The sequence below is a fragment of the Methylobacterium sp. GC_Met_3 genome (assembly GCF_026540775.1).
GTDB lineage: Bacteria > Pseudomonadota > Alphaproteobacteria > Rhizobiales > Beijerinckiaceae > Methylobacterium.
In genome coordinates, this window is sequence record NZ_JALNUL010000001.1 from 385,343 (window position 1) to 499,363 (window position 114,021).

A 114,021-nucleotide genomic window follows, 5' to 3' on the forward strand; every position below is an offset into this window, starting at 1 on the left:
GCCCCTTCTGCGACGTGCCGCGGCCTTCTACGCAGGCGCTCTTGCGCCGCCGCCGCTTTGGCCCCCGGTGTGTTAAACGGGTGATAGACAGCGCTCATCCGTGCTGCAACGTGGCAGAAACGTTCTCGGCCCGTCGGACCTATTTCTGCCGCGACCGTGGCCGATTTCCCGCATCAAGCCTTTTGCGAGCTTGAAAGACGACAATGAAGCGCCTGACGACCTTGGCCTCGATCGCCGGTCTCTGCACGGTCGTCGGCCTGTTTATGTCCTCCGGTCTTGAGGATGTTTCGGCCGCCGTCGTCTCTGCCGGCTGGGGTACCGCCCTGGTGGTGCTGGCCCGCATCGTGGCCGTCGCCTGGGCGGGGCTCGGCTGGCAGGTGGTGTTCCCCAAAGGCGCCGCCAAGCTCGCCGATTGCGTGTCGCTCCGCTTCGTGCGCGAGGGGATCAATACGCTGCTGCCGGTGGCCACCGTCGGCGGCGATTTCGTCGGGGCGCGCCTCCTGTCCAAGCGCGGCGTGCCGGGCGCGCTCGCGGGGGCGAGCATGTTCGTCGACCTGATGACCCAGGCGCTGACGCAGCTCCTGTTCACCGTACTTGGCCTCGCCGTGCTGATCGTGATCTGCGGCGACGGGCCGATCGCGCGGACGGTCGCGGGCGGTCTCGCCCTTGCGGTGCCGGCGCTCGGCGCCTTCTACCTGATCCAGCGGCGGGCGGGGCACCGCCTGATCCAGGGCCTGCTCAGCCGCTTCGCATCGGGCCGCGAGTGGCGCGCCTTCGGGGCGATCGACCAGCTCTACGACAGTCTGCGCCGCCTCTACGCCAATCACCGCCGCTTCGCCGCCGCGCTGGGCGTCCACCTGATCGGCTGGGTGATCGGGACGCTCGAAGTCTATGTCTGCCTGCACTTCATGGGCTACCCGATCGACTTCGCGCAGGCTCTGATGATCGAGAGCTTGGCCCAGGCGGTGCGCGGCGCGGCCTTCGCGGTGCCCGGTGCCCTGGGGGCCCAGGAGGGTGGCCTGATCGCCCTGTGCGGCCTGTTCAACATCCCGGCCGAGGCGGCGCTGGCCCTCTCACTGGTCAAGCGCTTCGCCGATCTCGGGGTCGGCCTTCCGAGCCTGCTGCTCTGGCACCGGATCGAGACCAAGCTGCGCGCGGAGGCGCCGGAGGACGAGGAGCGCGAGGCGGTGGTGGACACCGCACGCAGCGCCAAGCGGGTGCCGCAGGCCGCGACGCTCGGGCCGTTCTACAGCTACGCCCCGCCCCGCATGGGCGCTCGGCTCGGCGAGGGCGAGGAGTTGAAGAAGTGCGCCTGACCCGCCGGCTCGTTGCCGCCCTGATCGCCGTTCCCCTGCTCGTCCCGGTTCCGTCCTGGGCCGCGGACGATCCCGCCGTTCAGACGGTGCGCGACCTCTACGCCGCCTTCACGGCCGCCCTGAAGGACGGCCCGGCCCCCCTGCCCGCGCGCGTCGAAGCCGTGGGTCCGGCGATGGATAAGGCCTTCGATTTCCCCGCCATGGCGCGCATCGCAGTGGGCTCGAAATGGTCGAGCTTCACCCCGGAGCAGCAGGAGGCGGTCACCGACGCGTTCAAGCGCAGCCTGACCGTCACCTACGCCAACCGCCTCGCCCGCGCGGCCGGCGGCAAGTTCGACGTCACCCCTCAGGTCGAGGAGCGCGGCGCCCAGCGGGTGGTGGCGACCCGGGTGACCACGGCGGACGGCGACGATTCCGCGGTCGACTTCGTCGTGAATGCCAATAACCGCATCCAGGACGTCCTGCTCAACGGCGACGTGAGCGAGGTCGCAGCACAGCGGACCGCTTTGTCGGCACCGCTGAAGTCGGGCGGCGCGGACGGCGCCGTGAAGTTCCTGCGCCAGCGGGCCGACGGCATGCTCGCCGCCAAGCCCACGCCGTGATCGCCGCCGAGAGTGCCGCCTTGAACCGGCCGTTCGCGGCCATCGCTGCCTGAGGCGGCGGGACGATCGCACGGACCCGATCGGATGGATGTTACCGCCCTGACGTTGCTCGCCCTCTCGTGGCTCTCGCTGCTCTGCCTGATCCTGGCGGCGGCAGGCTGCCTTTACGGGCTGGCTGCTGCCTTCTGCGCCGGCCGTTACGCGGCTCGTCCCATCCCCGCCCTGACGCCCGGCGCTCCGCGGCCCTCCGTGACGGTGCTCAAGCCCCTCTGCGGGCTGGAGCCCTCGCTCTACGGGAATCTCGAGAGTGTCCTGCGCCAGGATTATGCCGGGCCGGTCCAGATCGTGTTCGGCGTCCAGAAGGCCGCCGATCCGGCGATCGGCGTGGTGGAGCAACTCAAGCAGGCCTATCCGGCGGCGCGCATCGACCTCGTGATCGACGCCCGGCAGCACGGCTCGAACCGCAAGGTCTCGAACCTCATCAACATGTCCGAGCGGATCGCCCACGAGGTGGTGGTGCTGGCCGACAGCGACATGGTGGTCGGTCCCGACTATCTGGAGCGCCTGGTCGCCGAGCTGTCGCAGGATGGCGTCACCGGGGTCACCTGCCTCTACCACGGGGTGCCGGCGTTCCGGGGCCTCTACGACCGGCTCTCGACGCTGGCGATCGATACGCACTTCCTGCCCAACGTCGTGATGGGCTTGAGTCTCGGGCTGGCCAAGCCCTGCTTCGGCTCCACCGTCGCTTTCACCCGGGCGAACCTGGAGGCGGTGGGCGGCTTCCGCACCTTCCGCAACGACCTCGCTGACGACTATGCCATCGGCGCTGCGCTCCGCGGTCTCGGTGGCCGGGTGGCGATCCCGAGCTTCACCATCGGCCATACCAGCGTCGACACTGATCTCGCCGGCCTATGGCGGCACGAGCTGCGCTGGAACCGCACCATCCGCACCGTCGACCCGGCGGGCTATGCCGGCTCGATCGTCACCCACGCCTTCCCGCTCGCCGTCCTGGGTGCCGTGCTGTCCGGCGGCGGCCCGGTCGCCCTCGGGGTGGCGGTCCTAGCTCTGGCGAGCCGCATCCTCCTCTGCCGGCAGCTGGAGCGGGCCTTCAACCTCGCCCCGCACCCCTACGGACTGTTGCCGATCCGCGACAGCCTGTCCTTCCTGAACTTCGCCTGGGCCTTCGTGTCGGGGGCGGTGACATGGAAAGGTCATGATTATCACGTGGTTGCGGATGGCACCCTGATCCCCGACGCGGAGCTCGGCAGCGACGCCGGCGCGCCGCTCCGCTGAACTGACCCACTCCTCCTCCGCCCCCTCCCCCGCATTGCCCTGAGGCCTTGAACCCCATGCGCACGCTCTTCCTCCAGGCCCCCACCTTCGACGGTTTCGACGGCGGTGCCGGCTCCCGTTACCAGGCCAAGCGCGAGATCAAGTCGTTCTGGTACCCGACCTGGCTGGCCCAGCCGGCCGCCCTGGTGCCGAACTCGAAGCTGATCGACGCGCCGCCGCACAACATCAAGCTCCCCGAGATCGTGGCCCAGGCCAACGATTTCGACCTCGTCGTGCTCCACACCTCGGTGCCGTCGTTCAAGTCCGACGTGAAGACCATCGAGGCGCTCAAGGCCGCCAATCCGAAGCTGATCGCCGGTCTGATCGGCGCCAAGGTCGCGGTCGACGCCGCCGGCGCGATGGCCCAGGCTCCGGTGGTCGATTTCTGCGCCCGCAACGAGTTCGACTTCACCGTCAAGGAAGTCGCAGACGGCGTGCCGATGGCACAGATCAAGGGTCTGTCCTATCGCGATGCTAACGGTGTCGTGGTCCACAACGAGGACCGCGAGATCATGACCGACATGGATCAGCTGCCCTTCGTCACCAGCGTCTACAAGCGCGACCTGGAGATGGAGAAGTACTTCATCGGCTACCTGAAGCACCCCTACATCTCGTTCTACTCGGGCCGGGGCTGTAAGAGTCGCTGCACCTTCTGCCTCTGGCCGCAGACGGTCGGCGGCCACACCTACCGCACCCGCTCGGTCGCCCACGTGATCGAGGAGATCAAGTACTGCCTGAAGGAGTTCCCCCAGACCAAGGAGTTCTTCTTCGACGACGACACCTTCACCGACAACCTGCCGCGCGCGGAAGAGATCGCCCGTGAGCTGGGCAAGCTCGGCGTCACGTGGTCATGCAACGCTAAGGCGAACGTGCCGCGCGAGACCCTGAAGGTGCTCAAGGAGAACGGCCTGCGCCTGCTGCTGGTCGGCTACGAGTCCGGCAACCAGACCATCCTGCACAACATCAAGAAGGGCATGCGGGTCGAGGTCGCCGAGAAGTTCACCCAGGATTGCCACGACCTCGGCATCGCCATCCACGGCACCTTCATCCTCGGCCTGCCGGGTGAGACCAAGGAGACGATCCAGGAGACGATCGCCTTCGCCAAGCGGATCAACCCGCACACGATCCAGGTCTCGCTGGCGGCGCCCTACCCGGGCACCTTCCTGTACAAGCAGGCGGTGGAGAACGGCTGGCTCGACATCGAGAACGCCGAGCTGGTTGACGAGAACGGCGTCCAGGTCGCGCCGCTGCACTACCCGCACCTCTCGCACACCGAGATTTTCACCTCGGTGGAGGAGTTCTACAAGAAGTTCTACTTCCGGGCGCCGAAGATCGCCTCGATCGTCAGCGAGATGGTGCGCTCGCCCGACATGATGAAGCGCCGCCTGCGCGAGGGCGTCGAGTTCTACCGCTTCCTCAAGGAGCGCCAGGGCACCGCCAAGGCGGCGTAAGGACAGGGGTCCGGGGCCCTCGGCCCCGGCGGGGCGTGCGGGGCGGAGCCCCGCATCCTTCCCAGGGCCCCGCCCTGGGCCCGCGAGAGGGCGAGCCCTCTCGACACCCATGATCGAGGTTCTCGTGAAGCGTCTGGTCGTCACCGCGGATGATTTCGGGCTGAGCCTCGAGGTCAACGAGGCCGTCGAGCAGGCGCATCGCGACGGGATCCTCACGTCGGCCAGCCTGATGGTTTCCGCCCCGGCCGCCGCCGACGCGGTGGTGCGAGCCCGCCGGTTGCCGTCCCTGCGGGTCGGGCTGCACCTCGTGTTGGTGGAGGCGTGGCCGACCCTGGCGGCCGCCGAACTGCCTGACCTGACCGACGCGGCCGGCCTGATGCGGTCCGATATGGGCCGTCTCGGCCTCGACTTCGCCCGCAAGCCCGCCGCCCGGCGCCAGCTCGCCGCCGAGATCAGGGCGCAGTTCGAGGCCTATCGGGCCACCGGCCTGCCGCTGGACCACGTCGACGCCCACAAGCATTTCCACGTCCACCCGCTGATCGCCGGGGCGGTGCTGCGCATCGGCCGCGACTTCGGGATGCGCGCCCTGCGGGTGCCCCGTGAGCCGAGAGAGATCCTGCGCTGCGCCGAGCCCGGCGCCCGCCCTCGCCCAGCCCTCGACATCGCCCCCTGGGCGGCTCTGCTCGCTGTCCGCGCCCGGCAGGCCGGCCTGCTGATCCCGGATCGGACGCTCGGCCTCGCATGGTCCGGCGCCATGACGCCCGACCGCGTGGCGGCGCTCCTGCGGCATCTCCCGGATGGGTTGACCGAACTCTATACGCATCCGGCCACCGCGAGTGGCTTCGCAGGCCAGGCACCGGGCTATCGATACGCTGACGAGCGGGATGCGCTGGTGGCGTCCGCCGCCCGGGCGGCGGCCGACGCGTCCGGCGCGGTACGCGGCGGATTCTCCGATTTCCTCGGTTGACCGGCCTAGTTGTCTGATTTTAGTCAGATAATATGAAGACGATCGAAATTGCCCGCGTCCGCCGGTTCGCGCGTGCCGTTACCGCAGAGGTCGGAGCGCTCGATTCCTCATTCCTGGGCCGCGGCCGCCCCTTGGGCGCGGCGCGTGTCCTGAACGCCATCGGGGCCGGCCGCACCGCGGTCGGCGAAATTCGTGGCTATCTTGGCCTCGATTCCGGCCTGATGAGTCGTCTCCTGCGAGGTCTCGAGGATGAGGGGCTCATCGTGACGGCGCCGCATCCTGCGGATGCCCGACGTCGGGTCGCGTCCTTGACCGAGGCAGGGCGGCGCGAGTTCGAGGCCTATGAGGCGCTGTCGGATGCCCGTGCTGTCGATCTTCTCGAACGTGCACCGCAGGCGGATGCCCTCCTGCACGCTATGGATCGGGTCGCTCTCGCCCTGAGCCGCGACTCCATTGCGATCGAGGAATCCGATCCCACGAGTGAGCCTGCCCGCGCCTGCCTCGCCGCCTACTACGCCGAACTGGTGACCCGCTTCGCCGGCGGGTTCGACGTCGCCCTGTCCTGCGACCCGGAGGCGGCCGCCATGGTGCGGCCCCGCGGCACCTTCCTGCTCGCCGTCGCGGACGGACTCCCGGTCGGCTGCGTCGGCCTAAAGGGCAGCTGTGGCCCCGTGGCGGAGATCAAGCGGCTCTGGATCGACCCCGCCGCCCGGGGCCTCGGCCTCGCCAAGCGCCTGATGCAGGCGGCCGAGACGGCAGCCCGAGACCTCGGCATCCAGACGCTGCGGCTCGACACCAACAGCGCCCTTCCCGAAGCGCTTGCGCTCTACCGGAAGGCGGGCTGGATCGAGATCGACCGCTTCAACGACGACCCCTACCCGGACCACTTCTTCGAGAAGGCGCTCTGATCGGCTACTTGGCCGGCACCGGATCCTTCAACCCGGTGCTCTTCCGCAACGCTGCACCGACAGCCTTCTCGGCCTCTGGGCGATCTTCGTCGGGCTGAGCGGGCGGCTCGCCCAGCGTCGCCGGCACCACGAAGAACGCTGCCACCAAGGTGAAGAACAGCGACAACGCGAGCAGCTTGCCCATGCTCGCCGTGCCCGGATGGCTCGACAGGACCAGCGACCCGAAGGCGCTGCCCGTGGTCAGCGCCGAGAAGAAGATCGCTCGGGTCAGGCTGGAAGCGAGCATGTCGGTCACGCCCGCCCGCCACGCGATCACGTAGTAGATGTGGAACGCCACACCGACCGCCAGCATCAGCGGCAGCGCGATGATGTTGGCGAAGTTGAGCGGCATGCCGACGATGCGCATCGCCATCAGCGTCCAGAGGGTCGCGATCACCAGCGGACCCAGCGTCATCGCCACGTCCCACGGCTTGCGCAGCGCGACCGACAGGATGACGAAGATCAGCACGAGGGCCGTCACCGCCGCCTGCACGAAGGCGCCCAGGATCGTGTAGCTCGACTGGGTCGTGGCCACCGGCGCACCTGTGGCGTGGGGGGCGACCTTCAGAACCTCATCCGAGAAGCGGCGCAGCACGGCGTCGTCGTTCGAATCGCCCTTCGGATGAACCTCGATGCGCGCGCGCCCATCGGCCGCGACCCAGTCGGCCTTCAACTGCGGCGGCAGGTTGTCCAGGGTGATCTTCTCGGGGTGCAGCAGGTCGCGCAGGCGTGCCAGCAGCGGCCCGAGATCCTTGGTCAGGGCGACGGAGGCCGCCTCGCGCTGCGGTACCGCGCCGGAGGCGAGCGTGTCGAGGGTGCCGGCGAGCTGCTTGGCAGCCTGCGCCCCCGTCTGGTCGCCCTTGGCATCGTTCGAGACGCCGTTCAGCGCCGCCGCGGCATCCTTGAGCGCCTTGACGTTGTCGGCGTCGGTGGGCGGCGGCGGCCGGCGGCCCGGGTTGAGCACCGGATCGAGGAGCTGCGCCGTGTCGGCGATCTGCGCGAGCTTCTTGTCCTGGTCGCGCGGCACGAAGGTGTCGATGCTGTTGACCGAGGCGGAGACCGGCAGCGCCATCAGCGTCTTCGACAGCGCCGGGACGGACTCGACGCTCGGTGCCAGCACGTCGATGAAGTTCGGGCTGGTCTCGGGGTTCTTGATCAGATCGAGATAGGTCGCGATCGACTGCGTCTTCGCGCTGCGCAGGTGCATCGGGTTGGAATCAAACGGCAGGTGCCAGAGCAGCGGCGCGCCCGCGAGCGTGATCAGGCCGACCGCGATCAGGATCGGCTTGCGATGCTGGATGATCCAGGGATCGACGCCGACCAGCCAGTCGGTCTGCACTGCGGCCTTCTCGGCCTTGGGATTGAACACGGCGATCAGGGCCGGGAGCAGCGTCAGGGCGAACAGGTAGGCCACGATCATGCCGACGCCGGCGATGAGGCCCAGTTCGGACACGCCGCGGAAGGCCGTCGGCAGGAAGGCGAAGAAGCCGGCCAGCAGCGAGATGGCCGCGAGCGTCAGCGACCAGCCGACGCCGCGGGCCGCGGCACGGAGCGCGGCGCCGATCTCGGGCTGCTCGAAGCGGTCGGCCCGGTAGCGCACGGCGAACTGGATTCCGAAATCGATGCCGAGCCCCACGAACAGCGCCGCGAAGGCCACCGAGATCGGGTTGAGTTCGCCGACCATCGCCAGTCCGAGGCCCGCGGTGACGATCAGGCCCGCGAAGGTCGTGATCAGCACGGCCGAAACCAGGGGGGCGGAGCGCAGGGCGAGCCAGATGAACAGGACGATCGCGCCGACCGTGACGCTGTAATTGACGCCCGCATCTTCCGAGAGCGTCGCGAATTCCTCGTCGGCCACCGCCACCGTGCCGGTCAGCCGCATGCGCAGGCCGTGCTCGGTATCGATCCTGAGATCCTGGGCGACGTTCCGAATCAGCTTGGTCGCCTGGTAGCCGGGCTCCAGGGCATTGAAGTCCAGCACCGGCTGGATGACCACGAACTTCATCTTGTCGGTGACGCTGCTCTGGCCGTTGGAGAGCAGCTCCTGCCAGGACATCCGCGCCGGCTGGCCGGCCAGCACCTTCTTCAGGGTGGCATCGATCTGCCCCATGGGCTTCTCGAGATCCTCGAGCTTGGCGTCTCCGGTCTTCACGCCGCGGGCGCCCAGCGTCAGAACCCGCATCACGCCGCGCAGCGACGGGTCGGCGGCGAGCGGGCCGAGCAGCCCCTGCTGCTGGGTCAGCGATTCGAGGGTCTTATCGAGCTCAGCCTGGGACATCAGCAGCAGGCCGTTCTTGTCGAAGAACGGTCCGCCATCCGGCCGATAGACCGTCTCGATCAGGTTTTTATGTGCGGTCAGCGCCTTGGCGAGGTTGGCGGCCGCCTCCTCGGTCTCCTCGGGCGTCTGCCCGTCGATAACCGCCGCGATGGTGTTCGACCGCTGCGGGAAGGCCTGCTCGAAATTGATCTCGTCCTGACGCCAGGGCTCCTTCGGATCAATCAGGCGCTCGACATCGGTGTTGATCCGGAACAGATGCGCCGCCACCCCGGCGCTCGCGACCGTGACGAACGCCACGATGGCGATCACGATCCACCGATACCGTACCGAGAACGCGACGAGACTTTCGATCACGAGCACCCTGCCTGTTCGCCCCGGACACGCACACGGCGCGGCCGACACATACCATCGAACATATCGAACGCCTCGGGATCCCGGAGACCGGCTCCGGCAGGGCTCAGTGCCCGCGTGCCGATCGCCCCGCAATCCGTTCGGATGCGGACCGGGGTCGAGGAACGCCGCGTGGTCCGCCCCGGACGCACGAAACGCGTCCACTCGCCGATCGCGGCCGAAATGGATCGCGGCGCCGCCATCCACCCTAGGCCACGGCTCGGGCCACGGCTTGCATCGCTGCCCCGAGGTTCAGTAAAGAGGGTGGTGCCAGATTGCAACGCGGCCGACCCGGTCCGGTCGCCGGGGAGGATATGTGCGCTGGCGCACGGCGTCTGTTGCATCGCGGCCGGAATTCCGGATGTCCGGTCGCATTGCCGACGCAATGCACGTGCTGTCCTCAACGTCTGAATGTCCCTGCCCACGAGGCCGCGATAAGCGGCTCATGTGGCACCGTTGCGTCAGGCGCGGAATAAGATGTCATCGTGCCGCCGAAACAGGGCCGATTGAGATTAGTTCCAAGCTAGATCGCTGGAAATCGCGTTTTTTTTCGTGTTAAGCACCCCGATGCCTCCGGGGCCGACGAAGTGAAGGAGCCGCTATCTTGGGTATCCCCCTCCGGTACGTCGCGAAGATCGGCGGCTATATCCTGAAACAGCACCTGACGGGTCGCAAACGCTACCCGCTCGTGATGATGATGGAGCCGCTGTTCCGCTGCAATCTCGCTTGCGCCGGCTGCGGGAAGATCGATTACCCGGACGAGATCCTGAACAAGCGGCTGCCGGTCGCCGACGCGCTCGAGTCTGTGCGCGAGTGCGGCGCGCCCGTGGTGGTGATCGCCGGCGGCGAGCCGCTCCTGCACAAGGACCTGCCGCAGATCGTCGAGGGCATCATCGCCCAGAAGAAGTTCGCGATCGTGTGCACGAACGCGCTGCTCCTTGAGAAGAAGATCAAGGAGTACAAGCCGAGCCCGTACTTCACGTGGTCGATCCATCTGGACGGCGACAAGGAGATGCATGACCAGTCGGTCTGCCAGCGCGGCGTCTACGACAAGGCGGTGGCGGCAATCGCGAAGGCTAAGGAGATGGGCTTCCGCGTCACCATCAACTGCACCTTCTTCAACAATTCCCAGCCGGAGAAGATCGCCGACTTCTTCGACAGCGTGACCCGCATGGGCATCGACGGCATCACCGTCTCCCCGGGCTACGCCTACGAGCGCGCGCCGGATCAGAAGCACTTCCTGAACCGCAAGGCGACGAAGGATCTGTTCCGCGGCGTGTTCCGGCACGGCAAGGAGAAGGGCCGCGAGAAGTGGACCTTCCAGCAGTCGGGCCTGTTCCTCGACTTCCTGGCCGGCAACCAGACCTACCATTGCACCCCGTGGGGCAACCCGACCCGCACCGTGTTCGGCTGGCAGAAGCCCTGCTACCTGCTCGGTGAAGGCTACGCGGCGACCTTCAAGGAGTTGATGGAGGAGACCGCCTGGGATTCCTACGGCACCGGCAACTACGAGAAGTGCGCCGACTGCATGGTCCATTCGGGCTACGAGGCCTCCTCGGTGGTCGATTCGGTCCGCAAGCCGTGGAAGCCGCTGGTCCACGCCATCCGCGGCATCAAGACCGACGGTGCCATGGCCCCCGAGGTCAGCCTGGAGAACCAGCGCCCGGCCGAGTTCGTGTTCTCGCGCAACGTCGCGCAGAAGCTGTCCGAGATCAAAGCGGCCGGCGTCGACACGAAGCAGGAAGCCCGCAAGCGCACCGCCGCCTGATCGGCGCAGCACGGACGGAATTCGAACCCGCGGCCGAGAGGTCGCGGGTTTTGCTTTTCCGGGGTTTAGTAGGGCCGAGTCTGCGGCAGGCCCCTATCTGACGCGCACTTCTGTCCCGGGCAGGTGGAGCGCCAGCGGAACCTGATCCGGGATCTGGTTCAGGAAACGCCGCGTAAGCGGCCCGAGTTGATCCCGAACGACGCTTCGCGACGTCTTGTGCCGGGTCCCAGGTCGCATTCCGCTGACGCTGCATGCGCCCGTGAAAAGGTTCGGGTCGTGGGCTGACCGGAGCTTGGAAGCAATCAGCTGCCGCGCAAAGCTTCCAGAACCTTGCCGCCGGGTCGGCCGGTCGGGGTCATGCCGAGCCGGCGCTCCACGTCCTTGATGGCGTCGCGGGTCTTCTGGCCGACCTTGCCGTCCGGCTCGCCGACATCGTAGCCGCGGGCCGCCAGCCGGGTCTGGAGATCGCGCCGCTCGGCGCGGGACAGGGGCGGATCGTCGGTCGGCCACGCCGCCTGGACGCCCGCCTTCCCGCGCAGCCGGTCCGAGAGAACCGCGATGGCGAGGCCGTAGGATTCGGCGGCGTTGTACGAGTAGATCGCGTCGAAGTTCTTGGTGACTAGGAAGGCCGGGCCGTCGATCCCGGCCGGCGCGATGATCCCGGCGGGCCCCTCCCCCGAGAGCGGGCGGCCGTCCGCGCGGGTCACGCCGAGCGAGGCCCAATGGGTGATCGGCTTCTTGTTCTTGCGCCCGGCGGACGCGACGCTGAAGCCGCGCGGCAGCTTCACCTCGTAGCCCCAGACCTGCCCGTTCTGCCACTTGGCGACGTGCAAAAAGTTCGCCGTGGAGGCGACCGCGTCGGCCACCGAATCGACCACGTCGCGCCGCCCGTCGCCGTCACCGTCGACGGCGAGGCGGTGATAGGTGGTCGGCATGAACTGGGTCTGGCCGAAGGCCCCCGCCCAGGAGCCGGTGAGCCGCTCCGGCGCGATGTCGCCGCGCTCGATGATCCGCAGCGTGGCAATCAATTCGCCGCGGAAGAAGTCGCGGCGGCGGTTGCCGGAGCAGGCCAGGGTCGCGAGCGACTGGACCAGCGGCATCTTGCCGAGGTTCTTGCCGAAGTTCGATTCGACCCCCCAGACCGCCGCGATCGTATAGCGGTCGACGCCGTAGCGCGCCTCGGCCTGTGCGAGGGCGGCCGCGTTCTGGCGCATCGCCGCCCGCCCGTCCTCGACGCGCTCGTCATCGACCAGGGCGGCCATGTAATCCCAGATCGGCGTCTTGAACTCGGGCTGCGCCTGGGACAGCTCGATGACCTTGTCGTCGAAGCTGATGCCGCTGGTCGCCGACCGGAAGGTCTGGGCCGACACGCCGGCCGCCGCCGCCTGGGCCTGGATGCCGGCGAGGCAGCCGTCGAAATCCGCCCGCGCCGGCTGGCTCGCGGCGCCCACGGTGAGGAGACCGAACCCGAGCGCGAGGCCCGGCCCGAAGCACTGATGGCGCATCCTGGCGTTCCCGTTTCTCGCCCGCATTGTAGCGGCCGGATCAGGCAGCACGAGGGTTAACGGCGCGTTAGCGCGGACCGTCCGATGCGCCAGGGCCCAGCCCCGGCAAGCCGCCAAAGGGCTGAGCCCTATGGGATCCCCGTCCGATCCGATCAGGCCCATTCCCGCTGGGCGAGCTTCTGCTCGTAGGCGTCGATCGCCGAGGCGCGTTCCAGGGTCAGGCCGATCTCGTCGAGCCCGTTCAGGAGGTTGTGCTTGCGTCCGGCCTCGATGTCGAAATGCAGGCTGCCGCCATCCGGCCCCCGGATGGTCTGCGCCGCCAGGTCGACCGACAGGGTGGCGTTGGCGCCGCGCTCGGCGTCCTCGAACAGCTTCTCGAGATCCTCCGGGGCGACGGTGATCGCCAGGATGCCGTTCTTGGCGCAGTTGTTGAAGAAGATGTCGGCGAAGCTCGTCGAGATCACGCAGCGGATGCCGAAATCGGCCAGCGCCCAGGGCGCGTGCTCGCGCGACGAGCCGCAGCCGAAATTGTCGCCGACGACCATGATCTTGGCGTTCCGGTAGGCCGGCTGGTTCAGCACGAAATCCGGGTTCTCCGAACCGTCCTCGCGGTAGCGCATCTCGGCGAACAGGCTCTTGCCGAGCCCCGTCCGCTTAATCGTCTTCAGGTACTTGGCCGGGATGATCCGGTCGGTGTCGACGTTGATCGTCCGCATGGGCGCCGCGACGCCCTCCAGGGTCGTGAACTTTTCCATCGTCTGACGGCTCTCGCAGCTCAGTGTTCTATCGGGGGGTTTATCAGCGCCGCGTGCGCGCCGGAAGCGTCAGGCCAGATCCGCCGCGTCGGCCCGCAACAGGGTGCCGTCGTGCAGCGCCGAGGCCACCAGGGCGCCGGCGATCCCGGCTTCGCGCAACGCCCGCAGGTCGTCCGGCCCGCGCACGCCGCCCGCCGCGTAGAGGCTGCGATCCGGGGCCCGCGCCTGCAGGGCCGCGAGCGCCGCGAGGTCGGGGCCGCTGCCGGCGCCGACCTGGGCCAGCGTCATGGCGATCACCTCGGGCGGCCAAAGCGACGGATCATCGTGGAGAGCGGCGGGGCCGAGGCGCTCGGCGCCGCGCGTGTCGAGGGAGAGCACTGCGCGACCCCCGAATCGCGCCGGCAGGCCGGCATCCGCCTGGCTCTCGCTGCCGATCACCGGCCGGCCGAGGCCGGTGGTCAGAAAGTCCGCGATGCCCTCCGGATCGGCGAAGCCCGCATCCACCCACAGGGCGACGCCAGGACAGGCGCGGGCAATCGCCGTCAGCGCCGCCAGATCCGGTGGTGCGTGGTCGATGATCGCGTCGAGATCCGCCACGTAGAGGATCGTGGCCGGCCACGCATCGCACAGGCCGCGCGCCACCGCGTCGGGGGCAGACCCCTTTGCCAAGGGCGTCTCGATCGGGGCATAGGAGGAGCGCTCGCCCCGGCGCGCCCGCACCACGCGGCCGTTCCGGAGATCGAGCACCGGGATCACCGCGAAGCCGGGGCGCCCGGATTCGTGGTCCATCGAGGTGTTCATCGCGGTCCCATGCTCTCACCATCCCTGAAGACGATCGGGTGGGACCTCGGCGGGGTTCACGTCAAGGCCGCGCTGGTGGAGGCCGGGCGCGTGGTTGCGGCCGTCCAGGTGCCCTGCCCGCTCTGGCAGGGGCTGCCGGCCCTCGATCAGGCCCTCGCGCGCCTTCCGGACTGGGCCCGAACTGAGGCCCGGCACGCGGTCACCATGACGGGCGAATTGACCGACTGCTTCGCCGACCGCCGGGCGGGTGTGGCCGCGCTCGCAGGCTGGGCCGCGGCGCATCTCGATGGATCTGTGCGGATCTATGCCGGCCGTTCGGCCTTTGTCGCTCCGGAGGCGGCCGCGGAGGTTGCCGCCGACGTGGCCTCGGCCAATTGGCACGCCACCGCGGCGCTCGTCGGGCGGATCGCGCCGGACGCGCTGCTGGTCGATATCGGTTCGACCACCACCGACCTGATCCCGATCGTGGGGGGCCGCCCGGCAGCAACGGGCTACAGCGACGCCGAGCGCCTGGAGACGGGGGAACTGGTCTACACGGGCGTGGTCCGCACGCCGGTGATCGCGCTCGCCGACCACGCGCCCTTCGCCGGCCGGCGCACCCGGCTGATGACCGAGACCTTCGCCCATATGGCGGACGCCTACCGGATCCTCGGCTTGCTCCCCGAGGGGGCCGACCAGCAGGCGAGCGGCGACCGCAAGGGCAAGTCGGTCCCGGAGAGCGAGACTCGGCTCGCCCGGATCGTCGGGCGCGACCGCGCGGAGGCCCCGGGCTCGGCCTGGGCGGCGCTGGCGGCGCATTTCGCCGAGGCGCAGCTGCGCCTGCTGCACGATGCAGCCGCGCTCCTGCTCGGCCGGCCGGATTGTTGCGAGACAGCTCCCCTGATCACCTGCGGGGTCGGGGCCTTCCTGGGGGAGCGCCTCGCGGACCGGCTCGGCCGCAGAGCCGTGCCGCTGGTGGATCTTCTGGACGACCGGATCGCCGGCCCGCGCGCATGGATCTCGACCTGCGGCCCGGCGGTGGCGGTCGGCCTCATCGCCACGGAGGAAACAGTCGCATGAGCGCCATCAAGATCCTGGCTCGGATCCTCACCGCCCGGGTCGGGCCGCATATCGAGCTGGCCGTGGAGACGGAGACCGGCGAGGTCCTGAAGGTGCTCGCCACCGAGGAGCAGATCGACCGGCTGGTCGATGAACTGGACGACATCCTCAACTCGCCCGCCGAGCCGGAGGACGACGGCCCGCCTGCGGCGGCTTGAGCCGATTATGAGCCTGATCGCCGCCAAGATCGCCATCACCCCGACGCTGATGTGGGCGGTCTCGGCGGCGGCGCGCCGCTGGGGCAGCCTCGTCGGCGGCATCCTCTCGGGATTGCCGCTGACCTCCGCGCCGATCTCGATCTACCTCGCGGTCGAGCAGGGGGAGCGCTTCGCCGCCGAGGCGGCCATCGGCTCGGTGGAGGGGTTGGGCGCGGTGACGCTCTGCTATCTCGCCTACGCGCTCTACGCCCCGCGGATGGGCGCTGTCGCGTCCATCGGCCTCGCCCTGGCGGCTTTTGTCCTGGGCGGTGCCGTGCTGCACGGGCTCGTCCGGCCCGGCCTGTGGCTTGCCACGGCGATCGACCTCCCAGCGATGGCGCTCGTCGTCGCCCTGTGCCGGCGGCGCGCCGCGTCCGGTGTTTCGGCCCGCCGGCCCCCGCGCTGGGACATGCCGGCCCGGCTGGCGGCGGCCACGACCCTGGTCCTGCTGGTCTCGACCCTCGCGCCCCTGCTCGGCCCGGGCCTGAGCGGCGTCCTGGCGCCGATCCCGATCATCTCCTGGCCACTCATCGTCTTCGCGCGGGTGCAGGACGGGGTCGGCGCATCGCTCGACGTGGTGCGCGGCAGCGCCCAGGGGGCGTTCGGGGTGCTGGCCTTCTACATCGTCGTCCACGCGACGCTCGGGGCGATGGATCCGGTACTGGCCTACACCCTGTCGATCGCGGTGTCGGCTGCCTGTGTCCTGCCGTGGCTGCTCGCGCACCGGAATCCGCGGGCGGCGTGAGAGGTGCTGTCACTCACCGAAGCGCTCCGGAGACGGCCCATGATCACCGCCACCACGACGCTCACAGTTGGCTACGCCGCCGTACCGCCCGGCCACCTCGCAACGATCGTGACGTCTCTGGAGATGGTTCGGCCGCCAGCGCTGCGGCCTGTGCGGCCCTTCCCGCCCGGGATCGGGCTGCAGCCCCTCGTGGATCGCGATCCGGAAACCTACCGAAGTCTGTTCCGGGACGTGGGCGCCGACTGGCTGTGGTTCTCGCGCCTCGCCCTCAGCGAGGAGGCACTGGCCGCCATCCTGGCCGATGAGGCGGTCGAGATCCTGGTCCTTCGGCAGGCGGGCCGCGGCATCGGCATGCTGGAGCTGGATTTCCGGCAGCCCGGCCAGTGTGAACTGGTCTTCCTCGGCCTCACCCGCGACAGGATCGGGTCGGGTCTCGGCGGCTGCCTGATGGACCACGCCCTGCGCCGGGCTTGGTCGCGCCCGATCGAGCGGATCTGGCTGCACACCTGCACCCTGGATCATCCCGCAGCCCTGGCGTTTTACCGGCGCTTCGGCTTCGAGCCCTTCGCGGTGCATGTCGAGGTCGCCCGCGATCCGCGTCTGACCGGCGCGCTCCCCCGGGACTGCGCGCCCCAGGTGCCGCTGCTCGGATGAGACGGGTCGGCCGGGCGACGCTGCTCCGGCGCAAAAACCCAAAGAAAAAGCCCGCCCCGATGCGTCGGAGCGGGATTGAATCTAGGATCAGCGAAGGCCAGCCGTAAAGGCCGGCCCTGCTTCGATCACTCGGCGGCGGCGGGTGCTGCGGCCGGGGCTTCCTTGGTCTTGTAGCGATCGGTGCGCTCGACGATACGGGCCGACTTCCCGCGGCGGTCGCGCAGGTAGTACAGCTTGGCGCGGCGCACCTTGCCGCGGCGGACCACCTTGATCGAATCGATCATCGGCGAATGCACCGGGAAGACGCGCTCCACGCCCTCGCCGTACGAGATCTTGCGGACCGTGAAGCTCTCGTTGAGGCCGCCGCCCTGGCGACCGATGCAGACGCCCTCGTAGGCCTGGACGCGGGTGCGCTCACCTTCCTTCACGCGGACGTTGACGATGAGCGTGTCGCCCGGCTCGAAATCCGGAATGGTCTTGGCGAGGCGCGCGACTTCCTCGCGCTCCAGCTGCTCAATGATGTTCATGGCATAGCTCCAGCCGTCGCGCCGTGACGCCCCTCATGGGCAGCCGGCGCCAGGATTTCGGCGATCCTGTTGTGAGTTGGCCGGCTCTCTACAGGATCGTCCCCGGCTTGTCGATTGCCGTTGCGAAGCCCGCGCGGGATGGCCGTCAGGCCGGTACGGCGCCGGCCTCGGGCAGCACGCAGTTCGACAGGAACGTCGCGAGGTCGTCGGTGATGTGGTCGATATGCGGCTCGCGCACCGCCTCCTGCTCGAACGCCTCCCGGTAGGGATCGATGATCTTGGGCACCACCAGGACGGTCGCCATGCCGAGGTCGTGCGGCACCGCGAGGTTGCGAGCGATGTCCTCGAACAGCGCGGCGCGGGTCGGCTCGACGTCATGCGCCTTCAGGAAGCGTTCGTAGGTCGAGCGCTCGGGCTTCGGTACGAAATCGGCGGCCGCGATGTCGAACACGTCCTCGAAATGGTCGAGGATGCCGAGCTTGGCCGCCACGTTCTCGGCGTGCCGGCGTGAGCCGTTCGTCAGGATCAGCTTGCGCCCCGGCAGCCGCTCGATCGCGTCGCCGAGATCCTTGTCGAGCTTGATCGTCGAGTGATCGATGTCGTGCGCGAAATCGAGGAAGTCGTGCGGATCGACCCCGTCCTCGACCATCAGCGCCTTCAGCGTCGTGCCGTAGCGATGATAGAAGTACTTCTGCAGGGCGCGGGCCGAGATCCCGTCGAGCCCGTAGAGCCCCATCACGTAGAGCGTGATTCGCTCATCGACCTGCGGCCAGACCCGGGCGTCGCTCGGGTAGAGTGTGTTGTCGAGGTCGAACACCCAGGTGTCGACATCGCTGAACCCGCGCGCGCCGGGCGTGGTGAACTGGGCCTTGTCGGGGTGATGCACCGTATCCCTTTGGATTCGTCCCCTGGAAGGCAAGTCTGGACCGTTGCGGTCAAGCTCGCAACCCTGGCCGGTTCGGGCCGATCGGGAGCAGGACAATGCCCGTGCGGGACGGAGGTTGCCGCCCCGCACGATTTCCTGCCGCTGCCGGTGCTCAGCCCCGCCGGATCAGCGTGCCGGCACCGTAATCGGTGAACAGCTCCAGCAGCACCGCGTGGTTGACCTTGCCGTCGAGGATGACGACCGCCTCCACGCCACGCTCGATCGCGTACATGCAGGTCTCGATCTTGGGGATCATCCCGCCGGTGATGGTGCCGTCGGCGATCAGGCGGCGGCAATCCTCCACGGTGAGTTCCGGGATCAGCTTCTTGTCCTTGTCGAGGACACCCGGAACGTCGGTGAGCAGCAGCAGCCGCTTGGCCCGGAGCGCCCCCGCGATGGCCCCCGCGAACGTGTCGGCATTGACGTTGTAGGTCTGCCCATCCGCCCCGTAGGCGACCGGCGCGAGCACGGGAATCAACTCCGCCTTCAGCACCGCGTCGAGTACGCCGCGCTCGACATGGTCCGGCTCGCCGACGAGGCCGAGGTCGATGGTCTGTTCCAAGTGGCTCTCGGGATCGACCATGGTTTTCAGCGCCCGCTTGGCCCGGACCATGTTGCCGTCCTTGCCGCACAGGCCGATGGCCCGGCCGCCCTCGGCCGAGATCCAGCCGACGATCTGCTTGTTGATCAGGCCGGCCAGGACCATCTCGACCACCTCGACGGTGGCCTCGTCGGTCACGCGCAGGCCGTTGCGGAACTCGGACTGGATGCCGAGCCGGTCGAGCATCTTGCCGATCTGCGGCCCGCCGCCGTGGACGACGATCGGCTTCAGCCCGGATTGTTCGAGAAGAACGATGTCTTCGGCGAAATCCTCGGCCGCGGACCGGTCCCCCATGGCGTGGCCGCCATACTTGATGACCACGATCTCCTGGTCGTAGCGCTGCATATGCGGCAGCGCCTGGACCAGAACCTCGGCGCGCACGTGGACGTTGGGGAGTTCGGTCATCGCGGTCCTTCGCCGATCCTTCGCCGCTTCTTGGGTCAGGGCCTGAGGGCGGGATTGCGCCTACGCCCGTCGGGCGGGGGCGCTTCTACAGGAAGGTATTGGCACTGCGAAGCCGCTCCTGCGACAATGCGGGCAAGAAAGCGCGAGGCGCGGCGATGCGGCTCGAAAACCGCGGTGCCGACGCATGACCGATCCGCCGCCGCGGCCGAACCGTCAAAAAACAGTCACCCTTCCCGTGTGTTGCAATCGGGCTACAGGCTGGAGACGATCCAGGCTGGACCGGGTTGCACCCCCGTGATGCCCGGACCATGCTGCATTGCAGCAAGTCGGGGGCGAACTGCCGAGAGGACCGGATGCGGATCGCGATGATTGGGGCCGGGTATGTCGGCCTGGTATCCGGGGCATGCCTGGCGGATTTCGGCCACGGCGTGGTCTGCATCGACCGCGACCCGGACAAGATCGCGAGCCTGAACGCCGGCCGCATGCCGATCTACGAGCCGGGGCTCGACGCCCTGGTGGCCGAGAACGTCCGCCAGGGCCGGCTCGCCTTCCGCTCGACCATGCGCGAAGCTGTGGCCGAGGCCGACGCGGTGTTCATCGCGGTCGGCACCCCGTCACGCCGCGGCGACGGCTTCGCCGACCTGAGCTTCGTGTTCGACGCGGCCCGTGAGATCGCCGGCGCGCTCTCCGGGTTCACCGTCGTGGTCACCAAGTCCACGGTCCCGGTCGGCACCGGCGACGAGGTCGAGCGCATCATCCGCGAGACCAACCCGTCGGCGGATTTCGCCGTCGCCTCCAATCCCGAGTTCCTGCGCGAGGGCGCGGCCATCTCGGACTTCAAGCGCCCCGACCGCATCGTGGTCGGCACCGAAGAGGCCCGGGCCGAGGCGGTGATGCGCGAGGTCTATCGCCCGCTCTACCTCAACGCGGCGCCGATCCTCGTGACCAGCCGCCGCACCGCCGAGCTGACCAAGTACGCCGCCAACGCGTTCCTGGCCGCCAAGATCACCTTCATCAACGAGATCGCCGACCTGTGCGAGGAGGTCGGCGCCGACGTGCAGCAGGTCGCCCGGGGCATCGGGCTGGACAACCGGATCGGCACCAAGTTCCTGCATGCCGGCCCGGGCTATGGCGGCTCGTGCTTCCCAAAGGACACCCTGGCGCTGGTCAAGACCGCCCAGGACGCCGGCACACCGCTACGGCTGGTCGAGACCGTGGTGGCGGTCAACGACCAGAGGAAGCGCGCCATGGCGCGCAAGATCATCAAGGCGTGCGGCGGTTCGGTGCGGGGCAGGACGGTGGCGCTCCTCGGCCTGACCTTCAAGCCCGATACGGACGACATGCGCGACGCACCGTCGCTGGCGATCGCGGCGGGCCTTCAGGATGCAGGCGCGAAGGTGCGCGCCTACGATCCGGAGGGCATGGCGCATGCGCGGGTCCTGATGCCGGCTGTGGATTACACCGAGAACGCCTATGCCTGCGCGGAGGGCGCGGACGCCCTGGTGCTCGTCACCGAATGGAACGCCTTCCGGGCGCTCGATCTCGACAGGCTGCGCGAGGCCATGGCGTCCGGTGGATCAGCGCCAGTCCTGGTCGATCTGCGCAATATCTATGATCCCGAGAGCGCCGCGCGCCACGGCTTTAGCTATTGCGGCGTCGGGCGAAACGGGGCGGGGGCCGTGTCGGACCGGTCCTGACCTCGCGATGATCCGAAGATCACTTCGGAAGATCTTCTGGCGGCCGCGGCGCGATGCCGTCAGACGGGCAGCCGAAGGCGGGGCGAAACTGTGGCTTTCTGATGATCGTTTCAGCGTCTCCGCCGGCGGTCGACCGGTCCAAACTTGGCATTCTGATCGCCGGGATTGGATAGGACGCTGATGAATACATGTCACAGCCTTGGGCAATTTCGTCGCGCGGGGATGACCTCGCGTCCAGGCTGGTTGGACACCGCAATGGTGCCACAGTAAGGGGTGAGAGGGTACTCACTCGTCGCGAGCCGAGCCGACTTCCGATAACGAGCGTGTGCGAACCGAACGTGACACAACGTACAGATATTGCGATTGTCGGACGCGCATGCCGACTGCCCGGGGCCCCCAGTGTGGACGGGCTGTGGTCACTCCTCTCCGAGGGGCGCTGCGCCGTCAGCAAGGTGCCGGCCGATCGGTTCTCCCTGGAGCGGTTCGCGCATCCCCGCGCCCATGAGCGTGGCAAGAGCTACACTTGGTCGGCGGGCGTCATCGACGATGTGTGGTCGTTCGACCCGGCGGTGTTCGGCATCTCGCCCCGCGAGGCCGAGCAGATGGATCCGCAGCAGCGCATGCTGCTGGAGCTGACCTGGGAAGCCCTCGAGGATGCGGGCCTGCGCCCGTCGAGCGTGGCCGGCAGCCATATCGGCGTGTTCGTCGGCGCCTCCTCGCTCGATTACGGCAACCTGCGCATCCTCGACGCGGCCTCGGGCGACGCCTACGCGGCCACTGGCAACACGCTGTCGATCATCTCGAACCGCATCTCCTACATCTTCGACCTGAAGGGCCCGAGCTTCACGGTCGACACGGCCTGCTCGTCTTCGCTCGTCGCCTTCGACAACGCCGTGCAGGCGATCCGGTCGGGCCGCGTGGACACGGCCGTCGTCGCCGGCGTCAACGTGCTGGCGAGCCCGTTCAACTTCATCTGTTTCTCCACCGCGCAGATGCTCTCGCGCACCGGCCTGTGCCAGGCGTTCTCCAAGAACGCCGACGGCTACGTGCGCTCGGAGGGCGGCGTGGTGTTCGTGCTGCAATCGGCTGAGGCCGCGCGGCGCAACGGCGCCACCGTGCGCGCCGTGGTGTCGGCGTCGGGCATCAACTCCGACGGCCGTACCACCGGCATCTCGCTCCCCTCGGGTTACGCCCAGGGCGCCCTGCTGGAGAAGGTCTACCGAGAGGCCGAGATCGGGCTCGACGACCTCGCCTTCATGGAAGCCCACGGCACCGGCACGCCGGTGGGCGACCCGATCGAGGCCTCGGCCATCGGTTCCAAGCTCGGCCGGGGCCGGCGGGCGCCGCTGCCGATCGGCTCGATCAAGACCAATATCGGCCACACCGAGCCGGTCTCGGGCCTCGCCGGCCTGATGAAGGCGACGCTGGCGCTGGAGCACGACCTCGTGCCGCCGTCGCTGCATGCGGCGGAGCTGAATCCCGACATCCCGTTCGACGAGTTGAACCTGCGCGTCGTGCAGGAGGCCATGCCGATCAGCCGTGGTTCGCGCGAGCGCTTCGCGGGCGTGAACTCCTTCGGCTTCGGCGGCACCAACGCCCACGTGGTCATCACCGACGCCCCTGCCTGGGCGACGCAGGCGGACGCCACCGCGGAGCCCAAGGCCCAGGTGCTGCTGCTCTCGGCACAGACCCGCGCCGCCCTGAACGAACTCGCCCAGGACTACGCCGAGCGCCTCGAGGCCGAGCCGGCCCAGGTGCCGAAAGTGGCGGCCGCCGTCGCGCATCGCCGCGAGCGCATGCCGGCCCGCCTCGCCATCGCGCTGGACGGCAAGACCGATGTGGCCGCGGCGCTCCGTGCCATCGGCGAGGGCGAGGACACCCAGGACGCCTTCACCGGCACGGCGGTCGACCGCGTCGCCGAGGTGGCCTTCATCTACTCGGGCAACGGCAGCCAGTGGGCCGGCATGGGCCGCGAGGCCTACGAGGAGAACGCGACCTTCCGCGCGACCTTCGACCGGATCGACACCCTGTTCCAGGTCTACTCGGACTGGTCGCTGAAGGACGCACTCTACGCCGACGATCTCGACGAGCGCCTCGCGTTGACCAGCGTGTCGCAGCCGCTGATCTTCGCGATCGAGAGCGCCTCCACGGCTGCCCTCAAGGCCAAGGGCCTGATCCCGTCCTACGTGCTGGGCCACAGCGTCGGCGAGATCGCCGCCGCCGAGGCCGCCGGGATCCTCAGCCTGGAGGATGCGGTCCGGGTCATCTACTACCGCAGCCACCATCAGGAGACGACGCACGGCCAGGGCACCATGGCGGTGCTGCTGATGCCGGCCGAGGAGGTCGAGACCTTCCTCAAGGATTTCCCGACCCTCGACATCGCCGCCTACAACAGCCCGAAGGCCGTGACGGTCGCCGGGCCGGTGGCCGATATCGAGGCCGCCCTGAAGGCCCTGTCGCGCAAGCGCCGGCGCGGGCGCAAGCTCGACCTCGCCTACGCCTTCCACGGAAGGCTCATGGACCCGACCGAGAAGCCGCTGCTGCGCGATCTCGCCGGGCTGAAGGCCAAGGCCGGCACCACCGCGATGGTCTCCACCGTCACCGGTGAGGTGCTGGATGGGTCCCATTTCGGCGCCGGCTACTGGTGGCGCAACATCCGCGAGCCGGTCCGCTTCTCCGAGGCCGTGCAGGACGCCACCCGCCGCGGCGCCCGCGTGTTCGTCGAGGTCGGTCCGCGCGCGACCCTGATGTCCCATGTCGGCGACGCGGTCGAGCCGCTCGGCATCGAGACCGCGACGGTCGGCGTGATGCACCGCAAGGCGTCGGGCGGCGATCCGATCGCGAAGGCGGTCAGCGCCGCCCTGGTCCAGGGCGCGCAGGTCGACGAGGCCCTGCTGTTCGGCGACGCGCCGAAGGGCGACGTGCGCCTGCCGACCTATCCGTGGCAGCGCCGGCCGTTCCGCCTCGCCGACACCACCGAGGGCGTCGGCGCGATGAGCGCCCGCCCCTACCACCCGCTGATCGGCTCCCGCACGACCTTCGACGGTCTGGAGTGGAACGGCTTCGTCGATCCCGCGACCGTGCCGGAACTCGAGGACCACAAGGTCGACGGCCAGGTGATCATGCCGGGCGCCGGCTTCGTCGAGATGGCGCTCGCCTGCGTTCGCGAAGCGATGCGCGACGACGAGGTCGTGCTCGCCGATTTCGAGATCGTGGCGCCGATGGTGTTCGCCGAGGAGGCCCTGCGCGAGGTCGCGGTGCGCCTGTCGGGCTCCGGCAACGGCATCCAGGTGCTGAGTCGCCCGCGCCTGACCCAGACGCCCTGGCAGCTCCACGCCCAGGCCAAGATCGTCGAGGGCACCTTCTCGGCGCCGAAGGTCCCGGACCTGAACGGGTTCAGCTTCGACACGGCCGGCGAGCACGTGCTCTCCGGCGACGCGCTCTACGCCAAGGCCCTGGCTTCCGGCCTCGCCTTCGGCCCGAGCTTCCAGCAGGTCGCCATGAGCGCCCGGCTCGACGACGCCACCATCGTGTCCGACCTGCTGCCGGCCGAGCCCGACACCCGCTACGGGCTGGTGCCGAACCGGCTCGACGCCTGCTTCCACGGGCTGATCCTGCTCTTCGCCGACCTGCTCGGCGAGAATGGCGGCAAGGCCTACATCCCGGTGCGCTTCGGCGAGGTGCGGCTGGTGCGCCCCGGCGCGGTAATCGCCCGCTCGATCATCCGCACCCGCCGGTGCAACGAGCGCTCGATCCTGGCCGACTTCACCCTGCTCGATGCCGAGGGTGAGATCGTCGCCACGATCCGCGAGGGCCGGTTCCAGGCCTTGCGCGCCAAGACCGGCGGTGACCTCTCGGCCTTCGCGATCTCGCAGGTGCCGGAACTCGCCACCGAGCCGACTGCGATCCCGATGGAGCGACGTCCGAGCGTGGCCGCCCGGCTGCGTCCGCTGGCCGCCGAATCGAAGGGCCCGGCCGATGCCGCCCTGTCGCCGGGGCACCTCCTGCTGGAGGGCTGGGCGACCTCGCTGGCCTACCGCCTCGCCTCCGGGCTGGCGCAGGGCGAGACCGTCTCGGCCGAAGATCCGCGCGTGCCCGAGGCCCTGCGCCCCTGGTTGCTGAACGCCCTTTACGCCCTGGAGAGCAGCGGGCTCGCCGAGCGCGCCGGCCAGAACTGGACGCTGGGCGACGGCTCCGCGCTGCCGGCCCCCGACGAGATCATGCGCTGGATCGCGGGGGACCACCCGGATCTCTCGGCCGAGCTGGTCCTGATCGCCGATGTCGGCGCCCTCGTGGACCGTCTGCTCGCCGGTAAGCTCACCGACGCACCGGCCCTGCCGCAGGGGGCGATCGACGCCTTCGTGCTCCGCTCGGCCACCGCGCGCCACGGCGCCGACGTGGTCGCCGGGCTGATCGAGCGCAGCCGGAGCCAGCTCCCCAAGGAGCGGGCGCTGCGCGTGCTCCAGGTCGGGTTCGGCCCGCTCTCGGCCCAGACCGCGACCTTCGCGGCCGCCGCCGAGGCCCGGCTTACCGTGTTCGAGACCGACCGCAGGCTGGCTGAGCGTGCCCGCCTGTCGCTGGGCCGCACCGCCGCCGTGATCGAGGCCGCCGACGAACTCGCGCCCGGCAGCTTCGACCTGATCCTGGCGGCCGGTAGCCTGCATCGCGGCGACCGGGCTCTGCCGGGCCAGCTCGCCGGGGCGCTCGCCACCGGCGGCCTGCTGGTGGCGGTGGAGCCGGGGTCGTCCCTGTTCCGCGACCTCGTGTTCGGCCTGACCCCGGGCTGGTTCGAGGAGGCGGTCGGCGGCCTGCCCGTGGGTCGGCTGGAGGATATCGAAGGCTGGCAGCGCACGCTCAGCGCCCACGGCCTCGTCAAGGTTGAGGTCGAGCGCTCGGCCTCCGCCAACGGCGACGACCTGCTCCTGACCGCCGAGGCCCCGGTGCGCCCGGGCCCGGCTCCGGCGCAGAGCTTCGCCTTCATCATCGGCTCGGACGACGAGTTCGCCGCCGAGACCGCCTCGTCGCTCGCGACCCTACTGGTCGCGGGTGGTGTGCACGTCTCGATCATCCTCGACTCCGAGACCTCCCTGATGGAGCTCGAGCGGGAGACCCCCGACACGGTTGTGTTCCTGGCCGGCGCCTTCACCCGCGGCGGCGAGGCGGCCGAGCGGCTGCGCGATCGCTGCCTCAGCCTGAAGCGCTGCATCGAGCATCTCGGCGCCCGCCAGACCCGCCTCTGGGTCGTGGCCCCCGGCGCGACCCGCGATCGCGGCGGCCAGACCACCAACATCGAGGCCGGCGTGTGGGCCTTCTCCCGCACGCTCGCCAACGAGGCCCCGAACCTCGACGTCCGCCGCATCGACCTCTCCCCCGAGATGTCGTCGAAGCGCGCCTCCGAGCGCCTGCGTGACCTCATCCTCTCCGGCACCCCGGAGACCGAGATCGTGCTGGACGACGAGCAGACCCAGGTCGTGCGCTTCCATGCCGGCAAGCCGCAGCACCGGGATCCGGCGGATCTGGTCCCGGCCGAGGCCGCGCGTCTGGAGCGCAGCAACACCGGCGGTCTCAGCGAGATGGTCTGGGGTCCGGCCGAGCGCCGCGCCCCCGGCAAGGGCGAGATGGAGATCGCGGTCGAGGCCACCGGCCTCAACTTCCGCGACGTGCTCTGGGCGCTCTCGATGCTCCCCGAGGAGATCTTGGAGGACGGCTTCGCCGGTCCGCGACTCGGCCTCGAATGCGCCGGTCGCGTCACGGTGGTCGGCCCGGGCGTGAAGGGCTTCAAGGTCGGCGATCCGGTCGTCGCCTTCGCCCAGTCGGGCTTCGCCACCCACATCGTGGTGCCGGACCTCGTGGTCGCGCCGATGCCGCCGGGTCTCGACCCGATGGCGGCCGCCACCGTGCCGGTGGCCTTCCTCACGGCCTATTACGGCCTCGTCTCCTGCGCCCGGATGCGGCGCGGCGAATGGGTGCTGGTCCATGGCGGCGCGGGCGGCGTCGGCCTTGCGGCTCTGCAGATCGCCAAGCTGAAGGGTGCGCGGGTCATCGCTACGGCCGGCTCCCGCGAGAAGCGGGCGCTGGTCAAGGCGCTGGGCGCCGAGCACGTGCTCGATTCCCGCTCGCTGGCCTTCGTGGACGAGATCCGGGCGATCACCGGCGACGGCGTCGATATCGTGCTGAACAGCCTGTTCGGCGAGGCGATGGAGCGCTCGCTCAACGCGCTCCGGCCGTTCGGTCGGTTCGTCGAACTGGGCAAGCGCGATTACGTCGCCAACACCCATATCGGCCTGCGCCCGTTCCGGCGGAACCTCAGCTATTTCGGCGTCGATCTCGATCAGGTGATCCAGCACCAGGGCGATGACGGCGCGCGGATGTTCCGCGAGGTCATGGCCCTGTTCAACGACGGCGGTCTCAAGCCCCTGCCCTACCAGCCCTTCACGGCGGCCGAGACTTCGGACGCGTTCCGGCTGATGCAGCAGTCCGGCCACATCGGGAAGATCGTGATCAGCCCGCCCAAGGCCGGCACGATCATGAAGGACACGGCTAAGCCATTCAGGGTCTCGGAGACGGGTGTTCACCTGCTCACCGGCGGCCTTGGAGGTTTCGGCCTTGAGGCGGCGCGCTGGCTGATCGACCGGGGTGCGAAACACCTCGTGCTCGCCGGCCGCAAGGGCGCGGCCACCGACGAGGCCAAGGCGGTCGTCGCCGAACTCACGGCGCGGGGCGTGACCGTCGAGGCCAAGGCCGTCGACATCACCAGCCGCGCCTCGGTGGATCGCCTGATCGCCGGGATCGAGCAGGGCGGCAAGAAGCTCGCGGGCGTGCTCCACGCCGCGGCGGTGCTTCAGGACGGCCTGATCGCCAATATTGACGCGGCCGCGCTCGACGCGGTGATCGGCCCGAAGGTAGTGGGCGCCCAGCATCTCGATGCCGCGACCCGCGACCGGAGCCTGGACTACTTCGTCCTGTTCTCCTCGGCGACGACCTTCATCGGCAATCCCGGTCAGGGCTCGTACGTGGCCGCCAACGGCTTCATGGAGGGCCTCGCCCGCCAGCGTCGCCGCCGCGGTCTGCCCGCTCTGGCGGTGGCCTGGGGTGCGATCGGCGATGTCGGCATGCTCGCCCGCAACAAGGCGGTCATGGAAGGCCTCGCCGGCCGCGTCGGCGTGACGCCGATGGAGGCCCGCCGCTGCCTCGACCTGATGGCCGAGGCACTGGGGCACCAGGGCACGTCCCCCGACGAGGCGGTCATCGCCATCGCGGCGATGCATTGGGGCAAGGCGCGCGAGCGTCTCGCCACCATGCGCTCGCCGAGCTACGCCGAGCTTGGGTCGGACCAGCAGGCCGAGGCCGGCGGTGTCCAGGCGATCAACATCGGGGCGCTTCTCAAGGGCGGTGATCTCGATTCGGTCCGCAAGATCGTGTCGGACGCGATCGTCGAAGACATTGCCCGGATCCTGCGCCTGCCGAAGGACGACATCAGCCGCGTGCGGCAGCTCTCGGAAATCGGCCTCGACTCGCTGATGGGTGTCGAGCTCGGCGCCAGCCTGCAGGAGCGCTTCGCCCTCGATGCGCCGCCCGCGGGCCTGTCCTCGGGCATGACCGTCAACGAGCTGTCGGAGTCCTTAATTCAGGCGGTTTCGGCCCCCATGGATGAAGCGGCCGGTGTCGCGATGAGCCTCGTCTCGAAGCATATCGGCGGTGAGATCGATGCGGCGATGATGGCGCCGCTCCGGGAACTCATCGAGCAGACGTCCAGCCCGATCAAAGAGACCAACACATGACCGATACGGCACGGCCTGACGGCGGGCGCGCGGCGCTCGCCGGCTTCGTGACGAACCGCCTCGGGCGCGCGACGCCGCGCCCGGCACCCGCCAAAGCGGCCTCCCCGGCCGGGCAGTCGGCTGCGCAGAATTTCGAGAATCTGCCGGGCTACCGCGAATTGCAGCTCCAGCGTCAGGCGGCGCAGCTGATCGGCCTGGGCAACCCGTTCTTCCGCGTCCACGACGCCAAGGCCGGCGCGACCACCCGGATCGACCAGAAGAGCTTCACCAACTTCTCGTCGTACGACTACCTCGGCCTGAACGGTCACCCGCGGGTGAGCAACGCGGCGCGCGAGGCGATCGACGCCTACGGCACCTCCGCGTCGGCGAGCCGTGTGGTTGCGGGCGAGCGGCCGGGCCATATCAGCCTGGAGCAGGCTCTGGCCAAGCACTACCACACCGAGGGCTGTGTCGTGATGGTGAGCGGTCACGCCACCAACGTCACGACCATCGGCGCCCTGCTCGAAGCCGGCGACGTGATCTTCCACGATGCGCTGTCGCACAACAGCATCGTCACCGGCGCGCAGCTCTCGGGCGCCCAGCGGCGCTCCTTCGCGCATAACGACCTCGACGCCCTGGAGACCCTGCTCCAGTCGACCCGCCACGAGCACCGCCGGGCGCTGATCGTGGTCGAGGGCCTGTACAGCATGGACGGCGATGCGCCGGACCTCGCCGGCCTGATCGCCCTCAAGAAGCGCTACGATGCGTGGCTGATGGTCGACGAGGCCCACGGCCTCGGGGTCACCGGCCGGACCGGCGCGGGCCTGTTCGAGCATTGCGGTGTCGATCCCAAGGAGGTCGACATCTGGATGGGCACGCTGTCGAAGACGCTCTCGACCTGCGGCGGCTATATCTGCGCCCCGATCGCGCTGATCGAATACCTGAAGCACTCGGCCGGCGGCTTCGTCTACAGCGTCGGCATGTCGCCGCCGCTCGCCGCCGCCGCCGAGGCCGCGCTCGCTGTGATGCATGCCGAGCCGGAGCGGGTCGAGCGTCTGCGCCAGAACGGAAACCTGTTCCTGGCGACCGCCAAGAAGCTCGGCCTCGACACCGGCTTCAGCCTGGGTCTCGCGGTGGTGCCGATCATCGTGGGCGACTCGCTGAAGGCCGTGACCCTGTCGGATCGGCTGTTCCGGCGCGGGATCAACGTGCAGCCGATCATCCATCCGGCGGTGCCGGAGCGGGCCTCGCGCCTGCGCTTCTTCCTTACCTCCGAGCATACCGCCGACCAGATCCGCGACACCGTGAACGCGGTGGCCGAGGAGATGACGGCGATCGACAAGGGCGGCTCGCTGATCGAGCAGCTGCTGGCCAAGCGGGCCTGAATGCGTCCGGGGCCGCGCGCCCCGGATCGCGATCGGTCTTCGCTGAAAACGAGAACGGGGCGCGGATGATATCCGCGCCCCGTTCTCGTTCGAGATCTGTCGGACTGATCGCCGGCCCGGCGGGCCGGCGGCTTGCCTACTTCGTGTAGGCGTAGGCGGTCGCCACGGAGGCGATCGGGCCGGTGACGCCGCTGAATGCGGTCAGCACCTTCGACAGCTCGGTGAACGGCGCGTTCGACACGTAGACGAGGTCGCGGTTGCGCATCCGGAACGCCTGGGACACGAACAGGCTGTTGGGGTCGCGCATGTCGATCCGGTACACCACCGGGACCAGTGGCGTGCCGAGCAGCTTCGAGCCCGGGTGGAGCCGCCGCACCACGCTGGCCGGCTCGAACCGGAAGATGAACGTCCCGGACGGGTCGGCGGCGAAGTCCGATAGGCCGCGCGCCTTGGCCAGCGCCTGCGCCAGCGTGATCCCGTCGGCCTGGAACGGCAGCTCGGTGGCCTGGCCCAGCGCACCCACCGCCAGGAAGGTCTGCGGGTCGCGCACGAGCGTGAGCACGTCGTTGGGCCGCAGGTAGATGTTCTCCTTCGGGTTCGACACCACCGTGGTCAGCGGCACGGTCGCGGTCACCGGCCCGCGCGAGAGCCGCACGAAGGTCTCCGAGACCGGCGAGCGGTTGCCGCCTGCGGCCGCGATGACGTCGAGGATGCGGTCGCCGTGGCCCGACAGCGGCAGGCGGGCGCCGGCCGCGCCCTCGCCGGTGATGGTCACGGCCTGGGAGATCGGGCGGGTGACCGAGACCAGCACCTGCGGCTGGATCGCCTTGCCGGCGAGTTCGCTCTCGATCAGCGTCTGGACGTCCTGGGGCCGGCGGCCATCGACCTTGATGCGGCCGGCGTAGGGCACCGAGATGGCGCCGTCGCGCCCGACCGGCTGCTCGGGGATGAGGGCGGACTTGGACCCGGCCGAGAAGCGGTCGGCGACCAGCGGGCCGGAGAACAGGCCGCCGGATCCGGCCTCCCAGATCGAGACCGAGACCATGTCGCCGATGCCGATCACTGGTTCGGCGGAAGGGCGGTGATCGCCGAAGGAGGCGAGCAGGCTGTCGAGCGGGCGCCCGCGGAGGGCCTCGACGACGGCGGGGTTGACGTCGATGATCTCGTAGCGAGCGACCAGACCGCCATCGGCGGTGGCCACTTCCGATCCCGCCTGGATCGCACTCGCCGTCGGACCCGCCGCAGGCAGGTACGTGCAACCGCCAACGGATCCAGCCGCCAGGGCGGCCATCAGGGCGGTGCGCGCCGTCTTACGCAGCATCACAGAGTCTTCTCCAGCCGATCCCGCGCCATCGCTGGCCCGGACCGGGACATCCAGTTAGATCGCCAAACGCTGCGATCGCTTTAACGGCCGTGCGATCGCCCTCGCGGAGCGCTGCATCATCCGTCGGTAATACGTCACCAGCATGGCACCGCCACGCTTCACGCCGGCAAGCGTGACCATATCACGTCGCTGCGGCACTGTCCGCAGGCGCGGTGGCGATGGCGCCGCGCAGTTCCCGCCCCAGGGCGTCGGCCGTGATGTCGAGCCGGCGCGGGGGGGCCACCGGCCGTCCGAACCGGAACAGCGCATAGTCCGTCGTCCGGCCGCCGAATCCGGGGGTGCAGGCGGGGAGCGAGGGGGCGTGGTCGCCGAACACGCACAGCGTCATGGTCTGGCCCCGCTCGCCGGCGAGGCGTTCGAGCCCGGCGAGCACCGCCTCCACCATCTGCCCGGTATGGACCACGTGGTGCATGTACTGCGCCTGCGGATCGTCGATCCCGGGGAGCCGACCGGGCTTCCACGGGCCATGGTTCTCCATGGTCACGCAGAACAGGAGCAGGGGCGTGCGCCGCGCCCCGACCTCCGCCAGCAGGCGCTCGCCCAGCGCCACATCCCCGACATAGGGCCCGACCCGCTCGGCCCCCGCGAAGGCCTCCTCCATCACGATGTCGCTGAAGCCGAAGGTCTCCATCACCTGGGCCCGGCGGAAGAAATTCCGGTGGAACGGGTGCAGGAACAGGGTCTCGTAACCGCGGCCGCGGGCCAGCCGGGCAAGGCTCGTGGGCTCGTCGCCGCTGCGTGACGTGTAGGGATCGTAGCGGCCAAAACCGAGCGTTTCGGAGGGCCGCCCGGTGAGTACGGCGTGCTCGCTGCGCATCGTGTAGGCGCCGTGCGCCGGAACCTGGAGGCGGCCGTACTGCGCGGCCCGGCTGCGGAACAGCTCCATCACCGGCAGGGACGGGCCGCCCAGGCGCTCCGGATCGATGAACGATTCGAGCTGGATCACCACCACCACGTCGTCCCCCGGACCGGGGGGCAGCACAGGCGGCCCGGGCACCGGCTCGCTGCCCGCGAAGGCCCGGGCGGTGTAGCCCAGCAGACTCGCCGGCAGGCCGACCCGGGCCACGTCGCCTTCGAGGTCGGGGCGCGGAAACCAGCGCGTGACCAGCCGGGCGAGCGGCGGGCGCGGCGCAGCCCAGGCCAGCAGACCGAGCAGCAGCGGCAGGCCGAGGAGCGCCAGGATCCGCGGGAGAGCGGCGGCCGGCAGCACGCTCGGCTCGGTCCGATACCAGAGCGCGGTCGCGCCCAGGGTCACGAGGACGGGGATGCTCACGCGCGGATGCCACAGGGGCGGGATGTAGTAGAGCTGCGGGTGCCGCGGCACCTGCGGCAGCAGGGCGAAATCGCTGAACAGCAGCGGCTCGCCGATCACCGAGCGCTTGGCCCGGCTGACGAAGATCAGCGCCGTGACCGAGATCACCAGGGTCAGCCCGGCGAGCCAGGGCCGCCAGGAGAATGCGAACCAGAACAGCAGGATCAGCAGATAGCCCAGCAGCCGCAAGGCGAGGTCGCGGGGGGCGAGGCTTGCCCGGGTGATCGAATCGCCCACGACCACCTCTAGGACAAGGCAGAGCGCGAGTGCGAGGCCGGTGGCGGTGAGGAACGTCGTCAAGACTCGAAACACTCGGCGTGGGACAGCTTCGGCGCTGCCGGGAAAAGGTGTGCGGTAACAAAGTTTTGTAGGCGGTTCCTAAGCCCGCAGCGAAGGAGCCGGCCCGGTGGCGAGTTTCTGAGTATCGACATGAGCCGTACGCGCTATCGCTTTGAAGCCGCTGGCATGTCACGCCTTAGGGTCTTAGTCCGTCTTAGGTTTTTGTCGCAGAACCGGCGGCCACTTTTGCGAAACCTGCTCAACGCGGACCGGCCTCGCGGCCGACGCCCCGGCGGCTGCGCAGCGCCCGCACGAGCGGATTGAGCAGGCCGTAGCGTACGCGCATCGCCCAATGGGCGGCGCGGCCGATCGAAAGGGCACTGCGTGGGGCCGCGTCCCGGGCCGCGCTCAGGCGGTCGAGGAGCTGTTCCGGGCTGCACGGCTTCATCGCCACCGGGTCGAGGTACCGCGGATAGAGGATCATCGCCCCCGCCACCAACGCGTCGAGGTCGAGCCTGCGGCCGCGTTCGGCCCCGGGTGCCAGATCCTCCGACAGACCCCAGCCCGCGTAGAACGGCCGGCCATGGGTCGCCACGGTCAGGCCGCGGATCAGCGCTTCGAACCCGGCGAGCGATGTCATGGTCTCGACGTGATGCACCCGGTCCAAGAGATCGACGATGCTGGTGCCAGCGACGATCCGGTCGGCGAGCGTCAACGCCTCCACTTCCGGGATGATGCCGGGGCGGAAGCCCGCCTCGACGTCGGGATGTGGCTTGTAAAGCAGGAACGCGTCCGGGTTGCGCCGCCGCGCCGCTTCCAGCAGCGCCCGGTTCGAGCGGACCAGCGGGGAGCCGTGCCGCACCGAGGCGTCGTCCTCCACCTGGCCCGGCACGAGCACGATCTTGCGCCCGGCGGGCCAGTCGAGCGCAGTCGCGTCGAGTCCGACATTGTACTTGCTGAGCCGGCGCGCCACGACCTCCTCGCGCAGGCGCTTCGCCCGGGCGAGGAGGTCCGGCGTGAACTCCGATTCCGCCAGCAGGCGCTGCAGCCGGCTCTCCCGGCGCGGGTCGTAGTAGATGCCGAGATCGTCCACCACGATCGAGGCGCCCGGCCGCAGGCTCGCGCCGAGGCCGACCGAGCGCAGGAATCCGTCCTCCACCCGGGCGAGGGGCAGGCCGGCCTCCGCGCAGGCGGCCTCCAGCTGGCCCGGCGCCCGGGTTGCCCAGGCGAGGACACGACCCTGGTGGCGTTGACCTGCCGCGACCGCGGCCTCGGTGGTCATGGTGTGGACCGGGCGCCCCGCGGGTCCGGCCCCGAGCACGTCGAGGGCCGGCCGCTTCCAGCGCGACATCCCGACATAGACGACGCGCCGGTCGTTCTCGGCGAAGCGCGCCTGGAGCCACGCCACCCGCTCCGCGCAGGATGCGTGGTCGACCGGCATCCGGGTCCAGGGATCGAGGTAGTGAACGCCGCCCTCCCCGCCGAGCGGCCGTCCGTCGAGGCTGATCCGCAGGGATGCGAAGCCGCGCTCCGGATCGTCGTAGGGACTGAGGATCGGTCCGGGCGCGACCACGAGGCGGCGGCGGCCGGTCAGCCTCAGCAGCCGGTCGGCCGCGCGCCCCGCCCCCCAGGCCGCGCCGACGGCGCCGAGGCGCGCTTGCCCGAAGGCGAAGCCCGTCGCGGCCTCGATCTCCGCCCGGAGCAGACGGATCGTCCGGCCGGTCGCGTAGAGCGACAGGGTCGGTTCAGGGGACATGGCTATTGGGGCATCTCTGGTTGTCGGGCTCCGCGCGGTCGCGACGTTCGCCTGCCTGTAGCGCATTTTCGCGCGGATAGCGCGGGGCTCGCAGGTGTGGGATTTCGGGGACAACCCCGACGGTCCGGCACAAGCGCCATACCCTTGAAGGGATTTGGACATACCGTCGCCGCGATTGGTCGCTCAATCCGGGTGAGAGCCGCAAAAGCGCGACCGTTGCAGACGGGCCACGCGGGTGCGGAAAAGCCGTGCTGCGGCGCCCCCTCGGATTGCGGGGCCGCCGAGGCTCGTGCCACCTCAGGGTAACGTGCCGGCCCGTTGGGCCGGTCTCAGGGTCAAGGAAGAAGCGCCGCGGAATGCAACAACCCGCCTCCGATGCCCTCCGCGACCGCCCGGCAACCTTCCTCTTCCTGCAGGGCATCGCCACGCCGTTCTTTTCCGATCTCGGGACGGCGTTGCGCGCACGGGGCCATCAGGTCCGGCGCATCAATCTCTGCCCCGGCGACTGGCTGTTCTGGAACGGCGCGGCCGACAATTACCGCGGCCGCCGTGAGGCCTGGGGTATCTATCTCGAGGCCTATCTGACCCGCGAGGGCATCACCGACATCGTGCTGTTCGGCGATTGCCGGCCGTTCCACAAGGCCGCGCGGATGATCGCCGAGGATCGCGGCCTGCGAGTCCACGTGTTCGAGGAGGGCTACATCCGCCCGAACTGGATCACCTGCGAGCTCGGCGGCGTGAACGGCTTCTCGTCTTTGCCCCGTACCGCCGACGAGATCCGCGCGCTGGCCCGGCGCCTGCCGCAGCCCGGCCGGGCGATGCCCTCCACGGGCGACATGGCGCGCCGGAGCGTCTGGGACGTCGGCTACAACCTCGCCAACATCCTGTTTCCCTACCTTTATCCGCATTTCCGCAGCCACCGGCCGACCCACATCGCCGCCGAATACGCCGGCTGGATCAAGAAGTTCGCCCGGCGCGCCCATACACGCCGCGAAGCGGCGCGCTGCGACGAGATCTACCGCGCGGTCGGCTGCGACTACTTCCTGCTGCCGCTCCAGCTCGACAGCGATTACCAGATCCGGGTCCACTCGCCGTTCCTCGGCGTCGAGGGCTTCATGGACCGCGTAATCAAGTCGTTCGCGGATGCCTCGGCGGCGCCGACCCGGCTCCTCGTGAAGCTGCACCCGCTGGACAGCGGCCTGATCAACTGGCGCAAGTTCGCCCGCGCATCGGCCCGCCGCCACGGCGTCAGCGACCGGCTCGACTTCATCGACGGCGGCGACCTGCCGGCCCTGATCAAGGGCGCCCGGGGCGTTGTCATCGTCAATTCGACGGTCGGGATGCTGTCCCTGGAGATGGGCTGCCCGACCCATGCGGTCGGCACCGCGATCTACAACATGGCCGGCCTGACCCATCAGGGCGACCTCGACGGCTTCTGGACGAACCCGACCCCGCCCGACATGGGCCTGATGGCCGATTTTCGCCGGGTCGTCCTGCACCGGACACAGGTCAACGGCGGCTTCTTCTCCAAGGAGGCGATCGACCGGTCGGTGGCCGGCTCCGTGCCGCGCATGGAGTCCGCCCTTCCCGATTCGATGCTGGCGGCCGCGCGGGCGATCCGCGAAGGGACGATGCGCGATGGGGAACTCGCGCCGGTCTACTGACGGCTTACGCCCGAGGGCTTTCCTGGCCTGTGAGTCTTGCCGACCCTTGATCTTTCTACGCCGGCCGGCGTAACCCGCCGCATGCTTCGCATCCTGATTACCGGCGCGTCGAGTGGTATCGGCGCGGCGCTGGCGCGCCATTACGCGCAGACCGGCGCGAGCCTCATCCTCATTGCGCGCAACGCCGAGCGCCTCGAACGAGTCGCCGGGGATTGCCGCGCCAAGGGGGCCGTCGTTGAGGTCGCCCGCCTGGATACCCGAGACCGCGCGGCAGCGATCGCGCTGGTTCACCGGGTGGATGCGGCCCAGCCCCTCGACCTGGTGATCGCCAACGCCGCGGTGAATGGCGGCAACCAGCGGGGCGAGGTCGAGACCGAGGAGACGGCGTTCGAGACCGCCGACATCAACTACACCGGCTCGCTCAACGTGGTGCTGCCCAGCCTGACCCTGATGCTCCAGCGTGGTCGCGGCCAGATCGCGCTGATGTCGTCGCTGGCGGCCTATGCGCCGTTGCAGGATGCGCCGGCCTATAGCGGCGCCAAGGCTGCGCTGGTGGCGCACGGGCTGGCCCTCCGTCAGAAGGTCGGGCCGCGCGGCGTGAAGGTCAACGTCGTGGCGCCGGGCTACGTGAAGACCCCGATGGGCGGCGAGCTGAAGGGCTGGCGCCCGCTGGAGATGAGCGCCGACGAAGCGGCCGTGCACATCGCCAAGGGCATCGCGAAGGATCGCGACGTGATCGCCTTCCCGTTCGTCCTCGCGGTCCTGGCGCGGACCGTCCTGCTGCTCCCGGAAGGCATTCGCCGCGCCAGCCTGTACGCGTTCCGGTTCCAGAGGCGGGAGCGGCGCTGATGGCCCGGCCCCGGATAGCGCTGTTCGTCCTGGAGGCGCTGCCGAACGCCCGGGTGGTGCGCCGGTTCGTCGCCGATCATCGGGCCGACATCGCGTTCGTGGGCCTGTCCAATGCCGAGCGGCCGTCGAGCGGCGGTCTGACCGGGCAGATCCGGCGGCACCTCACGCGCTCGGGCACCGGCATCCTGCCCTATCTCGCGGTCAATTTCGGGCTGCCGGACCTGCTGCGTCCGCTCGCGCCGCTGACCCAGGCGGCGACCGGCAGCGGTGATACGCCGGAGGCGACGCCGCTCAAGACCCTGTGTCGCCGCCTCGGCATCCCGACCCTGACGGTCGACGACGTCAACGGCCCTGAGGTCGCGCACAGGCTGCGCGCGGCGGCGCCCGACCTGATCCTGACCTACCATTTCGACCAGATCCTGAAGCCGGAGACGATCGGGCTGGCACGGCTCGGGGGCATCAACGGCCATCCCGGCCTGCTGCCGCGCCATCGCGGCCCGGTGCCGACGATCCACGCCCTGGCGGATTCGCCCGGCAGCTTCGGCATGACCCTGCACCGGCTCGCCGCCGCGATCGATACCGGCGCGATCCTGTCCCAGGAGGCGGTGCCGCTGCCCGCCGGCACCACCGCCACCCGGGCGGCCGTGGCCCTCCACGAACACGGCCGCGGGATGCTCGACCGCCTGCTCGATGAGGTCGCTCGCACCGGCACCCTACCGGAGGGCCGGAGCTTCGAAGTCTTGCCCTATTGCCCGTTCCCGGACCGCGCGATGCTGGCCTCCCTGCGCCGCCGGGGCCTGCGGCTCACCGACGGGCGGGATCTGCGGGAGGCGGTGAGCCTGTCCGGGCGGGCCGCTTAACCGCCGGTTAAGCCTGTTTGACAAGGATTCGTTCGGCTCATTTCCACCCGCCGACGAGGCCTCGCCCATGCCGGATACCAGCGCCCTCCACGCGGCGTCCGACGTTCTGGCCGCGGGTCGGCAGGTTCAAGGCGGCCGGATCCGGGCGATCTCCGAGAACCTGGCCAACGCCGATTCGGTGTCAGAGACGTCGGGCGGCGCGCCCTATACCCGCAAGATCGCGGTGTTCGCCCCCGTGGTCGCCGACAACCCGCGCGATCCGGTCGGCCGCATCGTGCGCGACACCACCGCGTTCCGCACGCGCTACGACCCGTCGAACGTCGTGGCCGACCGCCGCGGCTACGTCCAGTTGCCGAACGTGAATGCCGCCACCGAGTCGGCCGACCTGCAGAAAGTGGTCCGGAACTACGAGGCCAATCTCAGTGCCTCGGGTATCCTCGACAGGTTGAGCCGCGCAACGCTCGATCTCCTCAGCTGATCCGGGCGTGGCGCCTTCCGTAGCCGGCGTAGAGGGCGAGCCCGATCGCCAGCCAGAGCGCGAGGCGGATCCAGGTCTCAGCCGGCAATGAGGCCATCAGCACCAGGCAGGACAGGATGCCGAGCCCGGCGATGAACGGCGCCGCCGGGACCCGGAACGGGCGCGGCCGGTGGGGATCGGTCCGGCGCAGGATCAGCACCGTCGCGCAGACGAGGCAGAACGCCAGCAGCGTGCCGATGCTGACGATCTCGCCCAGGATGTCGATTGGCACGAGCCCGGCCAACGCGGCCGTGAACAGGCCGATCACCGTCTGGCTGGCCGCGGGCGCCCGCGTCACCGGGTGGACCCGGCAGAAGACCTCCGGGAGCAACCCGTCGCGGGCCATGGCGAAGAAGATCCTTCCCTGCCCGTAGAGGGCGGTCAGCGCCGAGGTGGTCAGGCCGATCAGGGCGCCGATCTTGATCACGATCGCAAAGCCCGAGAGCCCGATGGCGTCGACCGCTTTGGCGATCGGATCGGCGACGTCGAGGTCGCGGTACGGGACGAGGCCGGTGAGCACAGCGGCCATCGCTACGTACAGCACCGTGGTGATCAGGAGCGAGCCGATCAGCCCGACAGGCGCGTCGCGCTGCGGCGCCCGGCACTCGCCCGCGGCGGTGGCCACCGTCTCGAAGCCCACGAAGGCGAAGAACACCACCGCAGCGCCACGGAAAACGCCGCTCCAGCCATAGGCGCCGAAGGTCCCGGCATTGTCCGGTATGAAGGGGTGCCAGAGTTCCGGCCGGAGGTGGACGGCGCCGACGCCCACGAAGGCCAGGATGATCGCGATCTTGCACGCCACGAGGAGCCCGTTCACCAGCGCGGTCTCCCGGGTGGCGCGGGTCAGCAGGGCCGTGAGCAGCAGCACGATACCGACGGCCGGCAGGTTGACGATCCCGCCTTCGCCGGGCGCCCCCGCGAGCGCCGCCGGCAGGCGGAGGCCGAAATCCGCCGCGAGCGACTGCGCGTAACCCGACCACCCCACCGCCACCGTGGCGGCCGCGACGGCAAATTCCAGCACGAGGTCCCAGCCGATGATCCAGGCGGGAAACCGGCCCAGGCTCTCGCGGGTGTAGGTGTAGGTGGAGCCGGCCTCCGGGATCATCGCCGCCAGCTCGGCGTAGCACAGGCCGACGAATCCGCAGGCGATCCCGCCGATCACGAAGGACAGGCTGAGCGCCGGCCCGGCATATTGTGCGGCGGCCGTCCCGGTCAGCACGAAGATGCCGGCCCCGATCGTGGCGCCGAGCCCGATGGCGATGAGGCCCGGAGCCGTCAGGCTCCGGGCGAGGGTCCGGTCCTGACCGGACGCCGCCACGCCACCCCTGGTCGCCGCCGATTCCGCCATCCCACGCCTTCTCCCTGATCGCCCGACATTCGGCCGGGCAAAAGGCGCGCCGCGGGGCCTGTGCCAGGCGCGCGGCCCCACTGTTGCGCAGACTGGATCACCGTCTGCGTCCCACGTCGAGGCCCCTATTCGGGAGGCTTCCGGCGCGGGCTCAGGGTCGGCGCCGACACCGCCTCGGGTGCCGACGCCCCCATAATCAACCGCGTATCGGTCCGGAAGAGCCGGGCGACCACGCCAGCGAAGCGGATGAAGGCGCGGCCCTGCGGGGTGATCACGTAGCCGTCCGCGGTCGGGGCCACGTTGCCCGAGGCATTCTGCTCGGAAAGCCGCCGCTCCATCTGGCGGTACGTGCCGAGGTAGACTGCGTCGAACACAGCCCGGGCGCGGTTCGCGTCGAAGCTCTTATCGGGATGCGCCGCCATCTGCCCGAGCAGGAACACGCTGACCGAGCGGTCGACCGTGACGGGCAGGATCACGAAGCCGCTCAGGTTCAGGGACAGCGACAGCACGCAGGCCCCGAGGGCATCGCGCCGCCGCAGCCCCCAGCGGCGGCCAAGGCCGGCGAGCGCCACGGTCGCCGCCAGCGTGATCAGGAAGGCCACGACCAGCAGGAGGAGACCGCGATAGAACAGGATCGTCACGCCGGACCAGAGATCCGTCTGGAACAGCAGCACGAAGGTGCCGAAGCCGAGAGCCAGGGCCCCCGCGTGCAGCAGCGCCTGGGCGCCGATCCAGCGCAGGACCCGTCCGGTGCTGGGCGAGAAGGAATCAGTCATCGAGATCCTCGACGCGCAGGATCCGCACGAGCGGGTCCGCGTAAGCCGCGTGCGTGCGCCAGATCCAGGACTCGGGTTCGCTCCAGGCGGCGTCCGCCGCGGTGACCACCAGCGCGCCGATCCCGGCCTCGGCCGCCCGGCGGCGCACCTCCGCGACCGGCAGCGTCGCGTCGAAGATCGGCGACACAGCGGCGAGGCGCGCCGCAACTGCCTCGGGCGCCGCGCCGAACAGGCGCGCCTCGCGATCGGCCACTGCCACGGGCTGCGTGCCGTAAAGCCCGAAATCGAACACGCGGCGCGGAAGCGGCGAGGCTTGCAGGACGAGATCCACGGGCAGATGCCTACCGGCCCAGCTGTAGGCTGCGCGCATCGACCGATCGATATCCGGACGCCCGTTCAGGATGGCGAATTGCGGATGCTTCGCCGCGGGATAGGCGCGCATCCCGACAAAGCCGTAGAGCGTCGAGGCGTATCCGAGGAGCAGCAGCACGCCAAGCGATCCCGAAAGCCTGAGCCGCGGGCCCGGGCTGATCCGGGTCACGGCCACGGCGGTCCAGACGAGCGCCGAGACCTGCGCCAGCAGGACCACGCGGGCGCCGAGGTCGTTGTTGAGGATCGCGGAGCGCAGGAACCCGCCGAGCAGCAGCCCGGCCGCGGCGCAGATCGTGAGCAGCCGGCCCGCCTCGCGGGCATGGGCCTCCCGGCGCGGCACGACGTGCCAGAACAGGAGCGCGCCCCCTGCGAACACACCCAGCGCGACGTAGTAGTTCATCGGCAGCAGGATCAACTGGAGGAGGTCGAGGCCCGGCCCGTCGTAGATCTGCTCCAGAGGGCCGAAGCGCCGGATCGCGAACCGGAGCGTGCCGCCGGTATCGGCCCGGTTCGCCAGGATGCCGACGATGTAGGGCGCGGCCAGGACCACGCCGACAAGCCCGGCCGCCGCGAGCCGGGCCACGTCGCGCCAGCGGCGCTCGGATCCGAGCAACGCCAGCCAGATCCCGGCGGTTGCGGCCGCGCCCAGACAGACCCAGATCGACAGCCCCGCGCAGGCCGCGAAGGCGAGACCCGCCGTGGCGATCGCGGCTGCCTCCGCCCGGCGATCCGGCGTCGCCCCGTCGGCGCGTTCGGCCAGCACCAGCAGGCCGAGCCAGCCCGCCAGGGCGGCGGCCACGTGGTGCGGGACCCAGACCAGGGAGGTCGGCCAGTTGACGACCTGCTCGTTCAGCCATTCCGGGACAGGGATCCAGAACCCCGTTCCGGCCCGGTTCGAGAGGACCATCAGGATGTCGAGGCCGCCCGCCGGCAGGAGCACGAGCACCGCCCGGCGCAGGAGCCGGGGGGCAACGTCCCGCGCCAGGCCTGTGGCGGCCAGAAACCGGTCCAGTAGGCCCAGCAGTGCGATTCCAGTCCAGACGGCGAGGCCCGCGAAGGCGGTGCGGCCGTCGACCAGCCGGCCCCCGGCCCAGTCCACGAGGGCGGTCAGCGTATAGAAGAAGTAGTAGTACCCGGCCCGCTCGGGACGGGCGAAGAACGGGTCCACTGGCGGCAGGCCGTGCTCGACGATCGCCCGGGTCAGGGCCGCGTGCTTGACCAAGTCGATGATCGTGAGCGGCTGGTGGAGGGCGGTGCCGGTGTCGATGTCGATCAGCGCGTAGGTCACGATCCCGAGCCAGAGCGCACCCATCGCCAGGGCCGACCGGTCGAGTGGGCCGCGCAGGTCGCGGAGGGCCGGGCGCAGGGCGGCGAGCCCGAGGCCCGCGTTCGCCAGGGCCGCCACGGGCACGCCGGCCGCCTGGATCAGCAGCGCGTCGAGGGCGGGCAGGAGCGCGATGCCGAGGAGGGCCGCGCACAGGGCGCGCCGGCCCGGCGGCAAGGTCCGAAATTCGAGCACGCCGGTGATCGTGCCCAGCGCGTAGCCCGGCAGGAGGACGAGGGGAACGCCGAGCAGCGTCGCGAGCAGGACACCGCACGCATCCGAGAGGGTGCCGTTCATCGCCGGGCCGCGTTTCGTGCGGGTTCCGATTAACACCGGGGCGTTAACCGTTTCCTGGCCGAGCTCCTGGCTGGGTTCCTGGCCGAGGTCCCGGCCGCGCCGCCGCGTGCCGGCGGATCGACCGCAATACGCCCCGGGGCTGGCATAACCGCTGGTTTCGTGTATGGATCGCGCAGCCTCGACCCGGGTTACCGGGCAGGGCTTGAACCGCTTTGCGCTGTGACCGTGCTGGACGACATCCCGGCACCGGCCGAACGCCGAGCTTGCGCGCGCCCGGATGGGGCGCCGCATCCGATCAGCACAACCCGAAAGGCATGCGATGTCGATCACGGCAGAGCGCAAGACCGCGCTCATCAAGGAACACCGCAAGGACGCCAAGGACACCGGGTCCCCCGAGGTCCAGGTGGCGATCCTGACCGAGCGGATCGCGAACCTGACCGGCCACTTCAAGACCCACGCCAAGGACAACCATTCCCGGCGCGGCCTTCTGAAGATGGTCTCGCAGCGCCGCTCGCTGCTCGACTACGTCAAGCGCAAGGATGAGGCCCGCTACCGCGCCCTCATCGAGCGTCTCGGCATCCGCCGCTAAGGCGTCTATCGCGCGGTTCCGGGCCCGGCCCGGAGCCGCGTTTCACGATCACGGGCTGCCGGAATGGGTCCGGCCTCCCGACAAGCGGGCCGCTTCGAGGCGTCGGCATCGGGGCAGGATCGCGAGACACTTCCACGCGGAGTGTCTCGCCGTCTTGCCCCCGGCGGCGCCGGGCCAACGCCCGCCGCAGGCAAGGAAGAGATTAAGAATGTTCGACGTTCAACGCGAAGAGCTGATGTGGGGCGACCGCAAGCTCGTCCTCGAGACCGGCAAGGTCGCCCGGCAGGCCGACGGCGCCGTGGTCGCCACCTACGGCGAGACCTCGGTGCTCGCCACCGTGGTCGCCACGAAGGAGCCGAAGGCCGGCATCGACTTCATGCCGCTCACCGTGAACTACCAGGAGCGGGCCTACGCGGCCGGCCGCATCCCGGGCGGCTACTTCAAGCGCGAGGGCCGGCCCTCCGAGAAGGAGACCCTGGTCTCCCGCCTGATCGATCGCCCGATCCGTCCGCTCTTCGTCAACGGCTGGCGCAACGACACGCAGGTCGTCGTCACCGTCCTGACCCACGACCTCGAGAACGATCCCGATATCGTCGCCATGGTGGCGGCCTCCGCGGCGCTGACCCTCTCGGGCGTGCCGTTCATGGGCCCGATCGGCGGCGCCCGGGTCGGCTACATCAACGGCGGCTACCGGCTGAACCCGCTGGTCACCGAGACCAAGGAGGAATCCTCCCTCGACCTCGTCGTCGCCGGCACGCAGGACGCGGTGCTGATGGTCGAGTCCGAGGCCAAGGAGCTGTCCGAGGACGTGATGCTCGGCGCCGTGATGTTCGGCCACAAGCATTTCCAGCCGGTGATCGAGGCGATCATCCGCCTGGCCGAGAAGGCCGCCAAGGAGCCGCGCAACTTCCAGGCGCCCGAGAACGGCGAAGTCGAGAAGGCCGTGCTGGAGGTCTGCGAGACCGAGCTGCGCGCCGCCTACACCAAAACCGTCAAGCAGGAGCGCTACGCTGCCGTCGACGCCGTGAAGGCGAAGGTGATGGCCGCCCTCTGCCCCGAGGGCGCCGAGAAGTACCCGGCCGAGAAGGTCAAGGCTGCCTTCAAGGAGGCACAGTCGAAGGTCGTGCGCTGGAACGTGCTCGATACCGGTTCGCGCATCGACGGCCGCGACCTAAAGACGGTCCGCCCGATCGTCTCCGAGGTCGGCGTCCTGCCGCGTGCCCACGGCTCATCGCTGTTCACCCGCGGCGAGACCCAGGCCCTGGTGGTCGCCACGCTCGGCACCGGTGAGGACGAGCAGTTCATCGACTCGCTCGACGGCACCTACAAGGAGCGCTTCCTGCTCCACTACAACTTCCCTCCCTATTCGGTGGGCGAGACCGGCCGCATGGGCTCCCCGGGCCGTCGTGAGATCGGCCACGGCAAGCTCGCTTGGCGGGCGATCCGCCCGGTTCTGCCGCCGGCTCACGAGTTCCCGTACACGATCCGTGTCGTGTCGGAGATCACCGAGTCGAACGGCTCGTCCTCGATGGCCTCGGTCTGCGGCGGCTCGCTGTCGCTGATGGATGCCGGCGTGCCCCTGCGCCGTCCGGTGGCCGGCATCGCCATGGGCCTCATCCTCGAGGGTGAGCGCTTCGCGGTCCTGTCCGACATCCTGGGTGACGAGGATCACCTCGGCGACATGGACTTCAAGGTGGCCGGCACGGACGAGGGCGTGACCTCGCTCCAGATGGACATCAAGATCGCCGGCATCACCGAGGAGATCATGCGGGTCGCCCTCGATCAGGCGAAGGACGGGCGTGCCCACATCCTCGTCGAGATGGCGAAGGCCCTCACGGCTGCCCGTCCGGAGCTCGGCGAGTACGCGCCGCGCATCGAGACGATGCAGATCCCGACCGACAAGATCCGCGACGTGATCGGCACCGGCGGCAAGGTGATCCGCGAGATCGTCGAGAAGACCGGCGCCAAGATCAACATCGAGGATACCGGCATCGTCAAGATCGCCTCGGCGGACGGCAAGGCGATCAAGGCGGCCTACAACTGGATTCGCTCGATCGTGGCGGAGCCGGAGGTCGGCGTCATCTATGACGGCACGATCGTGAAGTGCATGGAGTTCGGCGCCTTCGTGAACTTCTTCGGCGCCAAGGACGGTCTCGTCCACATCTCGGAGCTCGCCGCGAACCGCGTCGCCAAGGTGACGGACGTCGTCAAGGATGGCGACAAGGTGAAGGTGAAGTTCCTCGGCCAGGACGACCGCGGCAAGATCCGCCTGTCCATGAAGGTGGTCGATCAGGAGACCGGCGAGGACATTACCGAGAAGGTGAAGGCCCAGCGCGACGCCGACCGGCCCGAGCGCGGCGACGAGCCGCGCGAGCCCCGCGAGGGCGGCCGCCACCGCGGCGAGCGCCGCCGCGAGTCGGGCGAGTAAGCACTCCCATCACCCGCGCGGGCTTCGGCCGGCGCGGGTTCTTACGACAGGCGCGGTCCTCCGGGACCGCGCCTTTTTGTTTGCGGATTACCGTCCTTGCTCGCGGAGGGAAGCAATTCGTAGCGGCACGCCGATCGGCCTCGACCATCGGAACTAGGTCAAGGCGGGAACGCTGCTCGCCGGCCCGCGTTCGCCCGGCGCCCCCTCAACCAAGGATCCTTCCATGGCCAATGACATGATGCACGACATCTTCAGCGGGCAGCCGAACCTGTCCACCACGGAGCGCGCCGTCTCGGTGGCGCTCGGCCTCGGCATCGCGGCAGCGGCCGCGCAGCCGCGGCCGAACAAGCTCCTGAGCCTGCTGGCGCTCGTGGTCGGCGTCGGGCTGGCAGTACGTGGCGCGACCGGCCATTGCGCCGTGAAGGCCGCCTCCGAGCATCTCTGAGCGCACGGGACGGTACGACAAAAAAGGGGCGCCCCGCGGGGCGCCCCTCGTCGTGTCCGGGTGCGCCGGAGAGATCAGTAGGTCGTGGTGCGGCGGCTCGCGATGAAGCCGTAGATGAACAGCACCACCACCGCGCCTACGATGGCGCCGATGAAGCCTGCCCCCTGGTTAGGCCCGTACCAGCCGATGGCCTGGCCCAGGAAGGTCGCCACGAAAGCGCCGACGATGCCGAGGATCGTGGTCAGGATGAAGCCCGACGGCTCGTTCGGTCCCGGCATGAGGAACTTGGCGATGACGCCGGCGAGGAACCCGATGATGATGGTCCAGAGGATACCCATAACAAACCCCAGTGCTTGATTGTCGATGCCGGCAGAACGCTTCGGGCCCCGCGACGGTTGCCCGCACCCTGAGACAGGACGACAAATTTCCGCAACGAGCCGCGATGTGCGGACGCAACACCCTTTACGGCCGGCCCGTCACGACGGCAGATGAGCCCGTTCTGAGAGGTCGGAGACGGGTATGGACATTCAACGGATCGAGCCGGGCAAGCGCATGGCGCAGGCTGTCACCTTCGGCGACATGGTCTACCTCGCCGGGCAGGTCGCTGCCGACATGGTCGGGACCGGGGTGACGATCCAGACCCAGCAGATCCTGTCCGAGATCGACCGGCTGCTGGCCGCAGCGGGCAGCGACAAGGAGCGCATCCTCTCGGCCACGATCTATCTCGCCGATATCGCGACCTTCGCGGAGATGAACGCCGCCTGGGATGCCTGGGTCTCCCCGGAGAACCCGCCGGCCCGCGCCACCGTCGAGGCCAAGCTCGCCGCCCCCGAATATCTCGTCGAGATCGTGGTCGTGGCCGCGAGAAGCCGGTGAGCTCTCCCCGCCGCCCGATCCTGGCGGCCGCCGCCCTCACCGTCCTCGCGGCGCTGGGCTCGGCCGCGATGCCCCGGGCCGCGGAGGAGCGGGTCCTCAACATCTACAACTGGTCGGACTATATCGACCCGCAGGTGCTTGAGGCCTTCACCCGGGAGACCGGCATCAAGGTCGTGTACGACACCTACGACAACAACGAGATCCTGGAGACCAAGCTGCTGGCCGGCCGGTCCGGCTACGACATCGTCGTGCCGTCCGGTCCCTACCTGCAACGGCTGATCCGGGCCGGCGCCTTCCTGCCGCTCGACAAGTCCAAGCTGAAGAACCTCGGCAACCTCTGGCCGGAGGTCACCGGCCGGCTCGCCGCCTACGATCCCGGCAACACCTACGCTGTCGACTACATGTGGGGCACCACCGGAATCGGCTACAACATCGCCGCTGTGCGCGAGCGTTTGGGCGCCAACGCCACGGTGAATTCCTGGAACCTCGTCCTCAACCCCGCCTCGGCCAACAGGCTGAAGGAATGCGGGATCATGATGCTCGACAGCCCGGAGGATCTGATCCCCAGCATGCTGCCGGCCTTCGGCGCCAAGGCCGATTCCAAGCGCTGGGACGACATGACCCTGGTGACCGACGCCCTCTTCAAGGTGCGCGGCACCGTGCGGAAATTCCACTCGTCGGAATACATCCAGGCGCTTGCCAACGGCGATATCTGCGTGGCGGTCGGCTATTCGGGCGACGTGATGCAGGCCAAGCGCCGGGCCGACGAGGCCAAGAACGGGATCGAGATCGCTTACGTGGTGCCCAAGGAAGGCGCACTGATGTGGTTCGACACCTTCGCGATCCCGAAGGATGCCGCTCACCCGGCCGAAGCACTGGCCTTCATCGACTACATGATGCGGCCCGAGGTAGCGGCGGCCAACAGCAACTTCGTCTCGTATGCCAGCGGCAATCTCGCAGCGAAGAAGTTCGTGAAGCCCGAGATCCTGAACAACCCCGGCATCTATCCGGACGAGGCGACGATGCAGCGGCTCTCGACCAACACCGCCTGGGACGACCGCACCCAGCGTTTCGTCACACGGCTCTGGACCCGAGTTCGGATCGGGCGCTGAGCAGGGAGCCGGCGGACCGGCTCCCCCGTTTCCTATGGCCTAGTGCTTCAGATCGTCCGGCACCTTGCCGCCGTTCTCGGCGAGCTTCTGCATCACCTGCTTGTGCAGCCAGATGTTCATCGTGGCCGAGTCATCCTTGTCGCCGCTGTAGTGCAACTCGTCGGCGAGCTGCTTGCGCGAGGCGAGACCGGAATCGAGGCCCAGCAGCTTCATCAGGTCGACGATGGAGTGGCGCCAGTCGAGCGTCTGCGGGTTCTTCTCGGCGAGGCCGGTGAGAACCGCCGCGACGTCCACGGGCTCGCTGCCGCCCGCAGTTCCGGGTGCCGAGGGTGTCGACGGGGTGCTGGTGCCGGCCGGGCTACCCGAGCCTGCGGTTGGCGCGGGCGCGGCATCCGCGGTCCCGCCGCCGAACGGGTGGAGGATCTTGCCGACGATGCTGCCGAGGAGGCTCATGAGTCCGCTCCGATAAATGCGGCCCGGCTCACGTGCCGGGCGGGCGTGTAACGGGCGGTTCCAGCCTGGCGTTCCGACACGGATGCCACGACTCGGTCCCCGCCGGCCGAATTCTACCCGTGGGCGCCGTGGAGCGCTACGCCGAGCAAGCTCAGACCGAGGACGAGACACACGCCGCTCCAGCGCTCCAGCACGGCGGCGCGGGCGGGATCATGGAGCGAACTGTATGCGAGGGCGATCCCGCTAATCAAGCAAACCAAACTTATCACGACGACCAGCGAGTTCCCCTGAACCAAAATCTACGCGACCAGCCATAATCAGTTTTCGCGCTTATGCGAGTCAAAAAATAACGTAGTCAATTTGGATGAGGACAATTTACGCGGCTGGGTCACGTGGACGTGTTCTGGGGTTCATAAACATAATCTGAAGTTGCAGGGCGACCGATCCTGTAACTATGAACCTTCTGTCACGCAGACGAGCGATCTAACGACCTGACAAGATAAAGTGTCTTAGATTAGGCAGGGGTTCGAAGACTTTTCACTTGAACGTCCCGCGCATATGTGCGGCCAGGAACGACGACAGAGCGTATTTCGATCCCTTACAAAACTCTGATTTAGACCCGGTCGAGTAGGGCCGAGACGATCGTGGCCCATTCCTCCGCGACGCTTCCCTGCGGATCTGTGCGGCCGGCACAGCCGTACCAGTAACGCGCATTCCCCGCGTCGCCCTCGATGCGATGGAGATGGGCGTGCACCCAGGCGGCATCGCGGCCCGGTTCCGCCTGCACGAGGGCGTGGGCCTGCTCCCAGCCGCTCGAACCCGGTCCGGAGGGCGCCTGCGCCAGCCACCAGAGCGCGGCCAGCGGGGCCGGCCATTCCGTGGGCGGGGCGGGCTCGGTCAGGGTCGCCGTGAAGGCGGCGAATGCCGGGTCGGCGACAGGCAGGATCTCGGTCACGGCGCTTTCCTCGTTCCCGCGGCGTTTCAGCGTCGGGCGGCGCGCTCCAGCGGCCAGCGGCCCCGGCGCTGGCGGGCAGACCACGCATAGCGCGTATCGCCATCGAGGCAGTCGAGATGGTCCGACAGGCGGTTGCGTTCAAGCCAGCCGAGCGCCGCCTCCAGCTCAGGCAGGGTCATGGTCGCGCGGCCCTTGCCGAGCACGCGCTTCAGCACCGCGTTGTAGCGGTGCGCGAGGTTGCTGCCGCGGGGTACCCGGAGGGACGCCTCGTCCTCCACCGCCTGGGCCGCCACCGTGGCGGCGAGCCTCTGGCGCAGGGTCCGCTCGGTGACGGAGGGCGGCTCGGGTGCCGGGGCTGCCGGGGCGGGCTCGACGAGGCGCGGGCGCAGCAGGGCATAGCGAAGGCCGATCGCATTGCTCTCCAGCGGGGTGATCCCCCCGGGATCCTCGTCGCGCCAATGAGTCCGCTCGGGTACGACGGCGCTGACCGGCCGCTCGCGCCGGGGCCGGATGCTGCTGCCCTGCTCGGTCTCGAGCTCCAGGCGAAACCGGGCGAAGAGCGGGTCGTCGGGGTGGAAGACCAGCGCCTGCTGCGTGTCGTAGGCGCCGGCATGCGGATCGACCCGGGTGGCCCGGGCCAGCATCTGCTCCAGCCAGGGGCGCGAGCGGATATGCGTGAGGGCCGCCACCACGGCGACCTCGGGGGCGTCGAGCCCCTCATAGGCCATCGCCACCGTCACGAGGATCGCCGGCTCCGGCGTCAGGCGGAAGGCAGCCAGCGCCGCATGGGCATCCCCCTGGCCGGAGGTGGCCAGCCGGACGTCCCGCGCCCCCTGCCCCGCCGGCATCCAGCCCCGGAGAGTTTCGAGGTAGGCGCGGGCGCTCGCCTGATCCGGCGCCACCACGAGGAGCTTGCCGAGGCCCCGCACCGCCTCGCCGGGCGGCAGAGCGCGTTCGGCCCGGCGCCGGGCGCGCAGGCGCTTCGTGGCGTGGAACGCCTCGCTCAGAAGGTCGCGGGCGAAGCCGGTGCGCAGCGCCGTGAACAGGGCCGGCCGGGTGGTGATGCGGACCGACCCCGCGCCCAGGCGATGCGGCCCGACCCGGGGGCTGTCCCCGGCGATCCGGCCGCCTTCCAGCCAGCTCGCCTCGCCGTCGATGGCCCCGAACGTTACCGGCAGCACGGCCCGCTCGGCCAGCGCCTGCGACCGGGAATAGCCGATCACCGCGAGCCCGGGTGTATCCAGATTGAGCTCGGGCCCGCGCCCCGGTGCGGCGGGCCGGTAGGGCAGTCCGAGGATGCGCTTGCCGTCGGCGCGCTCCAGCGTCCCGGACAGGTAGAGGCGGAACGTGGCGGCCTCCATCACGGGGAGCATGGCCCGGGACCACGCCCCGGCCTCCGCATCCTCAGTGCTGCCCTCGTCGGATCCCGGCCGTCCGGGGGCCGGCAGGTGATGGACCTCGTCGATCACCAGGAGGGTGCGGTGCGCCCGCGCCTCGGCGAGATGGAGAGCCGGCGCGGCGGCGATCGCCTGATAGGTGGTGATGTAGCCGGACAGCCCCCGGGCGGGATCGCGCTCGTTGTCGGCCGCGCGCACGCTGAGCGCGTGCCCGAAAGCCGCGCGCCAGAGCGGGTCGGCAAAGGCTTCCTCGGCCTGCAGGCGCAGGGAATCCCGCGGCACCACCCAGACCACACGCTCGACCAGACCCGCCGCGATCAACTGGTGGGCGGCGATCACCGGCAGCAACGACTTGCCGCCGCCGGGCGTCACCGCCGCCAGAATATCGCGGACGGCGCCCGCCTCCCCGCTCGCCATGGCCGCCACCAGGGCCATCAGCGTGCGCTGGTGCGACCGCAGGGACGGGGCGGGACGGGTCAATGGCCGACGAAGCAGGGCGACATAGGCCCACCGTGGCCGATCGCGATTCCTTTGTGAATCCCTTCCGTCGCGGAACGTTCGCGTTTTCTTCCGGACGGGTGGTACGGCTGCGTGTCAGCGGCGCGGCGCGGCGCTGCACAGCCCGGTGCCGGATCGGCGCACGAGAAGCGTTGACACCCGGCCCACCCCTCACCATAAGGGCGCCGCGGGCGAAAAAACCTGCCTTGGGGGAATGTCCCGAGCGGCAAAGGGGGCGGACTGTAAATCCGCTGCGTAAGCTTCGTAGGTTCGAGTCCTACTTCCCCCACCAAGTCGATCCCAATCCCGTCAGCCTTGTTTCGCCAGCGCCGCCTCGATGCGCGCGGCGGCTGCGGCGGAAAACCCTTTCCCTTCGAGCCCTTGCCCCGCGGCCGCTTGGCCCGTGAGGCTGCGGCGCTTGCCCGCCGGCATGTGCGCCTTGCGGAGCGCGTGCGAGTCCCGGTGGCTGGCATGGGTGATGGCGATCGCCAGCGCGTCGGCGGCGTCGGCCACGCGGAACTCGGCCTTCGGCAGCAGGAAGCGCACCATCGCCTGGATCTGCACCTTCTCGGCGTGGCCGGAGCCCGCCACGGTCTTCTTGATCAGGTTGGCGGCGTATTCGAACACCGGCAGCCCGGCGAGTGCCGGCACCACCAGCGCCATGGCGCGGGCATGGCCGAGCTTAAGCGTCGCCTGCGCGTCCTTGTTGACGAAGGTCTCCTCCACGGCGACCTCGTCGGGCTGCTGGCTCTCGACGATGCGGCCGATCCCCTCGAACAGCTCACGCAGCCGCAGGGCCAGGGGCAGGTCGCCGTCCGAGGTGACGACACCGCACGCGCCGTAGGTGAGCTTGGACCCCTGCGCAGTGATCAGGCCCCAGCCGGTGCGGCGGAGCCCGGGATCGATCCCGAGGATGCGGACGGGGCTGGTCATGATGCTCCACGGCTCGACGAACGGCCCGAGGCTGCCGTACGTATCGTGAACGCTTGGTTTCACCAAGACGCGGATTTCGTGAGGACGATCATGAGCGCGGACACCCCGATCAGCCGCTTCCCGGTGCTGAAGCTCTCCGACATGCCGGAGGATCTGCGCGTCCGCATCGCCCTCGTGCAGGAGAAGGCGGGCTTCGTGCCCAACATCTTCCTGGCGCTGGCGCATCGGCCGGAGGAGTTCCGCGCTTTTATGGCCTATCACGACGCGCTGATGGACCGGCCCGGCGGCCTGACCAAGGCCGAGCGCGAGATGATCGTGGTCGCTACCAGCGCGGCCAACGATTGCCTGTACTGCGTCGTGGCCCACGGGGCGATCCTGCGGGTCCGGGCCAAGAACCCGCGGATCGCCGACCAGATCGCCATCAACTACGCCAAGGCCGACATCACCCCGCGCCAGCGCGCCATGCTGGATTTTGCGGTCAAGGTAGCAACCCGCTCCCAAGCCGTCGGGGCGGAGGATCACGCCGCGCTGGCCGGGCACGGGTTCAGCCCGGACGACATCTGGGACATCGCCTCGATCACCGCCCTCTTCGCCCTTTCGAACCGGATCGCCAGCGTGACGGACCTGCGCCCGAACGACGAATTCTACGCGATGGGCCGCTGATCAGGGCCGGCGGCCGAGCAGGATGATCGCCGTGCCGACGAGGCAGATCGCGCCCCCCGTGAGATCCCAGCGGTCCGGCCGCTGGCCCTCTACGAGCCACAGCCACAGGACCGAGGCTGCGATGTAGACGCCACCATAGGCCGCGAAAGCACGACCCGCCGCCGGGCTGTCCACCAGGGTCAGCAGAAAGGCGAACAGCACCAGCGATGCGACGCCCGGCAGCACCCACAGAGGGGAGCGACCGACCCGGAGCCAGGACCAGAACGCGAAGCATCCGGCGATCTCCGCGAGGGCGGCGCCGGCATAAGCGAGGAGGGTCATGGTCAAAGCTTGGCACGGCGTCGCGCATGAGGCGAGTTTCGGGCCTGAACGGTGGGCTGCGTTAAGTCTCCCGCAAGGCTGATCCGGTCGATTGGCACCATGAACGCGCACGCCTCCACCGACGACCTGTTGCTGTTCCCCGGCGACGCGCGCTTGCGCGCCGTGGTCTTGGCGTGGCTCGACGGGCTGGCGCGCGAGCGGCGGATGGCGCCCAACACCGTCGAGGCCTACGGGCGCGACCTGCGCCAGTTCCTCCACCACCTTGCCGGGCGGCTGGGCACGCCGACGATCCCGATGCTGGTTGCCCTGAAGGTACGCGACATCCGCGCCTTCATGGCGGCGCGTCGGGCCGACGAGGTTTCCGGGCGCTCGCTGATGCGCATGCTGGCGGGGCTGCGGTCCTTCGCGCGCTTCCTGGAGCGCGAGGGCCACGGCACCGTTTCGGCGCTAGGTGGCGTGCGCTCGCCGAAGGTTCCGCGACGGCTGCCCCGCCCCCTGCCGGTCTCCGCCGCGGTGGCGCTCACCGATACGGGAATCCGCGCCGGCGAGGAGCGCGAGCCCTGGGTGCTCGCCCGGGATGCCGCCGTACTGGCCCTGCTGTACGGCGCCGGGTTGCGTATCTCGGAGGCCCTGGGTCTCACCCGCCGCGATGCCCCGCTGCCGGGCGTCGATCAGGTCACCGTGCTGGGCAAGGGCGGCAAGCAGCGCATGGTGCCGATCCTGCCGGTGGTCGCGCAGGCGGTCGCCGACTACCTCGCCGCCTGCCCGCTTCCGCTGCCGCCGGAGGGGCCCCTGTTCGTCGGCGCCCGCGGCGGCCCGCTCTCGCCGCGGATCATCCAGTACACGGTCGCCCGTGCCCGGGGCACCCTCGGCCTGCCGGAGAGCGCCACGCCCCATGCCCTGCGCCACTCCTTCGCGACCCATCTCCTCGCCCGGCAGGGGGAACTGCGTGCAATCCAGGAACTCCTCGGCCATGCCTCGCTGTCGACCACGCAGCTCTACACCCAGGTCGATGCCGCCCGGCTGATGAGCGCCTATGCGGCCGCGCATCCCCGGGCTGGACGCTAATCTAGATTGCTATTCTTGCGAATTCGGCGGCCGATTGTCTCCAGAACAGTAAGCCGGTCGGCTATAACGGTGAACATCCGTTTTCTTTAAGGGCTTCGTCACCATCGGCGCCCATTCTGACCGTTACGGGGTGGGTCGGCACGGACGGTCGTGATGGAGCTTGCGGAGGCGCGGACGCCCATACGGGTCGTGATCGCGGATTGTGACGCGGGCCGCCGGGCAGCGCTCGGTGATGTGGTCCAGCGATTCGATCCCACGGCCGTGATCGACGAGGCGACGTCCGGTCAGGCTTTGTGCGACATCTTCCTCCGGCATCGACCGACCCTGGCCTTCGTCGGCCTCCAGCTGGAAGATCTGAGCGGGCCCGAGGCGGTCGCGGTGGCGCGGCGCGCGGGCGCGGAGCCGCCCTGCCTGGTCCTCGTGGCCAACCGTGTTCTCGCCCAATGGCAGGAGATCGCCACGAGCCTCGGCGCCTATGAGGTGCTCAAGACGCCCCTCGACCCGAGCCATATCGAGCAATTGCTCCACGCCAATGCCCGCCGTCGGGCGCCGACGCGGGCGCTGCTCGCCTGCTCGTCTCCGGCCGGGCGTTCGGCGATCAGCCGGGTCGTGGCCCGAAGCGGCTTCACCATCGAACTCGACGAGACGGATGACGGCCGCCACGCCCTCAAGCTCCTGAAGCTCGCGGCCTATGACTTTGCGTTCATCGACGTGAAGCTCACCGGCATCGACGGGCTGGAACTCGCCTGCCAGATCCAGCCTCTGGGCCTGGCCACCCGCATCACCCTCCTGACCACCTCCGAGCCGGAGTCGGTTGCTCAGGCGGGCCGCTATTTTGGTGTCGACGCGGTGCTGCGGATGCCGTTCTACGCACGCGACATCGACCTTGCCCTGCACAACGCGCTGGGCCTGCGCCGGCCGTATCTCCTGAACGCGCTGACGGCGCCGCCGGCGCCGAGCGCGCTGCTGCGGATCGTCGATCTACCGAACGCCCGGCGCAAGATCGCCTGATCCCGCGCCGTGGGGATGGACCAGGTCACGGTTTCGAAAGGTCGAGACCTTTCGCGGGTCCATGGCGGAGCCCGGGTCAAGATCTTAGGGCTCTGCCCTAAGAACCCGCCAAAGGGATGAAGCCCTTTGGAAACCCGGTATCTTACGGCTCGAACAGGTTCTCAGACGTGGATGGCGCGCTTGTTCACCGCGAGCGCGGCTTCCTTCACGGCCTCGGTTAGCGTCGGGTGGGCGTGGCAGGTGCGGGCGATGTCCTCGGACGAAGCGCCGAACTCCATGGCCACCGCGACCTCGGCGATCAGGTTGCCAGCATCGGCCCCGACGATGTGGACGCCGAGCACCCGGTCGGTCTGGGCATCGGCCAGCACCTTCACGAACCCCTCCGTGGTGCCGTTGGCCTTGGCCCGGCCGTTCGCCGTGAAGGGGAATTTGCCGGCATTGTAGGCGATGCCGTCCTTCGTCAATTCCTCTTCGGTCTTGCCAACCGAGGCGACTTCCGGGAACGTGTAGACCACGTTCGGGATCACGCCGTAATTCACGTGGCCGGACTGGCCGGCCAGCATCTCGGCGATGGCGACGCCCTCGTCCTCGGCCTTGTGGGCCAGCATCGGGCCGGCGATCACGTCGCCGATGGCATAGATGCCGGTGACGTTGGTGGCGTAGTGCGAATCCGTCTGGATCCGGCCCTTGTCGTCCCGCTGCACGCCGACCGTGTCGAGGCCCAAGCCTTCCGTGTAGGGCACCCGGCCGATTGCCACGAGAACGACGTCGGCCTGGAGCGTCTCCGCTGCGCCGCTCGCGGCCGGCTCGACCGTAACGGTTGCGCCACCTTTCTTGCCGACCTCGACGCCGGTCACCTTGGTGGAGAGCTTGAAGGCGATGCCCTGCTTGGTCAGGATCCGCTGGAACTGCTTGCCGACTTCGCCGTCCATCCCGGGGAGCACCCGGTCCAGATACTCGACAACAGTGACCTCGGCGCCCAGGCGCCGCCAGACCGAGCCGAGCTCCAACCCGATCACGCCGGCGCCGATCACGAGGAGCTTCTTCGGCACCCGGTCGAGTTCGAGGGCGCCTGTGGAGGAGACCACGACCGTCTCGTCGATGGTTACGCCCGGCAGGCGCGTCACGTCCGAGCCGGTGGCGATGACGATGCTCTTGGTCTCGAGCATCTGGTTGCCGCCATCCTCGGACACGACCTCGACGCGGCCGGCGCCTGCGATCCGGCCGGTGCCGTGGAAGGTCTCGACCTTGTTCTTCTTGAGCAGGAACTCGACGCCCTTGGTGTTGCCGGCCACGCCCTCGGCCTTGAAGCTCATCATCTTCTTGAGATCGAGCTTCACGCCGCTGACCTCGATGCCGAGATCGGCGAAGTGCTTGGTCGCCTCCTCGAAGGCCTCGGAGGCGTGGAGCAGCGCCTTCGACGGGATGCAGCCGACATTGAGGCAGGTGCCGCCGTGTGTGGCGCGCTTCTCGACCACGGCGGTCCTCAGGCCGAGCTGCGCTGCGCGGATCGCGCAGACATAGCCGCCGGGGCCGGTGCCGATGACGACGAGATCGTAGGACATGCAGGTTCGCTTCCGGTCGGTCGTGCCGCGTGCGGGACGGGCAAGGATAAGTCAGGTGAGGATCAGCGGCCGCCGCCGATATCGAGGATGGCGCCCGTGGTGTAGGAGGCTTCCTCCGAGAGGAGCCACACGATCGGCGCGGCGACCTCCTCGGCGGTGCCGGCGCGGCCCAGCGGGACAGCCGGGCCGAGACGCTCCACCCGGTCGGGCTCGCCGCCGCTGGCGTGGATCTCGGTGGCGATAATGCCGGGCGCCACCGCGTTGACGCGGATCCCCTCCCCCGCAACCTCGCGGGCGAGGCCGATCGTCAGTGAATCGATCGCGCCCTTTGAGGCGGCGTAATCCACGAACTGGCCAGGACCGCCGAGGCGCGCCGCCACCGAGGACAGGTTGACGATCGCGCCCCCTGCCCCGCCGCGCTTGGTCGACATCCGCCGCACCGCCTCGCGGGCACACAGGAAGCTGCCGACCACGTTGGTGTTCATCATCCGCTGGAGCCGGGCGAGGCTCATGTCGGCGACGTCCGCCTTCACATCGACCACGCCGGCATTGTTGACCAGCGCCTTGAGCGGGCCGAGCGCGTCGGCGGCCTGGAACAGAGCGATCACGTCGGCCTCGCTGCCGACATCGCCCCGTACGGCGAGCGCCCGGCCGCCCTTGGCGGTGATCGCATCGACCACGCCTTGCGCCGCGGCGGCATCCGACACGTAGCTCAGGCAGACCGCGTAGCCGCGCTCGGCCAGCAGCAGCGAGACGGCCCGGCCTATGCCGCGGCTGCCGCCGGTGACGATGGCGACGCTGGTTCCGTTCATCGACTCACTCATGCGGCTGCGATGTGCTTCCTCTCGAACCGATCCGCCAGATCCTCCACGATCTGGGTCTCGATCCGGATCCGAGTCGCGTCGGGACAAAAATCGATCTCTTTCCCCTCGCCATCGAGGTTCCAGCCGAAGGTCCAGCCCTGCTCACCGACTGCGACCGTCCGGAAATAGGCTTCATCCTTCAGCGGCGCGAAGACGGGACCTTCGGCGATCAGGTCCGACAGGTCGAGAACACCTTCGAGGCCGTCGTCGAACGTGACGCGGAGCGCCGGATAATCCAGAGCCTGTACGGCGGAGACCCGATGATGTGTCACGCGATCATCCCTCCACTGTAGCGGCCGGCCCGAATCTCCCGCCAGATGTAGGAGACCTGTTCGCGGTTGGCATCCAGCCACATCTGGACCGCCTTGAGTTTCGTGCGCGACAGCTTTCCGCTGAGGACTTCACCGGTGGCAATCGAAAGCTTGGCTTCCTACCCGGCAAACAGCGCGTGCAGGTGGGGAGGCAGATGATCGTTGAGGAAGATCATGATCCGAACCCCCTCGACGATGGCGATGGTCGGCATCGATCAGGCCGCCTCCGATCGATGCCGACGTCACGGCGCCTGGACGCAGCTCAGAGATCCAGCACGAGCCGCGCCGGGTCCTCTAGCGCCTCCTTGACCCGCACCAGGAAGGTCACGGCCTCCTTACCGTCGACGATCCGGTGATCGTATGACAGCGCGAGGTACATCATCGGACGCGCTTCGATCTTGCCGGCACGGACCACCGGGCGCTCCTCGATGCGGTGCATGCCGAGGATGCCCGATTGCGGCGCGTTGAGGATCGGCGTCGACATCAGCGAGCCGTAGATGCCGCCGTTGGTGATCGTGAAGGTGCCACCCTGCATGTCCTCGATGGACAGCTTGCCGTCGCGCGCCTTCTTGCCGAAGCCCGCAATAGTCTTCTCGATGCCGGCGATCGACAGGTCGTCGGCATTGCGCACGACCGGCACGACAAGGCCCTTATCGGTCCCGACCGCGATGCCGATGTGGTAGTAGTTCTTGTAGACGAGATCCTGTCCGTCGATCTCGGCATTGACCGCCGGCACATCCTTGAGGGCGCCGATCACCGCCTTGGTGAAGAAGCCCATGAAGCCGAGCTTCGTGCCGTGCTTCTTCTCGAAGATGTCCTTGTACTGGCTGCGCATGGCCATCACGGCCGACATGTCCACGTCGTTGAACGTGGTCAGCATCGCCGCCGTGTCCTGCGCGTCCTTCAGGCGGCGCGCGATGGTCTGGCGAAGCTTGGTCATGCGCACGCGCTCCTCGCGCGACGCATCGTCCGGCGCGGAGGGGGCCCGCGGCAGGGTCGGGCGGGCCTCCTTGGCGGGCGCGGACGGAGCCGGACCCTTGGCGATGGCGCCGAGCATGTCGCCCTTGGTGACCCGGCCGTCCTTGCCGGAGCCGTTCACGCCCGACGGATCGACGCCGGATTCGCGGGCGAGCTTGGCCACCGCCGGGCCGTTGTCGCCGACCGGGCGCTGCTGGGCTGCGGGGGCCCCCGCTTCGCCGTGATTGCCGTAGCCGGCGGAAGATTCCTGGGCTGGCGCCTCGGCCTTGGCGGGGGAAGCGGCCTTCGGGGCCTCGCTTCGGCTCTCGGCCTTGGTCTCAGTGGCCGCTTTCGGAGCCGCCTTCTTGGCTGGTGCCACGCCGGCGCCCGCCTCGACGATCGAGCCGAGCAGGGCGCCGGGCTCCACGGTCTCGCCGTCCTTCACCAGGATCTCACCGAGCTGGCCCGCCGCCGGGGCGTTGACCTCCAGGGTGACCTTGTCGGTCTCGAGTTCGACGATCGGCTCGTCGGCCGCGACGATGTCGCCGGGCTTCTTGAACCACCGGCCGATGGTGGCCTCGCTCACGGATTCGCCGAGGGTCGGGACGAGGATGTCGGTAGCCATGTCGTTTCGCACTTCCGGATCGGTTCGGCCGTGCCGGACGGCCTGGACAGTGACGGCGGCGGCCCGAGCGGGCCGCCGCCAAATCCCAAAAATCAGACCGCTAGGGCCTCGTTGAGGAACGCCTGAAGCTGCGCCTGGTGCTTCGACATCTGGCCCACGGCCGTGGAAGCCGAGGCCGGGCGGCCGACATAGCGGGCCCGCTTGACCGCGGAGCCGGCCTGACCGAGCACCCATTCGAGGTAGGGCTCGACGAAGGCCCAGGAGCCCATGTTCTTTGGCTCTTCCTGGCACCAGATCACGTCGGCGTTGCGGAAGCGGGCCATCTCGTTGGCCAGCGCCTTGAGCGGGAACGGGTACAGCTGCTCGACGCGCATCAGGTAGATGTCGTTGAGGCCGCGCTTCTCCCGCTCCTCCAGCAGATCGTAATAGACCTTGCCCGAGCTCAGCACGACGCGGCGGATCTTGTCGTCGCGCACCAGCTTGTTGGGCGCGCCCTCCTCCTCTGCATCGTCCCAGAGGACGCGATGGAAGGTCGAGCCCTCGGCCAGCGCGTCGAGGTTCGAGACGGCGCGCTTGTGGCGCAGCAGCGATTTCGGCGTCATCAGCACAAGCGGCTTGCGGAAGTCGCGCTTCAGCTGCCGGCGCAAGATGTGGAAGTAGTTCGCCGGGGTCGTTACGTTGGCGACCTGCATGTTGTCCTCGGCGCAGGCCTGGAGGTAGCGCTCCAGGCGGGCGGAGGAATGCTCGGGCCCCTGCCCCTCGTAGCCGTGCGGCAGCAGCAGCACGAGGCCGGACATGCGCAGCCACTTGCGCTCGCCGGACGCGATGAACTGGTCGATCACCACCTGGGCGCCGTTGGCGAAGTCGCCGAACTGCGCCTCCCACAAGACCAGGGCGTTCGGCTCGGCCAGCGAGTAGCCGTACTCGAAGCCGAGCACCGCCTCCTCGGAGAGCATCGAGTTGATAATCTCGATGGATGCCTGCCCGTCGCGGATGGCGTTCAGCGGCGTGAAGCGCTGCTCGTTCTCCTGATCGATCACCACGGCGTGGCGCTGCGAGAAGGTGCCGCGCTCGACATCTTGGCCCGAGAGCCGGACCCGGTTGCCGTCGAGCAGTGTCGCCCCGAAGGCGAGCGCCTCGGCGGTTGCCCAATCGATACCCGTTCCGGTTTCCACCGCCTTGGCGCGGTTGTCCATGAAACGCTGGATCGTCCGGTGCAGGTGGAAGCCCGGCGGCACCTGCGTGATCTTCCGTCCGATCTCCTGCAGCGTCTCGGCCGGCACGGCAGTGCGCCCGCGGCGCGGGTCGTCCACGTCCTCGTGCACGGCCTTCACGCCGGACCACCGCCCGTCGAGCCAATCGGCCTTGTTGGCCTTGTAGTTGTTGGCGACGTCGAGCTCGGTATCGAGCAACTGCCGGAACTCGGCCTTGCGAGCGTCCAGCGCCTCCTGGGTGACGGAGCCGTTCTCGACCAGCTTGCGGCCGTAGGTCTCCAGCACCGACGGATGCTTGCGGATCCGCTGATACATCTTCGGCTGGGTGAAGGCTGGCTCGTCGCCCTCGTTGTGGCCGAAGCGGCGGTAGCACAGCATGTCGATCACGACCGGCTTGCCGAACTTCTGGCGGTACTCGACGGCGACCTTCGCCGCGAAGGTGACGGCTTCCGGATCGTCGCCATTGCAGTGGAAGATCGGCGCCTCGACCATCTTGGCGACGTCGGACGGATAGGGAGAGGAGCGCGAGAAGCGCGGATCGGTGGTGAAGCCGATCTGGTTGTTGATGATGAAGTGGATCGAACCACCGGTACGGTGGCCCTTCAGGCCCGAGAGGCCGAAGCACTCCGCAACCACGCCCTGGCCCGCGAAGGCGGCATCGCCGTGGATCAGCAGCGGCAGCACCGTGCGGCGCTCGATGTTGGGCTTGGCCCACTGGTCCTGCTTGGCGCGGACCTTACCGAGCACCACCGGATCGACGATCTCCAGGTGCGATGGGTTGGCGGTGAGCGACAGGTGGACGTTGTTCCCGTCGAAGGCGCGGTCCGAGGACGCGCCCAGGTGGTACTTCACGTCGCCCGAGCCCTCGACCTCGGCCGGGGAGGCCGAGCCGCCCTTGAACTCGTGGAACACCGCCCGGAAGGGCTTCGCCATCACGTTGGTCAGCACGTTCAGCCGGCCGCGATGGGCCATGCCGAGCACGATCTCGCGCACGCCGAGCGCGCCGCCGCGCTTGATGATCTGCTCCATGGCCGGGATCATCGCCTCGCTGCCGTCGAGGCCGAAGCGCTTGGTGCCGGTGTACTTCAGATCGAGGAACTTCTCGAAGCCCTCGCCCTCGATCAGCTTGTTGAGGATCGCGCGTCGGCCCTCGGGGGTGAAGGAAATCTCCTTGTCCTTGCCCTCGATGCGCTCCTGGATCCACGCCTTCTCGGCGGGGTCGGAGATGTGCATGAACTCGACGCCGAGCGTCTGGCAGTAGGTCCGCTCCAGGATATCGACGATCTCGCGGATCGTGCCGAACTGGAGGCCGAGCACGTTGTCGAGGAAGATCGGCCGGTCCCAGTCGGTCTCCTCGGTGAAGCCATAATGCTGCGGGTGCAGCTCCTCGTGATCGCCCCGCGGCGCAAGGCCCAGCGGATCGAGCTTGGCGTGCAGGTGGCCGCGCATGCGGTAGGAGCGGATCAGCATGATCGCCCGCACCGAATCCTTGGCGGCCTGCTCGACCGAGACGCCGGTGGTCGCGGTGACGCTGTCCTGCGGCTTGCCGGGCTTGGCCTCCTTGGCATCGCGGGCGACGATCCGGTCGCCGACCGCCTTCTCCAGGGCGCCCCAATTGCCGTCGAGCGCCGAGACCAGCTCGCCGTTCAGCGGCACTGGCCAGTTCTGCCTCTCCCAGGAGGCACCGGCGGCGTTCTTCTCGACGAGCGTCTCGTCCTCGCCGAGGCCCTTGAAGAAGGCCTGCCACTCGGGATCCACCGAAGCCGGATTGCGGGCATAGGCGGCCTGCAATTCCTCGATGTAGGCGGCGTTGGCGCCGTAGAGGAACGAGGTTTCGAGGAGCGCTTCGTTCACATCCTGGCGTGCCATGGTGCGTCCATCCTGTCGCGCGGGCAGGCTGCCCTGCCCTTCAGGCGTTCCGTCCGCGCGGCGGATCGCCTTCAAACCGAAACGGGGCGGGTGGCCGCCCCGCTGAATTTATCGTCTGTCCGATATGGGTGTTGCAGCCCTGCGATGGCTGCAACGCTGTCGCCTGGAACTCAGCCCTTCAGGACCTCGACCAGCGTCGAGCCCAGCCGGGCCGGCGACGGCGACACGCGGATGCCCGCGGCCTCCATGGCGGCGATCTTGTCCTCGGCGCCACCCTTGCCGCCCGAGATGATCGCGCCGGCATGGCCCATGCGTCGGCCCGGAGGCGCCGTGCGGCCGGCGATGAAGCCGACCATCGGCTTCTTCCGGCCGCGCTTGGCCTCGTCACGCAGGAACTGCGCGGCTTCCTCCTCGGCTGAGCCGCCGATCTCGCCGATCATCACGATCGACTCGGTCTTCGGGTCGGCCAGGAACAGCTCCAGCACGTCGATGAACTCGGTGCCCTTCACCGGATCGCCGCCGATGCCGACCGCCGTGGTCTGGCCGAGGCCGGCATTCGAGGTCTGGAACACCGCCTCGTAGGTCAGCGTGCCGGAACGCGACACGATGCCGACCGAGCCCTGGCGGAAGATGTTGGCCGGCATGATGCCGATCTTCGACTCGCCCGCGGTGACGATGCCGGGGCAGTTCGGCCCGACCAGGCGCGACTTCGAGCCGATGAGCGCCCGCTTCACCCGTACCATGTCGAGCACCGGAATGCCCTCGGTGATGCAGACGATCAGCGGGATCTCGGCGGCGATGGCCTCGCAGATCGCATCCGCCGCGCCGGGCGGCGGCACGTAGACAACCGAAGCGTCGGCACCGGTGGCCTCGCGGGCCTCCGCCACCGTGTCGAAGACAGGCAGGCCGAGATGGGTCGCGCCGCCCTTACCCGGGGAGGTGCCGCCGACCATCTTGGTGCCGTACGCGATGGCCTGCTCGGAGTGGAAGGTCCCGTTCTTGCCGGTGAAGCCCTGGCAGATGACCTTGGTATTGGCGTCGATCATCACCGACATGATCAGGCTCCCTTCACGGCGGCAACGATCTTCTGGGCAGCGTCGTCGAGGTCGTCCGCCGGAATCACGTTGAGGCCGGAATTGCGGATGATCGCCTTGCCTTCCTCGACGTTGGTGCCTTCCAGGCGCACCACCAGGGGCACCTGCAGGCCCACCGCCTTGACCGCAGCGATGACGCCATTGGCGATCACGTCGCACTTCATGATCCCGCCGAAGATGTTGACGAGGATCCCCTTCACCTGCGGATCGGCGGTGATGATCTTGAACGCCGCCGTGACCTTCTCTTCGGAAGCGCCGCCGCCGACATCGAGGAAGTTCGCCGGCTCCTCGCCGTAGAGCTTGATGATGTCCAGCGTCGCCATGGCGAGGCCGGCGCCGTTGACCATGCAGCCGATCGTGCCGTCGAGCGCGATGTAGGCGAGGTCATATTTCGACGCCTCGATCTCCTTGGCGTCCTCCTCGGTCTCGTCCCGCAGGGCGACGATATCGGCGTGCTTGTAGAGCGCGTTCGAGTCGAACGAGATCTTGGCGTCGAGGCACTTGAGATGGCCGTCTGACGTGAGCACCAGAGGATTGATCTCCAGCATGCTCATGTCCTTGGACACGAACGCCGCGTAGAGTTTTTCCGTCAGCGACGCGGCTTCCTTGGCCTGGGCGCCGGTGAGGCCCAGCGCCTTGGCGACGGCGCGGCCGTGATGAGGCATCACGCCCGTGGCCGGATCGACCGCGATCGTATGGATCTTCTCGGGCGTGTCGTGGGCCACCGCCTCGATGTCCATGCCACCCTCGGTGGAGACCACGAAGGCGACCCCGCCGGTGACGCGATCGACCAGCATCGAGAGGTAGAACTCTTCGGCGATCTGCGCACCTTCCTCGATGTAGAGGCGGTTGACCTGCTTGCCGGCCGGCCCGGTCTGGATCGTGACCAGGGTCTGGCCGAGCATCTCGCCGGCATATTGCTTCACCTCGTCGATCGACTTGGTGACACGCACGCCGCCCTTGGCGCCCTCGGGCGCGCCCTTGAAGGTGCCCTTCCCGCGGCCGCCCGCGTGGATCTGGCTCTTCACGACCCAGACGGGGCCGCCGAGCTCCTTGGCGGCGGCCTCGGCCTCCGACGGGTTGAAAATGGCCACGCCGCGGGAGACGGGCAGGCCGAACTCCTTCAGCACGGCCTTGGCCTGATATTCGTGAATATTCATCGGAGCCTCGTAGGGAGGAGCGAATAGGTGGAAGCGAACGGCGCGTCGTGAAATCAAGTGATCGGAAATTGGATCTCCGAACCCAACGCGCTGCCCGGTCTCCGCTTACCGGTCAGGCGAGGTTGCTGTCGACGCCTTTGCAGGCCTCGATCAGGCCCGTGACCGAGGCGACCGACTTCTCGAACATCGCCTTCTCGGCGGCGTCGAAGGTGACCTCGAGGACGCGCTCCACGCCGTTGGCGCCGATCACGATCGGCACGCCGATGAACATGCCCTTCACGCCGTACTGGCCGTCGAGATAGGCCGCGCAGGGCAGAACCCGCTTCTTGTCGCGCAGGTAGCTCTCGGCCATGGCGATGGCGGAGGCGGCCGGCGCGTAGAAGGCCGAGCCGGTCTTGAGCAGGTTCACGATCTCGCCGCCGCCCTTGCGGGTGCGGTCGACCATGGCGTCGAGCTTCTCCTGGGTGGTCCAGCCCAGCTTGACGAGATCCGTGAGCGGTACGCCCGCCACCGTGGAGTAGCGGGTCAGCGGCACCATGTCGTCGCCGTGGCCGCCGAGCACGAAGGCGGTGACGTCCTCGACCGAGACCTTGAATTCCTCGGCGAGGAAGTGGCGGAAGCGGGCCGAGTCGAGCACGCCCGCCATGCCGACGATCTTGTTGGTGGGCAGCCCCGAGAACTTCTGCAGCGCCCACACCATCGCGTCGAGCGGGTTGGTAATGCAGATTACGAAGGCGTCCGGCGCGTAGGTCTTGATGCCCTCGCCCACCGCCTGCATGACCTTGAGGTTGATACCGATCAGGTCGTCGCGGCTCATGCCGGGCTTGCGCGGCACGCCGGCGGTGACGATCACCACGTCGGTGCCCTTGATGGCCGAATAGTCGCTCGCGCCCGCATAGGTCGCGTCAAAGCCCTCGACCGGGGCGGCCTCGGCGATATCGAGCGCCTTGCCCTGCGGCACGCCGTCGACGATGTCGAATAGCACGACGTCCCCGAGATCCTTGAGGCCGGCCAGAAGGGCCAGGGTGCCGCCGATCTGGCCGGCACCGATGAGCGCGATCTTGTTGCGAGCCATGTCGGATCCGTTTCCCTTGCGTGTCGCTATCGAGGATGCGTCGGGCGTTGCTGGGATTGCGCTTCCGTTCCGGTTCGCGGTCAGATTCGCGGCCCCAAATCTGCGCGGTTGTGTGGCCGAAAAGCACCGTCGCTTCAACCCGATGCGGGTCGAGCCTCGGCGTCGGCGTCGAGGCCCAGCTGCCGGACGGAGGCGCTTATGGATGGAGAAACGTCAGCGCGGCGAAGGTTTTAGGTGCAGTGCAACCTGGATCCGACGCGCGGCGAAGCTTCGATGACAGATTCCGAAAGCTGTCATTTGCACGTTTCGTCACCGACGGCGGTGCTGTGAACATCCGGACATAACAAAGGCCCGGATTTGGGGTCCGGGCCTCGGAGAATCCGTCACGCTGGCGTCGGGTTTGTCAGAGAACCCCGGATCGCAGAACCCTCTGGATCGCGTGAATGACGGCGCCGAAGCGCGCCTCGATCAGATCCCTCGGCACTTCGGCATCATGCTGGATCGCCAGTGGATGCGTGAAGCGGTAGCTCGCATCGAAGATGTAGGCGATCGCCCGCTCCCGATCCCGGGCTGAGAAGATCCCGGAGGTGATTCCCTCCTCGACGACCCGCTCCACGAGGCTGCGCAGGCGGACACGGTGCCGCCGGGCGATCGGCCGGGCCGCCACGGTGGCGTCGAGATGGACTGCGAACAGGTTCGGCTCGTCGACCAGTGCATCGCGTTGAACGGTGGCCAGCGCGGTAAGGAGACGCTCGATCTTGTCGTCAGCCGGGTCGGGTGCGTCGGCGATGCCGGAGAGCCGGGCTTCGACCTCGCGCAGCCAGCGCCCTGCCACAGCGTCGAGGAGTGCGTCCTTCGACGGGAAGTAGCGGTAGACGTTGGCGTGGGTCATGCCCGCTTCGGCGGCGACGGCCACCACCGTCACGCGCTTGGGGCCGAGCCGGGAGAGATGCTTGGTGGCGATGCCGAGCAGCCGAACGTCGGCAGCTACGGGTGCGCGTGGCCTCGATCCGCCAGGCACATCAGCCGCTTCCCGGGGCGTGCCGGTATCGGCGACCTCGGCGACGGAGAGCTTGGATTTGGCGCTCAGCGCCTCTTCCTTGGACCCGTCAGATTCTGGCTTCAAAAAAGGCAGCGGAAGGCGGGAAGTGGACAGGTGGTAGGGCGAGACGGACCCCCATCATACCGGCTGAAGCGTCCCGGCGCTTCGCGTTGACGTTACGGCTTCCCCCCGGGAGCCCGTTAACCTGAGCGGATTTAGTCCGCTTAAACACTCCTATGTGTCAGTTTGCCTTGAGAAGGCAACAAATTTTTCTCGTTATCCCTGCGTCAGAAGCGGTTCTTCCACGCCCTAAGAGCGACGAAGACCGATTCTGGATCGCTTCCTGGTGGCAGATCGACGGATTTAGCCAGTGCTGGGACTGCGCAGCGCAGGAACGGGTTGGTGGCGCGCTCTGTGCCCATGGTCGAGGGAACGAGAAAACGGCTCTCCGCCTTCGCGGTTTCGGCCTCGGCGAAGCGGGCCTTGAGCGCTGCGTTGTCCGGCTCGGCCGCCAGGGCGAAGCGCGCATTGGAGAGTACGTAGTCGTGGCCGCTGAAGACTTGAGCGGAATCGGGGAGATCGTCGAAGCGCCGCAGGGATCGGTAAAGGGTCTCGGGCGGGCTCTCCATCACCCGGCCACAGCCGAGGGTGAACAGCGTGTCGCCGGCGCAGACAAGCCCCGCCTCGGAAAACCAGTACGTGACGTGATCGGCGCAATGGCCCGGCGTCTCCCAGACCTGCGCGGTGAGACCGCCGACCCGTACCGTGTCGCCCTCCCGAACGGTGACATCCACCAGGGGGACTGCGTCGCCGGCTTTGGCGGGCGCGACGACCCGGGCGCCGGTGGCCTGCTTCAGCGCGGGGATGCCTTCGACGTGATCGGCGTGCCGGTGCGTCACGAGGATGTCGGTGAGCCGCCAGCCGGTCTCATCGAGCACCCTCAACAGCGCGTCGGCCTCCGGCACGTCGATCGCCGCGCAGGCCCCGGTGGCGGGATCGCGAATCAGGACGCCGATATTGTCGCTGCGGCAGAGGAAGGTGCGGATCTCGGTCTGGGCGGCCATCGGGGGATTCTCCTCGGGGCGCAAACGCTGTCGCCGTGAACAGGCGGTCCCACGGCCGGGTTCCGCGTACTTCGGTTCCGTAACGCTTGCCGCGGGCGACCCGGGTCACCATTGAGTACGGCGACCGTTCCCGTGTCGGTAGCCTGCCTCTTCATGCGTCTCGACGTCAACGATTTGCGGGCCTTCTATGCCAGCCCCCTGGGCCGCACGACGCATCGCGTGGTCGGCCGATCGATCGACGCGTTCCTCGGCTCGGTCTCGGGCCTGCGTGTGCTCGGGATCGGCTACGCGATGCCGTATCTCGGCCCGATCCACTGTATCGCCGAACGCACCCTCGCGTTCATGCCGATCAGCCAGGGTGTCGTGAACTGGCCGGCGAGCGGCCGATCCTGCACGGCGCTGGCCGATCCCACCATGATGCCGCTGCCCGAATCCGCCGTCGACCGGATCCTGCTCATCCACGCCCTCGAAGCCGTCGAGAGCCCTTCGGAGCTGCTCCAGGAGGTGTGGCGGACCCTCACCCCCGGCGGGCGGATGATTCTGGTGGTGCCGAACCGGCGGGGGGTCTGGGCCCGGCGGGAGGCGACACCCTTCGGCCATGGTCAGCCCTACAGCCGCTCGCAGCTCGGCCGGCTGATGCGCGAGACGCTGTTCTCGCCGGTGAACTGGACCGAGACGCTCTACATGCCGCCGGTGCGCTCGCGGCTGATGCTGCGCACCGGGCCGGCCTGGGAGTGGACCGGCACCAGCCTGTCCCTGCCCTTCGCGGGCCTGCACGTGGTCGACGCGACGAAGCAGCTCTACCGGCCGGTCACGGTGCGGCAGGTGCGGCGCGCCCGCCGCCTCGCCCCGGCCCGGGTGCTGGTGCCGGCGCCCGCCCCGGGCTGAGCGGGCGTTGGCACGGGCGGCCGGCGGCGGAAACCGCATTCTGTCGGCGCGCCCGGTGGCCTAAGCACGTTTCGCAAAAGTGGCTGCCGGTTTTGCGACGAAAACCTGCGATCGATGAAGAACCTAAGCGGAGGTTGCGTTGGCGTGCCAACGCAACTTTGCTTAGGAGGACGGTCCGCACGGACCGATCCTGATGAGCATCGATTTCACCGTCCAGCAGTTCCTGCTCGCCCTTTCGGGCTTGGTCGCGATCGTCAACCCGATCGGCGGCGCTTTCATCTTCGCCCAGGTGACGAGCGCCTACAGTCACGCCGAGCGCGTACTCCTGTCGCGCCGGATCGGTGTCTACGCGGCGCTGGTCATGCTGGGCGCTCTCTGGGCCGGGACGCCGATCCTCAACTTCTTCGGCGTCACCCTGGCGGCCCTGCGCGTCGCGGGCGGCTTGGTGGTGATGTCCTCGGCCTGGACCCAACTCAACCGGCCGGAAGCCCGCGAGGCGCGCAAGCAGGCCGAGGCGTCGGGCTCGGCCGGGCCGGGCGCTGCGGCCCCCTCCGAGCCGGTACCCACCGCGGCGCTTTCCGAGATCGCCTTTTTTCCGCTGACCCTGCCGTTCACCACCGGACCGGGCACGATCGCCGTGGCGATCACCCTGGGCGCGAACCGGCCGGCGGCTTACGCCGAGCGGGCCGGTTTCTATTTCGGCGTCACGGTGGCGGCGCTGGTGGTCGCCGTTACGGTCGCCCTTCTGTACGCCTCGGCCGACCGGGTCGTGGCGCTCATCGGCCCGGCCCGGGCCCGGGTGGTCGGACGCCTGTTCGCCTTCCTGCTGCTCTGCGTCGGCACGCAGATCCTGATCAACGGCCTGACCGACGTGATCGCGCCGCTGCTGGCGGCGCGATGATCCCGGTCCGAGCCGCCGTCAGATGACCGGCAGGGTTCCGAGGCCGCCGAACAGGGCTGCGTGGCCGGCGTAGTAGAGGAACAGGAAGGCCGCCAGCGCCGCGCCGTACCAAGCCGGCGCCAGGAGCACTTGGCGTGCCCGCACCCGAACCCGGACATCGTCGGCGGCGATCGCCAACAGAACCACGATGATCCCGGAATGGCCGATCGCGTCCACTTTGCCGAATTCGACGATCGCCGAGACGAAGATCGCCGCCAGGATGATCGCCGCGCAGCGCCGGACCAGGGGCGTCCAGATCAGCGCGAAGGCGAGGGTGAACTCGATCACGCCGGCGGCCTGCATGAACAATTCGGGGGTCGCGCCCATGGTCATCTGCGGCTTGGCGGCGAGCAGCGGCGCCGACCATTCCGGATAGGCCCACTTCTCAATCGAGGCCCACATCAGCGTGACCGCGGCGGACCAGCGGACGAGGTCGAGGGGGCGGATGTCGAAGGGCTTCAGGTCGAGTCCCTGCACGATCAGGTAGACGGCGATCCCGAGGAAGATCGGATAGTCAGCGAGGTGGAACAGCCCGTATTGCGCGGTCGCGTAGCTGAACAGGAAGACGAGGCCCAGGCCTGTGATCGGCATCGTGCGGCGCCAGATCAGGCAGCCGGCGAGCGCGAGCTGAAACCACGGGATCCAGGCCACGTCGGTCTTCAGCTCCGGCGTCAGGATGATGCCGCCGAGGACGAACAGCGAAACGAGGAAGAAGCCCAGCGTGGCGCGGACCAGCAACTCCGTGTCGGTGCGGATCCGCGTGGTCACGCGATCGAGGGCGTTGAGCAGCGCGCCGCCCAGGGGCGTGCCCTCCGCCAAGCATCCGAACATCAGGCAGAGCAGCGCGAGGCCGGTGAGCCACTCGAAGTCGAGACAGAGGACCTGTTCGAGGCCCTGCGGCTGCCCGGCCACGTCGAAGGCGCAGAACCATTTAACGTGCGCCTCGGCGGCGTTCGTCCCCGCGAGGATCAAGGGGCCGGTGAGGCCAAGGGCGCGGGCGACCGCCAGGGCCGACTTTTTGTTGGATGTTGGCATTGAGCCCTCGTCGCAACGCAACGACACCGTGGTTACCGGTTTACTTAAATATACCCGGCGCATTTTAGCCAAGGGTTTGTTAACGAATGTGAGTGAACGGTTAACGCTGTGGATTGTGCTTAGGTAGCGTCGAATCCCGTTGTGGCGGTGCGGAACGTCCGAGCGGCGCCACGACCCTCAGCGGCGCGTTACCGGACGGATTGCTGCTCTGACGGCCGTCGGCTCGACTATCCCCGTCAGATGGCAAGTCTCGACCGGGCCGGGCCTTGCAGCGACCACGCCTGTACCGCGCTGTCGACAAGTCTCGCAGGTCCGAGCTCGATCAGAGCCGCGATCCCGGCGCCGAGCCGGAATGATTTTCGTTTACACGTCCAATGTTGATAGTATCAGCACAACTAATGCGCCCAAGATCAATATCTATCAAAAATAATACACGATATAAAGCCATTCAGGCAGGAATTTAGACTAGTAATATGGGTAATCGTCGTGAGATTGATTCATTAATGTTTAGGCTGTAGCGGAAAGATGCCTGCAGAGACGGCAGGTATCGGGTTCGCATCTTGCGTGAGCCGGCACGTTGTCTTGGTCGGACCGAATTCAAAGGCTGGTCCTGCGCGGCTGGTCCGCCGGAGCCAGCGACTGAGCGACGAGGTGCACGCAATGGGGAGGGACGCCATTCCGAGGCCCGACACACCTGTCGACCTGCGGCGGTCGCGCATCCCTGAGCCGTGGCACCGGGTAGCCCATCGCTCTGCCGCCGGCCCACCGGGCGAATCGCAGGGGTTGGCGCATGTCCGAGTGGGCGTAGCCGGGGCATCGGAGATGACCGAAGCGAAGCCCTGACGGCGTCCCGGCTCCGGTTGCAGCGCATCACTCCTGACATCCCGCGGGACGGTCCCTCGGTGCTTCGGCGCGCGGCACCGCCCTATCCATCAGCAAGGAGAGACTTCATGGCCGACGATACGCAGACCAAGGTTCCGGCCTGGTACGGACCGGACGAGATCCAATTGATCCAGCGCGACCTTCTCGGTTCGGCGGCGAAGATCCTGATCCTTTGCCTGGGCGGCAAGGGCGGTGTCGGAAAGACGACGATCGCGCTTCAGGTCGCCGATCTCTGCGCCGAGGTCAGTCCGGTCCTGGCGATCGACACCGATCCGGCCAATCGCCATTTCCACACGGCTTTAATGCAGGAGATCAACCCCGGCAGCGAGAGTTTCGTGCCGCGCCGGCCCGACATCACCTGCTTCCGTCAGCGCCTGCGCGCTGAGGACAGCACCGGCCGCGTCGACCCGACCCTGTGCCAGGACATGATCGAGCACGTGATCGAGGCCGCCGAGCGCTTCGTGGTGGTCGATTTCCCGGCCGGCGACACCGAGACGACCCGCCGCTGCGCCGAGATCATCGTGGAGAGCTGCCGGGAGTCGAACATCCGCCTCGCCGTGGTCGTCGCGGCCGGTGCCGTCGATCCGACCGCCCTCGATGTCCTGCGCGAACTCAAGCCGATGCTGATCGAGTGCGACCGGGCCATCCTGGCGAAGAACACCGCTCAGGCGACTAATTTCGACTACCTCGAATCCTCCGAACTCGTGAAAGCCCTGCGCAAGCAGCCGAATTTCCGTGTGATCGAAATCGAGAAGATCGGCGAGCGCCTGATCGAGGCCCTGCGCGTGCAGAACATGACGTGGCAGACGCTGGCCAACACGGCGCCGATGCGCCTGCGCGTTGAAGGCCGCCGCCTCCGGCGCAACTTCCACCAGGTGTGGCGGGAAGCACTCCGGCCGTGACCAACCTCGAGCGGTTCTACCGGTCGGTCCACGGCCGCGATCTTCAGCCCTGGGAGCGTCAGCTCGCCGTGCGGATCGCGGCCGCCTTGAACACGACGACGAACGACGATTTCGTCGTTCACCTGCTCCTCGTATATATGTCGACGAACTCGATCACCAACATGTACAACGAGTTGGTGGCCGCGCGGAACACGCTCGCCGAAGACAACCGCGACCTGATCCAGACCGTCACGAAGGATCTGCGCCGCAACAAGCTGATGACCTACGGTCTGATCGGCGCGGTGGCGCTCGCCGTCATCGCGGGGGCCTGGACGCTAGCCACGGTGGTCAGCCTCTCGAACGGCGCGGCGGCGAACGAGGCCCGCCTCGCCGCCGCGCTGGAAGCCTGCGAGCAACGGAATATTGGACGCCCCCCGCGCGGGCTCGACCTCGGCCGTTGAGCCGGATCCGGCGTCAGGGCGTCGGCGGCTGGGTCGAGAACGACGCGGTCACGAGGTCGCGCTCCGTGCGCGCCGATAGCGTCGCGAGGAAAGCCAGGAGATCGCTCCGCTCCGTGGCGATGAGATGAAGCGGCTTGATCAACCGGGAGCGGCTCGGGCGGTCGATCCCGCCGCGGTCGTAGAGATCGATCACGGCTTCGAGGTTCGGCACCGACCCATCGTGCATGTAGGGCGCGCGCTGGCCGACCTCCCGGAGCGTCGGCGTCTTGAAGGCGTAGCGCAGCGCGACCGAGGTCGGCTTGAAGCGGCCCCGCCCGATGTCGGTTCCTTGAGCCACGCCGATGTCGTGGAACGAATTGTCGGTGAACGACCAGCCGGAATGGCAATTGGCGCAACCGGCGCGACCGTTGAACAGGTCGAAGCCCCGCTTGGCCGGCTCGGCGATCGCGTCTTCCTGGCCGGCGATCCACCGATCGAACGGGGCCGGCTCGGTCACGATCAGGCGTTCGAAGGTGGCAAGCGCCGCTTCTAGCCGTTCCCGCGTGACGGCCGGATCCGCGAAGGCGCTTGCGAAGGCTGCCGTGTAGTCCGGGTCGGCGGAGAGCCGGGCCAAGGCCTCGTTCATCGGCAGGTTCATGTTGCCGGGCGCCGTGATCGGCATCGCCGAGACCGATTCGAGCGTGTGGAACTTGCCGTCCCAGCCGAGCGGACCGTCCTGCCAAGCGACATTGAGGACCGTGGGCGTGCGCAGGTCCATGTCGCCTTTCTGGCGCGTCGCCGCGCGGGCGCGCCCGTCGGCCCAGGCCAGATCCGGGACGTGACAGGTCGCGCAGGAGCGCGTCCGATCGCCGGACAGGATCGGATCGAAGAACAGGCGACGACCGAGTTCGGCCTTGGCGGCCGTGTAGGGATTTTCGGCCGGGAACGGGATCTCGGCGGGCGGGCGATAGGTGTCGCGCCAGGCGGCACGGCGCGAGTCCGAGCCGCTGCCGAGCCCCACGCCGACGCCGACGAATCCAAGAATCGCCGCCACCGCGGCGCTGACCTTCCACGCCATCATCAACCTCACAGGGCACGTTTATACCGCTATTCGTTGATGACCGATGAATCTCCGCATGAATATTCAGGGGCCGGACAATGCACGCGTATGCAAAACTTCGGAGCCGCCAAGCTTCCGTCATGCAATCGGTGGTTTCGTGCTATTCCAGCCGCACCGCAACGCTGTCACTCGCTCCAGTTGAATCAAGGACGGAGATCCGCGCGAAGCCGACCCCTTGGGGAAACCATTCGGCTCGGTGACGCAGCGTTTGCGCGACCGGCTGACCATCGATCAGCCATGTCAGCGGTGGCACCCCGCCCAGCGCCTTGAGGGCCACGGCCTCGCCGTCTCGGCCATGCCCGTCTGGTGCCAGACCGAGGTCGATCCGTGCGCCATCGGGGGGATAAGCGATCCGCAGGGTCGGACCCCGTGCGCCAGCCGCGTCGCGACCGAGCCGCTGCAGCGGCGGCGGCAGGCTGCTCGATCCGGCCATCAGGGTGTTGGCCGGCCGGGGAACCGGCTCGAACTCGCCGCCGAGGCGCGCGAAGGCGTCGAACAGGATCGGCGCCGCACCGACCCGGCCGACGAGGCCCGGAACCGCCGCCCCGTCCGGCCGGCCGACCCACACCGCCACGGTCACGCGCCGGTCGAACCCGGCCGCCCAGGCATCGCGATAGCCGTACGACGTCCCGGTCTTGTAGGCGATGCGGTTCGGGAGGGCGTTCTCGGGCGGTGGCGTTCCGCGCAGGATGTCGGCGATGTACCAGGCGGCTACAGGGCTCACGACCTGGCGGCCGGATCCGGGCGCCCCCGCCTCGGCGCGGCGCTGGATGTCGGGCAGCGTGCCGCCACGGGCGAAACCGGCATAGAGCCGCGCGAGATCCGTGAGCGTGATGCCGAGCCCGCCGAGCGCCACCGGCAGGCCGGGCGCCGCTTCGCGCGGGAGCTGGATCCCGGCGCCGGCCGCGCGCAGCCGCGCGATGAAGCGGGCCGGGCCGACCGCCTCCATCAGCGCGACTGCGGGGACGTTGAGCGACAATTGTAGCGCGCGTCGGGCCGTGACCGTGCCCTGGAAGGTCAGGTCGAAATTCTCCGGGGCGTAGCTCGCCGAGAAGCGCGTCGGGCGATCTTCCAGCAGCGTCTCGGGATGGGCCAAGCCGTCTTCGAACGCCATGGCGTAGACGAACGGCTTCAGGGCGGAGCCGGGGGAACGGATCGCCAAGGTCATGTCGATGGCGCCGCGCCGGGTCGCATCCAGGTAGCCGGCGCTGCCAACCTGGGCGAGGACGCGCCCGTCCCAATTGTCAAGGACGAGGATCGCCGCCGAGAGGTCGGGTCCTGTTGCGGCGGCGCGCTCGGCTGCCAGAACCTCCAGTCGCTCCTGCAGGGGTGCATCGATGGCAAGGCGGATCACCGGATTCGTCGGCTCGGCTGCCACCGCTTCCTCGGTGGCGTGCGCGGCCAGCATCGGGAAGGGCTTTCGTGCAGTCGGAACCGGCTCCGCCTTCGCGGCTTCGGCCTCCGCCGCGGTCAGGACGCCCCGGGCGCTGGCGATATCCAGAACGCGGTCGCGGGCGGCGCGGGCGCGCTCCGGGAAGCGGTCCGGACGGCGGGCCTCGGGGGATTGCGGCAGGGCCACGAGCAGCGCGGCCTGCGCCGCTGTCAGCCGCGCCGGCTCCCGTCCGAAATACGCGAGGCTCGCCGCCCGGACGCCCTCCAGCGGACCGCCATAGGGGGCGAGCGCGAGATAGAGGTCGAGCATTCCGCCCTTGCCGAGCCGCTGCCCGAGGGTGACGGCTCGGACCATCTGCCGGAGCTTCGCATCGAGGGAGCGTTCGCGCCGCGGCTCGACCAGACGAGCCACCTGCATCGAGAGGGTCGAGCCGCCCGACACGATGCGCCCGCGCACCAGCCATTGCCCCGCGGCGCGCAGCAGGGCCGCGGGGTCGATCCCGAAGTGATGCGCGAAGCGGCGATCCTCGTAGGCGAGCAGCATCGCCTGGAAGCGCGGGTCGACCGCCTCCGCGGTGACCGGCAGTCGCCACCGCCCGTCCGCGGTCGCGAAGGGGCGCAGCAGCGTCCCGGATCGATCGAGCACGACGGTGGAGCGTGTCGCCGCAGACGCGAGGTCCACGGGTGGCAACGCTGCGGCATAGATCCAGGCCGCGCCGAGGCCGGCCGCCAACAGGCCGAGCCCAAGCCCCGCAGCGACGAGACCCGAGCGCACGGCCAGGCGCCGCGCCGGGGGCGCTCCTCCGTCGGGGTCGAACCCGTCCTGCGGCACGTCTCCTCCGGGGTCCGGACCCGCCTTGCGGCACGCAGGATTCCCGGTTCCCGCAGCGCAGGCAAGCCCGTCCTTGCGCGGCCCTGGCTACGCGATGCCGATGCTGCGCTGATCCACGAAGTTCGGTCGCTCCTGCCGTTCGAACCGGACCGGGAACGGCACCACGTTCGATGCGAGCGGCGCGACCGCCGCGTCGTAAGTCGGACCGGTCCCGCGGGCCTTGCTGGGCTTCATCCAGCGCCCGACGCGCTTGAAATACGTCCGCCTCGCCAGCCAAGCCGGAACTTGCCCGTCCTTCGACATGATCTGCCCCTCTCGATGCAACCCGCCGCGACGATATCCAGCCCGGCAACTCGATCGCGTCACCGGATCGAATCGGAGCTGTATTCGTGATACGAATGCATGCCAGGAGTTGTTGCATCCTCCGTTTGGGTGATGCCGCCCCACCGCTCTGAGGCGGTCGGGCAAAACCGTCAGAGCGCTTGCCGCCGAAGTGGATGCCGGTTCGACGCGAGAGAGTGCGTCACGACAAAGGCTTAGCGCCAGGCCCGATTGGAGCGCGATCGGGCACGGCTCTAAGCAGCAGCGGTCTCCTTCGCCCGCTCCAGCGCCATCTTGGTGACCGCCACCTGATCGACCTTGCCGGTGCCGAGCATCGGGATCGCCTCCAGCAGCACCACCTCGGCGGGGATCGCGACGTCGGAGGCGCCGCGATCCTTGGCGAAGCTCTGGTAGGCGGATCGCGTCGCGTCCTTCGCCTGCGTGAACAGGATCAGCCGCTCGCCCTTGCGTGGATCCGGCACCGCCGCCACCGCGCTCAGGTGGTCGGGCCAGAGTTCGGCGGCCAGCGACTCGATGCCGGCGAGCGACACCATCTCGCCCGCGATCTTGGCGAAGCGCTTGGCCCGGCCCTTGATCGTGACGAAGCCCATCGCGTCGATCGCCACGATGTCGCCGGTGTCGTGCCAGCCCCCCGGCGGCGGCTCCAGCACCCCCGGCTTCTCGGCGCGCAGGTAGCCCAGCATGATGTTGGGACCCTTCACGGAGAGGCGGCCGCCGTCGTCGATCCCCGGTACCGGCTCGAGCCGTGTCTCGATGCCCGGCAGCATCCGCCCGACCGTGCCAAAACGGTTGAACATCGGCGTGTTGAGCGCCACGACTGGCCCGCACTCGGTGACGCCGTAGCCTTCCAGGATGCGCAGGCCGAACTTTTCCGCCCAGGTCTTCCGGGTGGTCTCCTTCACGGCCTCGGCGCCGGCCACGACGTAGCGCAGCGAACGCAAATCGTAGGAATGGGCCGAACGGGCGTAGCCGGTCAGGAACGTGTCAGTCCCGAACAGCACGGTGCTGTTCGAGCCGTAGATCAGCTCCGGCACGATTCGGTAGTGCAGTGGTGACGGGTAGAGGTAGACCGGTACGCCCGAGACCAGGGGCAGCACCAGCCCGGCCGTGAGGCCGAAGGCGTGGAACACCGGCAGGACGTTGAACACCTTGTCCATCGGCCCGAAATCGATCCGGGCCGCCACCTGCGCCACGTTGCCGAGCATGCAGCGATTGGCCAGGACCACGCCCTTCGGCGTGCCCTCGCTGCCCGAAGTGAACAGCACCGCCCCCGGATCCTCGCCGGAACGCGCCACGAGGGGCCGGCGGGGTGCCAGCAGGCCCCGGATCTTGTCCCCGGTCGTGATGCCGGCCCGCACGTCCTCCAGGTAAATCAGCTCGACCGATCCGCGGATCGCCTCCACGAGCGGCCCGAGCCGCCCCTTCTCGATGAAGGCCCGGGAGGTGAGAACCTTGCTCACCTCGGCGGCCCGGCAGGCCGAGAGGACGTTGGCGGGACCGGCGGAAAAGTTGATCATCGCCGGCACCCGGCCCGCGGAGGCGAGCGCGAACAGCGTCACCGCGGCACCGTTGGCGTTCGGCAGCATCACCCCGATCCGGCCGCCCACGGGGGCCAGCGGCATAAGCTTGCGGCCCAGGATGTTGGCGCCCATCACGAGCCGGCTGTAGGAGAGCCGACCGCCGACAGGGTCCTCCAGGGCATTGCGGCGCCAGCCGTGGAGATCGCCCGCCTCGATCAAAGCCGCCATCAGGCCACGGTCGATATCGGTGGTGCGGAACACGAGGTCGGACATGATCCCGTAGAGGGCCGCGCCCGCCGCCTGCCGCCGTGCCTTGCCCTTGAGGGCGGGATCGACGGTCAGGCGCACCGGCGGCATCACCGTCACGATCACCTTCGGCCACCACTTGCGGCTGACCTGCCGGCGCGACAGGCGCGAGAAGACCGTGCGCTCCAGCCCGTCGATCTTGACCGGCACGACCATCGCGCCGGACTTGTCGGCGATCAGCCCGGCGCCGTCATAGACCTTCATCAGGCTGCCGGTGACCGTGAGCCGGCCCTCGGGGAAGATGATCAGAGTCTCGCCGCTCTTCACGGCGTTGATCAGCGTGCGCGTGGCGAGCGGGCGCGTCGGGTCCAGCGGCATCGCCTTGGTGACCCGCAGGAACGGCCGCACCCACCAGCGCTGCGCGATCCCGCTGTCGATCGCGAAGACCGGCTCCTGCTCAAGCAGCGACAGGGCGAGCGGCGCGTCGAGGAACGAGACGTGGTTGAGCGCCACGATGGCGTTCGGCCCGGCCGCCGCGACGTTGTCGAGGCCGCGGACCTCAAGCCGGTAGAAGGCCCGGAACAGGATCGACAGGGCGTCCCGGAACGGGCTGGTCGGCAGGGTCATGAACACGATGGCACCGACGATCAGGTTCAGCCCCGCGACGACGGCGAGCAGGCTCGCGATCGACAGGCCAGCCCCCTGCAGGGCAGCGAGCGCCAGGGTGCCGGCCACCATGAAGGCCGCGGTGACCACGTTGACAGCGCCGATGATGCGCGCGCGCATCGCCTTCTCGGCCCAGGCCTGCACGGCCGCGAAGGACGGGACGATGTAGAGGCCGCCCGCCACGGCGAGACCCAGGAAGCCGATGGCGACGCGCAGGCCGTCGCCGGTCCGCAGGAAGTCGAACGGACCGATCGGGTCGGCGGCTGGCGGCGGCAGGTGGCCGATCGTCCAGGCGAGGTCGAGGCCGAACAGGCCCATCAGCACGGCGCCGACCGGCGTCGGCAGCAGCACGATCCGGCCGCTGGCGAGCCAGGAGGCCAGCCCTGAGCCCAGCGCGATGCCGACGGAGAACAGCGCCAGCAGCAGGGTGATCACCGTCTCGGTGCCGTTGAAGGCGCCGCGCACCAGCACCGGCAGCAGCGAGAGCACCACCACGCCGACCAGCCAGAACCAGCTCACGATCAGCGAGCCGCGCCACAGGCGCGTGTCGGCCCAGAGGTCGCGCAGCAGCGACAGGGTCGAGCGGCCGATGTTGGGATCGACCCGCAGGTCCGGCGCCCCCTCCCCGGTCGCCGGGATCATGCGGGCCGAGAGCCAGCACAGGATCGCGAAGCCCATCACCAGGGCACCGAACAGGACGCCCGAGCCGCCCATCGCCGAAGCCGCGCCGGCCGCGATCGTGCCGAGCAGGATCGCCAGGAAGGTCGCGGCCTCGACCAGCGCGTTGCCGGCGGGCAGCTCCTCGCGGCGCAGATGATCGGGCAGGATGCCGTACTTGATCGGGCCGAACAGGGCCGCGATCGTCCCGAACAGGCCGAGCGCCACGAACAGCACCGGCACGGAATGCAGCAAGAAGCCCAGCACCGCGGTGCCGGCCGCGAAGATCTCCGCGAATTTGAGCCGCCGCGCCATCAAGGCCTTGTCGTACCGGTCGGCCCATTGGCCGCCGAGACCCGACAGGAGGAAGAAGGGCCCGATGAACACGGCGCTCGCCAGCGTCACCAGCACGCCCGCATGGGCATCGGCCTCCCCGCCGATCCCGAACAGGATCAGGAAGGCGAGCGCGTTCTTCAGGAAATTGTCGTTGAAGGCCGAAAAGAACTGGCACCAGAACAGCGGCGCGAAGCGCCGCGCGGTCATCAGGGTACGGAACATGGCGGTCTCTCGTTCCGGACCTGACTGGCCTACCCGGTATGGTCAGGTCAAATCGGAGCGCGGACAACGCACAGCGACCACGGCTGCGGCGAACCTCGCCGTGCGGGTCCGCACCGCTGCGTGACGGGAGCGGCGCCCCGGGCTTACGACGCGCAGATCCCTTTCCCGGACAGGTGGAGCGAAGCGGAACCTGATCCGGGGCCGAGCACACGAAGCGCCGCGCCAGCGGCACAGGTTGATCCAGATAGACGCTTCGCGACGTCTTATGCTGGTTCCCGGATCGCATTCCGCTGGCGCTGCATGCGCCCGGGAAAAGGCCGGGGCTCAGACCTTCCGGACCACCCGGCCGTGGCGGCCCGGAATGGCAGCGTGCCGGACGATGACGCCGCGTAGCGAGGCGCCGAGGTCATAGGACCAGGAGATGTACGTCGCGACCACTGCGATCACGCACAGCGCCACCCCAGCCGCGCAGGCCGGAATAAGCAGCAGGAAGGTCAGCACCATCCCGACCGCCGTCCGCTCGGCCAGCGAGGCCTGGGGCCAGGGATCGATCGGTAGGGAGAAGCGTCGTCCGGAGCGCATGACTTCGACCTTCGGTGGTTCGGCATGACGCAACACGAGGGGTCAACAGCGGCCGGACTCGGTCGTTGCGTGGTGGAACGCGAAATAGATGCCCCCCGTGACGTTCCGGCCCGATGCCGAAGGGCAACCGACCGTCGCGATCCGGGTTGCCGTTCGAATTCCTGACGACGATGAGGTGGATATGGCTCGGGTTGCGGTCGTGACCGGCGGTACGGCCGGGATCGGACTGGCGGCGGCGCATGCCCTCGCCGAACGTGGATGGTCGGTGGCGGTGATCGCGCGCGATCCGGACCGGCTCTCCGCGGCCGAGCGGGCGCTGGCGGCCTACGGGCAGCCGGTGCTGGCGATCAGCGCCGACGTCGCCGATCCGAAGGCCGTGGACGCCGCCGCCGCGCGTATCGAGGCCGAGCTCGGGCCGATCCGCGCCTGGGTGAACAACGCGATGTCGACCGTGGTGAACCCGGCCGACCAGATCACCCCGGACGAGTACCTGCGGGTCACCGAGACGACCTATCTGAGCCAGGTCTACGGGACGCTCGCCGCGCTGCGCTACATGAAGCAGCGAAACCGGGGCGCGATCATCCAGGTCTCGTCCGGCCTCGCGGTCCGGGCCGCGCCGCTGCAGGCGCCCTACTGCGCCGCGAAGTTCGCGGTCTCGGGCTTCACCGACGCCCTGCGCTGCGAATTGCTGCACGACCGGGTGAATGTCAGCCTCAGCGTCATCTACCTGCCGGCGGTCAACACGCCGCAGTTCAATTGGGCGCGTAACCGGACCGGGCACCGGCAATACGCCCCGGATCCGGTCTTCGACCCGCGGCTCTGCGCCGAGGCGATCGCGTACGCCGTCGAGAATCCGCGCCGGGAGGTCTGGGTCGGGCGCTCGTCGATGATGATGGCGGCCGCGCAGGTTCTGGCTCCGGCGCTCGCCGACCGTAAGGCCGCCTCCATGTGGTCGGCCCAGCTCTCGGACGAGACCATCCCCGAGATGAAGGGGAACCTGTTCGAACCTGTACCGGGCCCGGTCGGGATCGACGGCCGTTTCTCCGGTCGGACCAAGGCGAGCCGCAGCGAGTTCGTCACGAGCCGCACCCGCGACCTCGTGGTCGGCGGGCTCGCCGGGCTGGCGCTGATCGGGCTCGCGGGCACCATCCACGCGGCCCGCTCGGCGCGCCGGCTGCCGGATCGGACGTAAACGGCTGCACCCCATCACGCCGCCTGCTACAGCCGCCCCGAAGAAGGTTCAAAAAAAATGCCCGGCTATCTGCCCTTCGCGGGCGCCCTGAAGCTGCCTGCCTACACCTGTGACAATTGTGGGTTCTGGCAGCGCCACTTCGAGACCCCGCCCGCTTGCCCGATGTGTCTCGATGCCCGCCACGTCGTGCCGCAGGACGGCTGGCGCTTCCGCACGGCGCGGGAAGCACAAGATGCCTTCCCGTGCCACTGGCAGGAACTGGAGCCGGGCGTGTGGCGGTTCTGGAACGATCCGGTTTCCGGCATCGGCCCATCCGCCTACCTGATCCAGACCGAGCACGGGAACATGGGTTTCGAGGGCTGCCCGGTGTTCAGCGAGGCCGCCCTCGACCAGATCGAACGCCTCGGCGGCATGGCGGTGCTCTCCGCCTCGCATCCGCACGCCTACGGGGCATTGCCGCAATTGCAGGACCGGTTCGACCCGGAACTCTGCCTGGCCGCCGCCGACTTCACGTGGAGCGCGGCGCTGCAGGTGAGCTGGCCGTTCGACGATTTCTTGGAGCCGCTGCCGGGGCTGGAGCTGCATCGGACCGCGGGTCATTTCGACGGCCACGCGGTTCTCTACGATCGTTCACGAAAAATCTGCTTCTGCGGCGACGCCCTGAAGTTCGAACTCGATCCGACGGATTTCCGCCGGGCGACCACGATCTCGGCCCACAAGGCCTTCGTGCGCGGCGTGCCGCTCACCCCGAACGAATTGCGCCGTTACCGCGACGTGTTCGAGCGCCTCGATTTCGTGCAGACTTGGACGCCGTTCGAGCCGGCGCGCAATTGCGGCCGGCCGGAGGTGCTGGCCCTCCTCGACCAGCTGATGACCGGACGGTCGCACGCCGCGCCGGTGCCGCTCGAGAGCCTGCGCGTTCAGGGTCGGTAGAGCGGGTCGTTCTCCAGGTGGATCGGCTCGCCGTGCGGCGTCGCCTCGGCGGCCCGCCGAAACGCCTCGGTGCGCGCTGCGACGTTCTCGGGGTCAGCCACGCCGCGCTCGGCGAGGATGCCCTCCAGGGTGGCGAGCCACGCGCCGTAATCGGCGGGTCGCTCGGGCGCGCCCGCCGGGCGGATGCCCTGGCCGAGACGCTCCGCCCATTCCGACCACGTGAACAGCCCGGCCTCGCGCAGGCTGACCACCATGGCGAAGACCTGGGCCTCCCAGGGCGCCGAAAAGGGGCTGGGCGACGGATCGGTCACGCGGGTTCCAGATAGGGTTCGAAGGCCGCCACCGTGACGGTCCCGCCGGGATCGCCGCTCTCGCCCCATAGGTCCTGCGCGGTGAACGCAACCGTGTAGAGCCAGACCGGATTTTCGCCCCCCTGATAGGCGTTGGTATCGGGAAAGACGAAAGCCCCGTCGACTCGCACGATCCGCCCGCGCTTGCCGCGGACGTAGCGCGGCAGCCTCGTATGCGTGGTCGGGTGGATGTTGCGGGCCAGGACTTCGTCGCCGAGCGCGAAGCGGGCGGGGGCGTCGGTCGCCCGGCTGCTCGGGAAGCCTGCCCGGAAGCGTTGCTCCAGCCCATCGCGCGCCAGGGTCCGCGCCACGGGCTTGGCCGGCTCCACAGCGCGGCCGGCCTCCATCTCGGCAGGCGTGGCCAGCCCGGTGGCGGCGAGCTGCTTCTCCAGAGCCTTCAGCCAGATCGCGTAGTAGCTCGACGCGAGGTATTCGGCCGGCGGCAGCGATTCGCGGGCGGCGCGGCTGCCGTCGAGGTTCCAGGCGCCGGTATAGCCCATGGCGAGCGCCATCGCGAAGACGCGCCGCTCCCACGCGGCGTGGAACACTGGTTCGTTCGGCTCCGGCACCACCGGCCCGAAGCCGTGCGCGCCGCCGAGATCCTGGGCACCGTTCATACCGGCATCTCCGCGGGTTCGACTGGCAGGGCCTTGGGTAGCCCGGTGCCGATCATGGAATCGCGCGTGACGAGGGCAGCCAAGGCGTCTTCGGAAAAGCCCTCGGTCCCCGCAGGACGCAGCGGCAGGACCATGTAGCGGGTCTCGGCGGTTGAATCCCAGACCGTGATGCGCGTGGTCTCCGGCAGCGTCACCCCGAACTCCGCGAGCACGCCGCGGGGATCGATCACCGCCCGGGCCCGGTATGGCGGCGCCTTGTACCAGACCGGCGGCAGGCCGAGCACCGGCCAGGGATAGCAGGAGCACAACGTGCAGACGACGAGGTTGTGCATCTCGGGCGTGTTCTCGACCACCACCATGTGCTCGCCGCCGCGCCCGCCGATGCCCAGTTCCGCGATCGCCGGCGTGGCCTCGGTCAGCAGCCGCGTCCGGAATGCGGGATCGACCCAGGCCCGGGCAACCACCCGGGCGCCCAGATGCGGACCGACCTTGGTCTCGTAGAGTTCGACCAGCGCGTCGAGGGCGGCTGGGTCGAGATACCCCTTCTCGGTCAGCAGCGATTCCAGCGCGCGCACACGGGCTTCGACCGGCGAGAGTTCGCTGCCGTGATGCACGTGGTCGTGATCCCCGTGGTGATGATTCATCGCTCGCTCCTCACGATGCGCAGTCTGCACCGTCGGACAGCCAGCTTCCAGCTCGGAAGCACGGATGGATTAACCTCGGCCGTTAGGCGCACGTTGCCTCTACCTCCCGATACCGCTGGGAGCGTTTGGTATCGGTTCATATTTCCACCGGTACGGATGTTAGAGAAATTCCAGTATACAAGTAACGGGATCCGGATACGTCCATGATCGAAGACGCCACGAAGCCGTCGAGCAGGGCCGAAATCGACCGCAAGGCCGATGGCTACGCCACGGCCATCGGGCAGCACCTCGCCCTGCCGATCCGCGACTATTTCAAGCTCGTCGAGCTGGAGCCGCTGCCGGCGCAACTCGGAGATCTGCTCGCGCGGTTCGAGGTCGCGGTCGCCGCCCACGGCCAGCTTGTGCCCTTCGATTTCCGCGGCGACATCATCAAGGCGCTGCCGGCGCTGCGGACCTTCGCGCTGTCCCTGGCGGGGGACGTCAATCGGGCCGATGATCTCGTCCAGGAGACCTTCGTCAAGGCCTGGGCCAACCAGACACGGTTCCGCCCCGGCACGAACTTCACTGCGTGGCTGTTCACGATCCTGCGCAACCAATTCTACTCGGAGCTGCGCAAGACCCGGCGCGAGATCGAGGATGTCGACGGAACGCACGCGGGCCAGATGACCAGCCTCGCCGATCAGGAGGATGCCAGCACCCTCAAGGTCGTATGGGCGCGCCTCGAAGGATTGCCGGTGGCGCAGCGGCAGGCACTGCTGCTGGTCGGCGCCGAGGGCCATACCTACGAGGAGGCGGCGAGCAAGCTCGGGTGCCAGGTCGGCACCGTGAAGAGCCGGGTGAGCCGCGCCCGATCCTCGCTGCTCGGCACCCTCGGGGTTGTCGTGGCCGGGCAGGCTCCGGCAGCCTGATTGGACGGCCTCGACTGCGCAGCTCCGGCGCGGGAAGGCGCTTGGCACCCGCAGACGATGTGCGCCGCCCGACATGACAGCATGTCGCAGCCCCTTATGATCGGTGCCGGTCATCGATTCGGGGGCGAAGAGGGAGCCGATTTCACAGAACAACGGCACGACAGCGCAATGGTGGGCGGCCCATCCCACCCTCTTGGCCTTGTGCCTGTGCCTCTTCGGCCTCGCCATCGTCACGGCGGCTTGGGGAATCGGCCTCCTGTCGACATCAACGGCGCAGGTGATCGGCTTCCTCTACGTGGCCTGCCTCTACGCCTTCCTCATGCACCATTTCGGAATCAATAAATTCATCGCATCGACGAAGTCCGTCTGGTCATTGCTTGCGGCGATCTGGTTCTGTGTGACGGTCATCTATGGCCTGTTCAACAGCTGACGCGGTTAAACTGACGCGTCTTTCAAGATGGGCATGGCCGCCGCGCGGAACCACGCGCGGCGCGTAGGCCCCGGTCCTCACAGGGATGGCTGACGCAGATGCCACTCGGTCGCCTGCTGGAAGGCCTGCCCGATCCGCAGCGCCATCGCCTCCTCGTAGCCGCCGCAAACGATCTGGAGCGAGAGCGGAAGCCCGTCGGCTGTGAAGCCGTTCGGCAGCGCCAGGGCGCAGAGATCGAGTAGGTTGCCGAACCGGGTGAACCGCGAGGGCAGGTGCGCCTCGTCGACCGCGGCGAGCGGCACGGCAGCCGACTCCGTGGTCGGCGTCAGCAGCGCATCGATCCCCTCCAGCGCCTCGGCATAGGCCTGCTTCATCGCGGCGCGGCGGTGGAGCGTGCCGAGATACGCCTGCGCCGAGACCGTGGCGCCGGCCAGGATCCGGGCCCGCACGGCGTCGCCGAGCTGCGCGGACGGGTCCTCAGCCAGCGTCCCGTTGACGAAGTAGGCTTCGGCGTTCGTGATCGCGCTCATCGCCACGCAGTCGCTGAACCGGAACGGCAGGGCCACGTCCACGATCTCGGCGCCCGCGCGGGCGAGCCGGTCGAGGGCGTCGTCGTAGGCGGCCAGCATGTCGGAAGAGACGCCCTGCCGCTCGACCGCTGGCATGCGGCCGAGGCGCAGGCCGCGCACCCCGCGGTTGAGCGTGGGCCAGGGTGCCTCCGGCTGGACGCCGCGGGTGGTCGGATCCAGGGGATCCGGCCCGGAGATCGCCTCGTAGAGGAGCGCGGCGTCCTCTACCGTGCGGGCGAGCGGCCCCGGCGAGTCGAGGGTCGTCGAGAGCGGCACGATCCCCCAGGTCGAGACGCGCCCGACCGTCACCTTGAGCCCCGTCAGCCCGCAGAAGGCGGCCGGCAGGCGCACGGAGCCGCCGGTGTCGGTGCCGAGGCCCCACGGGGCCATCCGGGCCGCCACCGCGACGCCGGTGCCGCTGCTCGATCCGCCGGGCGTGCGTGGAACCTCCGTGTCCCAGGGGTTCCAGGGCGTGCCGAGATGCTGGTTGGTGCCCCAGCCGCCATAGGCGAACTCCACCGTGTGGGTCTTGCCCAGCACGATCATCCCCTGCGCGATCAGGCGGCGGGCGACGGTTGCGGTGCGCTCGGCCCTCCGGGCACGGTGCGCGGCCGAGCCGCCCATGGTGATCCGGCCCTCCAGATCGATCAGGTCCTTGAGTACCACCGGCACGCCATGGAGCGGCCCCACCGCGTGGCCCGACCGGATCGCCCGGTCGGCCCCCTCGGCGGCGAGGCGCGCATCGGCGGAGAACACCTCCGTGAAGGCTTGAAGCTTCGGCTCCAGCTGCGTGATGCGCCCGAGCAGCGCGTCCACCGCATCGACCGGCGAAAGGCTGCGTGCCCGGATCGCCCGGGCGAGTTCGGCCGCGGAGGCGTGGACGGGATCGAGATCGGGCATCGGCTTACTGCACGCTGACGAGGGTGAGGTCGACGAACCAGGATTGCGGCGAGACGAAGCCGTGGACCGTCTTCGCCATCCCGCGCGGGTTGAGGTCGTGGACGATGAACAGCCAGGGCGGGTTGTCCACGAGGCGCTCGTGCGCGGCCTTGGTCTGGGCGTCGATCACCTTGGCGTCGGCGGTCTCGGCCAACGCCTTGAGGGCGGCGTCGAACGCGTCGTCCTTCCAGTTCGGGAAGTTGAAGCCGGCCGGCGGGAAGCGGTCGCCCCCGAAGTAGCGCGCCATCACGGCGGCGTCCGACGAGGGCGAGGAGACGTTGAGCGCCAACGAACCCTGCAGGCTCTGCGCATCCGGCAGCGCGCGGCTGGAATTCAGCAGCACCTGCCACTCGACCACGTTGAAGCTGAGATCGACGTTGCAGGCCTGTTTCAGGTTCTCCTGCAGGTACTCGTTCATCGGCATGGGCAGCATCTGGCCCGAGCCGGACGACGAGATCATGATCTTGAGTTTCAGGGGTTTCGTATCCGAATACCCGGCCTCGGCCAGCAGCGCCTTCCCCTTGGCGGCGTCGAACGTGTAGCGGTTCTTCGGAGACCCGAAATTCGGGTCCTTGTCGTTGAGCCATCCCGTGGCCGGCTCGGCCGTTCCGTTGAGCAGCTCCACCAGGGCGGACCGGTCGACGCAGTAGTTCAGCGCCTGCCGGACACGCACGTCCTTCAGAGGGCTGTCCTTGGCGCCCATGTTGTAGATGTAAGGCCAGACATGCGGGTAGGAGCCCGTGGTGATGGTGAAGCCGGCCTGCTTCAGGGACGGGATCGCGTCGGGCGCCGGCACCTCGATCCAGTCGACCTGTCCGGACCGCAGGGCCGCGACCCGGGCATTCGCCTCCGGGATCGGCAGCAGCCGGACCCGGTCGACCTTGGCCATCCGGTCCGGGTCCCAGTAGCCATCGAACTTCGCGAGATCGACCGCTTCCCGCGGGGCGACGCGGGTGATCTTGAACGGCCCCGTCCCGGCCGCCGGCAGCGCGGCGACCTTGCTCCAGTCGCGCCCCGCCTTGTCGAAGGATGCGGGTGAGGTGAACAGCAGATAGACCACCATGTAGGGGAAGTACGACGCCACCTGCGTTGTGGTGATCTGAACCGTCGCGTCGTCGATCTTCTTGTAAGATCCGACCAGCGGCGCCCGGGCCCGGGAGATGCCCGCGCCCTGCGGCTCGAATTGCGGGCTGTCGTTCTTGAAGTAGCGGTCGAGATTCCAGATCACCGCGTCGGCGTTGAACGCGGTGCCGTCATGGAACTTGACGCCCTGGCGCAGGTGGAAGGTCCAGAGCGTCTTGTCGTTCGGGTTCTGCTCCCAGCGCTCGGCCAGGGCCGGGACGATGCCGGCGAGCTTGGTGGTGCTCTTCAGGTCCCACTGCACCAGCCCCTCGAAGATCGGGTAGCCGAGGAAGCGCATGCCCTCGAAGCCGTTGTTGGGCATCCCCGTCGTGGTCGGAATGTCGGTGGCCGTCATGGCGATGCGCAGCACGCTTTCGGCGCTGGCAGGCCCCGCCAGGACGACCGGTCCAGTCAGGGCGACGGAACCGGCCAGGGCGGCGGCAATCAGGCGGCGCATTTTCATCGGACCCCACGGGTGGAAGGTGCGGCTCGCCTCGGGCAAGTCCCGCGCCAGACCGTGCCATGATGCCAGCGTTCGGCGAACGGGAGATGTCACTTGCCGCCCCTTGCGTTGGGCCGCCACGGCGTCACGATAATACAGAATCCATGGCGCCGCCGAGGCCGCCAGCGAGAGGGAGAGCTGCCCGTGAGCGATGGGATGCCGGCCGCCATGAATGGGGCCGAGAGCCTCGTCCGGACCCTCGTGGAGGGCGGGGTCGAGGTCTGCTTCACCAACCCCGGCACCTCAGAGATGCATTTCGTGGCCGCCCTCGACCGGGTCGAGGGGATGCGCTGCGTGCTGTTCCTGTTCGAGGGCGGGGCGACCGGCGCTGCCGACGGCTACGCCCGAATGGCCGACAAGCCGGCCTCGAACCTGCTCCATCTGGGGCCGGGCCTCGCCAACGGCTTGGCCAATCTTCACAACGCCAAGAAGGCGCGCACGCCGGTGGTCAACATCGTCGGCGAGCACGCGACCTACCACCGGGAATACAACGCGCCGCTGACGTCCGACATCGAAGGTCTGGCCTGGCCGATGTCGTCCTGGGTGCGGACCGGCATGAGCGCCGCCGAGATCGGCCCGGACGGCGCCGCCGCCATCGCGGCTGCCTGTACCGCGCCCGGTCAGGTCGCGACCCTGATCCTGCCCGCCAACACCGCCTGGGATCCCGGGACCGGGCCGGCACCGGTGCCGGCGATCCCCGAGCGGGCCAAGGCCGGTGACGCCGCGATCGCGGCCGCGGTAAGCGCGCTGCAGAGCGGTGAGCCGGTGCTCCTGCATCTCGGCGACCGGGCGGTGCGGAACGAAGGCCGGGTCATCGCCGCCCGGATCGCCCGCGAGACCGGTGCGCATCTGATGGCGATGACGTCGAATGCCCGGATCGATCGCGGCGCCGGCACCGTGCCGATCGAGCGTCTGCCCTATCCGATCGACCAGGGCATCGACGCCCTGAAGGGTTTTCGCCATATCATCCTGATCGGCGCGACCCCGCCGGTGGGGTTCTTCGCCTATCCGGGCAAGCCGAGCCTGCTGGCGCCCGAGGGCTCCTCCACCATCACGCTGGCCACCCCCGAGGAGGACCAGATCGACGCCCTGGAGCGGCTGGCCGAAGCCGTCGGCGCCCCACCCGCCGAGCCGGTCGCCGCCGCCCCTCGACCGAAGCTCCCGACCTCGGGGCCGCTCGATCAGGACACGATCGGGCAGGTGCTCGGCGCGCTGATCCCTAAGGGTGCGGTGATCTGCGACGAGTCGATCACGACGGGCCGCAACTTCTTCGCCCTGACCCGGGACGCGGCGCCCCACACGTGGTTGCAGCTCAGCGGCGGCTCGATCGGGCTCGGCATCCCGATGGCGACCGGCGCGGCCATCGCCTGCCCCGACCGGAAGGTGATCAACCTGCAGGCCGACGGCAGCGGGCTCTACACCGTGCAGGCGCTCTGGACCCAGGCGCGGGAACGCCTCGACGTGGTAACGCTGGTCTGGTCGAACCGCTCCTACGCGATCCTGCGAGCTGAGCTGACTAATGTCGGCGCGCTCAATCCCGGCCCGAAGGCGATCGGCATGCTGAGCCTCGACGATCCGGCTTTGGATTGGGTGAGCCTCGCCAGGGGATTCGGCGTTGAGGGACGGCGCGTCGAAACCCTCTCGGACTTCATCGAGGCGTTCCAGCACGCGCTCGCCAACCCGGGGCCGCACCTCATCGAAGTCGCCCTGTGAGCGGGGCCACATACGCCCTCCCCGGGCTCGACGGCCCGGCCGAGATCCGAGTCGACCGCTGGGGGCTGGCGCATATCCGGGCTGGCTCGACCCGCGACGCCTTCCGGGCGCAGGGCTTCAACGCGGCGCGGGACCGGCTCTGGCAGCTCGACCTCTGGCGTAAGCGCGGTCTCGGGCTGCTGGCGGCGAATTTCGGACCCGGCTACCTCGCGCAGGACCGCGCCGCCCGGCTGTTCCTATTCCGGGGTGACATGGCGGCCGAATGGGCTGCTTACGGGCCGCAGGATACGAAGGCCATCGTCACGGCCTTCGTGGACGGGCTCAACGCCTATATGGCACTGACCGAGACGCGGCCCGAACTGCTACCGCCGGAATTCGTCCTCACCGACACCCGCCCGGCCCACTGGCAGCCGGAGGATGTGGTGCGGATCCGCAGCCACGGTCTGGTGCGCAACGTCCTCTCGGAGGTCGCCCGCGCCCGCGTTCTGGCCCGCGCCGAATCCCGGGAGGCCGGGCTTGCCGCGGACGACCTGCGCAAGCGGATCAGCCCGCCCCACGAACCGTTGGTGCCGGACGGACTCGATGCCGCCGACTGGCCGGACGATCTCCTCGACGATTTCCGCCTCGCCACCGCGACGGTGGGCTTCTCGCCCGAACGTCTGGCGGCGACCCGCGACGAGGCCTGGGCCTGGAGCAAGGTCGACGCGCACGGCGCCGTCACGCGGGGACCGCGCGCCGCCCCGAAGGGGCCGGCTGAAGGCTCGAACAACTGGGTGGTGGGGCCATCCCGCACCGAGACCGGCCGTCCGATCCTGGCGAGCGATCCGCACCGGGTCTACCTGCAGCCGTCCCTGCGCTACGCGGTCCATCTGACAGCGCCGGGCCTCGACGTGATCGGGGCCGGCGAGCCGGCGCTGCCGGGCATCTCGATCGGCCATAACGGCCACGCAGCCTTCAGCCTGACCATCGCGCCGATGGATCAGGAGGATCTTTTCGTTTGCGCGACCGACCCGGCCGGTCCGGATCGCTACCGCTACGGCGACGGCTGGGCGCCGATCGAGCGCGTCGTGGAGAAAATCCCGGTGCGCGGTGGGCCGGACGAGACCGTGGTGCTCGGCTACACCCGGCACGGCCCGGTGATCCGCAAGGCTGCGGGCCGCGCCTTCGCGCTGCGGACCGTCTGGTCCGAGCCGGGTGCTGCCGCCTATCTCGGCAGCCTCGCCTATCTCGGCGCCAGCAGCCCCGAGGCCTTCGGCGAAGCCCTGCGGCACTGGTCGGCGCCGTCCGTGAACCAGCTCTACGCCGATGCCGCGGGGCGGATCGCATGGTTCATGGCCGGCAAGGCGCCGGTGCGGCCGGCCCATGACGGGTTGATCCCGGTGCCGGGCGACGGCCGGTACGACTGGGCCGGGTTCCACGATCCCGGCACCCTGCCCCGCAGTCTCGACCCGGAGGCGGGCTGGCTCGCCACCGCCAACGAGATGAACCTGCCGCCGGATTTTCCCGCGGAGGCGCACAAGGTCGGGTTCGAGTGGGCCGAGCCCTGGCGCGCCCGGCGCATCCGGGCGGTGCTCGGCGACCAGACCCGGCACAGCCTGGAGGATTCGCGCGCGCTTCAGGGCGACGCTTTCTCCGAGCCCGCTCTGCGGCTCGCCGATCTGGTCCGGGCCATGTCGCCCGCCTCCGATCCCGATGTCGCTTCGGCCCAGGCGCTGCTGGCGTCGTTCGAGGGCCGACTGGATCCGGATTCCGCGGCAGCTGCTCTCATTGAGGTATGCTGGGTCCACCACCTGCGGCCGGCCCTGCTCAAGGTGCTGGTGCCCGATGCCGGCACCCGGCGCCTGCTGCCGCCGGGCGATACGCAGAGCCTGATCGAGCGGCTGGAAAACGGCCTCGACCCGGCGGCGCGCGACGCGGTTCTGGCGGACGCCCTCGGGGCTGCGTTCCGGGATTGCCTGGAGCGGATGGGGGCGGACCCGATGGGGAGGCTCGTATCGGCCGCGCCGTCCTCCGACGGGCAGCAAAATCCTCTGAAAACAGCGCTTTCCCCCTCCCCCCTGCGGGGAGGGGTTAGGGGTGGGGGCGGTGCAGAAGGCACCGCCCTGCTCGATTCTATACCACCCTCACCTCCAACTCCTCCCCACAAGGGTGAGGAGAGTACCCTCCGGCTCCACGAGCCCAACCCGCGGGGTGGATGGTCCTGGGGCCGACTGCACCACGCCCTGTTCGCCCATCCCCTCACCGCCCTGAGGCCCGATCACGCCTGGGATGTCGGCCCGCTGCCGGTCGGCGGGTCCGCGGCATCGGTCATGCACGCGGAGTACCGGACCGACACGTTCCGGCTCACCCACGGCGCCTCGTTCCGCATGATCGTGGACGTGGGCGACTGGGACCGATCGGTCTTCGTCAACGTGCCGGGCCAGTCCGGGGACCCGGGCAGCCCGCATTACGCCGACCTGGCCCCGATCTGGGGCCGCCAGGACCATGTGCCGATGCTCTACGGCCGCGAGGCTGTCGACGCCGCCACCGAGACGATCATCATCTTGAGCCCCGCCTGACCGGGCGGCCGGGACGGAGTGGGACGGAACCTTGAAGATCTTCATCGCGGGCCTCGCCACCGAGACCAACACCTTCGCGCCGCTGCCTACGGGCCGCGCGGCTTTCCACGCCGATTACGCCCGCCGGGACGGCACCCGAAATCCGCCGAGCCTCAGCAATATCGGCCTCAAGGCGTGGCGCGAACTGGCCGAGACCGACGGTCATACGGTCGTCGAGAGCCTCTCGACCTTCGCACAGCCCGGCGGGATCACGCTCCGGGCCGTCTATGAGGAACTGCGCGACGCCCTGCTGGAGGATCTGAAGTCCGCCCTGCCGGTCGACGCGGTGCTGCTGTTCATGCACGGCGCCATGGTGGCCGAGGGCTATGACGATTGCGAGGGCGACACCCTGGAGCGGGTCCGCGCCATCGTGGGTCCGGACACGGTGATCGGCGTCGAGCTCGATCTGCACTGCCACCTGACCGAGACGATGCGGACGAGCGCCGACGTCATCGTGATCTACAAGGAATACCCCCACACCGATATCGTGGACCGCGCCCGCGATCTCTATCCGCTCGTGATGCGGTCGGTCGCAAACGAGATCCGGCCGGTGATGGCCTATGCCGATTGCCGGATCATCAACATGTGGCGCACCAGCCGCGAGCCGGTCGCGGGCTTCGTGCGCCGGATGGAATTGCTGGAGGGGCGGGACGGCATCCTGTCGGTCTCCTTCGGGCACGGCTTCCCGTGGGGCGACGTGGCCGATGTCGGCGCCAAGATGCTCGTCGTCGCCGACGGCGATGCCGGCAAGGCGCAGGCGCTCGGCGACGAACTCGCTGGCGCCGTCTGGGCGATGCGCGAAGAGGCGGCGAGCCGCTGCGACACGATCGATGCGGCCATCGATGCGGCGCTGGCTTCCGACGACCCGCGCCCGATGGTGCTGGCCGACTTCGCCGACAATGCCGGTGCGGGCGCGCCCTCGGACAACACCGCGATCCTCGCGCGCTTGGCGGAGCGCGGGGTGCAGGACGTGGCCCTCGGCCTGATCTGGGATCCCGGCGCGGTCGGGATCTGCCACGAGGCCGGGCTCGGGGCGCGCTTCACCCTCCGGATCGGCGGCAAGTGCGGCGTGACCTCGGGCGATCCCGTCGACCTGCGCGTCACCGTGCGCGGCCTCTCCGAGGACCACAGCCAGACCGGGCTCAGCGGCGGCCGGGCCCATCTCGGCCCCGCCGCCTGGGTCGAGGCCGACGGGCTCCACGTGGTGCTGACCCACAAGCGCCAGCAGGCCTTCGCGCCGGACGCCTTCACGGGACTTGGGCTCAGCCTCGACGACAAGCGGATCGTCGTGGTGAAGTCGATGCAGCATTTCTATGCCGCCTTCGCGCCCATCGCGAGTGAAGTCCGCTACGTGGCGGCGCCCGGCGCGGTCCCGCCGGATTACGGCGCGATTCCGTACACGAAGCGTTCGGGCGCCTACTGGCCGCGCGTCGCCGATCCCTTCGCTGAGGAAACTGCCCAATGATCCCGGACCTGCACCTCGACGCGGGCGAGATCCTCGCGACGCTGCGCCCCTGGGTCGAGTGCGAGAGCCCGACCTACGATGCGGCCGCGGTCAACCGGATGATGGGCGTGGCCGCCCGCGACCTCGCCGTCTTGGGGGCGCGGGTCGAGACGATCCCGGGGCGGTTGGGCCTGAGCGATTGCGTCCGCGCGCGCTTCGCGCATCCGCGCCGGGACGAGCCGGGGATCCTGATCCTCGGCCATCTCGACACCGTCCACCCGGTGGGGACGCTGGGCGCCCTGCCCTGGCGGATCGAAGGCGAGCGCGCCTACGGGCCGGGCATCCTCGACATGAAGGGCGGCAACGTGATCGCGCTGGCGGCGATCCGTGCGCTCGCGGCGGCCGGGATCGAGACGCCGCTGCCGATCACCGTGCTGTTCACCGGCGACGAGGAGGTCGGCAGCCCCTCGACCCGCGACCTGATCGAGGCCGAGGCCGCTCGCCACGCCTTCGTGCTCGTGCCCGAGCCTGGCCAGCCGGAGAATGGCGTGGTGACCGGTCGCTACGCCATCGCGCGGTTCGACCTGGAGGCAACCGGCCGCCCGAGTCATGCGGGAGCCTCGCCCCACGAGGGGCGCTCGGCGATCCGCGCCATGGCGCGCAAGATCCTCGCGATCGATGCCCTGTCGGATGCCGATTGCACCTTCTCCACCGGCATCGTCTCGGGCGGGCAATGGGTCAATTGCGTGCCGACGCTCTGCCGCGGCCAGGCGCTCAGCATGGCCAAACGCCAAGCCGATCTCGACCGAGGCGTCACGCGGATTCTGGCGCTGGCGGGGGAGGAGGACGGCGTCCGCTTCACCGTGACCCGCGGCGTGACCCGGCCCGTCTGGGAGCCCGATGCCGGCTGCATGGCCCTCTACGAGACGGCGCGGCGTCTGAGCGAGGCGCTCGGCCATTCGCTGCCCCACCGCAGCGCTGGCGGCGGCTCGGACGGCAACTTCACGGGTGCCAACGGCATCCCGACGCTGGACGGGCTCGGCCCCCTCGGCCAGGGCTATCACACCCTGGAGGAGCACGTGCTGATCGAGACGCTGCCGCGGCGGGCGCAGCTGTTCGCGGCGTTGCTGGCGAGCCTCGGGGCGGCGTGAGTCGTGGTTTCGAAAGGGCGAGCCCTTTCGCGGGTCCAGGGCGGAGCCCTGGCGTCGGGCTTCCCCCGAGATAGTCAGGGCTTTGCCCTGACAACCCACCAAAGGGCTTTGGCCCTTTGGAAACCCTGGACACGCGGGCGCTCAGGCCGGATCGACCGGCATCTCCGGCACCCCCGCCGCCTCGATCGCCGCGCCGGCTGCGAGGCACAGGTCCTCCCGGTAGCGAGCCGCAACGAGCTGCACGCCCACGGGCGTGCGCCCGACGAGGCCTGTGGTCACCGTCAGCGCCGGGATCCCGAGCGGCGCCAGCCCGACCTGAAGGAGGTTCGCCTCGAAGGCCCGGGCGATGCCGGCCTCCGTCCGGTCGAGCCCGTCCGGGAACGGCAGCTCGCCCGAGACGGGCACGAGCAGCACCGGGTTCTCGGCCAGGAACACCGACCAATCCCGGGCGAGCGTGAGGCGCAGCGTCAGCGCCCGGGCGATCGCGTCCGGCGGCATCGCCTCGGCCCGCGCCCGGAAACTCTCGAGGAGGCCGATCGCCGCCGGGTCACCCTCGCGCTCGGCCGCTGCACGGACAGCCGCATAGCCGTCGCCCAGCCAAAGCTGGAGCTGCAGCTCGCTCGCCTCACGGATCGGCGGCGTGTCGGCGATTTCGGTGACCGTCCAGCCTGCTTCCGCCAGCCGGCGGGCCGAATCCCGGAGGGCGGCCTCGACCTCCGGCGCGGTGGCGAGACCGCCTGGCCGCACGCACAGGGCGACCCGGCGCGGGACCTCCGGGCCCACGAGCGGCGCCGGCACCCACCAGGGATCACGCGGCTCGGGCGCCGCCATGGCTTCCAGCCCGAGGCGCAGATCCGCGATGCTGCGGGCCAGCGGCCCCGATACGGCCATGAGCTGCGGTCCGATCCCGCGCTCGGGGGAAGACGAGTTCCAGGCCGGGATGCGGCCGAGGCTCGGGCGCAGGCCGTGCACCCCGCAGGCATAGGCCGGGTAGCGCACCGAGCCGGCGATGTCGGTGCCGTGGGCGATCGCCCCGATCCCGGCCGCCACCGCGGCGCCGGCCCCGCCCGACGAGCCGCCTGGCGTCAGCGCCGGATCGCGCGGGTTCTTGGTGTCGCCGTGAAGTTGGTTGGTGGTGAACCAGCGCAGCGAGAAGGCCGGCGTGTTGGTCCGCCCGAGCAGCACCGCGCCGGCCCGGCGGAGATTGGCGACCACGGGATTGTCGTCCGCGGCCATGAGATCGCGCTGGAGCCGCAGCCCGTTGGTGGTCGCGAAGCCGCGCTGGTCGGCGTTCACCTTCACGGTCACGGGCACGCCCGCCAGGGGCCCGAGGGCCTCGCCGCGACCGCGGGCGGCATCGATCGCCTCCGCCTGCGCCAGCACCTCCTCCGGGCGATGCTCGACCACGGCGTTGATCCGGCCGTTGACGGTGTCGAGCCGGTCCAGGGCCGCCTGCGCGACCTCTCGGGCCGAGACCTGGCCGGTCCGAATCAAAGCCGACAGGTCGGTCGCCGTCAGACGCCAAAGCTGCATCGAAATTCCTCTCGCGCGCCCCGAGGGGCCAAAATCCGCCCCTGATTCGCGTCGCCGGGCACGGTGGCATCGTTGCATTCAATATGCAGGCCAGCCGCCGCTTTTTTGCGCAGCCGGGGATCGCCAGTCCGCACAAGGATTTGCCGCGCTGCAGCGGAAATACCTAAGCATTCATCCGTATCCGACCCTTGCCACGATGGGTCCGATCGATAACGTGCTCAGTGTTCGCGCGTTCAACAGACCCATTCACGAGGGAGGGACGATCTCCTCGGTCCACGGCAAGTAACCTCCAACACAGGACGAGACCCATGGCAGAGGTGATTCGCGTCAAGCCGACGCATGACGGCACGTACACCGTGTATCGCGGCACATTGGCCCTGATCTGCGGTCTGACACGGCTCCAGGCCGAGCGCTACGAGGCCAGCCTGACAGGGCAGAAGCTCGCAGCCGTCGCCTGATCGGCTCAGGTCACATCAATGGGGCCGAGGTCGCACATCGTGCCCTCGGCGCCCAGTCCGCGGCGCCGGGCCGCGAGTGCGTAGCGCTCTCCCGTCTGGGCGATCTCGTATACGATGTACGAGGCCCGGCGCGCCGCGACGGCCCCATGCCCGTCGGGTCGGGCCGAAGCTGAAGACGCACCCACGACCGGCACGCCGCGCCCGTCGGGTCCCGGGATACGGGCGGTGCTGGTCACATGATTGTGGCCGTGCAGGATCAACTCCGCACCCGCGCGTCCGATCATTGCCGTGAAAGCCGCTGCGTCGAGCAATTCGCGGCCCGCCGTTGCGCCGCCCGGCTGCGGCGGGTGATGGATCATCACGACCCGGAATGGACGGCCCGGCTCGGTGGCGAGCGCCCGGAGCAGCGATTCGGCCGCAGCCAGCTGCGGTGCGCCCAGGCGTCCCGTCGCCACGAAGGGCTTCGTCGGGATCGCGCTCGACAGGCCGACCAGGGCGAGCGGTCCGCGCCGGCGCAGATAGGGGAAGCGGCCGACGGATCCGGAATCGTCGCCCGTGTAGGCGCCGCAGGCCTCGAGCAGCCCCTCCAGGGAGCCGCGGACGTAGGCGTCGTGATTGCCCGGCACGAAGCTCACCGCATCCGGTGGGCCCAATGCCTCCAGGAAAGTGCGCGCCGTCGCCCACTCGCTCGGCAGGCCGATGTTGCACAGGTCGCCCGTGCAGGCGACATGCTCGGCGCCCTGCCCTTTCAGATCGGCGACCAAGCGCTCCAGTACGGTCATGTCGTGACTGCGCGACCGGCCGCGCCGCCAATTGGCGTAGCCGGTGGCCCGCTTGCCGATGAGCTGATGCAGACGCACCCGGCCCAGGGGGCCGACATGCGGATCGCTGAGGTGGACGAGGCGGAAGGTCAACGCCGGTAATCCCGCGCGGGACGGCCCGGGAGCGGCCGAGGAGCGGGCCCCGCATCGCGGGCGCGGGCGCCGCCGTCAAGCACCTCCCGTCACGCGCTGCCAATGAGCATTCCGACGGCCAGAACCAGGGCGCCGCCGAGCATGACCTGCAGGGCTGCGCGCGGGAACGGCGTGGCCATGTAGCGGGTGCGAATCGCCGCGATCGCAACGAGCTCCACGATTACGACCAGGACCGCGAGGCCCGTGGCAAGCCAGAAGGGGTTCGGCCACCCGGCCGGCAGGGTGTCGGGGATCGCGTAGGGCAGCGTGTGGCCCAGACCGCCGAGCGTCGTCATCGCGCCGCAGACGAGGCCGCGGATCCAGGGGTCGCCGCGGCCGGTGATGCTACCGTCGTCCGACAGGGCCTCGGTGAAGCCCATGCTGATCCCTGCCCCGACCGAGGCCGCGAGGCCCACCAGGAAGGTCGCGTGGTTGTGACCCGTGGCGAAGGCCGCCGCAAAGATCGGCGCCAGCGTCGAGACCGAACCATCGATCAGGCCGGCGAGACCGGGTTGCACGTAACGCAGGACGAAGGCGCGGCGGGCTTCTCCAGCCAACGCCGCGGAGCTCTCGAGGACGGCGGCCATAGTGGCTCTCCCTTTCTAGATCAATTCCAATCTATAGTCTGGAATAAATCTAAACAAGCGGACCCGCCGTGTTTTCGCCGTGCCGCGGGAGCATCCGCGTCACCCCGGGGGCAGCAGCTTACCGGCGCTTCGCGCGCAGGTTGTGATCCGGGCCGATTGTTTCGTCTCATGCGCGGGGGCTAGAGCATGCGCGATCGATTTCGATCCGGAACTGATAGGGTGGCGGTCCGGCCATCCCAGGCGTGACATGAGCCTCGGCAAGCGTTTCCTTCGTCAGCCCGGCGTACAGCGTCTGCTCGGCCGCTTCGCGGCGGCGTACCTGCGGCTGGTGCAGCGGACCAACCCTTTCGTGGTCCAGGCCGGCGGCGTGCCGGCCGGGCAGGCCAATGCCTGGATCGACGCGCACACGCCGATGATCGCCGGCATGTGGCACGGCCAGCACATCATGATGCCCCTGATGCGCCGGTCCCACGACAGGGTTGCCACGATCATCTCGCGAAACACGGACGGCAACATCAACACCATCGCGCTGGAGCGGCTCGGCGTCCGGGTGATGCGGGCCTCGGGCGCCCGCGGCCGGAATCGGGCCGCGGACGTACGCGCCAAGGGCGGTGCCGAAGGGCTGCGGGCCATGCTGCGGGCGCTCAAGGACGGTGAGTCCGTGGCGTTCAGCGCGGACGTGCCGAAGGTCTCGCGCCGGTGCGACGCCGGCATCCTGACCCTGGCCCGCCTCTCGGGGCGACCCATCATCCCGGCCGCCGTCGTGACGAGCCGGCATCTCCGCTTCAAGTCCTGGGACCGCGCCTGTCTAGGCCTGCCGTTCGGGCGCGGCGCGATCGTGCTGGGCGATCCGATCTATGTGCCGCGCGACAGCGCGGGCGAAGCCTTCGAAACGCTCCGGCGCTTCGTCGAGGCCGAGATGAACCGGGTCCATGCCCGCGCCTACGCGCTGGTCGGGCGCGCCGACCGGGCGGCGCTCTACCGCGATGCGCCCACGGTCGAGGCCGCCGCACCCGTGGGAGACGCCGCATGAGGCGTCCCTCCGTGACCCTGCCGCTGCAGGCTTACCGGGCCGGCCTGTGGGTCGGCGAGCCGGCCCTGTCCGGGCTCCTCGCGTGGCGGGCGCAGCGCGGCAAGGAGGATCCGCTGCGGCTCCCCGAGCGGCGCGGCTCGCCCGGGCGGGCCCGCCCGGTCGGTCCCCTGGCGTGGATGCACGGCGCCAGCGTCGGCGAGGCCCTGTCGCTGATCGGTCTCGTGGAGGGCATGATCGCCCGCGGGTTCTCGGTTCTGGTGACCACGGGCACCCGCGCGGCCGCCGACCTGATCGGCGCCCGCCTGCCGGTCGGCGCCGTCCATCAGTACATGCCCCTCGATGCCCCGCGCTGGATGGCGCGCTTCCTCGATCACTGGCAGCCGAACCTCGCGGTCGTCGCTGAATCGGAGATCTGGCCCAACATGATCCTGGCGCTCGACGAGCGCGAGATTCCGCTGATCCTGGTCAACGGCCGCATGTCGGAACGCTCGTTCCGCGGCTGGGAGCGTTGCCCGCGCACCGCCAAGGCACTCCTGTCGCGGATCGCGATCTGCCTCAGCCAGACCCAGGACGATGCGGCCCGCTTCGCCCAGCTCGGCGCGCCGCGCGTGAGCATCTCCGGCAACCTGAAATTCGACGCCTCGGTGCCCCCGGCCGATCCGCAGCAACTCGCGTATCTGGGGTCCATGGTGGCCGGACGGCCGATCTGGATCGCGGCCAGCACGCATACGGGTGAGGATTCCACCATTGCGTACGCACACGCCCTGTTGAAGGAGCGCTTCCCACAGCTGCTCACGCTCATTGCCCCGCGGCATCCGTCCCGGGGCGCGGAGGTCGTCGAGTGTGCATCAGCCCTGGGCCTGCGGAGCGCCCGGCGCTCCGCCGGAGGGCGCCCCCACCCGTCCGTGGACGTCTATGTCGCCGACACGATCGGCGAGTTGGGCTTGTTCTACCGCCTCGCTCCCCTGGGGTTCCTCGGCGGCTCGCTGGTGAGCCGGGGCGGCCAGAACCCGATCGAGCCGGTGCGCCTCGGCACGGCGGTGCTGCATGGACCGCATGTCGAGAATTTCGGCACAGTCTACCAAGCGCTCGATCGAGCCGGCGGGGCCGTAGCGGTACAGGACGGCGTCGAACTGGCCGCGGTCGCGGGCGAGCTCCTCGGGAATCAGGCTCGGCTCGCCACCATGACGCAGGCGGGACAGCGGGCCCTTCAGCCCTTTGAGGGGGCTGTGGCCCGCACGCTCGCGGTACTCGACCCGTTCGTCGCGCAGATGAAGTTGCAACGCCTCGACCGGGGCGGTCGCGTGCGCCCGCTCGCGCGGGCCTGATGCGGCCTCCGGGATTCTGGGCTTCCGGACCGGACCATCCGTTGGCGCGCGTCCTGGCACCCGCGGGGGCAGCCTACGGGGCGCTGGTCGCCCGGCGCATGGACCGGACGGGCGTGCGGGCGGGCTGTCCGGTTCTGTGCCTAGGCAACTTCACCCTCGGTGGGGCGGGGAAGACGCCCGCCGCGCTCACCGTCGCGGGTCTGCTTGCCGAACTCGGGCGTACACCCACCTTCCTGTCCCGCGGCTATGGCGGCCGGACGGCCGGTCCGGTGCAGGTCGATCCGCGCCGGCACAGCGCCGTGGAGGTCGGCGACGAGCCGTTGCTGCTCGCCCGTCAGGCGCCGACGATCGTCGCGCGCGATCGGCCGGGAGGAGCCGCCCTGTGTCGGAGACTGGGTGCCGACGCCATCGTGATGGATGACGGGCTGCAGAACCCGTCGCTCGTGAAGGATCTCAGCCTCGTGGTCGTCGATGCACCCGTCGGCGTGGGCAACGGCCTGCCCGTTCCGGCGGGGCCACTGCGGGCGCTGCTCGCCCGGCAATGGCCCCATGTCGGCGGCTTGATCGTCATCGGTGAAGGGGCGCCGGGCGACGCCATCGCCCGGGCCGCCGCGGGCCGGGGCGTTCCGGTCCACCGCGCACGCCTCGTCCGGGAGACGGACGATTGGGTCGGCCGACGCTGCCTCGCCTTCGCGGGCATCGGGCGCCCGGAAAAATTCTTTGCCACCCTGGTTGAGGCAGGGGCCACGCTCGCCGCGCAGCGCGCCTTCCCGGATCACCATGCCTATCGGGACGGCGAACTGGCCGCCCTGGTCGAGGCGGCGCGGCGACTCCATGCCGAGCTTGTCACGACCGAGAAGGACGCCGTGCGCCTGCCCGCGTCCTTCGTGGCCCAGGTGCGGGTGCTGCGCGTGCACCTCGTGTTCGATGATCCGGACGCCGTACGCCGCCAGCTGCGACAGGTGCTCGATGCCGCTCCCTGACGATCAGGGCCGGCCGGTCTCCTTCAGCCGCTTCCGGATCGCCTCGGGGGAGGAATAGGCCTCCTGGCGCAGCGCGCTCCAGTAGCGCAGCCCATCGAGGGGGATCGGCTCGCCGGTCACCGCGCAGCGCACGAAGCTGCCGGGCTTGACCACCCGCATGGTGCCGTCGCCGTACTCGACCACCGCTTCGCCGTTGTTCGCGCGCTCGTAACGACCCAGCACGTCCGCCTCCTGCTTGATGCCGCCCTTCTACACGATCAGCGCGGCCGGCGATCCCCCCGGGACCTCAGTCCAGCATCGACCGGGTTGCATCGTGCGCCAGCAGGGACCGCGCCGCGTCGGCGTCGATGTGCATCCGTTCGACCAGCGCCTCGGCGCTGGCGAACCGCTCCTCGCCGCGGATATAGCCCACGAACTCCACGGCGATCTCCTGACCGTAAAGATCGCCGGAGAAATCGAACAGGTAGGACTCGAGGAGCGGCGCCCCATCGTCGAAGGTCGGGCGGCGGCCGTAGCTGGCTACACCATCGCGGAACCGGCCCGATGCGAGGCGCACCCGCACCGCGTAGATCCCGTGCGCAAGACCGCAATCGGGCACCATCACGTTGGCGGTGGGAAAGCCGAGCTGCCGGCCGCGCTTGTCGCCGTGGCGGACGGGGCCCAGCACGAACCAGCGGTAGCCCAGCAGGGCGTTGGCCCGGGCGACGTCCCCCGCGGCGAGCGCCGCGCGGATCGCACTCGACGAGACCGGGTCTGCCTCGTCGCTGAGGGCGACCGGCGCCACGATGCGGCAGCTCAGGCCCGCCTCCCGGCACAGATCAGCCAGGACCGCAGGTGTGCCCTCACGGCCACGGCCGAAATGAAAATCGTGACCGACCACCACGCCGGACAGGCCGAGCGAGTCCTTCAGGAAGTCGATCACGAAGGCGCGCGCGCCCGTGGCGGCGAGCGCCCCGTCGAACCGGCGCACGATCAGCCCATCGAGCCCCAGGCGCGCGAACACGACCTCCTTGGCGGCGAGGCTGGTGAGGCGGAACATCGGCGCGTCGGGGGTGAAATAGGCCCGCGGGTGCGGCTCGAAGGTCAGCACGACGGCCGGCCGGCCGGCGTCCCGAGCCACCGCCCGCACGCTCTCCACGAGGACGCGATGGCCGAGATGGATGCCGTCGAAATTGCCGATCGCTGCCACGGCCCCCGCAAGGTCCGGCGGAACCGGCGTGTCAGGACGGCCGATGGTGAAGGACCGCGCCGCCGTCTCGTCGCCTGAGGCCATTGTGTCGGGGTCGGATACGCGAAAGGTCGGGTTCGGATCGCAGGCCATGCCCGCATGGGGGCCGACGCGACCGGACCCTGCCGAAAGGTGCCCGGAGGGTCAAGCGAGGGGCGGATGCCGCGGTGCAACACTTTGGCATCCCATGCGCCGCCGGCTGCAATTAACGGCTTCGCAATGCGCAGGCCCTATTTAAAATCACGTGCGGCGCAGCTAAATTGCAGCCATAGCGAAGCGTTAATCTTTCCGGGAGCCGCCGCGGCCTCCCGCCGGGCAATTACGGAGTAGTGGTTCGATGGCTCTCGACTTGAGCATGCCGATCCTCGTTGTCGACGATTATCAGACGATGGTTCGCATTATTCGAAATCTTCTGAAGCAGCTCGGCTTTGAAGAGGTTGATGACGCTTCTGACGGCACCGAAGCACTGGCCCGTCTCAAGGACCGCAAGTACGGCCTTGTGATCTCGGACTGGAACATGGAGCCGATGACGGGGTACGAGCTGCTCCGGCATGTGCGCGCTGACGAAAATCTTCGCACGACACCGTTCATCATGGTGACCGCCGAATCGAAGACCGAGAACGTCATCGCCGCCAAGAAGGCCGGCGTGAACAACTACATCGTCAAGCCGTTCAACGCCGCTACCCTGAAATCGAAGATCGAAGCCGTCTGCGGCAGCTGATTGAGATCGATGACACGCGCCCCGCGCCGTCCGCCCGGCTCCCCGATCCTTCGGAAGTCGCCCGCACACGGCGCGGATGGTCCGGACGGTGGCCGATCTCAGGAGAACAGCATGTCGTTAGCCGCCCCCCGGCAGTCCGAAGTGCGGTTCCGGGAACCGCAGGCCGTCATCGCCGAGTTGAGCGAGATTGCCGAGTACATCTCCCATCTCCGCGAGGAGATCGGGGCCCTCCGCGCGAACGAGATGAGTCGCGACCGGATCCCCATGGCGCATGAGGAGCTCGGCAGCGTCGTCGCGGCGACGGCCGGCGCCACCAACACGATCATGGAAGCCGCCGAAGCCATGCTCGGTCTGCCCGACGGGCCGGGCTACCGCGCAGCGGTCGAAGAGCGCATCAACACGATCTTCGAGGCCTGCGCGTTCCAGGACATCACCGGGCAGCGGATCGCCAAAGTGGTCGAATCGCTGCGGCTGTTCGAGCAGCGCCTGGCTCGGTTCGTAGGCGCCGTGAAGGCGCGCGACACTGCCTCCACGGACCCGACCGAGCGTACCCGCCGGGCCCGGGCCGAGGATCTGATGCTCAACGGCCCCCAGGCAGACGGAGCCGTGCCGTCCCAGGACGATATCGACGCGCTGTTCGGCTGAGTCGATTCGCTCGGCGCCTGTCGACTCGCCGGCCCTGCGCCGGTTAGAGGGGCCTGGCGACCTGTCGCCGCCCGGCGCAGGGGGAGGTCCCGGCAGGCATGGCGGCGCGGTTCTGGTCCGACTTCACTACGGATGAACTGGCGAGCCGCGACATGCGGCGCGCCATTGCGGTGCTGCCGGTGGCCGCCATCGAGCAGCATGGCCCGCATCTGCCGCTCGCGACCGATACGATCGTCGCGGAGGGCTACCTCGCTGGCGTGTGCGCGCGCGCGCCGGCTGATCTCGACGTACTGATCCTGCCCGTGCAGGCGATCGGCAAGTCCGACGAACACGATGATTTCCCGGGCACGCTCTCGCTGGACACCGGGACGGCGCTGGCCGCCTGGACGGGGATCGGCACCGCCCTCCACCGGGCCGGCTGTCGCAAGCTCGTGATGGTTTCGAGCCACGGCGGCAACAGCGCGATCATTGATCTCGCGGCGGCCGAGCTGCGCGCGCGGCACGGGATGGTGGCGGTGACGACCGCCTGGGCGCGGTTCGGCTATCCGGAGGGTCTGTTTCCGGCCGGCGAGATCACCCACGGCATCCATGCCGGCGGCGTCGAGACCGCGCTGATGCTGGCGCTGCGGCCGGACCTCGTGCGGACCGACCGGATCGCCGATTTCCCGCCGCGGACGCTTGCGATGGTCCGCGATTTCACCCATCTGCGCGCCGGCCGGCCCGCGGCCTTCGCCTGGAAGGCGGGCGACCTTCACCCGTCCGGCGCCATCGGCGACGCGCGCCTCGGCACCGCGGAGGCCGGGCGCGCGGCCCTGGCGCATGGGGCTGAAGCCTTCGTGGCGCTGCTGCGCGACGTGGACGCGTTCGAACTCGACGGGTCGGACCCCGCGTAACCGCCGCCGCCGCAGGGCGAAGAGAAAGGTGCGCCGGATCGATCCACCGGCGCGCAGGAATCTCGTCCATGCGCCCTGTCGTCTCGATCGCCCTCGCCCTCCTCGGTGCCGCCCTCGGCCCGGCCGCGGCCACGGAACGCCCAGTCGTCGTCGAGCTCTTCACGTCGCAGAGCTGCTCCTCCTGTCCGCCCGCGGAGGCGCTGATCGGGCGCCTCGCGCATGAAGGCGCCGAAATCTTGCCGCTCGCGTTCCACGTCACCTACTGGAACCATCTGAATTGGCGCGATCCCTACGCGCTGCCGGCCGCGACCGCGCGGCAGGAGGCCTATGCGGCCCGGCTCGGCGGGCCCACCTACACGCCGCAGGCCGTGATCGACGGAACGGTCGGCCTCGTCGGATCCGACGAGGCGGCTGTGCGCGGCGCCATCGCGCGGGCCCGGGCGGCCGGACCCGGCATCCCGCTGGCTCTGACCCGCGAAGGCGATCAACTCGTCGTACGGGTCGGCACCGGGAACGGCGCCGCGCAGGTGGTGCTGGTCGGGTACGATCCGAGCCACACCACGAGGGTACTGCGCGGCGAGAATGCCGGGCGCACCCTGGAGCAGGCCAACGTCGTCCGCGCGATCCGCGATCTCGGCCGCTGGTCCGGGGGCGCTGCGACCTTCGCGGCGGCGCGTCCGGAGGGTGAGGCGGCGGCCGTTCTGCTTCAGGCGGAGGACGGGCGCATCCTCGCTGCCGCCCGCCTCGATCAGGATGGGGTGCAGCGGGAGGCGCTGCGATGATCCTCGCCGTGCAGGCCGGGTTCGCAACGTGCGGCTGGTCGCTGGCGCCGGGCTCCGAGGCCGGGCAAGATGCGGCCCGAGCCGGGGGGCGGAACGGCGGCGGGGCCCGGATGGTGCTCGAAGAGGAACTCGCGGGTCTGATGGCGTCGGCGCAACGCGGCGATGCCGCTGCCTATCGCGCGCTGCTGAAGGCCTGTCTACCGGTCGTCTCGGCGATCGCCCGGTCGCAGGGCGTGCGCGGCGAGGCGGTGGACGACGTCGTGCAGGACACGTTGATGACCGTCCATCGGGCGCGGGCGAGCTACGATCCCGACCGGCCGTTCATGCCCTGGCTGCGGGCCATCACGCAGCGGCGGGCGATCGATCGGTTGCGCCGGTCGGGCCGCCGCCCCCGGGAGGTCAACGATCCCCTCGCCTACGAGGCCGAGGTCGATCCCGGCCCGGCGCCTGGCCAGAGCCTCGAGGCGCGGGACCGTGCCGCAGCGCTCGCCCGCGCGGTGGCTTCCCTGCCCGATGGGCAGCGGCAGGCGGTCGAGCAGCTCGGCCTGCGCGAGCTGTCGCTCGACGAGGCCGCGGCGCTCACCGGCCGCAGCAAGGGCGCACTGAAGGTCAATCTGCATCGGGCGCTGAAAGCGCTCCGGACCAGCCTGACGCGGGAGGCGGAGTGATGGCTGAGCGTGCCGGCTGCGAAACCACCCGTCACGATCGGCTCGTCGAGGCACTGGCCGGCGGGCTGGAGCCGGTCCGGCCGCTGCCGGCGCCGGGGATCCGCACGGCTGTGTGGCTCGGCGCGGCGCTTCTGGCCGGGCTGCTGCTGGTGGCCGAGGCCGGCATGACGGGCTTCATGCTGCGCATGCACGTGCCGGATCTCGCCCTGGCGGCGATCGGCGCCGTGCTCACCGCGATCACGGCGGCCTACGCGGCCTTCGCCACGAGCGTTCCGGGCCGCTCGGGCCGGTGGGCGCTGCTGCCGCTGCCGCCCCTCGCCCTCTGGATCGGCGCCAGCGGGTTGGGCTGCCTGCGGGAGTGGATCGCCCCCGGGACCGACCTCCCGGGTGCCCATACGGTGACGGACTGCTTCAGCTTCCTGATCTGCGCCTCGGTGCCGCTGTCGGTGCTGATCGTGATGATGCTGCGCCGCGCCTGCCCGCTGCGGCCGAACCTGACGGCGGCGCTCGGCGGCCTCGCGGTGTCGGCGGCTGCGGCGGCTCTGCTGATGCCGGTCCACCCGCATGACGCCACCGCGACGGATCTCCTGATGCATGCGGCGGCGGTCGCCATCGTGATCGCGGTGAACGGTCTGGCCGGGGGACGGCTGCTGGCCCCGTCATCGCGCGCGGAGCCGGTCTGATCCGGGGTCTCGGGTTTCCAAAGGGCTTGAGCCCTTTGGTGGGTTGTCAGGGCAAAGCCCTGACGGACTCGAGGGCTCTACCCGGGACCCGCGAAAGGTCTCGACCTTTCGAAACCCGGACTTGTCGCTGCGCGCGCGAGGATGGCCGCCTTCAGCCGGCCTGCGGATCGAGTGCCGGCCAGTCCACGATCCGGTCCGGGTATTCCTCGTCCGCAAACTCCTCCTCGTTGCCGGAGAGCCGGCCGCGCACCGAGATGCCGGCCTCGTGGACGCTCGCGGCCCGACCCGAGATCAGCGGGTGCCAGGGATAGAGCGGCTCGCCGTCCCGCAAGAGGCGGTAGGCACAGGTCTGCGGCAGCCAGGCGATGGCCCGCACCGCCTCGGGCGTCAGCCGGACGCAATCGGGCACCCGCTTCTGGCGGCGGACATAGTCGCGGCACCGGCAGGTCAGACCGTCGAGCAGCGTGCAGCCGATATCGGTGTGGTGGACCTCGCCCGTGTCCTCATCCTCGAGCTTCAGCAGGCAGCAACGGCCGCAGCCGTCGCACAGGCTTTCCCACTCGGCGGGGGTCATGGCTTCGAGCGTCTTGGTGCGCCAGAACGGCTCGGCCGCCCCGTGGCGCACCGCCTCGGGCTTGGGCATCGATGTGGTCTCTCGATCGGAAGGGCGTCTCTCTGCCCGAGCCGGGGCGGCGGAGCAAGCGTAGCCGCGATCCCGCGACCGGGTCGCGTCCCCGCGCGTTATGCCCAAGCGCGTCCGCGGCGATTCGCGAGACTGCGCAGAGCCTCGCCCGCGGTTCCGGATCCTGCTATGGAGGAGGATGCCGTGCGGTGGCCCGGCCGCAGCTCCCATGTCTGCGGTGCAGACGCTCCACGCCCCGCCGCAGAGGCGCTCGACAAGCCGGGTTCGACATCGTGCGCCTGCCGACGCTCACCGAGATCAAGGTTCGCCTGGAACGGGCCGCCCTCGCCTTCGACGCCTGGGTCAACGCCAGCCTGTACGACAGCGGCCGCTCGACCGGCGAAGCCTATGAGCGCTTCCGGCGCGTCATGGGCCGCTTCGCCGTGCGCGGCTGGAAGCGCGCCGTGCTCGATCTCACCAGCGAGGGCGTCACCATCGGCACCGGGGGCGCCGTGCTGATGCTGGCCTTCGCGCAACCCGCCTTCCAGCTCACCAGCGAGAATTGGCTGAAGCAGCAGGATCTCGCGGTCACCTTCCTCGACCGCTACGGCACCGAGGTCGGACGGCGCGGCATCAAGCATGACGACTCGCTCAAGCTCGACGAGTTTCCCGACATCATGATCAAGGCGCTGGTCTCGACCGAGGACCGGCGCTTCTACGAGCACTGGGGCATCGATCCGATCGGCACCCTGCGGGCGCTGGTGAACAACTCGAAGGGCGGCAGCGGCACGCAGGGCGGCTCGTCGATCACCCAGCAGCTCGCCAAGAATCTGTTCCTCACCAACGAGCGGTCCCTGGAGCGCAAGATCAACGAGGCCTTCCTGGCGCTCTGGCTGGAGAGCCACCTCACCAAGAACGAGATTCTGAAACTCTATCTCGACCGCGCCTATATGGGCGGCGGCACCTTCGGCGCCGTGGCGGCGGCGGATTACTATTTCGGCAAGCCGCTCAAGGATATCAGCCTCGCGGAAGCTGCCATGCTGGCGGGCCTGTTCAAGGCGCCGACCAAGTACGCGCCGCACGTCAACCTGCCGGCGGCCCGCGCCCGGGCGGCGGACGTGCTGCACAACATGGTGGAGGCGGGCTTCGTCACCGAGGGCCAGATCCAGACGGCTTTGCGCAACCCGGCGACGCCGGTCACCCGAACCCGCGACATCACCGCCGACTACTACCTCGACTGGGCCTTCGGCGAGATCAAGGGCATGGCCGACGCCGGCAAGCTGCGCAACGACCGCGTGCTGACCGTGAAGACACCGCTCGATCTCGCGATCCAGAAGCGGGCCGACGAGGTGGTGGCCGACACGCTGCGCAAGTCCGGCGACGCCATGGATGTCGACGAGGCCGCCATGGTGATCCTCGACCCCGACGGGGCACTGCGCGCCATGGTGGGCGGCGCCGATTACGGCGAGAGCCAGTTCAACCGCGCCACCGACGCGCTGCGCCAGCCCGGCTCGTCGTTCAAGCCCTACGTCTACTCGGCCGCGCTCAATTCGGGTCTGTTCAAGCCCGAAACGGTGGTGGTCGACAGCCCGGTCTGCATCGGCAACTGGTGCCCGCAGAATTACGGCCGCTCTTATGCCGGCCGCGTGCCGATGTGGCTCGCGGTGGCGAAGTCGATCAACACGATCCCGATCAAGATCTCGATCGCGCTCGGCAAGGGGATGGGCATCACCCACGAGGCCAAGGCCGCCAAGGCCGGCCGCACCAAGATCATCGACCTCGCCCACAAGATGGGCATCACCTCGAACCTGATCGATACGGTCTCGATGCCGATCGGCTCGGACGAGGTGACGGTGATCGACCAAGCCGCGGGCTATGCGGTGTTCGCCAATGGCGGCTTCCGCGCCAAACCCTACGCCGCCATGGAGGTGAAGAACTCCTCCGGTGAGGTGATCTACCGCCACGCCGACGAGGCACCGGAGCGGGTGCTCGCGCCCCAGGTCGTGGCCGACATGAACTTCATGCTCAACAAGGTGGTCGAGGAGGGCACCGGCAAGCGGGCCCAGCTCGAGGGCGTGAAGGTCGCCGGCAAGTCCGGCACCACGAACGCCTACCGGGACGCGTGGTTCGTTGGCTACACGGGCAATTATGTCGGCGCCGTCTGGTTCGGCAACGACGACCACACTTCGACCAACAAGCTGACCGGCGGCTCGCTCCCGGCCCAGACCTGGCACGACGTGATGGAGCCGGCCCACCAGGGCATCGAGATCAAGCCCCTGCCCGGCCTGAAGGAAAGCCCCCGGGCCGCCCAGCAGCAGGCCTCCGGCGGGCCGACCGCGCCGATCGATCCCAATGCCAGCGCCTATGGCAAGCTCTCGCGCCGCTCCTTCGAGGTGATCAATGGCCTGAACGGGCTGTTCCGCACGGTCGAGCGTGTGCCCGCCGGCGCAGGCGACGCCCAGAAGGGCGCCCGCAAGCCCGACGACCGCGCCTCGTCCGGTCCCCTCGACAGGGCGCGGGCGATGGCCGAGGGCAGCCGCGCGACCGGCGGCTTCGTCGAGGTCCGGTGAGCGCATGAGGGACGCGATTCCGGTACCCAGCGGCCATGCGGTCGCATCCGGGCAGGCCCCGCGCGGCGGCGTGATCCGCTTCATCCGGCGCCTGTGGCGGAAGAGTTCGGTGGCCGGGCTCGCCGTCTACGCTTTGGCGCTCGGCGGTGTACTCGGTCTCGCCAGCGCCGACTGGGCGACCAGCGGCGGTTACCCCTTCGGCGGCGTGCAGGTCGGTGCCTGGACAGCCTGGCCCCGGGCCGGCGCCGCGAATGCCGATCCCTACACCCGCGCGGTCAACGCGCGCCGGGGCGAGATCCCCCTCGCGGTGGGTGAGGGGCTGCTCCTCACGGCGGCTGCGGACGATGCCGGTCAGGCGCTCGATGCCACCTGCACCTATCGGATCGGCGGCGGGACGCCCCCGGCCCGGGCCTGGACCATCACGGTGGCCGGCCGTGGGGCCCATGAACCCGGACGGCCGACGCTACGCGAGGGCTTCACCTCCACCGAGGTCCTCCGATCGGCCGAAGGCCGGTTCGCGGTGGTGCTCGCGCCCGACGTCCAGCCGGGCAACTGGCTTCCGAGCCCCCGGGCGAGCGGGCCGGTGCGTCTGGCGCTGCGCCTCTACGACACGCCGGCCGCCGCCAGCGCCGGATCCCTCGACCGGTCCTCGGTGCCGGCCATCACCCGCCTGGGATGCGCATCGTGAGCCTGCGCGTCGTCTACGCCACACTGGTCGGTCTCGTGCTGGCTGGGATCGTCCACGTCGCGGCGGTGCTGGCCATCCCCGTCCTGTCGGAGAAGGATGCCGTCTCGCGCGCCGGGACCAGCGAGAACCTGGACCATCCGCAGCCGATCTACACGGTGGCGACCGGCGACGACCCCTCCCCGCCCGAGGCGTGGCTGCCGATCTCGGATCCCGCCGTGGCGGTGGGCGTCTGTGCCTACGATCTGGCCGACGGGCCGATGCGCGTCTCGGCGCGGACCGGGGCGCTGTCCCTGTCGCTCGCCGCTCATGCGCGGCGCGGTGCCTTCTACGCGGTGACCGATCAGGCGGCGGTGCGCGGCGCCCTCGACCTCGTGATCCTCACCCGTGCTCAGTACGACGAGGCGCTGGCCGACGACGACGAGAACGATCCGAGCCGCGACGTACGGATCGTCGCGCCGGATACGCGTGGCTTTGTGGTGGTGCGGGTGATCGCCGGCCTGCCGAGCCAGCGCCCGGCCGCGAACGCCGCGATCCAGGCTGTTTCCTGCACCACCGATACAGCGACGGACGATGCGTCGGCGGGCAAGGACTCGTCCGGCAAGGGTGCGGGGCGGTAGCGGAGCGCCGCCGGCACCCCGTTGCAGGCTGTGTTTCAGCCCAAAATGGGCTGGAGCGTGAGAGGCGACAGACCCGCCGAGGCTCTGCCGGTTTGAGCCGCGGATATGGCCGTGAACGTGCATCCGTTGTCGCAGAACATGCGCAGCGTTTGCCGATCCAGGCCGATGTCACCGAGCATGGCGTCGTCGAGCGCCGACAGGATCCGATAGTTGCGCGCCGCCGTGCGCGCTTTTCGAGCGGATGTCAGGTACGAAAAGATCATGGTCTATACTCCATGCGAGCAAAGACGTGCCGTTTGGTCAGTTGATGACCCTGATGATTATTAGTGTTCTGGTTGATATAAACATCACCCATTCGAATTAAGGGCCGACACTATTCAAGTCACTCAGGCGACAGGTCTGGCCTGACGGCGATCGGTTGCGGGCAGAGCAGGAGCAGGCGCATCAGCTCCGCCTGTCGGCGCGCGCCGGTCTTCTCGAAGATGTGCCGGAGGTGGACCTTCGC

The 114,021-nt window shown here is 69.3% G+C and carries 98 protein-coding genes, 1 tRNA gene and 1 pseudogene (1 of these 100 running past the window's edge); 52 read left to right on the plus strand and 48 right to left on the minus strand.

The genetic code is table 11. The features are described from left to right. Positions 1–203: 203 nt before the first annotated feature. The 6 genes from OXS27_RS01975 to OXS27_RS02000 all read left to right on the plus strand — a co-directional run bounded on the left by OXS27_RS01975 (position 204) and on the right by OXS27_RS02000 (position 6,576). A complete protein-coding gene (locus OXS27_RS01975; RefSeq protein WP_243927702.1) occupies positions 204–1,316 on the plus strand; it encodes a flippase-like domain-containing protein in 1,113 nt (370 codons plus the stop codon). Beyond that, positions 1,307–1,918: an ABC transporter substrate-binding protein gene (locus OXS27_RS01980; protein WP_267353902.1), complete on the plus strand. Its 612-nt coding sequence runs from the start codon at positions 1,307–1,309 to the stop codon at positions 1,916–1,918. Before OXS27_RS01975 ends, OXS27_RS01980 begins: the two co-directional genes overlap by 10 nt. Positions 1,919–2,002: 84 nt before the next feature. Beyond that, entirely contained in the window at positions 2,003–3,211 is a 1,209-nt protein-coding gene (gene hpnI, locus OXS27_RS01985; RefSeq protein WP_267353904.1) for a bacteriohopanetetrol glucosamine biosynthesis glycosyltransferase HpnI, read from the plus strand. A 56-nt stretch (positions 3,212–3,267) separates the two neighbouring features. Then, positions 3,268–4,701 (plus strand): hopanoid biosynthesis associated radical SAM protein HpnJ, encoded by a 1,434-nt coding sequence (gene hpnJ / locus OXS27_RS01990; RefSeq protein WP_210027513.1) that lies wholly within the window; start codon positions 3,268–3,270, stop codon positions 4,699–4,701. A 124-nt stretch (positions 4,702–4,825) separates the two neighbouring features. Beyond that, a complete protein-coding gene (hpnK, locus tag OXS27_RS01995) occupies positions 4,826–5,668 on the plus strand; it encodes a hopanoid biosynthesis-associated protein HpnK (RefSeq protein WP_267354277.1) in 843 nt (280 codons plus the stop codon). A 32-nt stretch (positions 5,669–5,700) separates the two neighbouring features. Continuing rightward, entirely contained in the window at positions 5,701–6,576 is an 876-nt protein-coding gene (locus OXS27_RS02000; protein WP_267353909.1) for a helix-turn-helix domain-containing GNAT family N-acetyltransferase, read from the plus strand. Positions 6,577–6,580: 4 nt separating this feature from the next. On the opposite strand, the gene OXS27_RS02005 is transcribed toward OXS27_RS02000, so the two are convergent. Then, positions 6,581–9,247 carry an MMPL family transporter gene (locus OXS27_RS02005; protein ID WP_267354278.1) on the minus strand — a complete coding sequence of 889 codons (2,667 nt, stop codon included), beginning with the start codon at positions 9,245–9,247 and terminating at the stop codon, positions 6,581–6,583. Between the two features lie 640 nt (positions 9,248–9,887). On the opposite strand from OXS27_RS02005, the gene hpnH reads away from it, so the two are divergent. After that, complete coding sequence (gene hpnH / locus OXS27_RS02010; protein WP_267353910.1) at positions 9,888–11,051, plus strand: adenosyl-hopene transferase HpnH; 1,164 nt, start codon at positions 9,888–9,890, stop codon at positions 11,049–11,051. 302 nt (positions 11,052–11,353) lie between these two features. On the opposite strand, the gene OXS27_RS02015 is transcribed toward hpnH, so the two are convergent. From OXS27_RS02015 to OXS27_RS02025, 3 genes are all read right to left on the minus strand, one after another. Continuing rightward, the gene (locus OXS27_RS02015) at positions 11,354–12,556 is read right to left on the minus strand and encodes a lytic murein transglycosylase (RefSeq protein WP_267353911.1); all 1,203 of its coding nucleotides are present in this window, start codon (positions 12,554–12,556) and stop codon (positions 11,354–11,356) included. A 152-nt stretch (positions 12,557–12,708) separates the two neighbouring features. Further along, a complete protein-coding gene (leuD, locus tag OXS27_RS02020) occupies positions 12,709–13,311 on the minus strand; it encodes a 3-isopropylmalate dehydratase small subunit (RefSeq protein WP_243927714.1) in 603 nt (200 codons plus the stop codon). Positions 13,312–13,380: 69 nt separating this feature from the next. Then, positions 13,381–14,100, minus strand: a complete 720-nt coding sequence (locus tag OXS27_RS02025; protein ID WP_267353912.1) for a HisA/HisF-related TIM barrel protein — start codon at positions 14,098–14,100, stop codon at positions 13,381–13,383. Positions 14,101–14,121: 21 nt separating this feature from the next. Here OXS27_RS02025 and OXS27_RS02030 point away from each other — a divergent pair, with 21 nt between their 5' ends. Genes OXS27_RS02030 through OXS27_RS02045 form a run of 4 tightly spaced genes read left to right on the plus strand, consistent with a single transcriptional unit; the run spans position 14,122 to position 16,806 of the window. Then, on the plus strand, positions 14,122–15,171 hold the full coding sequence (locus OXS27_RS02030; RefSeq protein ID WP_267353914.1) for a hydantoinase/oxoprolinase family protein: 1,050 nt from the start codon (positions 14,122–14,124) through the stop codon (positions 15,169–15,171). After that, the gene (locus OXS27_RS02035; protein ID WP_243927720.1) at positions 15,168–15,368 is read left to right on the plus strand and encodes a hypothetical protein; all 201 of its coding nucleotides are present in this window, start codon (positions 15,168–15,170) and stop codon (positions 15,366–15,368) included. The genes OXS27_RS02030 and OXS27_RS02035 overlap by 4 nt, the downstream gene beginning before the upstream one ends. A gap of 7 nt (positions 15,369–15,375) precedes the next feature. Next, complete coding sequence (locus OXS27_RS02040; protein ID WP_267353916.1) at positions 15,376–16,152, plus strand: hypothetical protein; 777 nt, start codon at positions 15,376–15,378, stop codon at positions 16,150–16,152. A gap of 39 nt (positions 16,153–16,191) precedes the next feature. Further along, positions 16,192–16,806, plus strand: coding sequence for a GNAT family N-acetyltransferase (locus OXS27_RS02045; protein ID WP_267353917.1), 615 nt, complete (start codon positions 16,192–16,194; stop codon positions 16,804–16,806). Positions 16,807–16,931: 125 nt separating this feature from the next. Here OXS27_RS02045 and rplS read toward each other — a convergent pair whose 3' ends face one another. The 3 genes from rplS to argB all read right to left on the minus strand — a co-directional run bounded on the left by rplS (position 16,932) and on the right by argB (position 19,264). Next, the gene (gene rplS / locus OXS27_RS02050) at positions 16,932–17,333 is read right to left on the minus strand and encodes a 50S ribosomal protein L19 (protein WP_243927726.1); all 402 of its coding nucleotides are present in this window, start codon (positions 17,331–17,333) and stop codon (positions 16,932–16,934) included. A 145-nt stretch (positions 17,334–17,478) separates the two neighbouring features. Further along, positions 17,479–18,219, minus strand: a complete 741-nt coding sequence (locus OXS27_RS02055; protein WP_243927728.1) for a pyrimidine 5'-nucleotidase — start codon at positions 18,217–18,219, stop codon at positions 17,479–17,481. A gap of 151 nt (positions 18,220–18,370) precedes the next feature. Further along, entirely contained in the window at positions 18,371–19,264 is an 894-nt protein-coding gene (gene argB, locus OXS27_RS02060; protein WP_267353920.1) for an acetylglutamate kinase, read from the minus strand. A gap of 353 nt (positions 19,265–19,617) precedes the next feature. Between argB and OXS27_RS02065 the strand changes: the two genes are divergently transcribed. The 3 genes from OXS27_RS02065 (at position 19,618) to OXS27_RS02075 (ending at position 30,106) form a co-directional block, all read left to right on the plus strand. Next, positions 19,618–20,961 carry a UDP-glucose/GDP-mannose dehydrogenase family protein gene (locus tag OXS27_RS02065; protein ID WP_267354279.1) on the plus strand — a complete coding sequence of 448 codons (1,344 nt, stop codon included), beginning with the start codon at positions 19,618–19,620 and terminating at the stop codon, positions 20,959–20,961. A gap of 338 nt (positions 20,962–21,299) precedes the next feature. Next, positions 21,300–28,742, plus strand: coding sequence for a type I polyketide synthase (locus tag OXS27_RS02070; RefSeq protein ID WP_267353922.1), 7,443 nt, complete (start codon positions 21,300–21,302; stop codon positions 28,740–28,742). Continuing rightward, positions 28,739–30,106: an aminotransferase class I/II-fold pyridoxal phosphate-dependent enzyme gene (locus OXS27_RS02075; protein WP_267353924.1), complete on the plus strand. Its 1,368-nt coding sequence runs from the start codon at positions 28,739–28,741 to the stop codon at positions 30,104–30,106. Before OXS27_RS02070 ends, OXS27_RS02075 begins: the two co-directional genes overlap by 4 nt. A 136-nt stretch (positions 30,107–30,242) precedes the next feature. Here OXS27_RS02075 and OXS27_RS02080 read toward each other — a convergent pair whose 3' ends face one another. The 3 genes from OXS27_RS02080 to OXS27_RS02090 form a co-directional block, all read right to left on the minus strand. Beyond that, positions 30,243–31,427: a polysaccharide biosynthesis/export family protein gene (locus OXS27_RS02080; RefSeq protein ID WP_267353926.1), complete on the minus strand. Its 1,185-nt coding sequence runs from the start codon at positions 31,425–31,427 to the stop codon at positions 30,243–30,245. A 184-nt stretch (positions 31,428–31,611) separates the two neighbouring features. Continuing rightward, positions 31,612–33,102 (minus strand): LTA synthase family protein, encoded by a 1,491-nt coding sequence (locus OXS27_RS02085; RefSeq protein ID WP_267353928.1) that lies wholly within the window; start codon positions 33,100–33,102, stop codon positions 31,612–31,614. Positions 33,103–33,340: 238 nt separating this feature from the next. Next, positions 33,341–34,837 carry a capsular biosynthesis protein gene (locus OXS27_RS02090; protein WP_267353930.1) on the minus strand — a complete coding sequence of 499 codons (1,497 nt, stop codon included), beginning with the start codon at positions 34,835–34,837 and terminating at the stop codon, positions 33,341–33,343. Positions 34,838–35,193: 356 nt separating this feature from the next. Here OXS27_RS02090 and OXS27_RS02095 point away from each other — a divergent pair, with 356 nt between their 5' ends. The 4 genes from OXS27_RS02095 (at position 35,194) to OXS27_RS02110 (ending at position 38,688) form a co-directional block, all read left to right on the plus strand. After that, entirely contained in the window at positions 35,194–36,501 is a 1,308-nt protein-coding gene (locus OXS27_RS02095) for a capsular biosynthesis protein (RefSeq protein WP_243916769.1), read from the plus strand. A gap of 81 nt (positions 36,502–36,582) precedes the next feature. Continuing rightward, entirely contained in the window at positions 36,583–37,350 is a 768-nt protein-coding gene (locus tag OXS27_RS02100) for an SDR family NAD(P)-dependent oxidoreductase (RefSeq protein WP_243916768.1), read from the plus strand. After that, positions 37,350–38,210 (plus strand): formyltransferase family protein, encoded by an 861-nt coding sequence (locus OXS27_RS02105; RefSeq protein ID WP_243916767.1) that lies wholly within the window; start codon positions 37,350–37,352, stop codon positions 38,208–38,210. Before OXS27_RS02100 ends, OXS27_RS02105 begins: the two co-directional genes overlap by 1 nt. Before the next feature lie 67 nt (positions 38,211–38,277). Continuing rightward, entirely contained in the window at positions 38,278–38,688 is a 411-nt protein-coding gene (locus tag OXS27_RS02110; RefSeq protein WP_243916766.1) for a flagellar basal body rod C-terminal domain-containing protein, read from the plus strand. On the opposite strand, the gene OXS27_RS02115 is transcribed toward OXS27_RS02110, so the two are convergent. From OXS27_RS02115 to OXS27_RS02125, 3 genes are all read right to left on the minus strand, one after another. Beyond that, positions 38,681–40,075: an amino acid permease gene (locus OXS27_RS02115; RefSeq protein WP_243916765.1), complete on the minus strand. Its 1,395-nt coding sequence runs from the start codon at positions 40,073–40,075 to the stop codon at positions 38,681–38,683. The genes OXS27_RS02110 and OXS27_RS02115 overlap by 8 nt on opposite strands. Before the next feature lie 125 nt (positions 40,076–40,200). Then, a complete protein-coding gene (locus tag OXS27_RS02120) occupies positions 40,201–40,851 on the minus strand; it encodes a hypothetical protein (RefSeq protein WP_267353937.1) in 651 nt (216 codons plus the stop codon). Then, on the minus strand, positions 40,844–42,844 hold the full coding sequence (locus OXS27_RS02125; RefSeq protein ID WP_267353939.1) for a hypothetical protein: 2,001 nt from the start codon (positions 42,842–42,844) through the stop codon (positions 40,844–40,846). The genes OXS27_RS02120 and OXS27_RS02125 overlap by 8 nt, the downstream gene beginning before the upstream one ends. Positions 42,845–43,163: 319 nt before the next feature. Between OXS27_RS02125 and rpsO the strand changes: the two genes are divergently transcribed. From rpsO to OXS27_RS02140, 3 genes are all read left to right on the plus strand, one after another. Then, positions 43,164–43,433, plus strand: a complete 270-nt coding sequence (gene rpsO / locus OXS27_RS02130) for a 30S ribosomal protein S15 (protein WP_243916762.1) — start codon at positions 43,164–43,166, stop codon at positions 43,431–43,433. A 208-nt stretch (positions 43,434–43,641) separates the two neighbouring features. Continuing rightward, complete coding sequence (gene pnp / locus OXS27_RS02135) at positions 43,642–45,861, plus strand: polyribonucleotide nucleotidyltransferase (protein ID WP_267353941.1); 2,220 nt, start codon at positions 43,642–43,644, stop codon at positions 45,859–45,861. A 223-nt stretch (positions 45,862–46,084) separates the two neighbouring features. Next, positions 46,085–46,306 carry a YgaP-like transmembrane domain gene (locus tag OXS27_RS02140; protein WP_020093742.1) on the plus strand — a complete coding sequence of 74 codons (222 nt, stop codon included), beginning with the start codon at positions 46,085–46,087 and terminating at the stop codon, positions 46,304–46,306. Between the two features lie 74 nt (positions 46,307–46,380). Here the strand turns inward: OXS27_RS02140 and OXS27_RS02145 are convergent, their stop codons facing one another. Continuing rightward, positions 46,381–46,644 (minus strand): GlsB/YeaQ/YmgE family stress response membrane protein, encoded by a 264-nt coding sequence (locus OXS27_RS02145; protein WP_243916760.1) that lies wholly within the window; start codon positions 46,642–46,644, stop codon positions 46,381–46,383. A 181-nt stretch (positions 46,645–46,825) separates the two neighbouring features. On the opposite strand from OXS27_RS02145, the gene OXS27_RS02150 reads away from it, so the two are divergent. Together OXS27_RS02150 and OXS27_RS02155 are read left to right on the plus strand one after the other, a co-directional pair. Next, entirely contained in the window at positions 46,826–47,182 is a 357-nt protein-coding gene (locus OXS27_RS02150) for a RidA family protein (RefSeq protein WP_267353950.1), read from the plus strand. 68 nt (positions 47,183–47,250) lie between these two features. Continuing rightward, entirely contained in the window at positions 47,251–48,294 is a 1,044-nt protein-coding gene (locus OXS27_RS02155) for a polyamine ABC transporter substrate-binding protein (protein ID WP_267354280.1), read from the plus strand. Between the two features lie 39 nt (positions 48,295–48,333). Here OXS27_RS02155 and OXS27_RS02160 read toward each other — a convergent pair whose 3' ends face one another. From OXS27_RS02160 to OXS27_RS02170, 3 genes are all read right to left on the minus strand, one after another. Next, positions 48,334–48,747 carry a DUF3597 domain-containing protein gene (locus OXS27_RS02160; RefSeq protein ID WP_267353952.1) on the minus strand — a complete coding sequence of 138 codons (414 nt, stop codon included), beginning with the start codon at positions 48,745–48,747 and terminating at the stop codon, positions 48,334–48,336. 613 nt (positions 48,748–49,360) lie between these two features. Continuing rightward, on the minus strand, positions 49,361–49,702 hold the full coding sequence (locus OXS27_RS02165) for a hypothetical protein (protein WP_243916757.1): 342 nt from the start codon (positions 49,700–49,702) through the stop codon (positions 49,361–49,363). A gap of 26 nt (positions 49,703–49,728) precedes the next feature. Next, on the minus strand, positions 49,729–51,579 hold the full coding sequence (locus OXS27_RS02170; RefSeq protein ID WP_267353954.1) for a DEAD/DEAH box helicase family protein: 1,851 nt from the start codon (positions 51,577–51,579) through the stop codon (positions 49,729–49,731). Positions 51,580–51,805: 226 nt separating this feature from the next. Here OXS27_RS02170 and OXS27_RS02175 point away from each other — a divergent pair. Next, positions 51,806–51,889: transfer RNA gene (locus OXS27_RS02175), tRNA-Tyr, on the plus strand. A gap of 17 nt (positions 51,890–51,906) precedes the next feature. Here the strand turns inward: OXS27_RS02175 and ruvC are convergent. Continuing rightward, the gene (gene ruvC / locus OXS27_RS02180; protein ID WP_243916755.1) at positions 51,907–52,530 is read right to left on the minus strand and encodes a crossover junction endodeoxyribonuclease RuvC; all 624 of its coding nucleotides are present in this window, start codon (positions 52,528–52,530) and stop codon (positions 51,907–51,909) included. 90 nt (positions 52,531–52,620) lie between these two features. On the opposite strand from ruvC, the gene OXS27_RS02185 reads away from it, so the two are divergent. After that, positions 52,621–53,193 (plus strand): peroxidase-related enzyme, encoded by a 573-nt coding sequence (locus OXS27_RS02185; RefSeq protein WP_243916754.1) that lies wholly within the window; start codon positions 52,621–52,623, stop codon positions 53,191–53,193. Here OXS27_RS02185 and OXS27_RS02190 read toward each other — a convergent pair whose 3' ends face one another. Further along, positions 53,194–53,514: a YnfA family protein gene (locus OXS27_RS02190; protein WP_243916753.1), complete on the minus strand. Its 321-nt coding sequence runs from the start codon at positions 53,512–53,514 to the stop codon at positions 53,194–53,196. A 99-nt stretch (positions 53,515–53,613) separates the two neighbouring features. Between OXS27_RS02190 and OXS27_RS02195 the strand changes: the two genes are divergently transcribed. After that, positions 53,614–54,582 (plus strand): tyrosine recombinase XerC, encoded by a 969-nt coding sequence (locus OXS27_RS02195; protein WP_243916752.1) that lies wholly within the window; start codon positions 53,614–53,616, stop codon positions 54,580–54,582. A gap of 153 nt (positions 54,583–54,735) precedes the next feature. Further along, positions 54,736–55,593, plus strand: a complete 858-nt coding sequence (locus OXS27_RS02200; protein ID WP_243916777.1) for a response regulator — start codon at positions 54,736–54,738, stop codon at positions 55,591–55,593. Between the two features lie 161 nt (positions 55,594–55,754). On the opposite strand, the gene lpdA is transcribed toward OXS27_RS02200, so the two are convergent. From lpdA to gloB, 10 genes are all read right to left on the minus strand, one after another. Beyond that, a complete protein-coding gene (gene lpdA / locus OXS27_RS02205; RefSeq protein WP_267353960.1) occupies positions 55,755–57,158 on the minus strand; it encodes a dihydrolipoyl dehydrogenase in 1,404 nt (467 codons plus the stop codon). A 62-nt stretch (positions 57,159–57,220) separates the two neighbouring features. Beyond that, positions 57,221–57,970, minus strand: a complete 750-nt coding sequence (locus OXS27_RS02210; RefSeq protein ID WP_267353962.1) for an SDR family oxidoreductase — start codon at positions 57,968–57,970, stop codon at positions 57,221–57,223. An 8-nt stretch (positions 57,971–57,978) separates the two neighbouring features. Then, positions 57,979–58,293 (minus strand): DUF2442 domain-containing protein, encoded by a 315-nt coding sequence (locus tag OXS27_RS02215; RefSeq protein ID WP_267353964.1) that lies wholly within the window; start codon positions 58,291–58,293, stop codon positions 57,979–57,981. Between the two features lie 301 nt (positions 58,294–58,594). Then, on the minus strand, positions 58,595–59,914 hold the full coding sequence (gene odhB / locus OXS27_RS02220; protein ID WP_243916748.1) for a 2-oxoglutarate dehydrogenase complex dihydrolipoyllysine-residue succinyltransferase: 1,320 nt from the start codon (positions 59,912–59,914) through the stop codon (positions 58,595–58,597). A gap of 92 nt (positions 59,915–60,006) precedes the next feature. Further along, complete coding sequence (locus OXS27_RS02225; RefSeq protein WP_267353966.1) at positions 60,007–62,997, minus strand: 2-oxoglutarate dehydrogenase E1 component; 2,991 nt, start codon at positions 62,995–62,997, stop codon at positions 60,007–60,009. A 170-nt stretch (positions 62,998–63,167) separates the two neighbouring features. After that, positions 63,168–64,052, minus strand: a complete 885-nt coding sequence (gene sucD / locus OXS27_RS02230; RefSeq protein ID WP_267353968.1) for a succinate--CoA ligase subunit alpha — start codon at positions 64,050–64,052, stop codon at positions 63,168–63,170. 2 nt (positions 64,053–64,054) lie between these two features. Further along, complete coding sequence (gene sucC / locus OXS27_RS02235; protein ID WP_267353970.1) at positions 64,055–65,251, minus strand: ADP-forming succinate--CoA ligase subunit beta; 1,197 nt, start codon at positions 65,249–65,251, stop codon at positions 64,055–64,057. A 112-nt stretch (positions 65,252–65,363) separates the two neighbouring features. Then, positions 65,364–66,326: a malate dehydrogenase gene (gene mdh, locus OXS27_RS02240; RefSeq protein WP_267353972.1), complete on the minus strand. Its 963-nt coding sequence runs from the start codon at positions 66,324–66,326 to the stop codon at positions 65,364–65,366. Between the two features lie 403 nt (positions 66,327–66,729). Then, positions 66,730–67,347, minus strand: coding sequence for a TetR family transcriptional regulator (locus OXS27_RS02245; protein ID WP_267354281.1), 618 nt, complete (start codon positions 67,345–67,347; stop codon positions 66,730–66,732). A gap of 308 nt (positions 67,348–67,655) precedes the next feature. After that, positions 67,656–68,432: a hydroxyacylglutathione hydrolase gene (gene gloB, locus OXS27_RS02250; RefSeq protein WP_267353974.1), complete on the minus strand. Its 777-nt coding sequence runs from the start codon at positions 68,430–68,432 to the stop codon at positions 67,656–67,658. A gap of 153 nt (positions 68,433–68,585) precedes the next feature. Between gloB and OXS27_RS02255 the strand changes: the two genes are divergently transcribed. Further along, the gene (locus tag OXS27_RS02255; RefSeq protein WP_243916775.1) at positions 68,586–69,320 is read left to right on the plus strand and encodes a methyltransferase domain-containing protein; all 735 of its coding nucleotides are present in this window, start codon (positions 68,586–68,588) and stop codon (positions 69,318–69,320) included. A gap of 193 nt (positions 69,321–69,513) precedes the next feature. Further along, positions 69,514–70,221 (plus strand): MarC family protein, encoded by a 708-nt coding sequence (locus OXS27_RS02260; RefSeq protein WP_243916743.1) that lies wholly within the window; start codon positions 69,514–69,516, stop codon positions 70,219–70,221. A gap of 18 nt (positions 70,222–70,239) precedes the next feature. On the opposite strand, the gene OXS27_RS02265 is transcribed toward OXS27_RS02260, so the two are convergent. After that, positions 70,240–71,295: a hypothetical protein gene (locus OXS27_RS02265; protein WP_267353977.1), complete on the minus strand. Its 1,056-nt coding sequence runs from the start codon at positions 71,293–71,295 to the stop codon at positions 70,240–70,242. A gap of 950 nt (positions 71,296–72,245) precedes the next feature. Between OXS27_RS02265 and OXS27_RS02270 the strand changes: the two genes are divergently transcribed. After that, positions 72,246–73,079, plus strand: coding sequence for an ArsA-related P-loop ATPase (locus OXS27_RS02270; RefSeq protein ID WP_267353979.1), 834 nt, complete (start codon positions 72,246–72,248; stop codon positions 73,077–73,079). Further along, a complete protein-coding gene (locus tag OXS27_RS02275) occupies positions 73,076–73,519 on the plus strand; it encodes a hypothetical protein (RefSeq protein ID WP_267353981.1) in 444 nt (147 codons plus the stop codon). Before OXS27_RS02270 ends, OXS27_RS02275 begins: the two co-directional genes overlap by 4 nt. Positions 73,520–73,532: 13 nt before the next feature. On the opposite strand, the gene OXS27_RS02280 is transcribed toward OXS27_RS02275, so the two are convergent. From OXS27_RS02280 to OXS27_RS02300, 5 genes are all read right to left on the minus strand, one after another. After that, a complete protein-coding gene (locus OXS27_RS02280) occupies positions 73,533–74,576 on the minus strand; it encodes a cytochrome c peroxidase (RefSeq protein ID WP_267354282.1) in 1,044 nt (347 codons plus the stop codon). Between the two features lie 142 nt (positions 74,577–74,718). Beyond that, positions 74,719–76,785, minus strand: coding sequence for a penicillin-binding protein 1C (gene pbpC / locus OXS27_RS02285; RefSeq protein ID WP_267354283.1), 2,067 nt, complete (start codon positions 76,783–76,785; stop codon positions 74,719–74,721). 144 nt (positions 76,786–76,929) lie between these two features. Continuing rightward, a complete protein-coding gene (locus OXS27_RS02290) occupies positions 76,930–77,145 on the minus strand; it encodes a hypothetical protein (protein ID WP_267353983.1) in 216 nt (71 codons plus the stop codon). A gap of 272 nt (positions 77,146–77,417) precedes the next feature. Continuing rightward, positions 77,418–80,831 carry an acyl-[ACP]--phospholipid O-acyltransferase gene (locus OXS27_RS02295; RefSeq protein ID WP_267353985.1) on the minus strand — a complete coding sequence of 1,138 codons (3,414 nt, stop codon included), beginning with the start codon at positions 80,829–80,831 and terminating at the stop codon, positions 77,418–77,420. A gap of 324 nt (positions 80,832–81,155) precedes the next feature. Then, complete coding sequence (locus OXS27_RS02300; RefSeq protein ID WP_267353987.1) at positions 81,156–81,413, minus strand: hypothetical protein; 258 nt, start codon at positions 81,411–81,413, stop codon at positions 81,156–81,158. Positions 81,414–81,594: 181 nt separating this feature from the next. Between OXS27_RS02300 and OXS27_RS02305 the strand changes: the two genes are divergently transcribed. Further along, complete coding sequence (locus tag OXS27_RS02305; RefSeq protein WP_267353989.1) at positions 81,595–82,605, plus strand: SDR family oxidoreductase; 1,011 nt, start codon at positions 81,595–81,597, stop codon at positions 82,603–82,605. Between the two features lie 57 nt (positions 82,606–82,662). Then, the gene (locus OXS27_RS02310) at positions 82,663–83,538 is read left to right on the plus strand and encodes an MBL fold metallo-hydrolase (RefSeq protein ID WP_267353990.1); all 876 of its coding nucleotides are present in this window, start codon (positions 82,663–82,665) and stop codon (positions 83,536–83,538) included. Here OXS27_RS02310 and OXS27_RS02315 read toward each other — a convergent pair. The 3 genes from OXS27_RS02315 to nthA are packed head-to-tail and all read right to left on the minus strand — an operon-like array spanning position 83,526 to position 85,149. Then, on the minus strand, positions 83,526–83,849 hold the full coding sequence (locus tag OXS27_RS02315) for a nitrile hydratase accessory protein (protein WP_243916733.1): 324 nt from the start codon (positions 83,847–83,849) through the stop codon (positions 83,526–83,528). The genes OXS27_RS02310 and OXS27_RS02315 overlap by 13 nt on opposite strands. Continuing rightward, entirely contained in the window at positions 83,846–84,505 is a 660-nt protein-coding gene (gene nthB / locus OXS27_RS02320) for a nitrile hydratase subunit beta (RefSeq protein ID WP_267353993.1), read from the minus strand. The genes OXS27_RS02315 and nthB overlap by 4 nt, the downstream gene beginning before the upstream one ends. After that, positions 84,502–85,149 (minus strand): nitrile hydratase subunit alpha, encoded by a 648-nt coding sequence (gene nthA, locus OXS27_RS02325; RefSeq protein ID WP_267353995.1) that lies wholly within the window; start codon positions 85,147–85,149, stop codon positions 84,502–84,504. The genes nthB and nthA overlap by 4 nt, the downstream gene beginning before the upstream one ends. Positions 85,150–85,352: 203 nt before the next feature. Here nthA and OXS27_RS02330 point away from each other — a divergent pair, with 203 nt between their 5' ends. Then, positions 85,353–86,057, plus strand: coding sequence for a sigma-70 family RNA polymerase sigma factor (locus tag OXS27_RS02330; protein ID WP_243916730.1), 705 nt, complete (start codon positions 85,353–85,355; stop codon positions 86,055–86,057). Between the two features lie 103 nt (positions 86,058–86,160). After that, positions 86,161–86,487, plus strand: coding sequence for a hypothetical protein (locus tag OXS27_RS02335; protein WP_267353997.1), 327 nt, complete (start codon positions 86,161–86,163; stop codon positions 86,485–86,487). A gap of 77 nt (positions 86,488–86,564) precedes the next feature. On the opposite strand, the gene OXS27_RS02340 is transcribed toward OXS27_RS02335, so the two are convergent. Both OXS27_RS02340 and OXS27_RS02345 read right to left on the minus strand, forming a co-directional pair. After that, a complete protein-coding gene (locus OXS27_RS02340; RefSeq protein WP_267353999.1) occupies positions 86,565–87,956 on the minus strand; it encodes an amidase in 1,392 nt (463 codons plus the stop codon). A gap of 4 nt (positions 87,957–87,960) precedes the next feature. After that, positions 87,961–89,574, minus strand: coding sequence for an ABC transporter substrate-binding protein (locus OXS27_RS02345; protein WP_267354001.1), 1,614 nt, complete (start codon positions 89,572–89,574; stop codon positions 87,961–87,963). Positions 89,575–89,787: 213 nt separating this feature from the next. Here OXS27_RS02345 and OXS27_RS02350 point away from each other — a divergent pair, with 213 nt between their 5' ends. Genes OXS27_RS02350 through OXS27_RS02365 form a run of 4 tightly spaced genes read left to right on the plus strand, consistent with a single transcriptional unit; the run spans position 89,788 to position 96,524 of the window. Then, positions 89,788–91,332, plus strand: a complete 1,545-nt coding sequence (locus tag OXS27_RS02350; protein WP_267354284.1) for an acetolactate synthase large subunit — start codon at positions 89,788–89,790, stop codon at positions 91,330–91,332. After that, complete coding sequence (locus tag OXS27_RS02355) at positions 91,329–93,890, plus strand: penicillin acylase family protein (RefSeq protein ID WP_267354003.1); 2,562 nt, start codon at positions 91,329–91,331, stop codon at positions 93,888–93,890. Before OXS27_RS02350 ends, OXS27_RS02355 begins: the two co-directional genes overlap by 4 nt. Positions 93,891–93,921: 31 nt before the next feature. Beyond that, a complete protein-coding gene (locus tag OXS27_RS02360; protein WP_267354005.1) occupies positions 93,922–95,394 on the plus strand; it encodes a M81 family metallopeptidase in 1,473 nt (490 codons plus the stop codon). Next, positions 95,391–96,524, plus strand: coding sequence for a M20/M25/M40 family metallo-hydrolase (locus OXS27_RS02365; protein ID WP_267354007.1), 1,134 nt, complete (start codon positions 95,391–95,393; stop codon positions 96,522–96,524). Before OXS27_RS02360 ends, OXS27_RS02365 begins: the two co-directional genes overlap by 4 nt. A 141-nt stretch (positions 96,525–96,665) precedes the next feature. Here the strand turns inward: OXS27_RS02365 and OXS27_RS02370 are convergent, their stop codons facing one another. Beyond that, positions 96,666–98,057 carry an amidase family protein gene (locus OXS27_RS02370; RefSeq protein WP_267354009.1) on the minus strand — a complete coding sequence of 464 codons (1,392 nt, stop codon included), beginning with the start codon at positions 98,055–98,057 and terminating at the stop codon, positions 96,666–96,668. 308 nt (positions 98,058–98,365) lie between these two features. On the opposite strand from OXS27_RS02370, the gene OXS27_RS02375 reads away from it, so the two are divergent. Continuing rightward, positions 98,366–98,515 carry a hypothetical protein gene (locus OXS27_RS02375; RefSeq protein ID WP_243916722.1) on the plus strand — a complete coding sequence of 50 codons (150 nt, stop codon included), beginning with the start codon at positions 98,366–98,368 and terminating at the stop codon, positions 98,513–98,515. Positions 98,516–98,520: 5 nt separating this feature from the next. On the opposite strand, the gene OXS27_RS02380 is transcribed toward OXS27_RS02375, so the two are convergent. Next, positions 98,521–99,429 (minus strand): metallophosphoesterase, encoded by a 909-nt coding sequence (locus tag OXS27_RS02380; protein ID WP_243916721.1) that lies wholly within the window; start codon positions 99,427–99,429, stop codon positions 98,521–98,523. Positions 99,430–99,518: 89 nt separating this feature from the next. Continuing rightward, positions 99,519–100,010: pseudogene (locus tag OXS27_RS02385) on the minus strand (VIT family protein); the annotation flags it as partial. Positions 100,011–100,302: 292 nt separating this feature from the next. Here OXS27_RS02385 and OXS27_RS02390 point away from each other — a divergent pair. Genes OXS27_RS02390 through lpxK form a run of 3 tightly spaced genes read left to right on the plus strand, consistent with a single transcriptional unit; the run spans position 100,303 to position 103,399 of the window. Next, positions 100,303–101,088: a lysophospholipid acyltransferase family protein gene (locus tag OXS27_RS02390; protein ID WP_267354011.1), complete on the plus strand. Its 786-nt coding sequence runs from the start codon at positions 100,303–100,305 to the stop codon at positions 101,086–101,088. Then, entirely contained in the window at positions 101,085–102,416 is a 1,332-nt protein-coding gene (locus OXS27_RS02395) for a 3-deoxy-D-manno-octulosonic acid transferase (protein WP_267354013.1), read from the plus strand. Before OXS27_RS02390 ends, OXS27_RS02395 begins: the two co-directional genes overlap by 4 nt. Then, positions 102,416–103,399, plus strand: coding sequence for a tetraacyldisaccharide 4'-kinase (gene lpxK / locus OXS27_RS02400; RefSeq protein ID WP_267354015.1), 984 nt, complete (start codon positions 102,416–102,418; stop codon positions 103,397–103,399). Before OXS27_RS02395 ends, lpxK begins: the two co-directional genes overlap by 1 nt. Positions 103,400–103,402: 3 nt before the next feature. Here the strand turns inward: lpxK and OXS27_RS02405 are convergent, their stop codons facing one another. Both OXS27_RS02405 and OXS27_RS02410 read right to left on the minus strand, forming a co-directional pair. Next, positions 103,403–103,621, minus strand: a complete 219-nt coding sequence (locus OXS27_RS02405) for a DUF2093 domain-containing protein (RefSeq protein WP_267354017.1) — start codon at positions 103,619–103,621, stop codon at positions 103,403–103,405. 64 nt (positions 103,622–103,685) lie between these two features. Continuing rightward, entirely contained in the window at positions 103,686–104,672 is a 987-nt protein-coding gene (locus tag OXS27_RS02410; RefSeq protein ID WP_267354019.1) for a bifunctional riboflavin kinase/FAD synthetase, read from the minus strand. A gap of 292 nt (positions 104,673–104,964) precedes the next feature. Between OXS27_RS02410 and OXS27_RS02415 the strand changes: the two genes are divergently transcribed. From OXS27_RS02415 to OXS27_RS02440, 6 genes are all read left to right on the plus strand, one after another. Continuing rightward, positions 104,965–105,348: a response regulator gene (locus OXS27_RS02415; protein ID WP_091719055.1), complete on the plus strand. Its 384-nt coding sequence runs from the start codon at positions 104,965–104,967 to the stop codon at positions 105,346–105,348. Positions 105,349–105,459: 111 nt separating this feature from the next. After that, positions 105,460–105,993 (plus strand): protein phosphatase CheZ, encoded by a 534-nt coding sequence (locus OXS27_RS02420; protein ID WP_243916715.1) that lies wholly within the window; start codon positions 105,460–105,462, stop codon positions 105,991–105,993. Between the two features lie 98 nt (positions 105,994–106,091). Next, the gene (locus OXS27_RS02425; protein WP_267354025.1) at positions 106,092–106,886 is read left to right on the plus strand and encodes a creatininase family protein; all 795 of its coding nucleotides are present in this window, start codon (positions 106,092–106,094) and stop codon (positions 106,884–106,886) included. Between the two features lie 68 nt (positions 106,887–106,954). Beyond that, the gene (locus OXS27_RS02430; protein WP_267354027.1) at positions 106,955–107,668 is read left to right on the plus strand and encodes a DUF1223 domain-containing protein; all 714 of its coding nucleotides are present in this window, start codon (positions 106,955–106,957) and stop codon (positions 107,666–107,668) included. Further along, positions 107,665–108,336 carry a sigma-70 family RNA polymerase sigma factor gene (locus OXS27_RS02435; RefSeq protein ID WP_243916712.1) on the plus strand — a complete coding sequence of 224 codons (672 nt, stop codon included), beginning with the start codon at positions 107,665–107,667 and terminating at the stop codon, positions 108,334–108,336. The genes OXS27_RS02430 and OXS27_RS02435 overlap by 4 nt, the downstream gene beginning before the upstream one ends. Beyond that, entirely contained in the window at positions 108,336–109,019 is a 684-nt protein-coding gene (locus OXS27_RS02440; RefSeq protein WP_243916711.1) for an NrsF family protein, read from the plus strand. The genes OXS27_RS02435 and OXS27_RS02440 overlap by 1 nt, the downstream gene beginning before the upstream one ends. A gap of 151 nt (positions 109,020–109,170) precedes the next feature. On the opposite strand, the gene OXS27_RS02445 is transcribed toward OXS27_RS02440, so the two are convergent. Continuing rightward, positions 109,171–109,662 carry a YcgN family cysteine cluster protein gene (locus OXS27_RS02445; protein ID WP_243916710.1) on the minus strand — a complete coding sequence of 164 codons (492 nt, stop codon included), beginning with the start codon at positions 109,660–109,662 and terminating at the stop codon, positions 109,171–109,173. 272 nt (positions 109,663–109,934) lie between these two features. Between OXS27_RS02445 and OXS27_RS02450 the strand changes: the two genes are divergently transcribed. From OXS27_RS02450 to OXS27_RS02460, 3 genes are read left to right on the plus strand one after another with little or no spacing between them, the layout of a single operon-like run. Further along, a complete protein-coding gene (locus OXS27_RS02450) occupies positions 109,935–112,211 on the plus strand; it encodes a PBP1A family penicillin-binding protein (RefSeq protein ID WP_267354030.1) in 2,277 nt (758 codons plus the stop codon). 4 nt (positions 112,212–112,215) lie between these two features. After that, positions 112,216–112,899 carry a DUF1214 domain-containing protein gene (locus tag OXS27_RS02455; protein WP_243916708.1) on the plus strand — a complete coding sequence of 228 codons (684 nt, stop codon included), beginning with the start codon at positions 112,216–112,218 and terminating at the stop codon, positions 112,897–112,899. Further along, complete coding sequence (locus OXS27_RS02460; protein ID WP_267354032.1) at positions 112,887–113,516, plus strand: hypothetical protein; 630 nt, start codon at positions 112,887–112,889, stop codon at positions 113,514–113,516. Before OXS27_RS02455 ends, OXS27_RS02460 begins: the two co-directional genes overlap by 13 nt. Positions 113,517–113,551: 35 nt before the next feature. On the opposite strand, the gene OXS27_RS02465 is transcribed toward OXS27_RS02460, so the two are convergent. Further along, positions 113,552–113,779, minus strand: coding sequence for a DUF1127 domain-containing protein (locus tag OXS27_RS02465; RefSeq protein ID WP_243916706.1), 228 nt, complete (start codon positions 113,777–113,779; stop codon positions 113,552–113,554). A 119-nt stretch (positions 113,780–113,898) separates the two neighbouring features. After that, positions 113,899–114,021, minus strand: partial view of a helix-turn-helix transcriptional regulator gene (locus tag OXS27_RS02470; RefSeq protein WP_267354034.1) — the 3' portion only. 615 nt of this gene lie beyond the right edge of the window; only the last 123 of its 738 coding nucleotides appear in the window; its start codon lies beyond the right edge, outside the window; it ends in the stop codon at positions 113,899–113,901.

What these genes read in the sequence shown, in the direction of transcription:
- OXS27_RS01975 (WP_243927702.1), top strand. Translation starts at nt 204, where the DNA reads ATGAAGCGCCTGACGACCTTGGCCTCGATCGCCGGTCTCTGCACGGTC.
- hpnI (WP_267353904.1), top strand. Translation starts at nt 2,003, where the DNA reads ATGGATGTTACCGCCCTGACGTTGCTCGCCCTCTCGTGGCTCTCGCTG.
- hpnJ (WP_210027513.1), top strand. Translation starts at nt 3,268, where the DNA reads ATGCGCACGCTCTTCCTCCAGGCCCCCACCTTCGACGGTTTCGACGGC.
- OXS27_RS02000 (WP_267353909.1), top strand. Translation starts at nt 5,701, where the DNA reads ATGAAGACGATCGAAATTGCCCGCGTCCGCCGGTTCGCGCGTGCCGTT.
- OXS27_RS02015 (WP_267353911.1), bottom strand. Translation starts at nt 12,556, where the DNA reads ATGCGCCATCAGTGCTTCGGGCCGGGCCTCGCGCTCGGGTTCGGTCTC.
- leuD (WP_243927714.1), bottom strand. Translation starts at nt 13,311, where the DNA reads ATGGAAAAGTTCACGACCCTGGAGGGCGTCGCGGCGCCCATGCGGACG.
- OXS27_RS02025 (WP_267353912.1), bottom strand. Translation starts at nt 14,100, where the DNA reads ATGGACCACGAATCCGGGCGCCCCGGCTTCGCGGTGATCCCGGTGCTC.
- OXS27_RS02030 (WP_267353914.1), top strand. Translation starts at nt 14,122, where the DNA reads ATGCTCTCACCATCCCTGAAGACGATCGGGTGGGACCTCGGCGGGGTT.
- OXS27_RS02035 (WP_243927720.1), top strand. Translation starts at nt 15,168, where the DNA reads ATGAGCGCCATCAAGATCCTGGCTCGGATCCTCACCGCCCGGGTCGGG.
- OXS27_RS02040 (WP_267353916.1), top strand. Translation starts at nt 15,376, where the DNA reads ATGAGCCTGATCGCCGCCAAGATCGCCATCACCCCGACGCTGATGTGG.
- OXS27_RS02045 (WP_267353917.1), top strand. Translation starts at nt 16,192, where the DNA reads ATGATCACCGCCACCACGACGCTCACAGTTGGCTACGCCGCCGTACCG.
- rplS (WP_243927726.1), bottom strand. Translation starts at nt 17,333, where the DNA reads ATGAACATCATTGAGCAGCTGGAGCGCGAGGAAGTCGCGCGCCTCGCC.
- argB (WP_267353920.1), bottom strand. Translation starts at nt 19,264, where the DNA reads ATGACCGAACTCCCCAACGTCCACGTGCGCGCCGAGGTTCTGGTCCAG.
- OXS27_RS02065 (WP_267354279.1), top strand. Translation starts at nt 19,618, where the DNA reads ATGCGGATCGCGATGATTGGGGCCGGGTATGTCGGCCTGGTATCCGGG.
- OXS27_RS02075 (WP_267353924.1), top strand. Translation starts at nt 28,739, where the DNA reads ATGACCGATACGGCACGGCCTGACGGCGGGCGCGCGGCGCTCGCCGGC.
- OXS27_RS02080 (WP_267353926.1), bottom strand. Translation starts at nt 31,427, where the DNA reads ATGCTGCGTAAGACGGCGCGCACCGCCCTGATGGCCGCCCTGGCGGCT.
- OXS27_RS02090 (WP_267353930.1), bottom strand. Translation starts at nt 34,837, where the DNA reads ATGTCCCCTGAACCGACCCTGTCGCTCTACGCGACCGGCCGGACGATC.
- OXS27_RS02095 (WP_243916769.1), top strand. Translation starts at nt 35,194, where the DNA reads ATGCAACAACCCGCCTCCGATGCCCTCCGCGACCGCCCGGCAACCTTC.
- OXS27_RS02100 (WP_243916768.1), top strand. Translation starts at nt 36,583, where the DNA reads ATGCTTCGCATCCTGATTACCGGCGCGTCGAGTGGTATCGGCGCGGCG.
- OXS27_RS02105 (WP_243916767.1), top strand. Translation starts at nt 37,350, where the DNA reads ATGGCCCGGCCCCGGATAGCGCTGTTCGTCCTGGAGGCGCTGCCGAAC.
- OXS27_RS02110 (WP_243916766.1), top strand. Translation starts at nt 38,278, where the DNA reads ATGCCGGATACCAGCGCCCTCCACGCGGCGTCCGACGTTCTGGCCGCG.
- OXS27_RS02115 (WP_243916765.1), bottom strand. Translation starts at nt 40,075, where the DNA reads ATGGCGGAATCGGCGGCGACCAGGGGTGGCGTGGCGGCGTCCGGTCAG.
- OXS27_RS02120 (WP_267353937.1), bottom strand. Translation starts at nt 40,851, where the DNA reads ATGACTGATTCCTTCTCGCCCAGCACCGGACGGGTCCTGCGCTGGATC.
- OXS27_RS02125 (WP_267353939.1), bottom strand. Translation starts at nt 42,844, where the DNA reads ATGAACGGCACCCTCTCGGATGCGTGCGGTGTCCTGCTCGCGACGCTG.
- rpsO (WP_243916762.1), top strand. Translation starts at nt 43,164, where the DNA reads ATGTCGATCACGGCAGAGCGCAAGACCGCGCTCATCAAGGAACACCGC.
- pnp (WP_267353941.1), top strand. Translation starts at nt 43,642, where the DNA reads ATGTTCGACGTTCAACGCGAAGAGCTGATGTGGGGCGACCGCAAGCTC.
- OXS27_RS02140 (WP_020093742.1), top strand. Translation starts at nt 46,085, where the DNA reads ATGGCCAATGACATGATGCACGACATCTTCAGCGGGCAGCCGAACCTG.
- OXS27_RS02145 (WP_243916760.1), bottom strand. Translation starts at nt 46,644, where the DNA reads ATGGGTATCCTCTGGACCATCATCATCGGGTTCCTCGCCGGCGTCATC.
- OXS27_RS02150 (WP_267353950.1), top strand. Translation starts at nt 46,826, where the DNA reads ATGGACATTCAACGGATCGAGCCGGGCAAGCGCATGGCGCAGGCTGTC.
- OXS27_RS02155 (WP_267354280.1), top strand. Translation starts at nt 47,251, where the DNA reads ATGCCCCGGGCCGCGGAGGAGCGGGTCCTCAACATCTACAACTGGTCG.
- OXS27_RS02160 (WP_267353952.1), bottom strand. Translation starts at nt 48,747, where the DNA reads ATGAGCCTCCTCGGCAGCATCGTCGGCAAGATCCTCCACCCGTTCGGC.
- ruvC (WP_243916755.1), bottom strand. Translation starts at nt 52,530, where the DNA reads ATGACCAGCCCCGTCCGCATCCTCGGGATCGATCCCGGGCTCCGCCGC.
- OXS27_RS02185 (WP_243916754.1), top strand. Translation starts at nt 52,621, where the DNA reads ATGAGCGCGGACACCCCGATCAGCCGCTTCCCGGTGCTGAAGCTCTCC.
- OXS27_RS02190 (WP_243916753.1), bottom strand. Translation starts at nt 53,514, where the DNA reads ATGACCCTCCTCGCTTATGCCGGCGCCGCCCTCGCGGAGATCGCCGGA.
- OXS27_RS02195 (WP_243916752.1), top strand. Translation starts at nt 53,614, where the DNA reads ATGAACGCGCACGCCTCCACCGACGACCTGTTGCTGTTCCCCGGCGAC.
- OXS27_RS02200 (WP_243916777.1), top strand. Translation starts at nt 54,736, where the DNA reads ATGGAGCTTGCGGAGGCGCGGACGCCCATACGGGTCGTGATCGCGGAT.
- lpdA (WP_267353960.1), bottom strand. Translation starts at nt 57,158, where the DNA reads ATGTCCTACGATCTCGTCGTCATCGGCACCGGCCCCGGCGGCTATGTC.
- OXS27_RS02210 (WP_267353962.1), bottom strand. Translation starts at nt 57,970, where the DNA reads ATGAACGGAACCAGCGTCGCCATCGTCACCGGCGGCAGCCGCGGCATA.
- odhB (WP_243916748.1), bottom strand. Translation starts at nt 59,914, where the DNA reads ATGGCTACCGACATCCTCGTCCCGACCCTCGGCGAATCCGTGAGCGAG.
- OXS27_RS02225 (WP_267353966.1), bottom strand. Translation starts at nt 62,997, where the DNA reads ATGGCACGCCAGGATGTGAACGAAGCGCTCCTCGAAACCTCGTTCCTC.
- sucD (WP_267353968.1), bottom strand. Translation starts at nt 64,052, where the DNA reads ATGTCGGTGATGATCGACGCCAATACCAAGGTCATCTGCCAGGGCTTC.
- sucC (WP_267353970.1), bottom strand. Translation starts at nt 65,251, where the DNA reads ATGAATATTCACGAATATCAGGCCAAGGCCGTGCTGAAGGAGTTCGGC.
- mdh (WP_267353972.1), bottom strand. Translation starts at nt 66,326, where the DNA reads ATGGCTCGCAACAAGATCGCGCTCATCGGTGCCGGCCAGATCGGCGGC.
- gloB (WP_267353974.1), bottom strand. Translation starts at nt 68,432, where the DNA reads ATGGCCGCCCAGACCGAGATCCGCACCTTCCTCTGCCGCAGCGACAAT.
- OXS27_RS02255 (WP_243916775.1), top strand. Translation starts at nt 68,586, where the DNA reads ATGCGTCTCGACGTCAACGATTTGCGGGCCTTCTATGCCAGCCCCCTG.
- OXS27_RS02260 (WP_243916743.1), top strand. Translation starts at nt 69,514, where the DNA reads ATGAGCATCGATTTCACCGTCCAGCAGTTCCTGCTCGCCCTTTCGGGC.
- OXS27_RS02265 (WP_267353977.1), bottom strand. Translation starts at nt 71,295, where the DNA reads ATGCCAACATCCAACAAAAAGTCGGCCCTGGCGGTCGCCCGCGCCCTT.
- OXS27_RS02270 (WP_267353979.1), top strand. Translation starts at nt 72,246, where the DNA reads ATGGCCGACGATACGCAGACCAAGGTTCCGGCCTGGTACGGACCGGAC.
- OXS27_RS02280 (WP_267354282.1), bottom strand. Translation starts at nt 74,576, where the DNA reads ATGGCGTGGAAGGTCAGCGCCGCGGTGGCGGCGATTCTTGGATTCGTC.
- OXS27_RS02290 (WP_267353983.1), bottom strand. Translation starts at nt 77,145, where the DNA reads ATGTCGAAGGACGGGCAAGTTCCGGCTTGGCTGGCGAGGCGGACGTAT.
- OXS27_RS02295 (WP_267353985.1), bottom strand. Translation starts at nt 80,831, where the DNA reads ATGTTCCGTACCCTGATGACCGCGCGGCGCTTCGCGCCGCTGTTCTGG.
- OXS27_RS02300 (WP_267353987.1), bottom strand. Translation starts at nt 81,413, where the DNA reads ATGCGCTCCGGACGACGCTTCTCCCTACCGATCGATCCCTGGCCCCAG.
- OXS27_RS02305 (WP_267353989.1), top strand. Translation starts at nt 81,595, where the DNA reads ATGGCTCGGGTTGCGGTCGTGACCGGCGGTACGGCCGGGATCGGACTG.
- OXS27_RS02310 (WP_267353990.1), top strand. Translation starts at nt 82,663, where the DNA reads ATGCCCGGCTATCTGCCCTTCGCGGGCGCCCTGAAGCTGCCTGCCTAC.
- nthB (WP_267353993.1), bottom strand. Translation starts at nt 84,505, where the DNA reads ATGAACGGTGCCCAGGATCTCGGCGGCGCGCACGGCTTCGGGCCGGTG.
- nthA (WP_267353995.1), bottom strand. Translation starts at nt 85,149, where the DNA reads ATGAATCATCACCACGGGGATCACGACCACGTGCATCACGGCAGCGAA.
- OXS27_RS02330 (WP_243916730.1), top strand. Translation starts at nt 85,353, where the DNA reads ATGATCGAAGACGCCACGAAGCCGTCGAGCAGGGCCGAAATCGACCGC.
- OXS27_RS02340 (WP_267353999.1), bottom strand. Translation starts at nt 87,956, where the DNA reads ATGCCCGATCTCGATCCCGTCCACGCCTCCGCGGCCGAACTCGCCCGG.
- OXS27_RS02345 (WP_267354001.1), bottom strand. Translation starts at nt 89,574, where the DNA reads ATGCGCCGCCTGATTGCCGCCGCCCTGGCCGGTTCCGTCGCCCTGACT.
- OXS27_RS02350 (WP_267354284.1), top strand. Translation starts at nt 89,788, where the DNA reads ATGAATGGGGCCGAGAGCCTCGTCCGGACCCTCGTGGAGGGCGGGGTC.
- OXS27_RS02365 (WP_267354007.1), top strand. Translation starts at nt 95,391, where the DNA reads ATGATCCCGGACCTGCACCTCGACGCGGGCGAGATCCTCGCGACGCTG.
- OXS27_RS02370 (WP_267354009.1), bottom strand. Translation starts at nt 98,057, where the DNA reads ATGCAGCTTTGGCGTCTGACGGCGACCGACCTGTCGGCTTTGATTCGG.
- OXS27_RS02375 (WP_243916722.1), top strand. Translation starts at nt 98,366, where the DNA reads ATGGCAGAGGTGATTCGCGTCAAGCCGACGCATGACGGCACGTACACC.
- OXS27_RS02390 (WP_267354011.1), top strand. Translation starts at nt 100,303, where the DNA reads ATGAGCCTCGGCAAGCGTTTCCTTCGTCAGCCCGGCGTACAGCGTCTG.
- OXS27_RS02395 (WP_267354013.1), top strand. Translation starts at nt 101,085, where the DNA reads ATGAGGCGTCCCTCCGTGACCCTGCCGCTGCAGGCTTACCGGGCCGGC.
- lpxK (WP_267354015.1), top strand. Translation starts at nt 102,416, where the DNA reads ATGCGGCCTCCGGGATTCTGGGCTTCCGGACCGGACCATCCGTTGGCG.
- OXS27_RS02410 (WP_267354019.1), bottom strand. Translation starts at nt 104,672, where the DNA reads ATGGCCTCAGGCGACGAGACGGCGGCGCGGTCCTTCACCATCGGCCGT.
- OXS27_RS02415 (WP_091719055.1), top strand. Translation starts at nt 104,965, where the DNA reads ATGGCTCTCGACTTGAGCATGCCGATCCTCGTTGTCGACGATTATCAG.
- OXS27_RS02420 (WP_243916715.1), top strand. Translation starts at nt 105,460, where the DNA reads ATGTCGTTAGCCGCCCCCCGGCAGTCCGAAGTGCGGTTCCGGGAACCG.
- OXS27_RS02425 (WP_267354025.1), top strand. Translation starts at nt 106,092, where the DNA reads ATGGCGGCGCGGTTCTGGTCCGACTTCACTACGGATGAACTGGCGAGC.
- OXS27_RS02430 (WP_267354027.1), top strand. Translation starts at nt 106,955, where the DNA reads ATGCGCCCTGTCGTCTCGATCGCCCTCGCCCTCCTCGGTGCCGCCCTC.
- OXS27_RS02435 (WP_243916712.1), top strand. Translation starts at nt 107,665, where the DNA reads ATGATCCTCGCCGTGCAGGCCGGGTTCGCAACGTGCGGCTGGTCGCTG.
- OXS27_RS02440 (WP_243916711.1), top strand. Translation starts at nt 108,336, where the DNA reads ATGGCTGAGCGTGCCGGCTGCGAAACCACCCGTCACGATCGGCTCGTC.
- OXS27_RS02445 (WP_243916710.1), bottom strand. Translation starts at nt 109,662, where the DNA reads ATGCCCAAGCCCGAGGCGGTGCGCCACGGGGCGGCCGAGCCGTTCTGG.
- OXS27_RS02455 (WP_243916708.1), top strand. Translation starts at nt 112,216, where the DNA reads ATGAGGGACGCGATTCCGGTACCCAGCGGCCATGCGGTCGCATCCGGG.
- OXS27_RS02460 (WP_267354032.1), top strand. Translation starts at nt 112,887, where the DNA reads ATGCGCATCGTGAGCCTGCGCGTCGTCTACGCCACACTGGTCGGTCTC.
- OXS27_RS02465 (WP_243916706.1), bottom strand. Translation starts at nt 113,779, where the DNA reads ATGATCTTTTCGTACCTGACATCCGCTCGAAAAGCGCGCACGGCGGCG.